The 113,251-nt window shown below is 61.7% G+C and carries 107 protein-coding genes and 1 other RNA gene; 48 read left to right on the forward strand and 60 right to left on the reverse strand.

Features of this window, described 5'->3' with window-relative positions:
* Positions 1–11: 11 nt before the first annotated feature.
* The 9 genes from OOT43_RS10395 to OOT43_RS10435 form a co-directional block, all read right to left on the reverse strand.
* Complete coding sequence (locus OOT43_RS10395; protein ID WP_266020510.1) at positions 12–692, reverse strand: DUF4410 domain-containing protein; 681 nt, start codon at positions 690–692, stop codon at positions 12–14.
* A 407-nt stretch (positions 693–1,099) separates the two neighbouring features.
* Entirely contained in the window at positions 1,100–1,465 is a 366-nt protein-coding gene (locus OOT43_RS10400; RefSeq protein WP_266020511.1) for a DUF3592 domain-containing protein, read from the reverse strand.
* Positions 1,466–1,576: 111 nt separating this feature from the next.
* Positions 1,577–2,230 (reverse strand): hypothetical protein, encoded by a 654-nt coding sequence (locus OOT43_RS10405; protein ID WP_266020512.1) that lies wholly within the window; start codon positions 2,228–2,230, stop codon positions 1,577–1,579.
* 171 nt (positions 2,231–2,401) lie between these two features.
* On the reverse strand, positions 2,402–2,836 hold the full coding sequence (locus OOT43_RS10410; RefSeq protein ID WP_266020513.1) for a DUF29 domain-containing protein: 435 nt from the start codon (positions 2,834–2,836) through the stop codon (positions 2,402–2,404).
* Between the two features lie 58 nt (positions 2,837–2,894).
* On the reverse strand, positions 2,895–4,292 hold the full coding sequence (gene pntB / locus OOT43_RS10415; RefSeq protein ID WP_266020514.1) for a Re/Si-specific NAD(P)(+) transhydrogenase subunit beta: 1,398 nt from the start codon (positions 4,290–4,292) through the stop codon (positions 2,895–2,897).
* Positions 4,293–4,310: 18 nt separating this feature from the next.
* Positions 4,311–5,849, reverse strand: coding sequence for a Re/Si-specific NAD(P)(+) transhydrogenase subunit alpha (locus tag OOT43_RS10420; protein ID WP_266020515.1), 1,539 nt, complete (start codon positions 5,847–5,849; stop codon positions 4,311–4,313).
* Between the two features lie 203 nt (positions 5,850–6,052).
* Complete coding sequence (gene ubiH / locus OOT43_RS10425; RefSeq protein WP_266020516.1) at positions 6,053–7,258, reverse strand: 2-octaprenyl-6-methoxyphenyl hydroxylase; 1,206 nt, start codon at positions 7,256–7,258, stop codon at positions 6,053–6,055.
* Entirely contained in the window at positions 7,255–8,562 is a 1,308-nt protein-coding gene (gene pepP / locus OOT43_RS10430; protein ID WP_449406839.1) for a Xaa-Pro aminopeptidase, read from the reverse strand. Before pepP ends, ubiH begins: the two co-directional genes overlap by 4 nt.
* 11 nt (positions 8,563–8,573) lie before the next feature.
* Positions 8,574–9,143: a UPF0149 family protein gene (locus OOT43_RS10435; protein WP_266020518.1), complete on the reverse strand. Its 570-nt coding sequence runs from the start codon at positions 9,141–9,143 to the stop codon at positions 8,574–8,576.
* A gap of 91 nt (positions 9,144–9,234) precedes the next feature.
* On the opposite strand from OOT43_RS10435, the gene OOT43_RS10440 reads away from it, so the two are divergent.
* From OOT43_RS10440 to OOT43_RS10455, 4 genes are all read left to right on the forward strand, one after another.
* Positions 9,235–9,528 (forward strand): cell division protein ZapA, encoded by a 294-nt coding sequence (locus tag OOT43_RS10440; protein ID WP_266020519.1) that lies wholly within the window; start codon positions 9,235–9,237, stop codon positions 9,526–9,528.
* Between the two features lie 73 nt (positions 9,529–9,601).
* Positions 9,602–9,785: non-coding RNA, 6S RNA (ssrS, locus tag OOT43_RS10445), on the forward strand.
* Positions 9,786–9,804: 19 nt separating this feature from the next.
* Complete coding sequence (locus OOT43_RS10450; protein ID WP_266020520.1) at positions 9,805–10,407, forward strand: 5-formyltetrahydrofolate cyclo-ligase; 603 nt, start codon at positions 9,805–9,807, stop codon at positions 10,405–10,407.
* A gap of 88 nt (positions 10,408–10,495) precedes the next feature.
* Entirely contained in the window at positions 10,496–11,146 is a 651-nt protein-coding gene (locus tag OOT43_RS10455; RefSeq protein WP_266020521.1) for a response regulator transcription factor, read from the forward strand.
* Between the two features lie 4 nt (positions 11,147–11,150).
* On the opposite strand, the gene OOT43_RS10460 is transcribed toward OOT43_RS10455, so the two are convergent.
* From OOT43_RS10460 to fae, 5 genes are all read right to left on the reverse strand, one after another.
* Positions 11,151–11,381 carry a DUF2934 domain-containing protein gene (locus OOT43_RS10460; protein ID WP_266020522.1) on the reverse strand — a complete coding sequence of 77 codons (231 nt, stop codon included), beginning with the start codon at positions 11,379–11,381 and terminating at the stop codon, positions 11,151–11,153.
* A gap of 55 nt (positions 11,382–11,436) precedes the next feature.
* A complete protein-coding gene (locus tag OOT43_RS10465; RefSeq protein ID WP_266020523.1) occupies positions 11,437–12,615 on the reverse strand; it encodes an NAD(P)/FAD-dependent oxidoreductase in 1,179 nt (392 codons plus the stop codon).
* Between the two features lie 28 nt (positions 12,616–12,643).
* On the reverse strand, positions 12,644–13,048 hold the full coding sequence (locus OOT43_RS10470) for a hypothetical protein (protein WP_266020524.1): 405 nt from the start codon (positions 13,046–13,048) through the stop codon (positions 12,644–12,646).
* A gap of 20 nt (positions 13,049–13,068) precedes the next feature.
* Positions 13,069–13,509 carry a hypothetical protein gene (locus tag OOT43_RS10475; RefSeq protein ID WP_266020525.1) on the reverse strand — a complete coding sequence of 147 codons (441 nt, stop codon included), beginning with the start codon at positions 13,507–13,509 and terminating at the stop codon, positions 13,069–13,071.
* Positions 13,510–13,840: 331 nt separating this feature from the next.
* Entirely contained in the window at positions 13,841–14,359 is a 519-nt protein-coding gene (fae, locus tag OOT43_RS10480) for a formaldehyde-activating enzyme (RefSeq protein WP_266020526.1), read from the reverse strand.
* A 344-nt stretch (positions 14,360–14,703) separates the two neighbouring features.
* On the opposite strand from fae, the gene OOT43_RS10485 reads away from it, so the two are divergent.
* Positions 14,704–15,036 carry an SMR family transporter gene (locus tag OOT43_RS10485; RefSeq protein WP_266020527.1) on the forward strand — a complete coding sequence of 111 codons (333 nt, stop codon included), beginning with the start codon at positions 14,704–14,706 and terminating at the stop codon, positions 15,034–15,036.
* A 49-nt stretch (positions 15,037–15,085) separates the two neighbouring features.
* Here OOT43_RS10485 and OOT43_RS10490 read toward each other — a convergent pair whose 3' ends face one another.
* The 5 genes from OOT43_RS10490 to coaBC all read right to left on the reverse strand — a co-directional run bounded on the left by OOT43_RS10490 (position 15,086) and on the right by coaBC (position 20,601).
* Positions 15,086–15,490, reverse strand: a complete 405-nt coding sequence (locus OOT43_RS10490; RefSeq protein WP_266020528.1) for an ankyrin repeat domain-containing protein — start codon at positions 15,488–15,490, stop codon at positions 15,086–15,088.
* A gap of 89 nt (positions 15,491–15,579) precedes the next feature.
* Positions 15,580–16,482 (reverse strand): acetylglutamate kinase, encoded by a 903-nt coding sequence (gene argB / locus OOT43_RS10495; RefSeq protein ID WP_266020529.1) that lies wholly within the window; start codon positions 16,480–16,482, stop codon positions 15,580–15,582.
* Between the two features lie 24 nt (positions 16,483–16,506).
* Complete coding sequence (locus OOT43_RS20460) at positions 16,507–18,948, reverse strand: phosphomannomutase/phosphoglucomutase (RefSeq protein ID WP_317133980.1); 2,442 nt, start codon at positions 18,946–18,948, stop codon at positions 16,507–16,509.
* Positions 18,949–18,950: 2 nt separating this feature from the next.
* Entirely contained in the window at positions 18,951–19,406 is a 456-nt protein-coding gene (gene dut / locus OOT43_RS10505; protein ID WP_266020530.1) for a dUTP diphosphatase, read from the reverse strand.
* Positions 19,378–20,601 carry a bifunctional phosphopantothenoylcysteine decarboxylase/phosphopantothenate--cysteine ligase CoaBC gene (gene coaBC, locus OOT43_RS10510; RefSeq protein WP_266020531.1) on the reverse strand — a complete coding sequence of 408 codons (1,224 nt, stop codon included), beginning with the start codon at positions 20,599–20,601 and terminating at the stop codon, positions 19,378–19,380. Before coaBC ends, dut begins: the two co-directional genes overlap by 29 nt.
* A 100-nt stretch (positions 20,602–20,701) precedes the next feature.
* Here coaBC and radC point away from each other — a divergent pair, with 100 nt between their 5' ends.
* Together radC and OOT43_RS10520 are read left to right on the forward strand one after the other, a co-directional pair.
* Entirely contained in the window at positions 20,702–21,376 is a 675-nt protein-coding gene (radC, locus tag OOT43_RS10515) for a RadC family protein (RefSeq protein ID WP_266020532.1), read from the forward strand.
* A 4-nt stretch (positions 21,377–21,380) separates the two neighbouring features.
* A complete protein-coding gene (locus tag OOT43_RS10520; protein WP_266020533.1) occupies positions 21,381–21,857 on the forward strand; it encodes a YchJ family protein in 477 nt (158 codons plus the stop codon).
* 34 nt (positions 21,858–21,891) lie between these two features.
* Here the strand turns inward: OOT43_RS10520 and OOT43_RS10525 are convergent, their stop codons facing one another.
* The 4 genes from OOT43_RS10525 to cmoB form a co-directional block, all read right to left on the reverse strand.
* Positions 21,892–23,109, reverse strand: coding sequence for a glutaredoxin family protein (locus tag OOT43_RS10525; protein ID WP_266020534.1), 1,218 nt, complete (start codon positions 23,107–23,109; stop codon positions 21,892–21,894).
* A 7-nt stretch (positions 23,110–23,116) separates the two neighbouring features.
* On the reverse strand, positions 23,117–24,115 hold the full coding sequence (locus tag OOT43_RS10530) for a zinc-dependent alcohol dehydrogenase family protein (protein WP_266020535.1): 999 nt from the start codon (positions 24,113–24,115) through the stop codon (positions 23,117–23,119).
* Complete coding sequence (locus OOT43_RS10535; protein ID WP_266020536.1) at positions 24,112–24,657, reverse strand: C40 family peptidase; 546 nt, start codon at positions 24,655–24,657, stop codon at positions 24,112–24,114. Before OOT43_RS10535 ends, OOT43_RS10530 begins: the two co-directional genes overlap by 4 nt.
* An 81-nt stretch (positions 24,658–24,738) precedes the next feature.
* Complete coding sequence (cmoB, locus tag OOT43_RS10540; protein ID WP_266020537.1) at positions 24,739–25,713, reverse strand: tRNA 5-methoxyuridine(34)/uridine 5-oxyacetic acid(34) synthase CmoB; 975 nt, start codon at positions 25,711–25,713, stop codon at positions 24,739–24,741.
* 95 nt (positions 25,714–25,808) lie between these two features.
* Here cmoB and hemF point away from each other — a divergent pair, with 95 nt between their 5' ends.
* Entirely contained in the window at positions 25,809–26,723 is a 915-nt protein-coding gene (hemF, locus tag OOT43_RS10545) for an oxygen-dependent coproporphyrinogen oxidase (protein ID WP_266020538.1), read from the forward strand.
* On the opposite strand, the gene OOT43_RS10550 is transcribed toward hemF, so the two are convergent.
* Positions 26,718–27,368, reverse strand: a complete 651-nt coding sequence (locus tag OOT43_RS10550; RefSeq protein ID WP_266020539.1) for an MlaC/ttg2D family ABC transporter substrate-binding protein — start codon at positions 27,366–27,368, stop codon at positions 26,718–26,720. The two genes, hemF and OOT43_RS10550, sit on opposite strands and share 6 nt — an antisense overlap.
* 114 nt (positions 27,369–27,482) lie before the next feature.
* Between OOT43_RS10550 and hemB the strand changes: the two genes are divergently transcribed.
* Complete coding sequence (gene hemB / locus OOT43_RS10555; protein ID WP_266024888.1) at positions 27,483–28,487, forward strand: porphobilinogen synthase; 1,005 nt, start codon at positions 27,483–27,485, stop codon at positions 28,485–28,487.
* The gene (aroE, locus tag OOT43_RS10560; RefSeq protein WP_266024889.1) at positions 28,484–29,323 is read left to right on the forward strand and encodes a shikimate dehydrogenase; all 840 of its coding nucleotides are present in this window, start codon (positions 28,484–28,486) and stop codon (positions 29,321–29,323) included. The genes hemB and aroE overlap by 4 nt, the downstream gene beginning before the upstream one ends.
* Positions 29,324–29,520: 197 nt before the next feature.
* Here the strand turns inward: aroE and OOT43_RS10565 are convergent, their stop codons facing one another.
* The 3 genes from OOT43_RS10565 to OOT43_RS10575 form a co-directional block, all read right to left on the reverse strand.
* On the reverse strand, positions 29,521–29,928 hold the full coding sequence (locus tag OOT43_RS10565; protein ID WP_266020540.1) for a type II toxin-antitoxin system VapC family toxin: 408 nt from the start codon (positions 29,926–29,928) through the stop codon (positions 29,521–29,523).
* Entirely contained in the window at positions 29,925–30,197 is a 273-nt protein-coding gene (locus tag OOT43_RS10570) for an antitoxin (RefSeq protein WP_266020541.1), read from the reverse strand. Before OOT43_RS10570 ends, OOT43_RS10565 begins: the two co-directional genes overlap by 4 nt.
* 148 nt (positions 30,198–30,345) lie before the next feature.
* On the reverse strand, positions 30,346–30,690 hold the full coding sequence (locus tag OOT43_RS10575; RefSeq protein WP_266020542.1) for a phenylpyruvate tautomerase MIF-related protein: 345 nt from the start codon (positions 30,688–30,690) through the stop codon (positions 30,346–30,348).
* 202 nt (positions 30,691–30,892) lie between these two features.
* Between OOT43_RS10575 and OOT43_RS10580 the strand changes: the two genes are divergently transcribed.
* Together OOT43_RS10580 and OOT43_RS10585 are read left to right on the forward strand one after the other, a co-directional pair.
* Positions 30,893–31,252 (forward strand): MbcA/ParS/Xre antitoxin family protein, encoded by a 360-nt coding sequence (locus OOT43_RS10580; RefSeq protein ID WP_266020543.1) that lies wholly within the window; start codon positions 30,893–30,895, stop codon positions 31,250–31,252.
* 65 nt (positions 31,253–31,317) lie between these two features.
* The gene (locus OOT43_RS10585) at positions 31,318–32,001 is read left to right on the forward strand and encodes an RES family NAD+ phosphorylase (RefSeq protein WP_266020544.1); all 684 of its coding nucleotides are present in this window, start codon (positions 31,318–31,320) and stop codon (positions 31,999–32,001) included.
* A 46-nt stretch (positions 32,002–32,047) separates the two neighbouring features.
* On the opposite strand, the gene OOT43_RS10590 is transcribed toward OOT43_RS10585, so the two are convergent.
* The 3 genes from OOT43_RS10590 to OOT43_RS10600 all read right to left on the reverse strand — a co-directional run bounded on the left by OOT43_RS10590 (position 32,048) and on the right by OOT43_RS10600 (position 34,644).
* The gene (locus OOT43_RS10590) at positions 32,048–32,587 is read right to left on the reverse strand and encodes an REP-associated tyrosine transposase (protein ID WP_266020545.1); all 540 of its coding nucleotides are present in this window, start codon (positions 32,585–32,587) and stop codon (positions 32,048–32,050) included.
* Between the two features lie 535 nt (positions 32,588–33,122).
* Positions 33,123–33,902: a hypothetical protein gene (locus OOT43_RS10595; protein ID WP_266020546.1), complete on the reverse strand. Its 780-nt coding sequence runs from the start codon at positions 33,900–33,902 to the stop codon at positions 33,123–33,125.
* A gap of 199 nt (positions 33,903–34,101) precedes the next feature.
* Positions 34,102–34,644: a gamma carbonic anhydrase family protein gene (locus OOT43_RS10600; protein ID WP_266024891.1), complete on the reverse strand. Its 543-nt coding sequence runs from the start codon at positions 34,642–34,644 to the stop codon at positions 34,102–34,104.
* 77 nt (positions 34,645–34,721) lie between these two features.
* Between OOT43_RS10600 and OOT43_RS10605 the strand changes: the two genes are divergently transcribed.
* Positions 34,722–35,294 carry a LemA family protein gene (locus OOT43_RS10605; RefSeq protein WP_266020547.1) on the forward strand — a complete coding sequence of 191 codons (573 nt, stop codon included), beginning with the start codon at positions 34,722–34,724 and terminating at the stop codon, positions 35,292–35,294.
* A complete protein-coding gene (locus OOT43_RS10610) occupies positions 35,294–36,220 on the forward strand; it encodes a GIDE domain-containing protein (protein WP_266020548.1) in 927 nt (308 codons plus the stop codon). Before OOT43_RS10605 ends, OOT43_RS10610 begins: the two co-directional genes overlap by 1 nt.
* Before the next feature lie 154 nt (positions 36,221–36,374).
* Here the strand turns inward: OOT43_RS10610 and OOT43_RS10615 are convergent, their stop codons facing one another.
* The 7 genes from OOT43_RS10615 to OOT43_RS10645 form a co-directional block, all read right to left on the reverse strand.
* Positions 36,375–36,692, reverse strand: a complete 318-nt coding sequence (locus tag OOT43_RS10615) for a phosphoribosyl-ATP diphosphatase (protein ID WP_266020549.1) — start codon at positions 36,690–36,692, stop codon at positions 36,375–36,377.
* Positions 36,693–36,695: 3 nt separating this feature from the next.
* Positions 36,696–37,082, reverse strand: coding sequence for a phosphoribosyl-AMP cyclohydrolase (gene hisI, locus OOT43_RS10620; protein ID WP_266020550.1), 387 nt, complete (start codon positions 37,080–37,082; stop codon positions 36,696–36,698).
* Positions 37,079–37,843, reverse strand: a complete 765-nt coding sequence (hisF, locus tag OOT43_RS10625; protein WP_266020551.1) for an imidazole glycerol phosphate synthase subunit HisF — start codon at positions 37,841–37,843, stop codon at positions 37,079–37,081. The genes hisI and hisF overlap by 4 nt, the downstream gene beginning before the upstream one ends.
* A gap of 1 nt (position 37,844) precedes the next feature.
* Positions 37,845–38,576 carry a 1-(5-phosphoribosyl)-5-[(5-phosphoribosylamino)methylideneamino]imidazole-4-carboxamide isomerase gene (hisA, locus tag OOT43_RS10630; RefSeq protein ID WP_266020552.1) on the reverse strand — a complete coding sequence of 244 codons (732 nt, stop codon included), beginning with the start codon at positions 38,574–38,576 and terminating at the stop codon, positions 37,845–37,847.
* 50 nt (positions 38,577–38,626) lie between these two features.
* Positions 38,627–39,268 carry an imidazole glycerol phosphate synthase subunit HisH gene (gene hisH, locus OOT43_RS10635; RefSeq protein ID WP_266020553.1) on the reverse strand — a complete coding sequence of 214 codons (642 nt, stop codon included), beginning with the start codon at positions 39,266–39,268 and terminating at the stop codon, positions 38,627–38,629.
* Positions 39,269–39,316: 48 nt separating this feature from the next.
* Positions 39,317–39,910 carry an imidazoleglycerol-phosphate dehydratase HisB gene (gene hisB, locus OOT43_RS10640; protein ID WP_266020554.1) on the reverse strand — a complete coding sequence of 198 codons (594 nt, stop codon included), beginning with the start codon at positions 39,908–39,910 and terminating at the stop codon, positions 39,317–39,319.
* 94 nt (positions 39,911–40,004) lie between these two features.
* Positions 40,005–41,672 (reverse strand): pyridoxal phosphate-dependent decarboxylase family protein, encoded by a 1,668-nt coding sequence (locus tag OOT43_RS10645; protein ID WP_266020556.1) that lies wholly within the window; start codon positions 41,670–41,672, stop codon positions 40,005–40,007.
* Between the two features lie 147 nt (positions 41,673–41,819).
* Between OOT43_RS10645 and OOT43_RS10650 the strand changes: the two genes are divergently transcribed.
* The 8 genes from OOT43_RS10650 (at position 41,820) to OOT43_RS10685 (ending at position 51,837) form a co-directional block, all read left to right on the forward strand.
* Positions 41,820–42,554: a class I SAM-dependent methyltransferase gene (locus OOT43_RS10650; protein ID WP_266020557.1), complete on the forward strand. Its 735-nt coding sequence runs from the start codon at positions 41,820–41,822 to the stop codon at positions 42,552–42,554.
* 120 nt (positions 42,555–42,674) lie between these two features.
* Positions 42,675–43,112 carry a VOC family protein gene (locus OOT43_RS10655; protein WP_266020558.1) on the forward strand — a complete coding sequence of 146 codons (438 nt, stop codon included), beginning with the start codon at positions 42,675–42,677 and terminating at the stop codon, positions 43,110–43,112.
* Positions 43,113–43,598: 486 nt separating this feature from the next.
* Positions 43,599–43,907, forward strand: a complete 309-nt coding sequence (locus OOT43_RS10660) for a hypothetical protein (protein WP_266020559.1) — start codon at positions 43,599–43,601, stop codon at positions 43,905–43,907.
* A 205-nt stretch (positions 43,908–44,112) separates the two neighbouring features.
* A complete protein-coding gene (locus OOT43_RS10665) occupies positions 44,113–44,577 on the forward strand; it encodes a MarR family winged helix-turn-helix transcriptional regulator (RefSeq protein WP_266020560.1) in 465 nt (154 codons plus the stop codon).
* Positions 44,578–44,642: 65 nt separating this feature from the next.
* Complete coding sequence (locus OOT43_RS10670; RefSeq protein WP_266020561.1) at positions 44,643–45,995, forward strand: SCP2 sterol-binding domain-containing protein; 1,353 nt, start codon at positions 44,643–44,645, stop codon at positions 45,993–45,995.
* A gap of 144 nt (positions 45,996–46,139) precedes the next feature.
* Positions 46,140–47,258, forward strand: coding sequence for an efflux RND transporter periplasmic adaptor subunit (locus OOT43_RS10675; RefSeq protein WP_266020562.1), 1,119 nt, complete (start codon positions 46,140–46,142; stop codon positions 47,256–47,258).
* Positions 47,255–50,317: an efflux RND transporter permease subunit gene (locus OOT43_RS10680; RefSeq protein ID WP_266020563.1), complete on the forward strand. Its 3,063-nt coding sequence runs from the start codon at positions 47,255–47,257 to the stop codon at positions 50,315–50,317. The genes OOT43_RS10675 and OOT43_RS10680 overlap by 4 nt, the downstream gene beginning before the upstream one ends.
* 68 nt (positions 50,318–50,385) lie before the next feature.
* The gene (locus OOT43_RS10685; protein WP_266020564.1) at positions 50,386–51,837 is read left to right on the forward strand and encodes an efflux transporter outer membrane subunit; all 1,452 of its coding nucleotides are present in this window, start codon (positions 50,386–50,388) and stop codon (positions 51,835–51,837) included.
* A gap of 58 nt (positions 51,838–51,895) precedes the next feature.
* Here the strand turns inward: OOT43_RS10685 and OOT43_RS10690 are convergent, their stop codons facing one another.
* The 8 genes from OOT43_RS10690 to rsxA are packed head-to-tail and all read right to left on the reverse strand — an operon-like array spanning position 51,896 to position 57,668.
* Positions 51,896–52,267: a hypothetical protein gene (locus OOT43_RS10690; RefSeq protein WP_266020565.1), complete on the reverse strand. Its 372-nt coding sequence runs from the start codon at positions 52,265–52,267 to the stop codon at positions 51,896–51,898.
* Positions 52,251–52,538: an RnfH family protein gene (locus OOT43_RS10695; protein WP_266020566.1), complete on the reverse strand. Its 288-nt coding sequence runs from the start codon at positions 52,536–52,538 to the stop codon at positions 52,251–52,253. Before OOT43_RS10695 ends, OOT43_RS10690 begins: the two co-directional genes overlap by 17 nt.
* Before the next feature lie 15 nt (positions 52,539–52,553).
* Positions 52,554–53,240 (reverse strand): electron transport complex subunit E, encoded by a 687-nt coding sequence (locus tag OOT43_RS10700; protein WP_266020567.1) that lies wholly within the window; start codon positions 53,238–53,240, stop codon positions 52,554–52,556.
* Positions 53,237–53,950 (reverse strand): electron transport complex subunit RsxG, encoded by a 714-nt coding sequence (gene rsxG, locus OOT43_RS10705; RefSeq protein ID WP_266020568.1) that lies wholly within the window; start codon positions 53,948–53,950, stop codon positions 53,237–53,239. Before rsxG ends, OOT43_RS10700 begins: the two co-directional genes overlap by 4 nt.
* Entirely contained in the window at positions 53,947–55,026 is a 1,080-nt protein-coding gene (locus tag OOT43_RS10710) for an RnfABCDGE type electron transport complex subunit D (protein ID WP_266020569.1), read from the reverse strand. The genes rsxG and OOT43_RS10710 overlap by 4 nt, the downstream gene beginning before the upstream one ends.
* Complete coding sequence (rsxC, locus tag OOT43_RS10715; RefSeq protein ID WP_266020570.1) at positions 55,023–56,513, reverse strand: electron transport complex subunit RsxC; 1,491 nt, start codon at positions 56,511–56,513, stop codon at positions 55,023–55,025. Before rsxC ends, OOT43_RS10710 begins: the two co-directional genes overlap by 4 nt.
* Positions 56,514–56,515: 2 nt before the next feature.
* A complete protein-coding gene (gene rsxB / locus OOT43_RS10720; RefSeq protein ID WP_266020571.1) occupies positions 56,516–57,064 on the reverse strand; it encodes an electron transport complex subunit RsxB in 549 nt (182 codons plus the stop codon).
* A 22-nt stretch (positions 57,065–57,086) separates the two neighbouring features.
* Positions 57,087–57,668, reverse strand: coding sequence for an electron transport complex subunit RsxA (gene rsxA, locus OOT43_RS10725; protein WP_266020572.1), 582 nt, complete (start codon positions 57,666–57,668; stop codon positions 57,087–57,089).
* 283 nt (positions 57,669–57,951) lie between these two features.
* Here rsxA and iscX point away from each other — a divergent pair, with 283 nt between their 5' ends.
* The 16 genes from iscX (at position 57,952) to OOT43_RS10805 (ending at position 72,632) form a co-directional block, all read left to right on the forward strand.
* Positions 57,952–58,146: a Fe-S cluster assembly protein IscX gene (gene iscX, locus OOT43_RS10730; RefSeq protein WP_266020573.1), complete on the forward strand. Its 195-nt coding sequence runs from the start codon at positions 57,952–57,954 to the stop codon at positions 58,144–58,146.
* A gap of 209 nt (positions 58,147–58,355) precedes the next feature.
* Positions 58,356–58,805: a BCAM0308 family protein gene (locus tag OOT43_RS10735; RefSeq protein WP_266020574.1), complete on the forward strand. Its 450-nt coding sequence runs from the start codon at positions 58,356–58,358 to the stop codon at positions 58,803–58,805.
* 318 nt (positions 58,806–59,123) lie between these two features.
* Positions 59,124–59,753, forward strand: a complete 630-nt coding sequence (locus OOT43_RS10740; protein ID WP_266020575.1) for a phosphoribosyltransferase — start codon at positions 59,124–59,126, stop codon at positions 59,751–59,753.
* 98 nt (positions 59,754–59,851) lie between these two features.
* Positions 59,852–60,418, forward strand: a complete 567-nt coding sequence (locus OOT43_RS10745) for an HPF/RaiA family ribosome-associated protein (RefSeq protein ID WP_266020576.1) — start codon at positions 59,852–59,854, stop codon at positions 60,416–60,418.
* A 49-nt stretch (positions 60,419–60,467) separates the two neighbouring features.
* Positions 60,468–60,689, forward strand: a complete 222-nt coding sequence (locus OOT43_RS10750; RefSeq protein WP_266020577.1) for a hypothetical protein — start codon at positions 60,468–60,470, stop codon at positions 60,687–60,689.
* A gap of 11 nt (positions 60,690–60,700) precedes the next feature.
* The gene (locus OOT43_RS10755; protein WP_266020578.1) at positions 60,701–61,615 is read left to right on the forward strand and encodes a hypothetical protein; all 915 of its coding nucleotides are present in this window, start codon (positions 60,701–60,703) and stop codon (positions 61,613–61,615) included.
* Positions 61,616–61,751: 136 nt separating this feature from the next.
* Positions 61,752–62,459: a response regulator gene (locus tag OOT43_RS10760; protein ID WP_266020579.1), complete on the forward strand. Its 708-nt coding sequence runs from the start codon at positions 61,752–61,754 to the stop codon at positions 62,457–62,459.
* A 1-nt stretch (position 62,460) separates the two neighbouring features.
* A complete protein-coding gene (locus OOT43_RS10765; RefSeq protein ID WP_266020580.1) occupies positions 62,461–65,292 on the forward strand; it encodes a hybrid sensor histidine kinase/response regulator in 2,832 nt (943 codons plus the stop codon).
* 238 nt (positions 65,293–65,530) lie between these two features.
* Complete coding sequence (locus OOT43_RS10770; RefSeq protein ID WP_266020581.1) at positions 65,531–66,406, forward strand: DUF3828 domain-containing protein; 876 nt, start codon at positions 65,531–65,533, stop codon at positions 66,404–66,406.
* Positions 66,403–67,137, forward strand: a complete 735-nt coding sequence (locus tag OOT43_RS10775) for a hypothetical protein (RefSeq protein ID WP_266020582.1) — start codon at positions 66,403–66,405, stop codon at positions 67,135–67,137. The genes OOT43_RS10770 and OOT43_RS10775 overlap by 4 nt, the downstream gene beginning before the upstream one ends.
* Before the next feature lie 106 nt (positions 67,138–67,243).
* Entirely contained in the window at positions 67,244–68,455 is a 1,212-nt protein-coding gene (locus OOT43_RS10780; protein WP_266020583.1) for a hypothetical protein, read from the forward strand.
* Between the two features lie 299 nt (positions 68,456–68,754).
* Positions 68,755–69,522, forward strand: coding sequence for a class I SAM-dependent methyltransferase (locus OOT43_RS10785; RefSeq protein WP_266020584.1), 768 nt, complete (start codon positions 68,755–68,757; stop codon positions 69,520–69,522).
* A 159-nt stretch (positions 69,523–69,681) separates the two neighbouring features.
* Positions 69,682–69,984 (forward strand): antibiotic biosynthesis monooxygenase family protein, encoded by a 303-nt coding sequence (locus OOT43_RS10790; protein WP_266020585.1) that lies wholly within the window; start codon positions 69,682–69,684, stop codon positions 69,982–69,984.
* Positions 69,985–69,992: 8 nt separating this feature from the next.
* Positions 69,993–70,130 carry a hypothetical protein gene (locus OOT43_RS10795; protein WP_266020586.1) on the forward strand — a complete coding sequence of 46 codons (138 nt, stop codon included), beginning with the start codon at positions 69,993–69,995 and terminating at the stop codon, positions 70,128–70,130.
* Positions 70,131–70,485: 355 nt separating this feature from the next.
* On the forward strand, positions 70,486–71,175 hold the full coding sequence (locus OOT43_RS10800; RefSeq protein ID WP_266020587.1) for a right-handed parallel beta-helix repeat-containing protein: 690 nt from the start codon (positions 70,486–70,488) through the stop codon (positions 71,173–71,175).
* A gap of 404 nt (positions 71,176–71,579) precedes the next feature.
* Complete coding sequence (locus OOT43_RS10805) at positions 71,580–72,632, forward strand: phage integrase N-terminal SAM-like domain-containing protein (protein ID WP_266020588.1); 1,053 nt, start codon at positions 71,580–71,582, stop codon at positions 72,630–72,632.
* Between the two features lie 16 nt (positions 72,633–72,648).
* Here the strand turns inward: OOT43_RS10805 and OOT43_RS10810 are convergent, their stop codons facing one another.
* The 4 genes from OOT43_RS10810 to OOT43_RS10825 form a co-directional block, all read right to left on the reverse strand.
* A complete protein-coding gene (locus OOT43_RS10810; RefSeq protein WP_266020589.1) occupies positions 72,649–73,353 on the reverse strand; it encodes an SAM-dependent methyltransferase in 705 nt (234 codons plus the stop codon).
* Between the two features lie 103 nt (positions 73,354–73,456).
* A complete protein-coding gene (locus OOT43_RS10815) occupies positions 73,457–74,506 on the reverse strand; it encodes an alpha/beta fold hydrolase (RefSeq protein ID WP_266020590.1) in 1,050 nt (349 codons plus the stop codon).
* Positions 74,457–75,332 carry a hypothetical protein gene (locus OOT43_RS10820; RefSeq protein ID WP_266020591.1) on the reverse strand — a complete coding sequence of 292 codons (876 nt, stop codon included), beginning with the start codon at positions 75,330–75,332 and terminating at the stop codon, positions 74,457–74,459. The genes OOT43_RS10815 and OOT43_RS10820 overlap by 50 nt, the downstream gene beginning before the upstream one ends.
* Before the next feature lie 290 nt (positions 75,333–75,622).
* Positions 75,623–76,609: an AraC family transcriptional regulator gene (locus tag OOT43_RS10825; protein ID WP_266020592.1), complete on the reverse strand. Its 987-nt coding sequence runs from the start codon at positions 76,607–76,609 to the stop codon at positions 75,623–75,625.
* 415 nt (positions 76,610–77,024) lie between these two features.
* On the opposite strand from OOT43_RS10825, the gene OOT43_RS10830 reads away from it, so the two are divergent.
* Together OOT43_RS10830 and OOT43_RS10835 are read left to right on the forward strand one after the other, a co-directional pair.
* Positions 77,025–77,756, forward strand: coding sequence for a DUF6748 domain-containing protein (locus tag OOT43_RS10830; RefSeq protein ID WP_266020593.1), 732 nt, complete (start codon positions 77,025–77,027; stop codon positions 77,754–77,756).
* Positions 77,757–78,632: 876 nt separating this feature from the next.
* Positions 78,633–79,865, forward strand: coding sequence for a hypothetical protein (locus OOT43_RS10835; protein WP_266020594.1), 1,233 nt, complete (start codon positions 78,633–78,635; stop codon positions 79,863–79,865).
* A gap of 351 nt (positions 79,866–80,216) precedes the next feature.
* Here the strand turns inward: OOT43_RS10835 and OOT43_RS10840 are convergent, their stop codons facing one another.
* The gene (locus OOT43_RS10840; RefSeq protein ID WP_266020595.1) at positions 80,217–81,236 is read right to left on the reverse strand and encodes an AraC family transcriptional regulator; all 1,020 of its coding nucleotides are present in this window, start codon (positions 81,234–81,236) and stop codon (positions 80,217–80,219) included.
* Positions 81,237–81,632: 396 nt separating this feature from the next.
* On the opposite strand from OOT43_RS10840, the gene OOT43_RS10845 reads away from it, so the two are divergent.
* The 7 genes from OOT43_RS10845 to OOT43_RS10875 all read left to right on the forward strand — a co-directional run bounded on the left by OOT43_RS10845 (position 81,633) and on the right by OOT43_RS10875 (position 97,554).
* A complete protein-coding gene (locus OOT43_RS10845; protein ID WP_266020596.1) occupies positions 81,633–82,262 on the forward strand; it encodes a DUF3455 domain-containing protein in 630 nt (209 codons plus the stop codon).
* 314 nt (positions 82,263–82,576) lie between these two features.
* Positions 82,577–83,089 (forward strand): hypothetical protein, encoded by a 513-nt coding sequence (locus tag OOT43_RS10850; RefSeq protein ID WP_266020597.1) that lies wholly within the window; start codon positions 82,577–82,579, stop codon positions 83,087–83,089.
* A 150-nt stretch (positions 83,090–83,239) separates the two neighbouring features.
* On the forward strand, positions 83,240–83,749 hold the full coding sequence (locus tag OOT43_RS10855; protein WP_266020598.1) for a hypothetical protein: 510 nt from the start codon (positions 83,240–83,242) through the stop codon (positions 83,747–83,749).
* 59 nt (positions 83,750–83,808) lie between these two features.
* Positions 83,809–84,549 carry a hypothetical protein gene (locus tag OOT43_RS10860; protein WP_266020599.1) on the forward strand — a complete coding sequence of 247 codons (741 nt, stop codon included), beginning with the start codon at positions 83,809–83,811 and terminating at the stop codon, positions 84,547–84,549.
* 285 nt (positions 84,550–84,834) lie between these two features.
* On the forward strand, positions 84,835–91,971 hold the full coding sequence (locus tag OOT43_RS10865) for a SpvB/TcaC N-terminal domain-containing protein (RefSeq protein WP_266020600.1): 7,137 nt from the start codon (positions 84,835–84,837) through the stop codon (positions 91,969–91,971).
* Between the two features lie 1,955 nt (positions 91,972–93,926).
* Entirely contained in the window at positions 93,927–97,073 is a 3,147-nt protein-coding gene (locus OOT43_RS20580; RefSeq protein ID WP_394358053.1) for a Tc toxin subunit A-related protein, read from the forward strand.
* 157 nt (positions 97,074–97,230) lie between these two features.
* Positions 97,231–97,554, forward strand: a complete 324-nt coding sequence (locus OOT43_RS10875) for an EthD family reductase (RefSeq protein WP_266020602.1) — start codon at positions 97,231–97,233, stop codon at positions 97,552–97,554.
* A 370-nt stretch (positions 97,555–97,924) separates the two neighbouring features.
* Here OOT43_RS10875 and OOT43_RS10880 read toward each other — a convergent pair whose 3' ends face one another.
* The 3 genes from OOT43_RS10880 to OOT43_RS10890 form a co-directional block, all read right to left on the reverse strand.
* Positions 97,925–98,560: a hypothetical protein gene (locus OOT43_RS10880; protein ID WP_266020603.1), complete on the reverse strand. Its 636-nt coding sequence runs from the start codon at positions 98,558–98,560 to the stop codon at positions 97,925–97,927.
* Between the two features lie 1,381 nt (positions 98,561–99,941).
* On the reverse strand, positions 99,942–100,583 hold the full coding sequence (locus OOT43_RS10885) for a hypothetical protein (RefSeq protein WP_266020604.1): 642 nt from the start codon (positions 100,581–100,583) through the stop codon (positions 99,942–99,944).
* A gap of 475 nt (positions 100,584–101,058) precedes the next feature.
* The gene (locus tag OOT43_RS10890) at positions 101,059–102,054 is read right to left on the reverse strand and encodes a helix-turn-helix transcriptional regulator (RefSeq protein WP_266020605.1); all 996 of its coding nucleotides are present in this window, start codon (positions 102,052–102,054) and stop codon (positions 101,059–101,061) included.
* 878 nt (positions 102,055–102,932) lie between these two features.
* On the opposite strand from OOT43_RS10890, the gene OOT43_RS10895 reads away from it, so the two are divergent.
* Positions 102,933–103,517 (forward strand): TetR/AcrR family transcriptional regulator, encoded by a 585-nt coding sequence (locus OOT43_RS10895; RefSeq protein ID WP_266020606.1) that lies wholly within the window; start codon positions 102,933–102,935, stop codon positions 103,515–103,517.
* A gap of 213 nt (positions 103,518–103,730) precedes the next feature.
* Here the strand turns inward: OOT43_RS10895 and OOT43_RS10900 are convergent, their stop codons facing one another.
* The 7 genes from OOT43_RS10900 to OOT43_RS10925 form a co-directional block, all read right to left on the reverse strand.
* Complete coding sequence (locus OOT43_RS10900; protein ID WP_266020607.1) at positions 103,731–104,702, reverse strand: AraC family transcriptional regulator; 972 nt, start codon at positions 104,700–104,702, stop codon at positions 103,731–103,733.
* Positions 104,703–104,861: 159 nt separating this feature from the next.
* Positions 104,862–105,875, reverse strand: coding sequence for a helix-turn-helix domain-containing protein (locus OOT43_RS10905; RefSeq protein WP_266020608.1), 1,014 nt, complete (start codon positions 105,873–105,875; stop codon positions 104,862–104,864).
* Between the two features lies 1 nt (position 105,876).
* Positions 105,877–106,845 (reverse strand): AraC family transcriptional regulator, encoded by a 969-nt coding sequence (locus OOT43_RS10910; RefSeq protein WP_266020609.1) that lies wholly within the window; start codon positions 106,843–106,845, stop codon positions 105,877–105,879.
* 1,132 nt (positions 106,846–107,977) lie between these two features.
* On the reverse strand, positions 107,978–108,217 hold the full coding sequence (locus tag OOT43_RS20585) for a transposase (protein WP_394358007.1): 240 nt from the start codon (positions 108,215–108,217) through the stop codon (positions 107,978–107,980).
* 138 nt (positions 108,218–108,355) lie between these two features.
* The gene (locus OOT43_RS10915) at positions 108,356–109,726 is read right to left on the reverse strand and encodes a hypothetical protein (protein WP_266020610.1); all 1,371 of its coding nucleotides are present in this window, start codon (positions 109,724–109,726) and stop codon (positions 108,356–108,358) included.
* 104 nt (positions 109,727–109,830) lie between these two features.
* Positions 109,831–111,429 (reverse strand): hypothetical protein, encoded by a 1,599-nt coding sequence (locus OOT43_RS10920; protein WP_266020611.1) that lies wholly within the window; start codon positions 111,427–111,429, stop codon positions 109,831–109,833.
* Between the two features lie 544 nt (positions 111,430–111,973).
* The gene (locus OOT43_RS10925) at positions 111,974–113,026 is read right to left on the reverse strand and encodes a helix-turn-helix domain-containing protein (protein ID WP_266020612.1); all 1,053 of its coding nucleotides are present in this window, start codon (positions 113,024–113,026) and stop codon (positions 111,974–111,976) included.
* Between the last annotated feature and the right edge of the window lie 225 nt (positions 113,027–113,251).

The following is a 113,251-nucleotide window of genomic DNA, read 5'->3' on the forward strand; positions in this document are numbered from 1 at the left end:
GCGAAGGACTTTTAGGGCGCGGCCCGGTTGGCCCGCGCCTCGTCTTCGAACTTCTGCCGGTATTTCAGGATTTCGTCGACGATCTGTTCCGCGGTCTTTTCGATGTCTTTGCCGGTCGCATTTTTCTCCATCACGAACTTGGCGGCGGCGACATAGGGGTTCATGGTCACGACCGCGCCCGGCATCTTGCTCGGGTCCTTCACCGTGCCGAACACGATGAAGGGCTGGTGCGGGTCCTTGCCGGCGAGATCGCTCACGCCGACCTGCACGTCCATGGAGGTCGCCCCGGCTCCGAAACCGATTACCGCGCGCTTGAGCCGGCTGCCTTCGTCGACCTCGGTGAACATGCCCTGCACCAGCCAGCCGTCGCGCGGCAAGGCTCCGGCCGTGGAGGCGATGCGCTGCGCCGGAACACCCTTGTCCGACAGGCTCTTCACCAGCGCGGCCGCCATGGCGTCGACGATTTCACGGGCCTTGTCGCCGGGACTCCCGGCGCCGAAGGGACTCCTCAAGCGCTGGCCGAGTCCGCCGAGCAGGCCCTGGCGCTGGGATTGAGATTGACCCGGCAGCAATCCCCTGACGCCGGGATCGCTCTGGATGTTTTCGGCATCCAGTGCGAAATCGGCGACATACACCGTCCTCGGCCCTTCGCCGGGCTTGACCGCGCCGAGTTGTTCGTTGCGGACCTCCACGCTGCCAAGGAGCTTGCGGGTACGATCCGCTCCGCAACCCCCGAGCGCTACACTTAAGCAAACCAGAAGTAAGAGTCTGTCTTGAAAAAGAAGATGGGGGATCGTAGGGCGGATAAGCGGCAGCGCATCCGCCAAATTCGGCTCCGCCGCTCTTCGAGTCAGCTTCGCTGCCCTTCGAGTCGGCGTTGCGGTGGATGCGCTACGCTTATCCACCCTACCTGAGCGGAGACTTTTCCTGATTTCAACTGATTGACTTCGCTTGAATAGACTTTTCAAGACAGGTTCCAAAAGGGAAATACGGCGCGCCATTTACTCTCCTTGAGATTTCATAAAGCTGAGGAATTCAGACGGTTTCCGGCCACCGCCAGATGACGGCGCCTACCGGACCCGATCCGTCTCACCCTCGGTCAGTCGCACTCCCATAGATCCAGCGCTACCCGGTCGTGCCGCTGCGGATCGTATTTGACCGGAACCGTGCGGCCCGGCTGGGCCAGGGGAACTTCCAGGTGGGAGATGAGGGCCTTGGTTTTCGCCTCGAACGGCGGACCCTGGTCCGGCTGCACTTCCAGCACGAATTCGGCCACGGGGTTCTGATTGATGGTGATGCCGGTATCCGCGAGGCCGACGATCCGGGCAGTTGCGGGCCTGCCGGTGCGCAGAATCTCGCAGGATTCGTTGCGTCCGCTGAACCGGTCGACGATCGTCGTGCAACCTGCAGCCGACGCGAACAGGGATAGCAGCAACCCTCGCCGAAGCAAGGCCGGTATTCTCATCGCGTTCGAACTTGTAGGAATCGGTAACGAGGTCGGGCCTGATCCGGATCAAAGAACCAATGGTGCGGACCAGGCCGGGGTATGCGGGAGGGTGCTTTCTCGACGGCCAGCCTATTGCGGGCTTTCTTCAAGGACATCGAGAACGAACCGCTCCAGAGCGATGGCGTTGGCGGAAGCCGTCGAATCCTGCGTGGCCGGCTCCGGTCCTTCCGCCTGCGTGGCCGCCAGCAGTAGCGGGGTTGCGACATAGGTACCGGAAGCCTTCAGATTCATGTTGATTCCCGAGAGAGAAATGATCAGGCCCAAATCATAGGCACCCTTGAGGTTGCCGTTATCCAGGACCTTGCCCGCAAATGAATTGCGGGTGATCGTCACGCTGCCGCCGCGCTGTTGGACTGCGGCGATCAGCTCCTGGAAATCGATGTCGACCTGGAACTTGGACGAGGTGAGCATCGACCAGACGCCGTGCAGATGAATGGGCTTGCCGCTGTCGAGTGGGTTGTTGATCGTCATCAGGAAGTTGTCCTGCCCATTGGCCGCCGGGGAAAATTGCATGGGCAAACCGAGCTTGAGCAAGGCGTTCAAAACGGCCACGTCCGGACTGGTAACCGAGGCCTTGGCGACATGGGGAGCGTTCAATTTGATGGCGGTAGGACCATGCGGCGTGTAGAGTCCGTGCGGCTCGGCTGCGCCGGCCGGCGGGGACATCGCCAATGAACCTGAAAGTGCAAGGAAAACGATGAGGGACGGGATTTTCTTGAACACGGCTGCGTCTCCTGTGCTGAGTCTCACGATTTCGGCACTCGTGCATCCCTTGGCCGGTGTTGACCTTTCGCGTGAGGCTGGAATTTTTTGTGTTGGTCGCCTCAAACGACTCGACTATAGGCCCGGACAGGGAAACTCGCAACACACCGTGACGCAACGGTCCTCAAACACTCAGTCGGGCAGATAATCCAGATCCAGCACCTCCACGAGATCGAAGGGCGGCTGCACCGGGAAGGCTTCCAGCGTCAGCCCTGTCTCCATCATGGCGCTGAAGCGGGCGTTGTCGTAGGTCTCGAGAAAACAGACGTGGAGGGCGGGCTTCAGGCTCGGGTTGGCGTCGATCAGCTTGGCGAGGCGCCTGCGCTGGTCGAGTATGGCCGACTCCCAGCGCTGCCCGTGAAACTCGGGCTGGTGGCCCCATTTCAGCAAATGCGTCAGCAACACCTCGAGGCGCCGGGTCAGTTGCAGCCGCGCGCTGCGGCCCATGGCCTCGATTTCCTCGCAGAGATGCTCGGTATCCAGTTCCGAGAAGCGGCCGGCCTTGAGCAGTTCGGACTGTTGCAGAGTCCAGCCGAAAAAATCGCGTTCGTAGAGACTGGCGTTCACATGATGACCCTCGTCGTCAGGAGCGCGGGACGGGAATTTCCGCCCCGCGGATTTCCGCTTACCCCCTCAGGTGCTGCAGGACTTCGTCCAGCATCTTCTTGGCATCGCCGAACAGCATCCGGTTGTTTTCCTTGTAGAACAGCGGATTGTCGACGCCGGCATAACCGGATGCCATGGAACGCTTCATGACGATGGACGTGCCCGCCTTCCAGACCTCCAGCACCGGCATGCCGGCGATGGGGCTGTTGGGGTCTTCCTGGGCGCCCGGATTGACAATGTCGTTGGCGCCGATGACCATCGCCACGTCGGTTTCCGGGAAGTCCTCGTTGATTTCGTCCATTTCCAGCACGATGTCATAAGGCACCCTGGCTTCGGCCAGCAGCACGTTCATGTGCCCCGGCATGCGGCCGGCTACCGGATGGATAGCGAAACGCACGTTGACGCCCTTGTCCCGCAGGTGCTTGGTGATTTCATACACCGTGTGCTGAGCCTGCGCCACCGCCATGCCGTAGCCCGGCACCAGGACCACATTGCGGGCGCTGCGCAGCAGCTCCGCGGTTTCCTCGGCGCCGATCGGCTGCACCTCGCCCTCCGGCTTTGCCCCAGTTGCTGCAGTCCCCCCCTCGGTGCCGAAACCGCCGGCAATCACCGCAAAAAAATGACGGTTCATGGCCCGGCACATGATGTAGGACAGGATTGCGCCGGAAGAGCCCACCAGCGCGCCGGTGACGATCAGGAGATCGTTCGACAGCATGAAGCCCGTGGCCGACGCCGCCCAACCCGAATAGCTGTTGAGCATGGACACGACCACAGGCATGTCGGCGCCACCGATCGCCATGACCATGTGGATGCCGAACAGCAGGGCTATGGCGGTCATGATGCCCAGCGGCACGATGCCGGCCGCGGTCGAATCGGCGTCGAGAAACTGCTTGCCGACCACGAGGACGGCGATCAATAGCCCCAGGTTGAGCCAGTGACGCCCCGGTATCAGCATCGGCTTGCCGCTGATCTTGCCTGACAGCTTGCCGAAGGCGATGACCGAACCCGAAAAGGTCACGGCGCCGATCAGTATCCCGACGTAGATTTCCGATTCGTGGATAGTCTTCTCGACGCCGGCGAAGTGTGCGCTCGGATCGAAGTAGTTGGCGAAACCGACCAGGGCCGCCGCAAGGCCGACCAGGCTGTGCATGAGCGCAACCAGTTCCGGCATCTCGGTCATCTTGACCTTGATCGCGGCATATACGCCGACACTGCCGCCGACCAGCATGGCGATCAGGATCGGCACGTAGCTGGTGACCTTGGGGCCCAGCAGCGTCGCCAGGATGGCGATGGCCATGCCTGCGATGCCGTAGAAATTCCCTCGCCTTGCCGTTTCCGGATGGCTCAGCCCGCCCAGGCTGAGGATGAACAGGATGGTCGCGCCGATGTACGCGACCGTAACCAAACCTTCAGACATGATCTTCTCCCGTCCTTGTTATCTTCTGAACATGCGCAGCATGCGCTGGGTCACCCAGAATCCACCCGCCATGTTGACCGCCGTCAGGGCGACCGCTAGCCCTGCCAGCGTCAGGATCAGCGTGCCGGGCGAGGAAATCTGGATCAGTGCGCCGATCGCGATGATGCTGGAGATGGCGTTGGTAACGCTCATCAAGGGTGTGTGCAGCGCGGGCGTCACGTTCCAGATCACCATATATCCGACGAAGCAGGCGAGCACGAACACGGTGAAATGTTCCATGAAGTCGGCCGGGGCATTGGCCCCGATCAAGTAGAAGATCAAGGCGCCGACACCGATGCCGAGGCCGGTTCGGACCCAGGCCGGCAGCAGCGGCTTCTTTTCGGTTACGACCGGCGGCGCGGCCGTGGCCATCTGCGGAGCCGCCGCGCTGATCTTGGGCGGCGGTGGCGGCCAGGTGATGGTGCCGTCCTTGATCACCGTGGCACCGCGGATCACTTCGTCGTCCATGTCCACCACGGCATTGCCATCCTTCTGCGGGCACAGCTCTTCGAGCAAACGCAGGAGGTTGGTGGCATAGAGCGTACTGGACTGCCGAGCCAGGCGGCTGGGCAGGTCGGTATAGCCGATGATGGTGACCTCGTGGCGCACCACGACCTCGCCGGGAACGGTCAGCTCGCAGTTGCCGCCCTGTTCGGCGGCCATGTCGACGATCACGCTGCCCGGCTTCATGGACTTGACCATGCCGACGGTGATCAGCTTGGGGGCAGGCTTGCCAGGAATCAGGGCAGTGGTGACGATGACGTCGACGTCCATGGCCTGACGGGCGATCATCTCGGCCTGGGCCTTCTGATAGCCCTCGCTCATGATCTTGGCATAGCCGCCGACGCCGGTCCCCTCCTCCTGGTATTCCACTTCGACGAACTCGGCGCCCATGGACTTGACCTGATCCTTCACTTCCGGCCGGGTGTCGTTGGCGCGGACGATGGCGCCCAACCCGCCGGCGGCGCCGATTGCGGCAAGACCCGCCACGCCGGCGCCGATGACGAAGACCTTAGCCGGCGGCACCTTGCCGGCCGCCGTCACCTGGCCGCAAAAAAAGCGGCCGAAATGATGGGCCGCTTCGATCACCGCACGGTAGCCGGCGATGTTCGCCATGGAGCTCAGGGCATCGAGTTTCTGCGCCCTGGAAATCCGCGGCACGCTGTCCATGGCCAGCACGGTTCCGCCGGTGGCGGCCAGTTGGTCCATGAGTTCGGCGTTCTGGGCCGGCCAGATGAAACTGACCAGACACCCGCCCTTCCGCATCAGTTCGACTTCGGCGGACGAAGGCGCGCGCACCTTGAGCACCATGTCGGAGTTCGCCCACAGCTCGACGGCGGTCGGTACGATCTCGATGCCCGCCTCGCGGAACACGTCGTCGGAAAAATTCGCATCGTCCCCGGCGCCGGTTTCGACGGCGACCTCGAATCCAAGCTTCTTGATCTTCTCGGCCACTTCCGGTGTGGTCGCTACCCGGCGCTCTCCGGGAAATATTTCCTTCGGTATTCCTATTCGCATGCAAGCCTCTCCTGATCCCTATTCTGGTTGGGAGACGGGCCTCGCACCGGCGCTCGATCGCTCGTTGGCAGACGAATCGCTTACTCGGAGGAAACAACCCATCTCGCAAGGTTGGATTGACAAAAGCAAACGGGCGCCGAGCGCCCGCATCTTTAATACCGGCAAAGCCAGGCCGGGTCAACCCTTTTTCCGACGAGGAGAGTTCAGGTGAATCGAGGCAGGCGTTCGGCCAGACCCATGGCGTGGCGGGCCAGCAGGTGTTTGGCCGGGGGCAGGCAATCGAGCGCGAACAATCCGATGCTGCGGACCAGCGCGAGAGGCAGAAAATCGTTGGAAAACAGCCGGATCAGGCTGTCGGTGAAGGCCACGGTGCTGCGGAGGTCGCGCTGGCGGGCCTCGGCGTAGCTGTGGAGGAACGCCGGATCGCCGATGTCCTCGCCGAACCCCTGTTTCACGATCAGGCGCTCCGCGAGTTGGGCCGCATCGCGCAGCCCCAGGTTGAAGCCCTGCCCCGCTACCGGATGAAGCTGGTGCATGGCGTTGCCGATCAGCACCACCCGGTCGTCGGCCATCCGGCCGGCACGGATCAGCTTGAGGGGAAAGGTCTGGCGCGGACCGACCGGACCCAGCGCCCCCAGCCAATAGCCGAAGGTCTCCTGAAAGCGGGCCAGGAATTCGGCTTCCGGCAAGGCACGCAACTCTTCGGCTTCGGACGGCGCCAGCGTCCACACCACCGAGCAGCGCCGCCGCCCGAGCGGCAGCACGGCCAGCGGCCCCGACGAGGTGAAGCGTTCGTAGGCGACGTTGCGGTGGTCGAGTTCGGTGGCTACCTCGAACACCAAGGCCGTCTGGCCGTATTCGCGGACGATCTGGGGAATTTCCAGCAGCCGGCGGACGGTGGACTCGCTGCCGTCGGCGCCGACGACGAGGCGGGCGGACAACATCAGGGTCTCCTCGCCGCGCTTGAGGCTGACGTGGACCGAATCCGGCCCGGCCCGCAACCCGATCAGGCGGGCGGGCTGGATCAGCTCGACCGTCCCGGCCTGCAGAGCGCCGGCCACCGCATCCTCGACATCGCGCGCGGTGACCACATACCCCAAGGCGGCGACGCCTTCGCGTTCGGCGCTGAGCCGGGCCTTGCCGAAATGGCCGCGGTCCGAGACGTGGATGTTGCGGATCGGCGTGGCTTTCGGCTCGACCGCGGCCCAAACGCCCAGAGTCTCGAGGATACGGGCGGTGCCCCGCGCCAGCGCCAGCGCGCGCGTGCCGGCGGGAGCCGCCTGGCGTTCGGATTCGGTGCTGCTCTCCACCACGGCCACCTTGAGCGGCGAACCGGCCAAGGCCAGCGCCAGGCTGCCGCCGGCCAGGCCGCCGCCGACGATGAGGACGTCGTAATCGAAAGTTTTCATGGCCGCATCAGCGCTTCGATCTCGGCGACCGTCTTGGGCACGCCGGAAGTGAGGATCTCGCAGCCGTCCGGGGTGACGAGGACGTCGTCCTCGATGCGGATGCCGATGCCCCGGAACCGCGGATCGACGTCCTCGCAGTCCGCCGGCAGGTAGAGCCCAGGCTCGACCGTGAGCACCATGCCGGGCTCAAGCTTGCGCCAGTCGCTGCCGGCCTTGTAGTCGCCCACGTCGTGGACGTCCAGACCTAACCAGTGCCCGGTCCGGTGCATGTAGAATTTCTTGTAGGCCTCGTCTTTGACGAGCTTGGCGGGCTTGCCCTCGAGCAGCCCCAGGGCGACCAGGCCTTTCGTCAGGACCCGGACCGCGGCGGCGTGCGGATCGTTCCAGCGCTTGCCCGGCCGGACCTCGCCGATCGCCGCCGTTTGCGCCTCCAGCACCAGTTCGTACAGGGCGCGCTGGGCTTCGCTGAAGCGGCCGTTGACCGGGAAAGTCCGGGTGATGTCGGCGGCGTAATGGTCGTGCTCGGCGCCGGCGTCGATCAGCAGCAGATCGCCGTCGTGCAGCACCGCGTCATTGGCAGTGTAGTGCAGGGTGCAGGCATTGTTGCCGCCGGCGACGATGCTGGGGTAGGCGGGCGAACGCATGCCGTGGCGGGTGAATTCATGCAGGATTTCCGCCTCGATCTGGTATTCGTACATGCCGGGACGGCAGATCCGCATGGCCCGCTTGTGCGCCTCGGCGGAAACGTCGGCGGCCCGCCGCATCAAGGCGATCTCGTGCTCCGATTTGAACAGCCGCAGTTCGTGCACGAGCTTGTCAAGCGAGACGAACTGTTCCGGCACACCGACCCCGCTGCGCGCCCGGCTGCGGATGTTGTTGATCGCCCGCATCACCTGGGCGTCGAATTCGGACTGATGCCCGATCGGGTAGTATACGGCTTCGTGGTTCTCCAAGAGGCCCGGCAACACCGCGTCGAGCTCGGCGATCGGATGGGCCTCATCCGCACCGAACACCTCGCGTGCGCCCTCGAGCCCGGCGCTGCGTCCCACCCAGACGGCCATCTTGGCGTCGAATTCGCGGCAGAACAGCACGAACTCGCCTTCTTTCCGGCCCGGAATGAACACCGCCAGCGACTCGGGCTCGGCGAAGCCGGTGAGATAGGCGAAGTCGCTGTCCTGGCGGTAGGGGAACTCCACGTCGCGGTTGCGCACCGCGGCGGGTGCGCCGGCAATGAGGGCGACGCTTCGTTTCTTCATGCGCTTGAGCAGACGGCGGCGGCGCTGCTGGAACTCGGACAGGGGCAACATCGGACGACTCAGTGGAGCTGGGGGGCGGCGTTCTGTTCGAACTCGCTGCGGACCAGGTGGACTCCGGCCCGCACGAATTCGGTGAGCTCGGCATAAGCCTCCTCGTCGGTTTCATCGGCATGCTCCGCGTCGAGGCGGGAAAGCTGGAGGATGTCGTCGAGCACCTCGGTACATTCGCCGGGCCAGTCGCTGCCGCCGAGCTTGTAGCCCAAACCATAGAGGAATCCCTGACACCATTCGCCCAGGGCTCGGGCGCGATCGGTCATAGGCTGGTCGTCGTCCGGCAGGCACAATTCGAAGCTGAAGTCGAAGGCATCCAGTTGCTCGCGCGTCCGGTTGCAGAGGGTTTCGCAGGACCCCCGCTCTTCCGGATCCAGCCCCGCCTTGTCTTCGCCGAACACGGCGCTCAGCCACTGCCCGCAATCGAGCCGCCCGTCGACGCACAAGAGGCCCGCCAGCGTGCCGTGGGCTTCGGCCGCGCTGGAAGGAACGTGGTGATTGAGGAATATCGCCTGGATGTCCTCGTAGGAGGGACTGTCGTGCATGGAGGTGACTTGTCGAACTTGCGGATATTTCATTATGCTACCACCCCTCGGGCCAAGGCCGGTACCCAAGCCACAGCCCTGCAGCCCCCCATGACCTCGTCCCGATCTCCAGGAAATACCCGCCATGAGCGAACATCGCCCCATCAAAGTGCATCTTCTTGGCAAAGAATATCCCATCGGCTGCGCCGAAGATGAACAGCACGACCTGCTGATCGCCGCCCGTTTCCTCGACGAGAGAATGCGCAAGATCCGCGAAACCGGCCGAGTAATCGGCACCGAGCGCATCGCGATCATGGCGGCCTTGAACATCGCCCACGAACTGGTCCAGGCCCAGCACGAAATCCGGCTGCTGAACCAGAGCCTCGCCAATCAGCATGCCATGAATTCACTCGGCTCCGGCAGCAGCTGGAGCGGCTGACGACCGGGAACGGGGTTTTCCCGGTGAGTCAAGTCTCTCACCTGTGTCATTTATCAGGTAAGATAACCGCCAGTATTCCCTGTAACGCTCGAAGCATGCTGGGTTACTCTTTGAGCCTAATCTAAAACCCCGGGACTTCCGGGTGTTCGATGTGCGCAAGTCCGCTCCGAGCGGAAAGCCTGATTCGGCATCCTCTGGTCCCACCTGAACCGTTTGGTTCAAGGGCGAAAGCATGCTACGGCGCAAACGGGGAATACTCTTTCCCACCCGGTTTCCATGATCACGCCCGCCGAGATCCGGACCCGGCTCCGCGAATGGCGACGCGCCCAAGCCCCTATCGACGTCCACCGGAACAGCCTGCGGATCGCCGGCCATTGCATCGGCTCAGGCTGGCTCGATGCCGATGCCCGGATAGCGGCGTACCTGCCCAATGACGGCGAGGTCGACACGGCGACACTGTTCGGATACCTCCGCGAACGCGGCCGTATCGCCTACATCCCCATGCTGCGGCAGCGCATGCTCTGGTTCGGACCGTATACCGGCCCCGCTGCATTGCATCCCAATCGCTACGGCATCCCGGAACCCGTTATCGACGACAGCACGATCGCCGATGCCAGGGAACTCGATCTCGTGTTCGTGCCCCTGGTGGCGTTCGATCCACGGGGCCACCGCCTCGGCATGGGCGGCGGCTACTACGACCGCACCTTTGCGTTCCGGCTCGATGAACCTGCGACCATGCGCCCCCGCCTGATCGGCCTCGCTTTTGAAGGCCAGAAGCTTGAGCGGCTGGATGCCCAGCCCTGGGACGTCCCGCTGGATGCCATAGTCACCGAGGCGGGCATCTACCGCTGCCCTGGCCGTCTGTCCGCTTCCCGCTGATCCGCGCTGGAAAATCGCCGGAAGGCGGAGTATTTTCCTCTTGCGGCAAATCGAACTATCGTTGCCAGCCGCTCACGGAGCCCTGTTTATGCCAACAAGCCTAAACGTCCGCAATAGCCCACCGCGAACCAGGACCGAACCCCTGGTCCATATCGTCGACGGCCAGCCGGCGGTGCGCGACGCGCTGAAAATTCTGGTCGAGTCCGAGGGCTTGCCGGCGCGCTGCTTCGCCACCGGGAAGGACTTTCTGAATTACTGCACCCCCGATACCCACGGCTGCATCTTGCTGGACCTGCGGCTCCCGGAAATCTCCGGCCTGGAACTGCAGAAAACATTGACAGACAAAGGTATACGGACACCGATCATTTTCATCAGCGGGAAAGGCGACGTACCGGCCCTGGCAGAGGCCTTCCGGAGCGGAGCCTTCGATTTCATCGAAAAGCCATTTGAAAATGCGGGTTTCATGAACCGGCTGCGGGAGGCCATTGCACTGGATCTGAGGACCTGCGAGCACCGGCGCCGGCAGACGGAAGCCGCAGCGCAGTATGCCGGCCTCAGCAAACGGGAAAGGCAGGTGCTGCATTGCACCGTCAAGGGCTATTCGTCCAAGGACACGGCGAAATCCCTCGGCATCAGCCATCGGACCGTCGAAATCTACCGCGCCAACGTGATGCGGAAAATGCACGCCGAAACTTTGGCGGAGCTGGTGCGGATAGCCCTCCTGCTCGAAACCGATTGAGGGCTCAATCGGGCGTCGGGATCGAAAGCCTCTCCTGCATTTCCAGCACTTCCTTCTCCGCCTCCAGCCAGTCTTCCAGCTCGCCGCCTCCTGCGAAACCACGCCTTTCGGCCCTCAAATACGCCGCTTCCGCGATCAGCGCGTGCAGGATGTCGGGATCGGGCGGCGGGAACACAATCTCCGCCTCCTCGTAGGAGACGGGTTTCATAGTTCGGGACAATACGGTTGCTGCCATGATGACTCACCTCTTCGTCAGGTCAGAAAACGTCCTCCTCCTCAGACCATCCTTGTCACAGCCTTCCGGCCAGATCTCCCGGCCCAAACGGCCCAGTCTCCTCGATCAGCGCGCGGGCGGCTTCCACCCGGTCCCAGACGTTCCACAGCAGTACGCCGCGCACGCGCCCCTGGGCCACATAGTAGACCACGCCCTTACGGCAAGGCTCGGACCAGTCCTCCACGGTCTCCAGCCGCGAATCCAGCTCCCCCACCGCTTCGTAACCCAGATCGAACAGATCGGAGTAGAAGTAGGGCAGGTGGCGGTACGGATTCGCTTCGCCGGCCATGTTGCGCCCGGCCAGCCGCCCCATGGTACGGGCGTTATCCTCATGCTCCACGTGCATCCGGCGGCCAAGCGCCGGGTTGTGAAAGGACGCGACATCACCGGCGGCGTACACGTCGGGATGCCCGGCCTGCAGAAACTCGTTGACGACAATGCCCCGGTCTACCGGCAACCCAGCCGCTTCGGCAAGCCGAGTCTCCGGCTCGATGCCGATGCCGGCGACGACGCCGTCCACCACGAGGGCTTCTTCACCGGTCTCGCCGAGCGCGAGGCGGATCTCATCGCCCTCCCGAACCAGGCCGGTGACTGTCCGGCCGTTCAGCAACTCGACGCCCTGGTCCCGGTAATACCGGTTGAGAAACCGGCATAGGTTGCCCGGAAACACCCGGCTGCCGATGCAGTCTTCCGGGAAGATCATTACTACCTCCTTGCCGATCGACGCCAGGGCCGCGGCGATCTCCGAACCGATGAAGCCGCCGCCGATGACGGCGAACTTCCGCCGCGTCTCGGTCAGCGTCCGCAGGCGGAGGTAGTCGTCGACGCTGCGGAAATACAGGATGTCGTCGCCGCCGAACGGAAAACGGCGCGGCCGGCCGCCCGTGGCAAGAAGCAGCTTATCGAATCCGTAGAGCGCACCTTGGTCGTCGGCGACGGACTTTCCCGCCAGGTCGAGATGGGTCGCTGTCCGTCCCAGGAATGCGCTGATCCCGCGTGCTTCGGTGCCGTACCATATCTGGTCGAAGGACTTGCCCAACCAGAGCCCCTTGGACAGCAGCGGCCGCTTATACGGAAGATGCGGTTCCGCGCCGATGAGGCCGATGGAGCCCTGCGGATCGAGCTCGCGTATGCCCTGGATCGCCGCATCCGCCGTCATGCCGCCGCCAACGACCAGATATTTGTAGCTTTGCATGATCACTCTCCGCAACTGAAAAAACTCATCAGAGCCAAGGTGCAAAAAGTCCGTCCCGGCTGTCCGGCGAGGCCGGTGCGCGAAACCTCAGGATCATGGCGCCATGGCGGGCGCTGTCGATACGGAGGCCCGCATGGATGCCTTGTCCCGCCTCCAGTAGACCGATTGCGGCCACCGCCGCGATCGATTGGGTGATCTGCAGCGCTCCTTCCCCCAGCGAGACCAGGACGCTGCCGTCCTTCGGCTCGAAATACAGGCCCCGGAATCGCACGTCGCGCACGACGCAACGCTCCTCCGCGGCATCGGCCACGCCGTGTTCCGCCGCCAGCGGTTTGTCCCGGATGCTGGTCGTTACCAGCCATCCCCGGTGCTGGCGGCTGAACTCCTCGCAGAACCCCACCCAATCGGTGGAAGCGACAGGCTCGGCGCTCATTTCATCGGCAGCCAGGGGCGCTAATTCGCGCAGCGGACCTTCAGTGCGCTGACCTGATCGTGGAGACCGTATTCACCGAGGTGATGCACCTTGTGCCCGGCCGTAAATGTCGCAACCTGGCTGCGGTAATTCTCGTCCTTGTTGCCCCAGCTCCGGATTTCCTGCTCGTGATAGACCGGGCCGGACGGTAGAGCGAAGTTTTCGTTCCCATAGACGCTCACCTCCGCGCCGGGCCCGACTTCCAAGCTTTCGATCGCATCGTTCCAGTCGGCGCCCTCGACATTCTTCAGGCTCGCCAACTCGGTCGGACCGAATACCCTGATCTTGGTACCCGCAAAGTCCGGACCGTTGTAAATATCCACCCAGCAACTGTCGGACCGCGGGGCGGCCGACGCCGCGGAACCGCTCACCACCCACACGAGCACTGCCAGCCAGACATGAATGGCCGATGTCATTTTCATATGTCCTCCCTGCCGCCGGAAACCCGGCCGGCCGTGTCAGGGGAATGCCGGAATCGTCGGGTCGGTGCCCTCGAATTCGGCTTCCGGATGATGTTTCTGGACCCGATGACGTATTTCTTCCGCGCGCCCGCACGGCCCGTCCACCGTCGGCAAGAGATCGCGTTTTTCGCCTCCCTGACCATTCTCGAGCCGGGCCCCCCGCCCAACCCTATCATGCCGGCCCGCACCGCCCCGTCGCCGAGCACCATGCCAATCGGTGGCGCGACCTCCGCCTGGGTGCCGGTGACGCCTCCTATGGCCAGCCTTCGCTCCATCGCGGTTCCCCGGCCCCTCAGTCATGGGCAGCGAGAGGATGGTGAACGACGCCCTCCTGCGCGATGACTTCCGCGATATCGGGCTTGCCCTCCACCGCACGTGAAATCGCCAGTTTGGTCGCCTGGTAGTTCCAGTCCTGGATTTTGGCGTTGTCCTCGGCGTCCCAATGGATGAACACGCCGACGCAAATGAACACATGCTCAGCCTCTGACCGCGGGATGACGCCTTCCTTGACCGAATCCACCACCGCCTTGGCCACGCCGCGTTCCGCCGGCCCGAACATCTGGGTCGCCTGCTTTTCGTTCTTGATCTCGACCTTGTTGAACATCACCGTGGCGGGTTTCGCCATCAGATTGGGCGCAACCAGAGCCAGCAAGGCGTTGTCGCCGCGCTTCTGATTGGTGAGGGTCGTGCAGAACGCCACTTCGGCGGCGCTCCCGCGGGGCCCCATGATGAGATCGATATGCGCCAGTTCGTTGCCTTCGCCGACCAGCGCCTCGCCCACCAGCACCCGATCGATCTTCAAACCGTTCATCTCGGTTTCTCCTAATGTATCTGTCGGGGGAGACGGACCACCGGTCCGACGAACTGTGGGATCACCCACCCGTCCGCCTAAGTCTTCTAATCCCGGCACCCTCTCGGCGCCAATACGAACCGCTACCTAAGTAAATCTACGTAGGCCGTGGCGCACTGAATGAAGAAAGTACCGTCCCGGCAATCCCGGCACGGCGAGTGTGCGGCTGGTAGAGCCGCCGGCCAGACCGCAGGGCTTGGCGGCGGGGAGTGAAAACCATAGCCGGCGAAATGCCGGGATCCGCAGACCGGCTCCGGCGGGAGCGGGTATCATTGCTGCCTTTTCCATCCGCCCTGGGGGCAGCTATGCCATGGATCTATCTGATGATCGCGATAATCGGCGAGGTCATCGGCACCTCGGCGCTGAAGTCCGCGGAAGGCTTCACCCGACTCTGGCCCTCGGCGACCGTTATTGTGGGGTATGCGGTCGCCTTCTATTTCCTCTCGCTCACCGTCGACAAGATTCCGGTGGGCATCTCCTACGCGATCTGGTCGGCACTAGGCATCGTGCTGGTCTCGCTCATCGCCTGGATTCTCCATGGCCAGGCGCTGGATCGCCCCGCCATCGCCGGCATGGGACTCATCATCGCCGGCGTGCTGGTCTGCACGCTATGGTCGAAGTCGGCCACCCACGGATGATCGGCGGCGAGCGGTGCGCCGAAACCGAAGGCGCATTCGCGGACGAGGGTCATTCCTTGGCGCCGGCGTCGCTCAGGAGCTTTGCGATCTCGGTGTGGCCCCGCGTGCGTGCGAACTGCAAGGCGTTGGATGTCGGCTTGGCGCCTCTTGCAAGCAACAGCTTGACCATTTCGAGCTGTCCCCGGCCCGCCGCCAGACCGATCGCCGCACCGCCTCCGGCGTTCACATCCATGCCCGCGTCAAGGAAGAGCTCGACGGCCGTCTTGTCGCCGGCGCCGGCGGATTTGGCGAACTGCTGTTCGGAATACTCCACGCCCATCTGATGCAGCGCCGTCCTTGCCTGGGCTGGGTCGGCAGCTGCAAAGGATGTTGGAACGTGAGACACCGCCAGTGCCCCGGCGAACAGCATGAGGCCGAGAGAGGATTTGTCGTGGCGCGAACGGCCGATTGTCATGAGACGACTCCTTAAGTCAAAGGTCACATAAAACGCCCGGCGCGATCCCGCCGGAACTCCTTCTGCACGGACGAAAGTCGTCCGGATGCTCAGCGCCGCAGCAGCAGGGTGCCGATGCCCTGGTCGGTGAACAGCTCCAGCAGCACGGCGTGGTCGACGCGGCCGTCGATGATGTGGGCACTGTTGACGCCGCCGCGCAGCGCATCCATCGCGCAGCGGACCTTGGGGATCATGCCGCCGCTGATGGTGCCGTCCCCGATGAGGGCATCGACCTCCTTGAGCGACAAGCCGGTGAGAAGCGCACCGTCCTGGCCCAGGATACCCTGGGTGTTGGTCAGGAGGATCAGCTTCTCGGCCTTGAGCACTTCTGCCATCTTGCCGGCGACCAGATCGGCGTTGATGTTGTAGGAGCAGCCGTCCTCGCCAACGCCGATCGGGGCGATCACCGGGATGAAGTCGCTGTTGACCAGCATGTCCACCACCGCCGGATCGATGCTGGCGACTTCGCCGACATGGCCGAGGTCGATGAGTTCCGGCGCATCGGACTGCGGCTGGGACATGCGGATCTTGCGCGCCCGGATCAGATCGCCATCCTTCCCGCTCAAGCCCACCGCGGCACCGCCCTGGCGGTTGATGAGGTTGACGATCTCCTTGTTGACCAGGCCGCCCAGCACCATCTCCACCACGTCCATGGTTTCGGCGTCGGTGACCCGCATGCCCTGCACGAATTCGCTGGTTTTCCCCAGACGCTGCAGCAGATTGCCGATCTGCGGCCCGCCGCCGTGCACCACCACCGGGTTGATGCCGACCAGCTTCAGCAGCACGATGTCGCGGGCGAAGCTGTTCTTCAGGCGCTCGTCGATCATGGCGTTGCCGCCGTATTTGACGACGATGGTCTTGCCCTTGAAGCGCCGGATATACGGCAAGGCCTCGGTCAGGACGTGGGCGATCTGATTGGCGAAGGAGATTTCCAGGGGTTCCTGTTGTTTCATGGGCAAACCAAGGCGTCAGTGTTTCTAGAAAGGCAGGTCGAGACCGGGCCGCACCTTCAGCAGCAACACCCGGAAGCGCTGCTGGATGCGGGCCAATCCTTCGGCGGTGTCGGCTTCGAAGCGGATCACCAGGGAAGGCGTGGTATTGGAGGCGCGCACCAACCCCCAGCCGTCGGCGAAATCGACCCGCAGGCCGTCGATGTCGGTCGTGCGGCCGTCGTCGAAGTCGGCCAGGGCGCGCATTTTTTCCACGAAGGCGAGGTTCTCGCCCTCTTGCAGCCGCACGCCGAGTTCGGGCGTGTTGACGCTGTCCGGCAGTTCAGCGAACACGTCGGCAGTGGAGCGGGAATCGGCGGACAGGATTTCCACCATCCGGGCGCAGGCGTAGATGCCGTCGTCGAAGCCGTACCAGCGCTCCTTGAAGAAGAAGTGGCCGCTCATCTCGCCCGCCAGCAGGGCGCCGGTTTCCTTCATCTTGGCCTTGATCAGGGAATGGCCGGTCTTCCACATCAGCGGACGTCCGCCGTGGCGCAGGATGTATCCGGCCAGATGGCGAGTGCATTTGACGTCGTAGATGATGTCGGCGCCGGGTTCGCGGGACAGCACGTCGGCGGCGAACAGCATCATCTGCCGGTCCGGCCAGATGATGTTGCCGGCCGAGTCGACCACGCCGAGCCGGTCGCCGTCGCCGTCGAAGGCCACGCCGAGGTCCGCGCCTTCCCGCTTCACCGTTTCGATCAGCACCGCCAGGTTTTCCGGCTTGCTCGGATCGGGGTGATGGTTGGGGAAGTTGCCGTCGACCGCGCAGAACAATTCGACCACTTCACAATCCAGGGCCCGGAGGATCTGCGGCGCCACCACGGCGGCCACGCCGTTGCCGCAATCGACCACGACCTTGAATTGCCGGCCTATCTGCACATCCTCCACGATGCGCCTGCAGTAATCGGGCAGCAGATCGCGACGCTCGACCCGCCCTTCTCCGCTATGAAAATTCCCTGATTCGATGCGGCGCCGGAGCGCCTGAATGTCCTCACCGGCCAGGGTCTGCCCCCCCAGCACGATCTTGAAGCCGTTGTAATTGGCGGGATTGTGGCTGCCAGTCACCATGACGCCGGAACGGCCCGCCAGTACCTGGGTGCCGAAATACAGGACGGGCGTCGGCGCCAGCCCCAGATCGGTGACCTCGCAGCCGGCCGTCCGCAATCCTTCCGCCAAGGCGGCGCAGAGCGCGGGACTGCTCAGCCGCCCGTCGCGTGCGACGACGACCCGCCGCTCCCCTCGATCCAGCGCTTCGCTGCCGATGGCTCGGCCTATCGGCCGGGCCGCCTCCTCAGTCAAGGTATCACCGACGATACCGCGAATGTCGTAAGCCCGGAACAGGGTGGGGGCAATGTCCGGAACTGGTCGCATATCCATGGGAATCTTCTCCTCGTTCTGATCATCGGTGAGCACTGGCCGGGGCAAAGGGGCTTCTTCCGGCGGAAGGGACTGTACTTCCGTTTCCTCAGGCAAGGCCCGGACGGGAGCTTCCTCCGGCGGCGCCGCGTGAAGCGCCTTGAGGCCTTCGAGCAAGTCCTGCACCTCCCTGAGCCGCGCGCGGCCGGCAACGCCGGGGATCCCCGACCGCACCGCGGGGATCAGCGCCAACACCAGCGCCGTATCGTGCTTCATCGCCTGCGCCAGCACAAAGCCCGCCCCGAGCATCACCACCAGGATCAGCAGCAGCGCCAGCCCACCGGCCGCAAAAGCCCACCACAGCGGGGACTGGTCCTGGACCGGGCGCCAATAGACGATCCGCCAGCCGCGACTGCCCAGCACAGACGCATCCCCGTCCGGCGGCTCGGCCCGGCGGGCACGGTCGCCGGTGAAAACCAGGGGAAGTTCGCCCTGCCGGAGTTCCAGCGCGGCGCCGAATGGCATCGGAACCGAGCGCATGGCTTCGAGCAGGATATCGGGGGAGAGGCTGGCCAGCAGCACGCCCCGCCCTTCGGCAAGCGGAACGGCAAGCGCGATATGGACATTCGGGCTGTTAGCGGCATGCATGGCGGGCGACGACTGGCCGTGCCGGGCATCGCGGATCGCCTCGAGGTCGGCGTATCCCATCGCCGGTGCACGGACGGTATCCAGCAGGTCGCTTTGATTCGGTATCAGGCGCACGAGGAGCGATCCCGGCAGGGAGCCGGTGAGCCTCCCCTCCTCCGCCGCGATCCCCGCCGGATCGCCGGCCGCCAGCGCCTCGGCCAGCCGCGCATCGCCCGCCATGCCGCTCAGGGCGCGGAAGGACCAGCCGAGACGGTCGCGCACATTGAATGCCGCAGCATCCGCCGCCGCCGACATTGCCTGCCGGCCGGAAACTTCGGCGCGGTGCCGCTCGACCCCCACGAGACCGGCTGCGGTCGCGGCGACCGCCAGCATCGACACCAGACCGACCGACCAAAGGAGCCGGCGGAGACTCAGCGAGGGCACGGCTAATGCCGGCCGGTATGGCCGAACCCGCCCTCGGCCCGCCGGCTTTCGGCGAACGCTTCGACCTGCTCGAAGGCAACCTGGGCCACCGGCACGAACACCATCTGGGCGATGCGCTCGCCGACGGCGATTTCGAAGGCTTCCGCACCCCGGTTCCAGCAGGACACAAGCACCTGGCCCTGGTAATCGGAATCGATCAGACCCACCAGATTGCCCAGCACGATCCCATGCTTGTGGCCGAGCCCGGAGCGCGGCAACAGCACCGCCGCCAGTGCCGGGTCGCCGATGTGGATCGCGAAGCCGGTCGGGATCAGTTGGGTCTCGCCCGGCCGCAGCACCAGGGGTGCGTCGAGACAGGCCCGGAGGTCGAGCCCGGCGGCGCCCGGCGTGGCGTAGTGCGGCAATGGGATTTCGTTGCCGAGGCGGGGATCAAGGATCCTGATCTGTATTTTCGGCATAGTAGCGTTCGGCTATCAATCGAATCAGTCGGCGGGCGATCTCGGTCTTGCCGGCCAGCGGCAAATGGCACTCGCCGCCGCGCCAGCACACGAACAGGGCATTTTCATCCCGCTCGAAACCGCCCGGCGCCCCGCTGCCAACCTCGTTGGCGGCCACCAGATCGGCACCCTTGGCTTCCAGCTTGGCACGGGCGTAAGCTTCGACCTCGCCGGTCTCGGCGGCGAACCCCACGACGAAGGGCTTGTCCGGCAAGGCCGCGACGCAGCGGAGGATGTCCGGGGTCCGGTTCAGGGTCAGCTCCAGATGCTCGCCGTGTTTCTTGATCTTGGCATCCGCCACCCGAGCCGGCGTGTAATCCGCCACGGCAGCGGTGCCGATGTAGATGTCCGCCCCGCCGATCCGGGCCATGACCGCCGCATGCATCTCGGCGGCGGTTTCCACTCTCACGGTTTCCACGCCGGCGGGCGCATCGAGCGCCACCGGTCCGCTGACCAGGATAACGTCCGCGCCGGCGCTCCGCGCCGCGGCGGCCAGGGCGTAGCCCATTTTTCCGGAACTGCGGTTGCCGATGAAACGGACGGGGTCGATGGGCTCGCGGGTAGGGCCCGCGCTGATCAACACCCTGAGGCCCGAAAGCAGGCCGCCCGCCGCCAGCGCATCGGCAAGATCGAGGACGAGCCGTGCGGGCTCCCGCATCCGGCCCGGCCCCGTCTCGCCGCACGCCTGATCGCCTTCGTCCGGCCCCAACAGGACAGCTCCCCTCCCAGCCAAGGCGGCGGCGTGGGAGCGGGTCGCCGGATGCAGCCACATCGCGCGGTTCATCGCCGGCGCCAGAAACAGCGGCACTTCCGCTGCCAGGCACAGGGTGGCCAGCAGGTCGTCGGCCAGCCCCAGGCTGATCCGGGCCATGAAATCCGCCGAAGCCGGCGCGACCAGGATGGCGTCCGCCCAGCGGGACAATTGGATGTGCCCCATCGCCGACTCGGCACCGGGCACGAACATGTCGTGGGCGACCGGATGTCCGGAAAGGGCTTCGAAGGTCAAAGGCTGGACGAACCGGCAGGCCGCCGGCGTCATCGCCACGCGCACCTCGGCACCGGCCTGGCGCAGGCGACGGGTGATCTCTGCGGCCTTATAGGCCGCAATGCCGCCGGTCACGCCGAGAAGAATGCGCTTGTGGTGGAGGTCAGCCAAGGATGGAGTCTAGGGAAGGGTCACACGGGGCGACATTATGGCAAGTTTAGTCCAGCCCTTCTATGCTTGAAACAACTGGACACGGAACGAGGCTAAGATCATGCCCATCACCGACTGGCCCGCCGATGAGCGCCCGCGCGAACGGCTGCTGAAGCTCGGCCCCGCCGCCCTGTCCGACGCCGAATTGCTGGCCATTTTTCTGCGCACCGGCATCGCCGGCAAGAGCGCGGTCGACCTCGCGCGCGACCTGCTCCTGGAGTTCGGCTCGCTGTCCGCCCTGCTCAAGGCGGACCACCAGCGTTTCGTGAAATCGGCCGGGCTGGGCACGGCCAAGTACACGCAGATTCAGGCCGTGCTCGAACTCGCGCGGCGCCATTTCGAAGAATGCCTGAAGCGCGAGGATGCGCTCACCAGCCCCGAGCTGACGCGGCAATATCTCTCGAACTGGCTGAAAGGCAAACCTTACGAGGTGTTCGTCGGGCTGTTCCTGGACAACCAGCACCGGGTGATCCGCGCAGAGGAACTGTTCCGCGGCACCATCGACGGGGCCTCGGTCTACCCTCGGGAAGTGGTCAAGCAGGCGCTGTCCGAGAACGCGGCGGCCATGATCTTCGCCCACAACCACCCCTCCGGCATCTGCGAACCCAGCGACGCCGACCGCATGCTCACGCAAAGGCTGAAACAGGCGCTGGGGCTGGTCGACATCCGCGTGCTCGACCATTTCATCATCGGCGACGGCATGCCTTATTCCTTTGCCGAGCGGGGGTTGCTCTGAGCCCATGACCGGCACGAAATCGAGCTGCCCCTGCGGCAGCGGCCTGAAATATTCGGATTGCTGCGGCGTCTTCCACACCGGCCTCACCGCCGCCCCCACCGCCGAAGCGCTGATGCGTTCGCGCTACAGCGCCTACGCATCGAAAAACGAAGCCTACCTGCTGCGGACCTGGGATGCCCGAACGCGACCGGCGGCGTTGAACCTCGCCGCCGATACCACACGCTGGCTGAAGCTGGACATCCTGCACAGCCGCCTCGGCGGCCCGCCGGACACCGAGGGCGAAGTCGAATTCCGGGCGCATTACCTCGCCGGCTCACGCCGCGGGAGCCTCCATGAAACCAGCCGGTTCGTCCGGCAGCAAAGCGCCTGGGTCTATCTCGACGGCGAGATCCATCCCGACGGCGGCGAAACCGCCGTCGGCCGTAACGACCCCTGCCCCTGCGGCAGCGGGAGGACATTCAAGCATTGCTGCATCTCTTGAATGGCGGCTTCCACCCTCGTGTCGACGCTGGGTTTCAGTTTGACGCAGCGATCAGGTATATCCCCAACCCCATCATCACCAAGCCGCTGAGCAGCTTGAGCCAGCGGCCCTCGCTCTCCTGGAGCCGGCGCTGGCTCAGGGTGACGATGCCAATGCCGAGCACGATGACGTCGTCCAGCATGTAGGCGAGGTTGTACAGCAGGAGATACGCGTAATACTCGGCGCCGCCCAACTGCCGCAGGGTCAGAATCCGGGTGTACAGGGCCGGGAACCCCGAGGTGCAAAGGAGTTCGACGAACTGCACCAGGACGGCGAGCACGACGGCACCGACCATGGCACCCCAGAGGTTTTCCGCCTGCAGGATGCGCCGCATGCGGGCGTAGATGCCCGGCTTTGCGCTCGCCGGTATGGACAGCGAACCGCCACGGCCGTAGGCCCAGAAGTCCTTGAGGTGGATCGATCCGGCCAGAAGGGCGATCGCGGCAATGACGAGTTCCGATACCCGCGAAACGCCGATCCACATGAACAGATTGAGCCAGGCGGCCATAAACGCGAAATAGGCAACTCCTTCCACCGCCACGAAGGCGCCTGCGATCGCCAGCATGCGCAGCCGGTCCTTCATCGGCGCCAGCAGCGAGATCATGAGGATCAGCACCCACAGCGAACACGGATTGAAGCCGTCAAGGAGTCCCAGGGCGACGGTGAAGGCGGGCAATCCGGCCTGTTCGAGGGTGATCCGTTGCCCGAACAGTTCGACCGCGAAGGTTTCGGGCGTTGCGCGAGCTGCGGTTTCCGGGCCGCAGGCCGGGGCCGCTTCGGCTTCGCAGCTCTCCGCCCCGGCCGGTCCGGCCAATCCGGCGTCGCCCAGCGCAGCGACGATCCGCTGCCCGTCACCTGGTTCATCCGAATAGCCGACGATCCATTGCCCGCGCACCAGGAACGAAGGGACCCTAGCGGATTGGTGCCGCTCGGCGGCGATCGCATGCAACCGGGCCAGGGCGGTTGGGTCCTTCGCGACGTCCCGCACCAGGACGCGCAGTCCGGGACGCTCGCGGCCAAGCGTGGCGAGAAAAATTTTGGCTTGCTCGCAATGCGGACAGCCTTCGCGGACGAAGGCTTCGACGTCCGCCGGGGCCGACTGAACCGCGGCACTGCCTGGGGAAGCTTTCGCTACTATAGCGCCCGGCAGCGCCATGCAGACGGCCAGCGCTAACAGCAAAGGCCAGCGCTTCCAGCCGTGCCGAAACCGCATGCGCCGCTCAGTCGACGCGCAGAACCAGCTTGCCAGTGGCGTGGCCGGCTTCGATGGCCTCGTGCACCCCGGCGGCCTGTTCCAGCGGATAGACGCCACCGACATGCAGCTCGAGCTTGCCGGCATCGATCCATTCGCCGCAGGCGCGGAGGATTTCCACGTGATGGTCCCGCGCGGCGTCCAGCTTGCGCAGCATCGGCACCAGCATCAGTTCGAAGCCTATCCTGAGGTTGCGCATCCTCGCCTCGGCCAAGGACGTATCGCCGGTATCGAGCAGGGTCACCAGGTCGCCGAAGTGGGCGGTGCACTCGATGCTGCGGCGGAACACCTCCGGACCGACAGTATCCAGCACCAGATCGGCGCCCCGACCGCCGGTCAGGGCGTTGACCTCGGCGACGAAATCCTGAGTCCGGTAATCGATGGTTGCATCGGCGCCCCAGCCCCTGGCCAGCACGGCCTTTTCTTCGGAACCCACGGTGGCGATCACCCGCGCAGCGCGCAGTTTGGCCAATTGTACGGCGACATGGCCGACGCCGCCGGCGGCGGCATGCACTAGGGCGGTCTGGCCCGCCTGCAGGCGTCCGCGGTCGTATAAAGCACCCCAGGCGGTGATGAGCACCAGGGGACCGGCCGCGGCACTGATGAAATCGAGCGACTGCGGCATGGGCGCCGCCCAGCGCTGGTCCAGCACGGTGTATTCGGCGTAGTTGCCCTGTTCGGCGCCGAGGCCGCCGTTGCAGAACCAGACCCGGTCGCCGATCCGGAAGCGGTCGACCTCCGCCCCGGCTTCGACCACCTCGCCGGCGCCGTCGCAGCCGAGCACTGCCGGCAGGGCATCGTCGTAGAACAAGCCGCGGCGGCGGACCTTGGTATCAATGGGATTGAGCCCGGCCCCCCTGAGCCGGACCTTGATCTGAGTCGGCGCCGCCAGCGCCGGCTCGGGCAGTTCGCGCAGCTCCAGCACCTCGGCGGCCTCGCCGGGCCGGGTCATGACGATCGCTTTCATGGATGTCCTCTCCGTTGGGTTCGATTGCGATGAGTGGTAGCGGCCACGGTGTTGTCAGACGGCCGGTGCCTGGCATGTGGCCGCCGCACGCCCAGGAAGCGGTTCAGCCAATACGGCTTGTTCAGGCTGGAAATCTTGACGCCGGAATGGCTGCTGGAGGCATGGACGAAAGACTCGTTGCCGATGTAGATGCCGACGTGGGAATACGAACGCCCATCGGTCCGGAAAAACAGGAGGTCGCCGGGCAGGCGGCAATGTTTGGGGACCTCCGGCAGCTTGCTCGCCATCTCGCGGGCGGTGCGCGGCAGGTCCACGCCGTGCCGCTGGTAGACGTGCTGTACGAAGCCGCTACAGTCGAATCCATGCGCCGGCGAGGCTCCGCCCCACACATAGGGCACCCCTTGCAGACTCAGCGCGTAGGGGACGACGCGGCCATTGGCGGAAGCCGGCACGCTCTGCTGCACCTCAGGCGTGCTCGCGCAGCCGGATAGCAGCGCGGGAAGCAGCAGCAAGACGAAACGCGTTAGCGGAGCCACGGCCATTGGCAGTTGAAGCGTCTTATGTCACGGGCCGCCATTATCCGGAGATTCCACAGTGGGAGAAAGTGCGAGGACTGACTCGACTCAGAGAGCCTCGGCCAGGAAGATCGCCCGCCGCGGCGCGGGATGGCCTTCGACCGTGCGGGACGGATCGTCCGGATCGAGGAAGTCCGCCAGCGACTGGAACCGCATCCAGCCGGTCGAGCGCTGCTCCTGGATCGTGGTCGGGGACACGTCGATCAGCCGGGCTTGGCGGAAGCCTGCGCGCGCCAGCCAGGACAACAGCGTCGGCGGCGACGGAACGAACCAGACGTTGCGCATCTGGGCATAGCGCCCCTCGGGCACCAGCACTTGACCCGCCTCGCCTTCGACGACCAGGGTTTCCAGCACCAGTTCGCCGCCCGGCCGCAGACAGCCTTTCAATTCCGCCAGATGGTCGAACGGCGAGCGGCGGTGATACAGCACGCCCATCGAGAACACCGTGTCGAAAGCCCGGGTCTCGGCCGGAAAGTCCTCGATGCCCAAAGGCAGCACGGCGACCGGCCAGTCTCCCGCGAAATGGCGCACGGCCAGGAACTGCGCCACGCTGAGCAGGGTGGGATCGATACCGATCACTGACTTCGCACCGGCCCCCAGCATGCGCCAGGCGTGATAGCCGTTGCCGCAGCCGACATCGAGCACCCGCCGCCCCGCGAGCGGCGCGATGGCTCCCTCCAGCCGCCGCCACTTCAGGTCGGAGCGCCATTCGGTGTCGATGAAGATACCGTGAATGTCGTACGGCCCCTTGCGCCAGGGGTGGAGCCGGCGCAGAGCGGCTTCGATGGCCTGCCGGGCAATCCTGTCGCAATCGCCGTCCCGGCCCAACGATACCGTATCCGCCGCAAAATCCACCGCCGAAGGCGCAACGTCGGGCAGATTCTGCACTAGCGCGCGCCACCTCGGCCAATCGCCATGGCTCCCATCCTGAAGTCGGGCCTCTATCCTGGGCAGAAGAAGCTCGGCCCAGCCCGGAAAAAACCGGGGCGCCAGCAGCTCGGCAAACGGCTCACGATCGCTCATGCACGGCCCGCCCGGGCCGCCGGGCCGGCCGTGCTAGAATCCGCCGAAGGCTCGGCACGGTGCCGAGCCGCACCACGACACGGAGGAATCAAGGCATGAGCCGGCCCGACATCGAAGCCGTCAAATCCTATCTGCTGGATCTTCAGGAGAGCATCTGCAGTACGCTGGAAACGGAAGAACCGCGCGCCCGTTTCATCGAGGACCGCTGGGAGCACGCCGCCGGCGGCGGGGGCAGGACCCGTGTCCTGAGCGGCGGGAAGACCTTCGAGCAGGGCGGCGTCAATTTCTCCCATGTCCGCGGCGCCAGCCTGCCGGCCTCGGCCACCGCGCATCGTCCGGAACTGGCCGGCCGCAGTTTCCAGGCGACCGGCGTGTCGCTGGTCATCCATCCGCTGAATCCCTATGTCCCCACCTCGCATGCCAATGTGCGGTTCTTCCTTGCCGAGAAGGAAGGCGAGACACCGATCTGGTGGTTCGGCGGCGGCTTCGACCTGACGCCTTACTACCCGTTCGAAGACGACGTGATCCACTGGCACAGAACGAGCCGGGACGCCTGCCTGCCGTTCGGGGAAGATGTCTATCCCCGGTTCAAGCGCTGGTGTGACGAGTATTTTTTCCTGAAACATCGCAACGAGACCCGAGGCGTGGGCGGCCTGTTCTTCGACGACCTGAACGAGTGGGGATTCGAACGCTGCTTCGCGTTCCTGCGCAGCGTAGGCGACCATTACCTGAAGGCTTACCTGCCGATCGTCCAGCGGCGGAAGGCGACGCCCTACGGCGAACGGGAGCGGGAATTCCAGCTTTACCGGCGCGGGCGCTACGTCGAATTCAACTTGGTTTACGATCGCGGAACCCTGTTCGGGCTCCAGTCGGGAGGGAGAACGGAGTCCATCCTCATGTCACTGCCCCCCGTCGCCCACTGGCGCTACAACTGGCGACCGGAACAAGGCAGTGCCGAGGAAAACCTCTATCTCAACTATCTGAAGCCGCGGGAATGGCTGGAATCATGATTCCTTGTGGGCCAACGGCTCCTTGAACGCATTGGCGTTGCGCTGCACCAGATCCTTGATCAGCGGCTCGAGGCCCGTCTGCGCCACTTGGTTGGTGAAGCTGGTGCGATAGTTCTGCAGCAGGCTGATGCCTTCGATCAGGATGTCGTAGACCTTCCACTCGCTGCCGGTCTGCGCCATGCGATAGTTCACCGCAATCGGCTGCGCACCTTCCTGCAGGACTTCGGTCCGGACCATGGTCTTGCCCGCCGACGCATCCTGTGAGGGAAGATAGCGGATATCCCAGTTGGAATACTCGGTAAACGCCGTGGTATAGGTTCTGACCAGGAGCGTTTTGAACTCCTTCTTGAACCGGTCTCTCTGATCCGGCGTGGCGGTCTTCCAGTATTTGCCGAGGACCAGAATGGAAACCCGCTCGAAATCCACATGCGGATCGATGATGCGCTCGACCAGTTCGGTCGCCTTGCGGAAGTCCTCCTTGTACTCGGGCTTCTGCAACGAACTCTGGAGTTGGTTCGACGTCTGCTGGATCACTTGCTGCGGAGGCGAGAGTTGCTCGGCATAGGCCGATGCCGCAGACGCCCCGCATAGCAGTAGCACGAATTGCAAGCAACTCGCGTAACGCAATACGGCCTTGGCATTCATGAAAGACTCCTGAGGGAATTAGGGAAAAACGGGGGCAAAAAGCACGCGGTATCATAGCGTGCGGGCCTTCAGTACACTATACCATTCGATTCGGAAACCACCCAGTTCATGGACATGCTCGACACCCGCCCCGGACTATTCCCGTCCGTCCGCCCACGCCGCATGCGCAAGGATGATTTCAGCCGCCGCCTGATGCGGGAAAACCGGCTGACGGTGGACGACCTGATTTATCCCCTGTTCGTCACCGAAGGCACCAAGGCCCGTGAGCCGGTCGCCTCCATGCCTGGCGTCGAGCGCCTCAGCGTCGATCTGCTGCTGGAGGAAGCCGCCGCGGCGCTCGAGCTCGGCATTCCGGCAGTCGCTCTGTTCCCGGTGATCGCCCCCGAAAAAAAGGACCAGGAAGCCAGCGAAGCCTGGAACCCGGAAGGCTTGGCCCAGCGCGCCGTCAGGGTCCTGAAGGCCCGGCTGCCCGAACTCGGCGTCATCACCGACGTCGCCCTGGACCCCTTCACCTCGCACGGCCAGGACGGGCTGATCGACGACACCGGCTACGTGGTCAACGACAAAACCGTGGACGCCCTGGTGAAACAGGCCCTGTCCCACGCCGCCGCCGGTGCCGACGTCGTCGCCCCGTCCGACATGATGGACGGGCGCATCGGCGCCATCCGGCAGGCGCTCGAGGCCGAGGGCTACGTCAACACCCGCATCCTCGCCTACTCGGCGAAATATGCCTCCAGCTTCTACGGGCCGTTCCGAGACGCGGTGGGCTCGGCCGCGAACCTCGGCGGCGGCAACAAGTATGCCTACCAGATGGACCCCGCCAACGGCGACGAAGCCCTGCGGGAAGTCGAACTGGACTTGCAGGAAGGTGCGGACATGGTCATGGTCAAGCCCGGCATGCCCTACCTGGACATCGTGCGGCGGGTGAAGGAGCGCTTCGGCGTGCCCACCTATGCCTACCAGGTCAGCGGCGAGTACGCCATGCTGAAGGCCGCGGCGCAGAACGGCTGGCTGGACGAGCGCGCGGTCGTCCTGGAATCGCTGCTGGCCTTCAAGCGAGCCGGCGCCGACGGCATCCTCACCTATTTCGCCAAGGACGTGGCGACTTGGCTGAAATGACCCAGCCCGACCGATACGCGGTGTTCGGGCACCCGATCAAGCACAGTCAGTCGCCCCGCATCCACAGCCTGTTCGCCGCCCAGACCGGCCAGGACCTGGTCTATACCGCCGAGGACGTACCGCCCGAACGGTTCGAATCCCAAGTCCGCGAGTTCTTCGGCAGCGGCGGCCGCGGCCTCAACTGCACCGTGCCGCTCAAGGAACTCGCCTGGCGGCTCGCGGACAGCCGGAGCGACCGGGCGGAGCGGGCACGCGCCGTCAATACGCTGGCATTGCGGGATGACGGCTCGGTCTTCGGCGACAACACCGACGGCGTTGGCCTGCTCCGCGACCTGCGGGACAACCTCGGGCTGAACCTTGCGGGCGCAAAAATCCTCGTGCTCGGCGCCGGCGGGGCGACGCGGGGAATCCTGGCGCCCCTACTGGCCGAGCGGCCGGCCCGACTGGTCATCGCCAACCGCACCGTCGCCACCGCAGAAACCCTGGCTGCGGAGTTCGGCGATCTGGGCCCCGTCGAAGGCTGCGGCTTCGCCGATCTGGCCGGGCACCGCTTCGACCTGATCCTCAACGCCACCGCCGCCAGCCTGAGCGGCGAACTCCCGCCGCTCCCCGCCGATGCGCTCGCCCCCGGCGGCAGTTGCTACGACCTGGCCTATGCCGCCGAACCCACGCCCTTCGTACGATGGGGCCGGGAAAAGCAGGCCACCGTCAGCGCCGACGGCATCGGCATGCTGGTGGAACAGGCCGCCGAAGCCTTCCTGCTCTGGCGCGGCGTGCGCCCGCAAACGCGGCCGGTGATCGAGACGCTCGAAGCCGAGCGGCGAACCGCGAAGTGATCAGACGGTGAGTAGGCCGATGCGCTCGGTTTGGAACCCGCGGGAAGCGGAGAGTTGGGGCGGCCGTTCGGCGGCGGTTTGATCTGGACTTGGAAGATTACCCAAGCACCGTTCTTGGCGAAAAACCTTGGCCAAGGCATCCAGCTTCGCCTTGACTCGATGCTCCAGAACACACCGCCGGTCTTTGTCTTCCGTCGTCAAGCCCAGTTTACTAACAATAAAGGCGCCTCGATCCGGCTGTAATGGCGGACATTGTTGGTCACCAGCATAGCGCCGGCGGAAAGTGAATGGGCAGCGATCATCATGTCCATCTCACCAATGGGCTGGCCGGTGGAAACCAGTTGGTGGCGGATGTCCGCGTAATAATCTGCAGCCTCGGCGTCCCAGGACAGAACCCGCACGATCTTGAGAAACCGGCGCACCGCAAGGTGGAGGCGGTGCCCCGCAAGTAAACGTTTCAGCCCATACATGAGTTCAGCGCGGGTCACTGCGGAAATGCAAACCATGGACGGCACGATCGCCATCAGTTTCGCTTCCACGGCGGGAGAGCGGCCTTTGATCACATAGCTCGCAATGTCCGTATCCAGCATGTGCAGCACACTCATGGCTCTTCGCCCCCGAATACGTCGCGCTCGGCGGGTACCACGTTCATGGGACGTTCAGCCATGAAATCCTCGGGGACTTCGATGGAATGCAGCAGCTCGAAAAAGTCGCCCCAAGTCTTCGCACCGGGGCGGGAAGACAAGACCACGTCGCCGGTCGCCTCATCCCGCGTCGCGTAAACCTCATCCCCCTCGAAGCGGAATTCGGCGGGCAGCCGAACCGCCTGGCTGGCGCCGTTCTTGAACAGCTTGGCGATGCGCGTTTCGGGCATGGCTCGTCTCTCTCCTCACAAATATAGACAGCAGTATATACGTCCGATCGTCATTTCGGTCATCCTTAGCAAGGGGTCATCAAGCCGTGCCAGCCAACCGCGACATTCGAAGCAAAGAACCCGGCCGGAAACGGCCAACGCCCCCCGGTCAAAAGGTGGAGCTATTCCATCCCCAGAAACCCCCGGCGGCATCGGTGAACTCGATATAGACACGCGCCGGCGCTATCCCAGCGGAATCCTGCAGCAGCGAACACAAGGCCTGGGACAGGGCCTTGGTCTTGCCGGCGGGGAGGCCGATGCTCTTCAGTTCCACGAAAGCCGCCGGCTCGTCCGTGCCGGCAAAAAGCATGGCCGGATTCGAGGTGAGTTCCACCATCACATAACGCTCCGGCTTGCCCAGTTCGCTGGCAATTCTTTGGGAAGCCGCAGCCAGCAGCGCTTTCGACTTTTCGGGCTCGAGCCCCCGGCTCATCTGGATTTTCAGGTATGGCATGGTGTTCTCCTGGTAGTTGCCTTCCGCCTCGGGCGTCGGACATGAACGGCCGCGTCACATCCGAAAGCCGGGCGCGCCCTCATTTTGCGTGCTGATCCGCTGGCAAAGCCAGGGGCTTACCTCGATGATCCACTCCGATCGCTGCATACGCAAATCATATGATATATTCGTTGCATACGCACGATAACGTGTAGGAAAGAGCATGAATACCGTAGCCAAGGCCAAGCCGGAGCCCTCGTCCGTTTTGGGACGCGCCTTTCTGGAGGCGGGCAGGAAACTTGGACTGAGCCAGTCGGTACTGGAGGTCACGATCGCTCGCAACCGGAGCTCGATCAGCCGCAATGGCATCGACCCGGCCAGCAAGTCCGGGGAATTGGCGCTGCTGCTGATCCGGATTTACCGGTCCCTGTTTGCGCTGATGGGGGGCGATGAAGCGCAGATGGCGCACTGGATGAAGACCCGCAATCGGCACACCGGCGGTATTCCGGCGGAACAGATCCGCAGCGTTCAAGGCCTGGTGGGCGTTGTGGAATACCTCGATGCCATGCGAGGGAAAATTTGAGCGCGATATGGGCCGCATGCCGCGACCAAGCACCCTTTGGCCCGCTCCACGGTTGTCTCTACCGGATGGTCGAAAGCCAGGAACAGGTGGCGACCTATCGGATCGTGTCTTCCCTGGAAGAACAGGCCCTACTGGAAGAACTTCTGGAAACGTCCAAACCCTCGCCGCCGGAAACCGCCGGGGATTTCCATTACCTGCTCACAACCCCTTTCCGCTACCCGCCCCTGCGCCATGGCTCTCGCTTTGGCCGGCGGCACGAACCCAGCCTGTTCTATGGTTCGGCCACTGTCGACACGATGCTGGCCGAAGTTGCCTACTACCGCTTCGTGTTCTGGCAAGGCATGGAAACGCCGCCTCAAGCACCCATCGTCACCCAGCACACCGTGTTCAGCGCACGCTATGCCTGCGACAGGAGTTTGAAACTGCAAGATCCGCCCTTCGACGCTTGGCGTGCGGCGCTGACCGACCCCGGGCACTATGCGGCCACCCAGGACCTGGGAAGCGCGATGAGAGAAGCCGGTGTTCAAGCGTTCGAGTACGTGTCGGCACGGGATCCGGCAGGGGGAATCAACGTCGCCTTGTTCGAGCCCGCTGCGCTGGCCGACAAACGGCCGGTCGAATGCCAGAACTGGCTCGCGGAAACCTCGGGAGAACGCGTGGCGTTCTTGGGCGAGGCGAGGCAGATTCGAGGTTTCGAGCTTGAAACCCTCCTGGTCGAGGGTATGTTGCCTGCGCCAGCCGTTTGCTGAGCACCAGAGTTCAAGGGTTATAGGATGCGCTGAGGCACGAAGCGCATCATTCGAGACATGCTGCCGGTGGAATGCCGAAATCCCCCGAATGTCCCCAGCCCATGGGGTAAACGCCCAACGCCACGAATCGATGGAAACTCGAATAGGGCCAATCGGCCACCCGCCGCACGCGCCCATGCTTTACGGGGTTCCAATGGATATAGTCGAAATGGGCGTTGAAATCTTCTTGCCCAGTCAATAAGTGCGCCCAGAATCGCCGTTGCCATAGCCCGCGTTCTCTACGCTTCGAACGGCTTTGCGAAATTCGCTCGCCTGCGGGTATGGCGCGGGAAAAGCGGCTTTTGAGCAAACTCCAGCGTGTCGAAAAGTCCGCATCCTCGGGGGGCAGCGTCCAGATGCAATGCAGATGGTCGGGCAGGATAACGACCGCGTCGATACGGAAAGGCTTACGGTGCTTGGCATAACGAAAAGCCACCCGTAGCTCGTCAATCCTTTCGACCAACAGACGATTATCTCGCCGCTCCGCCAGATTGACCGTAAAGAACCAGGTCGATCCCGGAATATAAAAGCGGCGATAGTCCGTCATTCGCTGGCCGGTATTGTTGCTCGAATGATGCGCTTCGTGCCTCAGCGCATCCTATGGACTTTTTATGGCCGGTCCCCTGGAGCGCCTTGTCAGGCAGCCGCATTTCCTCAGCCTCCAACCGGGCGAATCACCCTTGCCGGATCTCCCCCGACGAGCGTATTTGGAGGGACGTCAAGAGGCGCGACCAAGCGCAGCAGCCACAGGGAAAACCGATGCCCCACGCGCACTTGAATAGCCAGTTAAGCTGGGGCGGTGGGGATACCCGCGACGTTCGGCCTTCACTCCTCCGATTACGCTGCGCTAATCGGAGCTACGCGGGCTTTGCAATGTCCAAACCGATCGTCGTAGCATTCATCTCGGATTCCTCCTCTTCATCCAGTGGTTGGCTTCACCTCCACCTTGGCACATCCCGATGCCGTTACAGAGGGGAGGAGTCCATCCCATTATCCTATTGGGCCTCTTGCGCATATAATTCGCGCAGCGAATGCGCAAGAGGCGTGAAGAGTTTGACGTCCTTGTGTATGGCATTGTTATCTCAATATTGCGAAGTGACAATTGTTCTGTATACGGGCATCCAATCACCCGGAACTCCAATCGTTAACATTCCGAACCCTCTTGCTTGCCACGCATCTAACGGCCATGGGTATCGCGAACGATAGAACTCGACATACGCCAAGTACTTTTGCCGGACATTTGGATTCGCGTGGCATCTGGCGCTCTTGGTCATCTTTTTAAACAAGTACATTTCTTGGGCTATTGAATTTACGGCACATTCTTGATCAATAACCCCCAGGGTCAAGTTCGGCCAACCCGTATAATTTTCTGAAAATTGATAATACCTTTGCTGAAAAAACACGAACAATAGTTCATCCGAATAGCGCGCCATCGGAAATATGTGTTGATACTTGGCGGCACTATCTGTTATGAAAGTTCCGATGCAAAGGATTTTCTTTTCCAGTTCGTAACAACGTATCAGAGATTGCCCGTAAAACTTTTCACAGTTCGTCAATCGTGAGTGTTCGAATTCGCCATAATCAATTACCGCCCTAAAGAACAAACCTCGCCTGGATATCCTGTAGAATAAATCTTGCGTAAATTCGACTGCAAACATTGACAAATATTCGTGACACCTTTCGTCAACGCAGGACTTCTCCGAATAGATTAAGACGGTATCAGAAAAGACAATGGTCTTGAACTCGTGGTGCCGATGCGCATTTAGCTCATCAATTACAGTATATAGCCATTCAACCGTTACCGTATCACTCTTAACTAACTCGGAGAATCCGAGGATATCAATGTAAACAAGGTAACGCATCGAATATTCCTCGCGGCTCGATAGCAGCCTTTAAGAGATAACATGTTACGAGACAGGATCCATGTTCGACATGCTATACAGAATCTGCCTAGCACGTCCGCCAACGGCTTCTTTATATAGATCACACCACTACAATCACAGAAGCCGATTCTCTGCCCTTTGCACGAAGTCGATCCAAGTCCCCAGAAAGGCGTCGAAATTACCCGATACCTTTATCCCGCAAATACTGATTCTTCAATTTCACATACCCATCGCGGGAATGGACGAGGAATTCGAGTTCGGAGTCCTTGAGGGGCCGGGCCTGTTTGGCGGGCGATCCGACGTAGAGGTAGCCGCTTTCCAGGCGCTTGCCCGGCGGTACCAAGGTGCCGGCGCCGACCATGACGTGGTCTTCGATGACGGCGCCGTCCATGACGATGGCGCCGATGCCGATCAGGCACAGGTCGCCGATGGTGCAGCCGTGCAGCACGGCGCGATGGCCGACGGTGACGCCGGCGCCGACGATCAAGGGGAATCCGGCTTCGTTGAAGGTGCTGGGCTGGGTGACGTGCAGCACGCTGCCGTCCTGGATATTGGTGGCGGGGCCGATTTCGATTCGATGGACGTCGCCGCGGGCAACCACGCAGGGCCAGATTGAAACGTCGTCTCCCAGGCTCACGTCGCCCGCGACGAAGGCGCTTTCCGCGACGAATACGTTCTGGCCCAGCGTGGGGTGGATACCATTGTAGGTCTGGATCGCCATCTTTCCTCTCTGCCGGTCGGCGTTCTGGCGATGGCCGCCGGCCGCTATACTAGGCCCCACGCAGGAGGAGAGTCGCCATGCCCATCGCCGGTTTCATACTTTTCGGGGTGCTGATCCTGATCGCCCTGTACGTGATCCTGATCTATAACCGTCTCGTGCAACTCAAGCATGATACCGTAAAAGCCTGGGCCAACATCGACGTGCTCCTGGCCCAGCGGCACGACGAACTGCCCAAGCTGGTGGAAACCTGCAAGCAGTACATGAAGCACGAGAAGGAGACCCTGGAACGGGTGATCCAGGCCCGCAGCGGCGTTTCCGCGGCGCGCGAACATCACGACGTCCGCGCCCTGGGCTCCGCCGAAGGCGAGCTGCGGCAGGGGCTCATGAGCCTGTTCGCCGTGGCGGAGAACTACCCGGAGCTCAAGGCGGACCAGTCGTTCCGGGCGCTGGAGCGGCGCATCACCGAACTGGAAAGCTCGATCGCCGACCGCCGCGAGTTCTATAACGACCACGTCAACGCCAACAACGTACGGCTCGACCAGTTCCCCGACCTCATCATCGCCCGCCTGTTCGGCTTCAAGCCGTTCGATCTGCTGGAATTCTCGGATACCGACATCAGCAACCCCGATCTGCGCGCTCTGTTCGGCTGATGGGGGTGTCCGACTGGCTCGCCGCGGCCGGGGAGCGCGAAATCTGGCTGCTGGCGTGGCTGAGCGCCGCCGCAGCGGCCTTGTGCCTGTGGCGGGGTTTCGGCCATCTGAGCCATGGCCGGGCGATCACCGACCGTCCGACTTCGCGCATACGTTCGGCAGCCCAGGGCTACGTCGAACTGGAAGGGCGCGCCCGAATGATGCCGGGTGAACCCATCGTCGCGCCCCTGAGCGGAAAGCGCTGCGTCTGGTACCGGTACACGCTGGAACGCAAAGACCGGGAAAGCGGTGACTCGGACTGGCAAACCCTCGACGAGGGTACCAGCACCGCCATCTTCGAAATCGAGGACGAAACCGGCCGCTGCGTCGTCGATCCCGAGGACGCCGAGGTGCTGCCGCCGATCCGCCTGAGCTGGCGCGGCCTCTACCCGCGGCCCGGCGGCCTGCCGCGCGGGCGCCGAAGTGTCTGGGACTTCCTGCTTCCGGCCGGCCCCTACCGCTATACCGAGTCCCGCATTCCCGAAGGCGAATGGCTTTTCGTTTCCGGCCAGTTTGCCGGCATCGGCGGGGGCGACAGCTCGCCGGATGAGGAAACCCGCGATCTGCTGGCTGCCTGGAAGCAGGACAAAGCCGCCTTGCTGCAGCGCTTCGACGCGAACCAGGACGGCGAAATTGACCTGGAGGAATGGGAGACGGCGCGGGGAGCGGCCCGCAACGAGGTCTTGCAGCGGCGCGGCACGGCGGTCCACTCGATCGAGCTCAATGTGCTGCGTAAGCCGCGCGATGGATCGAGGTTCCTGATCTCGGCGCTGCCCCAGGATCACCTGGCCCGGCGCCATTTGTGGCAGGGGCTGGCCTGGCTGGCGGGTTTCCTGGTCGCCGCGGGCGTGGGCGGCGCGGTGTCGGCCAAGCTGTGGAATGGTTGAGTGACAAGAAGCGCCTCGCCCTCATCCGGCCCTACGGGCCACCTTCTGTTTTCGGGCAATCCAGCCCGAAACCCTTCGGGCGAGCTTCGCTCGACCAAAATCGCTCCCGGCGTTTTTGTCCCAGTGGGAAAAGGGAAAAAGCCGCTGCGCCCCCTCAACCGGGTTTGCGTGAAGCCTTCTCTTCCAGGCCCGACATGCCGAAGCGCCGGGCCAGTTCCCGCAGCACATCGTCCGGACCGAGTCCCTGCTGGGCGAGCAGCACGCAGCAGTGGAACCAAAGGTCGGCCATTTCGTAGACGATCTTGTCGCGCTCTCCGTCCTTGGCGGCAATCACGGTTTCGGTGGCTTCTTCGCCGATCTTCTTGAGAATGGTGTCGAGCCCCTTGGCATACAGGCTCGCGACATAGCTCTTGTCGGGCGCTTCCGACTTACGCTGCTCGAGGATTTCCGCCAACTGGTTCAGGACATCCATCGCTCAGGCTCCGTAGATCGAATCGGGCGACTTCAGCACCGGCTCGACCGTCTCCCAGCGGCCGTCGTTCAGCACGCGGTAGAAGCAATGGTGGCGACCGGTATGGCAGGCGATGCCGCCGGCCTGCTCGACCTTGAGCAGCACCACGTCCTCGTCGCAGTCCAGACGAATTTCCAGCACCGTCTGGCGGTGGCCGGACTCCTCGCCCTTGCGCCACAGCCGGCCGCGCGAGCGCGACCAGTACACCGCATAGCCTTCCTCGGCGGTCAAGGCCAAGGCCTCGCGGTTCATCCAGGCCACCATCAGCACCTGGCCGGTCCCGGCTTCCTGCGCCACCACCGGCACCAGGCCATCGGCGGTCCAGCGTATCTCGTCCAGCCAGGCGCTCACCGGCGCACCTCGATGCCCTGGGCGGCCAGGAAATCCTTGGCTTGGCCGACGCTGTACTCGGCGAAATGGAAAATGCTGGCGGCCAGCACGGCATCGGCCCGGCCCTGCAGGATGCCGTCGGCGAGATGCTGGAGGTTGCCCACGCCGCCGGAGGCGATAACCGGCACGCTGACCGCGTCGCTGATCGCCCGGGTCAGCCCCAAATCGAATCCAGCCTTGGTACCGTCGCGGTCCATGCTGGTGAGCAGGATTTCGCCGGCACCCAGCTCGACCATGCGCCGCGCCCATTGCACGGCGTCCAGCCCGGTCGGTTTGCGCCCGCCGTGGGTGAAGATTTCCCAACGCGGCGGGTTCTCGCTCACCTGCTTGGCGTCGATGGCCACCACGATGCACTGCGACCCGAAACGCTCGGCGGCCTCGCGCACGAACTCGGGATTGAACACCGCGGCGGTATTGATGCTGACCTTGTCGGCTCCGGCGTTGAGCATGCGGCGGATGTCGTCCAGGGTACGGATGCCGCCGCCCACCGTCAGCGGGATGAATACCTCGCCGGCCACCTGCTCGACCACGTGCACCATGGTTTCGCGGTCGTCTGAACTGGCGGTGATGTCGAGAAAGGTGAGTTCGTCCGCGCCCTCCCGGTCGTAGCGGCGGGCGATCTCGACCGGATCGCCGGCGTCGCGGATGTCGACGAAGCGGACGCCTTTGACGACGCGGCCGTTGTCGACGTCGAGGCAGGGAATGATGCGCTTGGCCAGCATTCTAGAAGGTTTCCGCCAGCTTGAGGCCTTCTGCGAAATCCAGGGTGCCTTCGTAGATCGCCCGGCCGGTGATGGCGCCGATCACGCCGTCGCCGACGATCTCGCCCAACGCCCTGATGTCGTCGACCGTCGTGATGCCGCCGGAGGCGATCACGGGGATGTGGATCGCGCGCGCCAGCCGGGAGGTGGCCTCGATGTTCACGCCGCCCATCATGCCGTCGCGGCTGATGTCGGTGTAGATGATCGCCTCAACCCCATCTTCCTCGAACTTCTGCGCCAGGTCGATCACGTCGTGGTGCGAGAGTTTGGACCAGCCGTCGATGGCGACTTTGCCGTCGCGGGCGTCCAGCCCGATGATGATATGGTTGGGGAATTCGGCGGTGACGTCGCTCACGAAATGCGGTGCGCTGACGGCCTTGGTGCCGATGATGACGAAATCGACCCCGGCGTTCAGGTAGCCCTGGATGGTCTCCTCGTCGCGGATGCCGCCGCCGACCTGGATTTCGATGTCGGGGTAGGTCTCCCGGATGGCATGGATGGTCTCGGCATTGCGCGGCTTGCCGGCGAAGGCGCCGTCCAGGTCCACCAGATGGAGGCGCCTGGCGCCGGCGGCAACCCACCGGCCCGCCACCGCCACCGGATCGTCGGAAAACACCGTGTCGTCTTCCATGCGGCCCTGCCGCAGCCGGACGCATTTGCCGTCTTTCAAGTCGATAGCCGGTATCAGCAACATAAACGTAAGGCCCTCAACGCCCTTAAGTAACGGGTTTTCAACGGGATGTCCTAAGGTTCCCACCGGAGAAAATTTGCCAGCAGGCGCAAGCCGGCGGCCTGGCTTTTTTCGGGGTGGAACTGCACCGCGAAAACATTGCTCCGCGCCACGGCGGCCGCGAACGGGCCGGGATAGTCGCTGGTCGCGGCGACATCGGCCGGATCGGCGGGCGCCGCGTAATAGCTGTGCACGAAATAGAACCAGCTCTCCGCCGGGATGCCGGCCCAGAGCGGATGGGACAGGTCGCTGAATTGCACCCGGTTCCAGCCCATGTGCGGAATCTTGAGCGGCTCGCCGCGGGCATCGGTGAGCCCTTCCGGGAACCGCAGCACCCGGCCGGGAATGAGGCCGAGGCTGCGGGTGCCGCCGTTCTCCTCGCTCTCTTCAAGCAGCGCCTGCATGCCCAGACAAATGCCGAGGAACGGCTTCTCGGCGGCGGCGAGGCGGATCACCGGCTCCAGCCCCCGTTCAGCGACGTGGGCCATGCAGTCGCGCATGGCCCCCACGCCGGGGAACACCACGCGATCGCTCGCGAGTATCGCAGCCGGGTCGGAGGTGACCGCAACAACGGCGTTTGCGTCCGCATGCTGGAGCGCTTTGGCGATGGAGTGGAGATTCCCCATGCCGTAATCGATGACCGCCACCGAAGACATAAGCTCAGGTTCTGTCAAAAGTAAGGAAGGATAGATCAGGGATCGGGCTTAGAGCAGGCCTTTGGTCGAGGGGAGGACCCCGGCGGCCCTCGCATCGCGTTCGACGGCCGCGCGCACCGCGCGCCCGAACGCCTTGAAGATCGTCTCGGCGACGTGATGGGCGTTCTGCCCCTTGAGGTTGTCGATGTGCAGCGTCGCCTGGGCATGGTTCACGAATCCGCGGAAAAACTCGACGAAGAGGTCCACCTCGAAATCGCCGATGCGGTCTCGGGGAAAATCGACTTCGTAGAACAGGCCGGGACGCCCGGAAAAATCGATCACCACGCGGGACAGTGCCTCATCCAGGGGGACGTAGGCATGGCCGTAGCGGTGGATGCCTCGCTTGTCGCCCAGCGCCTTGCCGAGGGCTTGGCCGAGCGTGATTCCGACGTCTTCCACTGTATGGTGGGCGTCGATGTGCAGATCGCCCTTCGCTTCGACTTCCAGGTCCATGCAGCCGTGCCGCGCCACCTGGTCGAGCATGTGGTCGAGAAAAGGCACACCGCTCCGGAGTTTGCCCTTGCCGGTACCATCCAGGTCGATCTGGACCCGTATCTGCGTTTCCAGGGTATAGCGCTCGACCTCAGCGGTTCGCCTGTTCATGGGGGAGGGGGAATGAATCGTGTCTTGGCGGTTGAAGCGCCTATGATATACCGCGGGCGGAACGAGCATAAGCCCCTAGGCCCTGTCCGGCCATTCAGGCCGAAAAACCCGGCCCACAGGCCTCCCACGCCCGCCATACCTGGTCCACCACCCGGTCGATCGCCCGTCGGTCGGTCCAGGGGCTCATGATGAAGGATTTGATGGCGGCAATACGACCGTAGCCGCGCCCAGCGTCGCGATAGGCGTCGGTCCAGGACAGCAGCACACCCTCGCCCTTCACCGCCTTGGCATGCATCCGGTCGAAGATTTCGCGGTTGAAACGGTTGTGGCGCTCCAGCACGTCGGCGAATCCCGGATCGGTCAGCTCGCGATGGTAGGCCGCCGCCGCGTCGGTCCCTGGCGGGTAGAGCCGGAACAGCGTGACCGGGCCGAAATTGCAGCCGTTCAGGATATGGACGAAATCCAGCTCCTCCAGCAGCTCGCGCAGGCGTTCCGACATTTCCACGCTGTGGCCGAGGATGACCCGGTAGCCCTCCTTGCCGAGCAGCCGGAGATTGGCGAGGGCGGCGAGCGCACCGGCCCCGGAGCGCGAGCATTCCAGCGTGAACAGCCCCGGATGGTAATGGCCGAACTGGTAGAGATAAGGCATCTGCGCCGGATCGCGGCTCAGCAGCGCGAGGTCCTCGCGGTTCTTCACCAGCACGGCGCTGGACACGTAGGGCGCATAGCCGGTCTTATGGAAGTCCAGCCCGATGCTGTCGGCGCGGTGCAGGAAGCCGATGCGCTCCACCGAATCCTGCAGCGAGCGCAGGGTACGGGCATGGAATCCCAAGGGATTCAGCTCGAAGTCGTAGTCCTTGAACACCGACCACGGCCAGCCGATCACCGCGTCCGCATGGAGGTGTGGCCGATACGGCAGGCGGTATTCCTCCGCCAGCACATCCCGCAGATCGGCGATCGCGGCGAGGTCGTCGATGCCGAACGCGTCGGTGGTGCCGAGGGTGGCGATGATCGCCGCCACTTCCTCGCCGGCGTCGAACCGCCGCCGCAACTCGCTTTCCAGATGCGTCAGCGACATCTCGTTCTGCAGCGTAGTGGGCACGGTGACCAGATTCTCGCTGCCGAGCCCCAGCCAGCCGGCGACGTTCACCCGGGAATAGTGCGACACCCCCGAAGCCAGTACCTTGTACGGCTTGCGGACGCCTTCCCGCATCGCACGACCGCCCGAAATTTTCTCCAGGGCCAGCTTCAGGCCGTAGAGTATCGTGCCGGTGCCGCCGAAGGTGAACACCCCGCCGGCATGCTCCCGCTCGTAGCCCACCAGATCCGCCAGCATGGCCACCGCCTCGATTTCGGCTTCGGCGAAGCGTGCCGAATATTCGTCCCAGATGATGTTCGGATTGTAGATGGCACTGGCGATGAAGGCGGTGATGCTGGCGATGGTGGGAGGCGGAATCACGTTGGCCTGGGCGTTGGGATGAGCCCATACCACCATGCCACGGCAATAGTCCGCCAACATCGCGGTAATCTGCTCGATCGAACTCATCCGCTCCGGCATCGGCAAGGCGCGCTGGGCGGAATAATCGCCGTCCAGCGTCGAGCCCAGGATGGGCGAGGCCGACTTGAGATCGTCCACCCGGTCCAGGAAACAGGACAGCGTGTGCACGAAGTAGCCGTCCATGACCGGATTGGACACCGGCGCAGGGAAGCAGGCCTTGAGGGTTTCGAGAATCTCGCTGTAATGACGATGATAGGTATTCACGTTCATCCGTCCCTTTTGCCCTGCTCCCGTTCGGGAGCGTTCGATCTTAGCAAACTAAACCACGCGCCCTCCGAGGTCCAGCTTCGAACACGGGCGATATAATCGCCGCAGCCAACACCCCGCCGAGGAGCACGAATGGATTTCCGAATGAACTCCCCCACCGGCAAGGCCATCCTGGCGCGCGCCAGGGGCGCGGACTACGCCCACCCCGGCGAAGAGGACGCCATTCTCGCCGCGGTCGAAGGACTGCCGCGCGATGGGATCCACCGCCTCCTGGATGTCGGCTGCGGGCGCGGCGGTACCGCCGATTGGTTTCAGCGCCACGGCTGGGGCGAGGTGACCGGAGTGGACATCGACGCCGCGTCGATCGATTACGCCAGGGAGCGTTATCCCGAAGTCCGGTTTATGCAGCAGGACGCCTGCCGCATGGAGCCTGCACAGTTCGACGGATTCGATCTGATCTACCTGTTCACGGCCCTGTACGCCTTCCCCGACCAGGCGGAGGCACTGCGCCGAATGAAGGCGGCCGCACGTCCGGGGGGCATCCTGCTCCTCGTCGACTATACCCGGCCCGCGGGCCAGCCCCCGCCACCCGAACTCGGTTCCGAGATCGGTCATCCGATCGAATTCGAAACGGTGGCCGATACCCTGGCCGCGGCCGGCTGGAAGCTGCAGACCCGGGAGGACTGGAGCCTGCGGTTTGCAGGCTGGTACGAGGACCTCCTTAGCCGATTCGCACGCGAGCGCGACTGGATCGTGGATACGTACGGTCCGGATTGGTGCGGCTACGTGATCGGCTGGTATGGAGCGCTTGCGAAGGCGCTCGCCGAGGGAAGGCTGGGCGGCACACTCGTGCGGGCGAAGGCGCTGGACTGGGCCTGACCGTGACCGGGATGTTGGCCTATCTGCAAAACTGCGATTACGCTTAGAATTCGGTATGCCTGTCCGTCAGGCAGCGTCCGGCTGAAATCCGCCCTAGGTCGCGAGCACAGGAGGCAAGACATGGCTAAAGCAATCCCCGACGGTTATCACACCGTCATCCCTTATCTGGTGGTTCGGGGCGCCGCCGAATTGATCGAGTTCATGAAAACCGCCTTCGACGCGAAGGAATGGGAACGGATCATGCGGCCGGACGGCACCGTCGGCCATGCCGAAATGCGGGTCGGCGACTCCGTGATCATGCTGAGCGAAGCGAGAGGCGAGTGGCAGCCCATGCCCGGCGCGATCTATCTCTATGTCCCCGACTCCGACGCCGCCTACCAGCGCGCGCTCGACGCGGGGGCGGCCTCGATCTCGCCGCCCGCCAACCAGTTCTACGGGGACCGCCACGGCGGCGTACGCGACGCATCGGGCAACATCTGGTGGATCGCCACCCACATCGAGGACGTGCCGGCCGAGGAACTCAAGCAGCGCGCCGAAGTCTTCTTCTCCAAGCACTGAAGGTTCGCATAAACGCCGACCGCCGCGTCACGCTGCTCCATGCGCCCGACGGCCGCTCCACCGGCACGCTCAGGCTGCTGAAAGAACTCGGCGCCGGCCGCGAACGGCGCATTACGGTCAAATTCGGCCCGGTGCCGGCACTGGACGCGGAACTCGCCGCGGCCCAAGGCTGACACTTTCAATCGCTCCCGCCCAGCACCAGCCGCCCGGGCGGGCGCGCCCAAAACTGAGGCGACGCCCCATTATTGAGCGCCTACCACCCAAACGCCCGTCTAATCAGACCCGTACGGCCATCCAGGAACGGAAGGCTTTCCACGCCTAAAGTATAAAGACATCCGCGACGAATTGAAAAAAGAATAAGCCAGAGGTTTCGTTTTGAGACGATACGTAATATGATCTTGCGCACATCATTGGTGCATATAGATTTTATGCACCTATTTGATGCAACCTACAGTGAGCCAAGATCCCGTCCAAGAGGAACGCTCCATGCTTACCAAAACCATGACGACAACTACCTTGGGCATCGCGCTGACCATGGGCCTCCTGGCCGGGCAGGCCCATGCCAAACCCGATATCGTCACCGAAAACGACGTCAAGAGCTGCCGGTTCTTGAAAAACGTCACGGGTTCTTCGGGATACGGCAAGAACTTCGGGAGCTGGCAGCCCCAGGCCAAGGCATCCGCCGAAAGGGAGGCCGCCCAGATCGGCGCGAGCCACATCGTCTGGGGCGACCTCAGGTCGTCCGGAGTATTCAACGGTATCGCGACAGCCAAGGCTTACGACTGCGGCAGGTAGTACCCCCCCCCAAAGCCGGGGGACACCGCGTCCCCCGGCCAATAAACGGACTTCCTCAATCCCCATCGTCTTGGGCAGGACGGCTCATCCGTCCTGTATTTTTTGCGGCGGCCTGCGCCCTGCCACCATCCTCGTCCCGCATCGGCATTGACAGAAGACAATAGGTGCATATACTCCTTCCTATCAGTGATAGAACGGTGCGACCTTGCTTCCCTCCGAGCCCCCTGCCGAGTACGAACCGGACTACCAGATGTGCGCGGACTGCACGGGATTCAACCTGCGCAAGGCCATGCGCGCGGTCGGCCAGCACTATGACGACGCCTTGCGTCCCGCCGGTATTCGGGGCACGCAGTTTTCCCTCCTGGTTGCGGCGAAGATGGCGGGGCCGGTGACGGTGACCCGGCTGGCCGAAATGGCTGTGATGGATCGGACGACACTGACCCGCAACCTGAACGTGCTGGAAAAGCAAGGACTCGTCGCCGTGGCTCCGGGCGCGGACCGCCGGACCAGACGGGTCGCAATCACGGACCAAGGCCTCGCCGTCCTTCGGCAAGCCTACCCGCTTTGGCAGCATGCCCAGGCCCGGCTGATGGCGAAACTCGGGCCCGACCGGTTGCAATCCCTGAGGGATAACATGGCGACGCTGGTCGACGCCGCCTTAGCGCGGTGAAATTTTTTTCGCCATTTATGTGTATCTACACTTTTATACCGACTCAACGGCGGAGGTCGACTCCCATGAACCACACCCCTGCGAAAGCCCTGCGAAACCATCCCACGGTAAGACGCCTGCTGGACAAGCCTCCGGCACAGGCGAAGGACACACCGGCGCTCGAGGCCGCCTGGCTCGGCAAGATTGCCCTGGAGGCGGGCGCCGAGGATGTCGGCTTCGTCGGCATGGAGCGGGCCGAACTAGCGCCGCAGCGAGAGGACATCCTGCGGGCCTTTCCCTTTGCGAAAACCTTGCTGAGTTTCGTCTGCCGCATGAACCGCGAAAATATCCGGGCGCCGAGCCGTTCCGTCGCCAATCTCGAATTCCACCAGTCGGCGGATGCGGTCAACGAGACTGGCAGGCGGATCGTCCGGACATTGGAGCGGCATGGCGTCCGCGCCGCCAACACCGCCGTCGGATTCCCCATGGAAGCGGACCGGTGGCCGGCCAAGATGTGGGTGATCTCCCACAAGCCAGTGGCCGAAGCCGCTGGGCTGGGCCGGATGGGCTTGCACCGGAACGTCATTCATCCCGTTTTCGGCAGCTTCATCCTGCTCGGCACGGTGGTCCTGGATGCCACGGTCGACCATGAATCCCGCCCCATCGACTACAATCCCTGTCTGGAGTGCAAACTTTGCGTCGGCGCCTGCCCGACGGGAGCAATCGGGGCGGACGGCCATTTCGATTTTTCCGCCTGTTACACCCACAACTACCGGGAATTCATGGGAGGCTTCGCCGACTGGGCCGAAACGGTCGCCGCCAGCACAAGCGCATCGGGTTACCGGAAGAAGGTCGCCGATGCCGAATCGGTATCGCTGTGGCAGAGCCTCTCGTTCGGGGCGAACTACAAGGCTGCCTATTGCCTGTCGGTGTGCCCGGCGGGGGAAGACGTGATCCGGCCGTTTCTGGAGGATCGGAAACGCTTCATCGCCGACGTGATGCGCCCGCTGCAGGACAAATCCGAAACGGTGTACGTGATCGCCGGCTCCGACGCGGAGGATCACGTCCGCCGCCGGTTTCCGCATAAATCCGCCAGACGGGTGCGAAACACGCTCCGGCCCACGTCGATACGGACCTTCCTGAGCGGACTGCCGCTGGTGTTTCAGCCGGGCCGGGCCAAGGGCCTCCGCGCGACCTACCATTTCAGGTTCACCGGGGAGGAAACCCTCAACGCCACCGTCGTGATCCACGACAGGACCCTCGAGGTCCGGGAGGGCCTCCATGGCCAGCCCGATTTCCGGCTCACGGCCGACGGCAAGACCTGGCTCGGCTTCCTGGCGGGAGAAATCAACCTGGTCGGGGCACTGCTGCGCCGCAAAATACGGTTCAGGGGCGCTCCGAAGCTGCTTCAGGCGTTCGGTCGGTGTTTTCCCACTTGATTTTCCCCTTGCCAGGAACAGGGAAAAAGCGTTATGAAATGCATCGCCTGCCTTGCGGATGACGCCGCCGCCCAATCTTCAGGACTTTACGCCCGCGGAAGCCCCTACCTCCTCGCCTCGGCCGCCCAGGCCAGGGAATCCTCCATGACATACGACGCAAATCCGCGAAAACCGGCGGCTTTCGCCCTTATCGCTCTCCTCGCGATTCTGTCGACACTCGCGGCCTGCTCGGACAGCCGCGGAGGACCGGACCAGGCCCGGCCGGTCCTTACCTTTCGGGTCGCCGCAGATACCGGTTCCGCCGGCATGAGCTTCGCCGGCGAAATCAAGGCCCGCCACGAGACTGCCTTATCCTTCCGGGTCGCAGGAAAGCTGGCTTCCCGCCCGGTCGAACTGGGGGACAGGGTCCGGAAAGGCCAGTTGCTGGCTAGTCTCGACGCCGCCGACTACAAGTTGGCCGTGCAAACCGCCAAGGCCCAGTTGACCTCCTCCCGGGCGGAGCTGGAATTCGCCCGTGAAGACCTTCAGCGATACCGCGAACTCCTGGACCAGCGCGTCGTCAGCCCCCCCGAATTCGATCGCCGCCGCACGGCTTTCACGGCCGCGAAGGAGCGCGTAGCTGCGCTCGAAGCGCAGTTCGGCCAGGCAGTCAACCAGGCGGACTACACCGAGCTGCGCTCCGACCGGGACGGGGTGGTGACGGCAGTCGGGGCGGAAGCCGGCCAGGTAGTCGCCCCCGGCCAGCCGGTGCTCACCCTGGCCCGGCTCGACGAACAGGAGGTCAGCGTCGACATTCCCGAGCATCGCGTCGGCCGGGTCCATCCGGGCCAGGAGGCGGCGGTGACGCTTTGGGCCGACGGGCGGACGCTCAGGGCGCGCATTCGCGAGGTCGCCGCGGCGGCCGACCCCGCCAGCCGGACCTACCGGGTCCGGGCGACCCTGCTCGAAGGCCGGGACACCGCCCGCCTCGGCATGACAGCGACCCTCTGGATGGACGCAGCCGGGCCGGAGGGAGCGGCGATCCCGCTCTCGGCCGTGTTCAGCTCCCAGCAGCAGCCCGATCCCCCGCGGGTGTGGCTGGTGGACGAGGCGCAGCTCACGGTCAGATCGGTGCCCGTCCGGCTGAGTGGAGTTTTGAGCGCGGAACGCATCGCCGTCGAAGGACTGGTGCCCGGTCAGCTCGTGGTGAGTGCCGGCGTGCAGCGCCTCGCCGAAGGCCAGAAAGTGCGCATCCTTCCCGATCCGGCCGGCCGCCGGCTATGAAAGGATTCAACCTGAGCCAATGGGCGCTGGAACACCGCGCCTTTACCGGCTTCCTCATGGCTCTCATCCTGCTGGGCGGACTTTTCGCCTACTTCCGTCTGGAACAGCGGGAAGATCCGGAATTCACCTTCCGCCTGATGGTGGTGAAGACGCTGTATCCGGGCGCGACGGCGCGCGAGGTGGAGCAGCAGCTCACCGACCGCCTGGAAAAAAAGCTTCAGGAACTCCCGGACCTCGACCACCTGCGCAGCTATTCCAAGCCGGGAGAATCGCTGATTTTCGTGGTGCCCCGCGAGGAGACCTCGCCGGAAGAGGTCGCCGACATCTGGTACCAAGTCCGCAAGAAGATCGGCGACATCCGGATGACGCTGCCGCAGGGCGTCATCGGCCCCTTCTTCAACGACGAATTCGGCGATACCTACAGCCTCGTGTACGCCTTCTCCGGCGAAGGCTTCGATTACGCCCGGCTCAAAGATCAGGTCGACGCCGCCCGCCAGCAGCTACTGCGGGTCAAGGACGTGGAAAAGGCCGATCTCATCGGTGCCCAGGACGAAAAGATCTACATCGAATTTTCCGACAAGAAGATGGCCCGGCTGGGACTGGACGCCACGGAGGTCGCCGCCAACCTGCAGGCCCAGAACGCCATGACGCCCGCCGGAACGGTGTACACCCCCGCGGGCGATTGGCCGATCCGGCTCACCGGGGCCTTCGACTCGGCGGAACACGTGGCGAATCTGGCGGTGCGCGTCGGCGGCCGGACCTTCCGGGTCGGCGACTTCGCCGAAGTCCGGCGTGGCTACGTCGACCCGCCGGAATTCCGGATGCGTTTCAAGGGCAAGGACGCGATCGGACTGGGCATCGCCATGAACAGGAAGGGCGACGTGCTGGCGCTGGGGAAGGCTCTGGACGCCACGCTGAAGCGCATCGAAAGCGAGCTGCCGGTCGGCATCGAGGTGGAAAAGGTAGCCGACCAGGCACAGGTCGTCCGGCGCTCCATCGGCGAATTCAAGCGCACCTTCTTCGAAGCCCTGGCGGCGGTGCTCCTGGTCAGCTTCCTGAGCCTGGGGCTGCGGGCGGGCGCGGTCGTCGCGCTCACGGTGCCCCTGGTGCTGGCCGCCACCCTCCTCGGGATGCTGCTGACCGGCATCGCCCTGCACCGCATCTCGCTGGGCGCGCTGATCTTGGCACTCGGCCTGCTGGTGGACGATGCCATGATAGCCATCGAGATGATGGCCCGGAAGCTCGAGGAAGGCTGGGACCGGATGCGGGCCGCGACCTTCGCCTACAGCGCTACCGCCTTTCCGATGCTCACCGGGACCCTGATCACCATCGCCGGCTTCCTGCCGGTGGGCCTAGCCCGGTCACAGGCCGGCGAATACACGCAAGCGATCTTCCAGGTGGTGGGGCTCTCGCTGCTGCTATCCTGGTTCGGCGCGGTGATCTTCACGCCTTACCTGGGATTCATGGCGCTCGATCCGAAAGGCGCCGGCACCGCCCACGAACTCTACGACACGCCTTTCTACAGCCGCCTGCGGGGATGGGTATCGGCCTGCGTCGAGCACCGCGGCAAGGTCATCCTGGCGACGGCCGCCCTGTTCGCCGTCGGCATCGCGGCCTTGAGTCGGGTGCCGGAACAGTTTTTCCCGCTATCGAACCGGCCGGAGGTCATGATCGACCTGTGGCTGCCCGAAGGAAGCAGTTTCGCCCAGACCGAAGCCGCGGCCAAGCGCATGGAGGCGGTTCTGGCCAATGACCCGGATGTGCTGAATTACGCCGCCTATATCGGCGGCGGCAGCCCGCGCTTTTTCCTGCTCGTCGTGCAGCAACTCGCCAATGCCAATCTGGCCGAATTCGTGGTGATGACGGGCGACAACGGCGCCCGCGAGCGGGTGATGCGGCGAGTCCGCAAGGCACTGGCCGCGGATTTTCCGGAAGTACGCGGGCGTGCCATGCGCCTGAACGTCGGCCCGCCGATGGACTATCCCGTGGTGTTCAGGGTGTTCGGCGAAGACCAGGCCGTCGTCCGCGGCATCGCCGACCGGGTGGCGGCGGTCATGCGCGCCAATCCCCATACCGTGGACGTGAACGACGACTGGCACGAGCGCATCCCCTCGCTGCGGCTGGTGCTGGACCAGGACAAGGCAAGGACGCTGGGCGTCAGCACCGCATCTCTCGCACGGGCCCTGCAGGCTTACTACAGCGGCGTGACGGTGGGACAGTTCCGAGAAGACGACAAGCTCATCGATATCGTCTGGCGCGCCCAGACCCGTTTGCGGACTGACGCCAGCGGCCTGCCTGACCTCGCCGTGCCTGCCGGCAGCGGCAACCCGGTGCCGCTGTCCCAACTGGTGCGGTTCGAAACCGTATTCGAGGACGGCGTGCGCTGGCGCCGCAACCGCTTCCCGGCAATCTCGGTGCGCGCCGACGTGGCCGACGGCATGCTGGCACCCGACGTGGCGGCGGAGATCGAGCCGGCCCTCAAACCCATCCTCGACGAACTGCCGCCCGGCTATTTCGTCGAAACCGGCGCCGCCAGGGAGGACGCCTGGATCGCCCAGAAGTCGATCCTGATCTGGATTCCGCTGGTGCTCGTCGTCACCCTGCTGCTGCTGATGCTGCAATTGCAGAACCTGTCCCGCACCTTCTTGGTGTTCGTCACTGCACCCCTGGGCGTGATCGGAGCCGCCTTCGCCCTGCTGCTGTTCCGGGCGCCGTTCGGTTTCGTGGCGCTGCTCGGCATCATCGCCCTGGCCGGCATGATCATGCGCAACTCGGTGATCCTGGTGGACCAGATCGAGCAGGACGAAAAGGCCGGCCTCGACACCCGCCGCGCCATCGTCGAGTCCACGGTCCGCCGCTTCCGGCCGATCATGCTCACGGCGGCGGCCGCGATCCTCGCCATGATCCCGCTGTCCACCAACGACTTCTTCGCCCCGCAGGCGATCGCCATCATGGGCGGACTCACCGTGGCTACCCTGCTCACGGTGTTCTTCCTGCCGGCGCTTTATGCCGCCTGGTTCAGGGTCGGCCGCCGACCCCGGCGCGAGGGGGCCGGATGACAAATTCTTCGGGAGCGAATTTGGACAGCCGGAGGCTGCCAGAAGGGGGCGCGCCAAGGCGGGCGCGCATGAAACCGCTCCAGACGGCGCTGGCCGGCGCGCTGGCCGCAAGCCTCCTGTCCGCCTGCACGCCGACGCGGATCGATCCCCCGGCGCCACTGGCTTCTCCCGCGGACTGGAACCATGCCCCTGCGGCACAGCCGGCATCCGATCCGGCGGCGCTGAAACGCTGGTGGAAAGGTTTCAACGACCCGACGCTGAACGCCCTGATCAAGCACGCGCTCGCCGCCAACCAGGACCTCCGGATCGCCCAGGCGCGGGTGCGGGAGGCCGCGGCCATGGTGGTCGTCGCCGAATCCGCGCTGTATCCCAGCGTCGACTTCTTCACTTCCGGCGGACGCGAAAAGAGGATCGACCGTATCATCGCCGTCCCCGGCTCCCAGGGATATCAGCTGATCACCCCCACGGCCGACATGGTCACCGGCGGCCTCGCCGCACGCTGGGAGCTGGACCTGTTCGGCCAGCGCCACCTGGAAGCCGAGGCAGCGGCAGCGCAGGCGCTTAGCGCGCAGGAAGCCCTGCATGCCGCCCAGGTCGGGCTGCTGGCCCAGGTGGCGACGAACTACCTGGAACTGCGCGGAGTGCAGCGGCAGACGGCGGTATTCGAGGACAATCTCGCAGTGCAGCACGACCGGCTTAAGGCTTTGAAGGCGTTCTACCGCGCCGGCCTCGCGAACGAAACCGCCGTCGCCGGCCAGGAAGCGCTAGTGCAAAGCGCGGAGGCGGCACTGCCGGCGCTGAAGGAAACCTCTGTCCGTTTGATTCACCGTCTGGGGGTCCTGACCGGCCAGCCGCCGCAAGCACTGCAAGCCAGGTTGACCGAAACCCGCCCGCTACCGGACTCGGCGCCCGCCATTCCCAAACTGCTGCCGTCGAGTCTGCTCGCGCAGCGGCCCGACCTCCGCCAGACGCAGGCCGAAGTCCTCGCCGCGGCGGCCGGCCTGGGCGCGGCCCGCGCCGACCTGCTGCCGAAACTCGTGCTGTCGGCCAGCGGAGGCTTCGGCGCGCTGGCAGTCGGCGGCTTTCCCAGCCTGGCCGAAAGCGTCTATGCCTTAGGGTCCGGACTCACCGCACCGGTGTTCAATGCCGGGCGCATCCGCTCGCAGATCGCCGCCGCCGATGCCAGGCTCGACCAGGTCGCCGCGAATTACGAAAAGACCTTCCTGCTCGCACTGGAGGACGTGGAAAACGCCTTCGTCGCGCACCGCACGGCGAACCAGCGCTACAACAGGCTGGCGGAAGCGGAAGCGGCGGCGGAACATGCCCGGCATTCGACCGAAGCGCTGTATCAACGGGGAGCGGCAGATTACATTTCAGTGCTGGACGCGAAAGCTTCGAAGCTATCGGTCCTGGATGAAAACATCAAGGCTCGGACCTCCGCGCTGGTTGCGCTGGTGTCCTTATACCGGGCGTTCGGCGGGGGATGGCTGGAGGAACCGGCTGCCGCCAAAACGGACTGACGGGAGCCCAAAGATCTACTTCTCGGGGACTCTCCCCTTCGGCAACGGCGCGAAAATTTCATTCCCCCAGAGCCTCCAGCAATTTCGCTTCGCTCTTGATCGCATCGCCCCGTCCCCAGGCCGTCACGCCTTCCACGAACCAGCGCGGGTCGCCGGGATGCGGCAGGACCACGTCGAACTCCGCATAAAACGAGCCGTCGCCGTGGAATTTCATTTGTCCGATACTGTGGCCGCGGGCGTCGCGCCAATGGCCGCAAAGGGTTTCCTCGCCGCTGTAAGGGTCCTTGCTGGTCTCAAACTCGGCCTGATCGTAGACCGGGAGCCGCGAAAGCCCCTCGGGCGCGATCCCCAACTTCTCGATTTCGCCCCTCAGCCTGGCGCACACCGCTTCCCCCCGGCGCCTCGACTCGTCATCAATCGTCGTCATCATCGTCGTCGGATGCAATTTTGCGGCGCCGCACCGTCTTGGGATCGGCGGTGATCGCCCGGTAAATCTCGATGCGGTCGCCTTCCTTCACCGGCGCATCCAGCTTGACCAGCTTGCCGAAGATGCCGACCTTCTGGACGCCCAGGTCGATTTCCGGAAACCGCTTCAGGATGCCCGAATGGCCGATCGCCTGCTCAACCGTGCTGTCATCGGGCACTTCCATGCGCAGCCAGAGCTGGCGATCGGAGTCCGCATAACATACGCCTACGTTCATAACTCAGCCGCCCCTTCAAGTCTCAGCCAGAGTCTCGCCGATCGGGACCGGGCGGCTCCGGCGTTCCGCCAGCTTGCGGTCGATCATTTTCTTGCCCGCCAGGATGAAACCCAGCATCAGGAATCCGCCCGGCGGCAGGGCCATCAGCAGGAAGCCGCGGTAATCGTGTATCAGCACCGTTTCCAGCCAGGCGAAGGAGTCGCCCATCAGCAGGCGGGCGCTGGCGAACAAGGTGCCGGCGCCCAGCATTTCGCGGGTCGCGCCCAGCACTACCAGGGCCAGGGTGAAACCCAGCCCCATCATCAGTCCGTCCATCGCGGCATGGGCCACCGGGTTGCGGGAAGCATAAGCCTCCGCCCGGCCGAGAATGGCGCAATTGGTCACGATCAGCGGAATGAACAGCCCCAGCACCTTGTGCATCTCGTGCAGCCAGGCGTTCATCAACATGTCCACCAGGGTCACCACCATGGCAATCAGCACCACGAAGATGGGAATGCGGATTTCCGGCGGGATCAGCGCCCGCACCCAGGAAACCAGCACATTGCAGACCACCATCACCGCAACCGTCGCCAAGCCCATCCCTAAGCCGTTGGTCGCCGTGCCGGTGACGGCCAGCAAGGGGCACAGGCCGATGCTCTGGCTGAAGACGATGTTGTTGTCCCACAAGCCGTCGCGGGTGATCTTGCGGAATTCCGGATTCATTTTTGCCCTCCTATGACGGGAGAAACCAGTTCGTCCCGATGCCGCTGGAAGAATTGCAGGCCTTTCTGCACGCCCCGGACGACGGCCCGAGGGGTGATGGTGGCACCGGCGAATTGGTCGAAGTCGCCGCCGTCCTTTTTCACCTTCCAACGCTCGGGCGCGGTGTTGTCCAGCGAACGGCCGGTGAAAGCCAGAATCCAGTCCGATTTGGCGGTTTCGATCTTGTCGCCCAAGCCCGGCGTCTCGGCATGCGCCACGACCCGAACGCCGAGCACGGTACCGTCGGCCCGCAGCCCCATCACCAGGGCGATCGGCCCGGAATAGCCTCCGGTGGCGGACAGCTTGAACGCCACCGCGGTGACCTCGCCGCCTTTACGCGCCAAATAGACCGGTACCTCCCCCAAGCCGGATTCGCCGGTATCGGACACGCCGCGCACATCCTGCAGCAGATCGTTGTCGTGCAGTTCGGGCGGCAGCACTTGCTCCAACGTCGCCAGCATGTCTTCGGCCTGACGGCTTTCGATGGGCCCCGAAGTAACCAGATCGCCGAAACCGAGCAGCACGCTGGCGACCAGACCGGCGGCTGCCAGCAGATAGGTCTGGTAATCCAGGCGCTGGCGCAGGCTGTCCAGGTCGTCGAACTGGCGCCGGACCCACCGCCAGCGGGCGATGGCATAGGCGCGGAACTGCTCCGCCGTGATGCTGCTCATCGCCGCCCTCCTGGCAGGTCCAGCGGTCGGCCCTTGAGGTCGCGCCCGTAGATGCGCGGCCGCACGTAATGGTCGATGACCGGCGTCAGCGAATTCATCAACAGCACCGAGAAGCCGGCGCCCTCGGGGTAAGCGCCCCAGGTACGGATGACGAAGATGAACAAGCCGCAGCCGGCGCCGAATATCAGTTGCCCGGCGGGGCTGCTGGGCGAGGTGACGTAGTCGGTGGCGATGAAGAACGCCGCCAGCATCACCGCACCGGAAGTCAGATGGAACAGCGGTCCGGCATAGCGTTCGCCGTCGATCAGAGCGAAGACGCCGGCCAGCAGCGCCACCGTCGCCAGCAGCGAGGCCGGAATGTGCCAGGTGATGATCTTTTTCTTCAGCAGCCAGAGCCCCCCCAAGGCCACCAGCAGCGAGGAAGTCTCGCCCAGGCTGCCGGCCTGCCAACCGAAGAAGGAGGACAAGGCGCCGTAATGGCCGGAGACCAGGGATTCGCTCAGGCCCCTGCCCTGCGACAGCTCGGTTTTCCAATGCCCGATGATCGTCGGGCCGGTCATGCCGTCGGGCGGAACCGCACCGCCGAAAGTGATCGACAAACTCTCGAACAGTCCCGGCGCGGATGAGGAAAACGGCAGCGAGGGCAGCGCCCAGGTCGTCATTTCCAGCGGAAACGCCACCAGCAAGGTCACCCGCGCCAGCATGGCGGGATTGAAAAGATTCTGGCCGAGCCCGCCGAACACCTGCTTGCCGACCACGATGGCCATGGCTGCGCCGACCACGCCGATCCACCACGGCGCCCAGGGCGGCAGTGTCATCGCCACCAGCCAGCCGCTCAGCGCGGCGGAACCGTCCAGCACAGCCGCCCGCACCGGCTTGCCGGCCATGGACAGGCACAGGGCTTCGAACCCCAGGGCCGACAACAAAGTCACCGACCACAGGAAAAACGCCGGCCAGCCGAAGATCAAGATGCCGAAGACCGTGGCCGGCACCATGGCCAGCATCACCGCCAGCATGATGCCCTGGACCTGACTGTCGGTGCGGGTAAACGGCCCGCTCGATAGGGATAGGCTCATGCCGCCTCCTCGGCCTTGCGCTGCTGCGCCTGGGCCTTGCGCTGGGCCGCCAGCGCGGCCTGCTCCTGCTTGTGGCGCTCGAACCGCGCCTGCCGCTCCTCGGCCAAGCGTTTCGTCTGCTCGGTCCGGTGCTTGTTCTGCTCGCGCGCCACCAACTCGCCGCTGGCGTATTTGAAATAGTGCACCAATGGAATTTCCGAAGGGCAGACGTAGGAGCAGGAGCCGCAGCTGATGCAGTCCTTCAAGCCATAACCCAGCGCGGATTCCAACTGGCCGGCGCGGATTCGGGACATCATTTCCAGCGGCAGCAGTCCGGCGGGGCAGGCGCTGACGCAGCGCGAGCAGCGGATGCAGGCCTTGGCATCGGAAGCGGCGACTTCCTGGGCCGACAGCGCCAGGATGCCGCAAGTGCCCTTCACCAGCGGCACCTTGGGATGCGGCAGCGAATCGCCCATCATCGGCCCGCCCATGACGTAACGCGAAGTGTGTTCCGGGCGATGCCCGCAATAGGCCAGGAGGTCCTCCAGCAGGGTGCCGATGGGCGCCTCGATATTGCGCGGCGCCGCCACCGCCGACCCGCTCACCGTCACCACCCGGCTGATCAGCGGCCGGCCGTAGCGCACCGCCTGCTGCACGGCATAGGCGGTGCCGACGTTGTGCATCAGCACGCCGATGTCGGCGGAACGGCCGCCGGCCGGCACCTCCTTGCCGGTGAAATAGCCGATGAGCTGCTTGTCCCAACCCATGGGATACAGCGAAGGCACCTTCCGCACGTCGATCTTGCCGCCGTGCGGCGCCGCGGCGGCCTTCATCGCGGCATAGGCCTCCGGCTTGTTGTCCTCGATGCCGACGATGGCCTGGCTGCACTCCAAACCGTGCAGCATGATGAGGATGCCGTCGACGACGTCGGCGGAGCGTTCGCGCATCAGCCGGTCGTCGCAAGTCAGGTAGGGCTCGCACTCGCCGCCGTTGATGAGCAGGGTCTGTATCTTGGTCTTGCGCCCCAGGTTCAGCTTGACCGCCGACGGGAACGCCGCCCCGCCCATGCCCACCACGCCGGCCGCGCCGACGCGGGCGCTGATTTCCTCGGGCGCCAGAGCGAACGGGTCGTCCACCGCCTCGGTTTCGATCCAGCGGTCTTCGCCGTCCGGCTCCAGCAGCAGAGTCTGGGTCGGAAGAGCCGAAGGATGTGGCGCGGGATAATCCAGGATATCCGTCACGAGACCCGACGTCGGCGCATGCACCGGGGCGGAAATGGTCCCCTGCCCTTTCGCCAGCAACTGGCCCTTCAGCACCTTATCGCCCACCCGCACCACCGGCTCGGCGGGCTGTCCGGCGTGCTGCTGCAGGCACAGATAGAGCAGCTTGGGCAACGGAAAACCGGTTTCGATGGCGCGCTCGGACGTCGATTCCTTGTGCGGCTCGGGATGGACGCCGCCGCGGATCTTGCCGGGCGACCCGAAGGAAAGAAAACCGAAGGCCGCCATGGTCAAGCCGCCTTGGCCGTAACCGTTTCCGGACTGGGCCAGCGCCAATTACGCAAAGTGGTCTTGATCGGATGCAGCCGCAGGCATTCGGTGGGGCAGACGTCCACGCACTTGCCGCAGGCGGTGCAGGCGTCGGCGATGACGGCGTGGATCTGCTTGGGCGCACCGACCAGGGCATCGGTCGGGCAGACCTTGTAGCAGCGGGCACAGCCGATGCAGGTCGATTCGTCCACCCGCGCCACCATCGGCACCTGGTCTTCCACGTCGGACAGGTCCAGGTCGATCGACAGCTTATTGGCAAGTTGCTCGGCCAGGGCCCGCCCGCCCGGCGGGCACAGGGTCGCTGGCGCCTCGCCCGCTACCAGAGCCTCGGCGGCCGGGCGGCAGCCCGGATAACCGCACTGGCCGCATTGCGAACCCGGCATCATGGCCTCGATCTCGTCGATCAGCGGATTCTCTTCGACTTTCAGGTAGCGCGCCGCCAAGCCGAGCAGAAACCCCAGCCCCAGGCCCATGGCGGTCAAACTGATGATGGCAAACAGTATGTACATATGCTTCCCTCAAATGTCCGGTTCAATGCGAGTTCAAGCCCGCGAAACCCATGAAAGCCAGGGATAGAATGCCTGCCGCGATGAATGCGATCGGCGGACCGTTGAAAGCCTCCGGCACGCTCATCAAGGCCATCCGCTCCCGCATGCCTGCGAATATCACCATGACTAGCGTGAATCCCAGCGCCGAGCCGAAGCCGAACAGCGCGCTGTGAAGAAAATCGTATTCCTGCTGGATGTTCAGCAAAGCCACGCCCAACACAGCGCAGTTGGTGGTGATCAGCGGTAGGAAGATGCCCAGCACCTGGTACAGTACCGGGCTGGTCTTCTTCACCACCATCTCGGTGAACTGCACCACGGCCGCGATCACCAGGATGAACGAAAGAATCCGCAGGAAGCCGATGCCCAACGGCATCAGAATGAAATGCTCGATGAACCAGCTCGCCACCGCGGTCAGGGTCAGCACGAAGGTCGTCGCAAAGCCCATGCCGATGGCCGAATCGAGCTTCTTGGACACGCCCATGAAGGGACACAGTCCCAGGAACTTGACCAGCACCACGTTGTTGACCAGGGCCGTGCCGAGCAACAGCATCAGGTAGTCGTTCACTCTTAAGGCTTCCTCGGGGTTTTAGTCTGGCTGAGGCATAACGCATGCCAATGCCGGGCTGCACGTCCTACCCCACTAACCGTGTGTAATTGCGACGCCGGGTGCGCCGGGTACCCGGTTCGGGCTTGTCGGAAATTGCACATGCCCCTCCGTTTCGTGGGGCTTTGTCATCTTTACTACAAAGGGCGCGCGCCGCCAGCCGGCATTTCCGTGCGACGAAGGGGCTTGGCCGCGAATTTGCTCGATCCAGGGCATCGGCCTCTTCAAGACTTCTGGAACACCCATGAAATGGAACGACACCTACGACATCGCCGCCGCCCTCGCCGACCAGCACTCGGACGTCGACCCGCGATACGTCCGCTTCACCGATCTGCTGGCCTGGGTCGCAGCGCTCGAAGGCTTCGCCGACAGCGCCGACAAATGCAATGAAAAGATCCTGGAGGCGATCCAGATGGCATGGATCGATGAGGTGAGTTAGAAAGCACGAACTGAGGACCGGTCCGCCCCTGCATCCAAGGTAAGAGCCCCGGATTTGTGGCAGGGCACCTCCGGAACACCGCACCTTGACTGAAGAGCACGGCGGGCAGATGATGAGACCCGGACCGATGCCCATTGAGCCATGCGAGGTGACCCATGACCGGACCCGGCAAACGACTCGACCCCGCCCATCAGCCGCGCAGAGACAGCATGTTCGAAGAGCATGTGCACGATCCCTACCGCGCCCGAGGCAAGTGGCCGGAACCAACGACGTGTCCCGAATGCGGCGCGATCTTTCGTCACGGACGCTGGCAGTGGGGAGAGGCCGAGCAAGGCGCCGAGCATCATCTCTGTCCAGCGTGCCAGAGGATGCGCGATCAGGTACCGGCAGGTGAGCTGACGCTGAGCGGGTCTTTTTTCGGCGCTCACCGTCCGGAAATTCTGAACCTCGTCCGGAACACGGAAGCCGCCGCTCGAGCGGAGCATCCTCTCGAACGGATCATGGCTATCACGGAAGGGGAGGATCGCACCGTCATCACGCTCACAGACACGCATCTTGCCCACGGAATCGGAGAAGCGCTGCGCCATGCCTACCAGGGTGAGTTGGATTCGCGCTACACCGACGAGGAGGCTCTGCTGCGGGTCTCCTGGAACCGCTAGGGGTACCAGAGCAGCGGCCGTGAATCGCATGGCCGCATACCGTCTAGCCTCCCCCCTCTTGACCCCGCCGGGCGCTTTTCCTAATTAGGACAAGCGCCGATAAGGAGGGCCGACGAAACAACCTCGATCGGGCTTCCGCCGGGCCGGCCAGGATCATACGGGACGTTCACCTGCTTTTCCCCGAGCCTGCAATACCGCGCCCTTGAGACCCGCACGTCACCAGGCGTGGTTCGAAATCGGTTCGCACGGTCCTTGCCCGCCCGATTACCCTGAATGGACCTTCTGGCGACCGGAACCGGCAAGCGAGGCTGAACGGCGATGGCAGATCCCTTAGATCCCTTCATGCATTGCGAGCTGGTCACCTGGAGCCAGGTGTGCCGCCTTTCCTTACGCGTGGCCGGAAGTATCCGGGAGTCCGGGTTCCGGCCGGACGTCGTCGTGGCCATCGCCAGAGGCGGCTACGTGCCGGCGCGGCTCCTGTGCGATGCGCTCGGTCTGTATGATCTGCACAGCATCCGCATCGCACACTATGAGGCGGGCGCCCAAAAAATTTCGCAGGCGCGTTGTTATTCGCCGCCTCCCGCGAACGTCCGCGGCCTCAGGGTGCTGCTGGTCGATGATTGCAGCGACACCGGCGACACCCTCCAACTGGCCCTGGAGCAGCTTCGATGCTGTCAGCCCCAGGATGTCAAGGTCGCGGTGCTTCATCACAAGAAGGTCTCCCCCGTCCTGCCCGATTACTACGGCCGACAAATCGTCGCCTGGCGCTGGCTGATTTATCCCTGGGCCGTCGTCGAGGACCTGAGCGGGTTCATCGCCGTCATGAAGCCCTGTCCCGACACGCCGGAAGAGGCGGTCCATCAACTGCATCTGCGGCATGGAATCAAGGCGCCATTGAAAACGGTGGAGAACGTCCTGGCCTTGATGAGGCAACGGCAGGCCCCTTGAGCCAGGCACGGCCGCAAGCTTGAAAACAAGGTACTATCGACTCGGGCGGAAAAGGTCTATATGTTGGAAATCGAGCCCGAAGGATCGAGGGGAAAAATATGAAACTTGCTCCGCAAATCACGTTTCGAAACCTGTCGCCCTCCGAGGCGATGGAGCTGAACATCCGCGAACGGGCGGAAAAACTGGATTTGTTCTACGACGGGATCATGAGCTGCCGGGTGATGGTCGAGGCGTCCCACAGGCATCACCATCAAGGAAATGTCTACCACGTGCGCATCGATCTCACGGTACCCGGCCATGAACTGGCCGTCAGCCGGGACCCCGGCCTGGATCATGCCCACGAAGACGCCTATGTTGCGATCCGCGATGCCTTTGATGCGGCGCGCAGGCAGCTGGAAGATCTGGGACGGCGCCAGCGATCCCAGGTCAAGGCGCATGAGGCGCAGGCGCACGGCCAGATTTCCCAACTAAATCCAGCGGAGGGCTACGGCATCATCGAGACACCGGATGGCCGGGAAATCTATTTTCATCGGCACAGCGTAGTGAATTCGGACTTCGACGGGCTGGCCGTCGGCGAACCGGTGCGCTTCGCGGAAGAAATGGGCGATGAAGGACCGCAAGCCAGTTCGGTGTTGGTCGAAGGAAAGCACCACGTGATCGGATGAACGCCGGTTTGCGAATCCAAATGACGCTTCGTTTTGAGGGGTAACCGCCATGAGCAACCAGCTATTGCGAGACATCGAAACCGTAGCCCCGGAAAATCTGGACGATCTGTTCCTGGTCATGGCCAGGAATGTGGAAGAAAGCCTGAAGAAGGCAGGCGCGCGGCCCGGAATCGACTATTCCATCCTGGATCTCTACGAACTCGCTCAGCCCTTCGCCCTCGAGATTTTCAAGAAAAACATCGAGATCATGAACTACGCGGTCCGCTGGTGACCCGCCACGCCATGCAGCAGACGATACGGGTAGCCGTCGTTGGGTTCGGCCGGCTGGGGCGGGCCTGCGCCGAGGTCCTGACGCTGGACGATCATTTCGTGCCGGCCGGTTTCGTCCGGCGTCAGCAGACGGTGGCGGTTCCGCGGCCTCCGCGTTTCTCGGCCTGGCCGGCGGTGACCCACGTCAGCGAACTCGGAACAGTCGACGCCGCTCTGGTCTGTGTGCCGATCGCCCAGGTGCGGGAGGTGTCACGCGAACTGCTGCAGCAAGGCATCCCGGTGGTGGAATGCGCGCGCTTCGAGGGCAGGGACCTCGCGGAACACAAGGAAGAGATGGGACGCATGGCCGCCCTATACGAAACCCCGGCCATCGTCGGCGCCGGCTGGGAACCCGGCGCGCTGTCGCTGTTCCGCGGCCTCTTCGCCCTGCTCACCCCGAAAGGGGACACCGAGACGACCCACCGGCCGGCCGGAACCAGCCTCCACCATTCCACGGTGGCCCGGGCCGTGCCGGGCGTGAAGGATGCCCTGTGCACCGAGCTGCACGTTCCCGGTGGCAAGCAGCAGCGCTATCTGTACGTGGAGTTGGACGAGGGCGCCGAGTTCGCCCGGGTTGAATCGGCGCTCCGCAGCGATCCGCTGTTCCTGGGGGAGGAAACGCTGGTATTCCAGGTGGACGACGTTTCCGCCCTGGAGGACGAGGGACAGGGCGTCCTCCTCAAGCGTTACGGCACAGCGGCGCGGACGGCCCACCAGCTGCTGCTGTTCGAGGCCCGCGTTTCGGAACTGGCGCTCAGCGCGCAGTGCATGGCGGCCGCCGCCCGCGCCCTCCCGGGGCTCAAGGCCCGCGCCTACTCTCTGTTCGACCTGCCGCCGGGCGCGTTGTGGGGCCAGCTGCGCGCCGAAGCCGAGCGGCAATGGCTCTGACCGCCGGACCGGACGATCTCCGGCGCCCGCCACGTTGAGAGCCCGGCCGCAAGTTGGTTTCAATTGTTTCAACCCGCTTTTTTCGCACCGCCGTTCCCGGCATACTCCGCCCGCTACAGCGAATCGAGGCACGCGCATGGCGGAAAATGGAAGCTTGTTGGTGGTCGATGACGAGCCGGAACTCACCGAAATCCTCTCCGAATATTTCGCCGGCCAGAATTATGCCGTGTGCGCCGCCGGCGATGCCGCGGAGGCACGCAAGGTTTTCGCCGAATGCGCCCCGGACCTCGCCATCCTCGACATCCACATGCCGGGCGAGGACGGCCTTTCCCTCGCCCGCTGGATTCGCGAACACCACAGCGGCGTCGGCATCATCATGCTGACCACCGCCGCCGAAGTGGTGGACCGGGTGGTCGGGCTGGAAATGGGCGCGGATGACTACATCCCCAAGCCCTTCGAGCTGCGCGAGCTGCTGGCCCGTGTGAGAAGCGTGCTGCGCCGGCGCCTGGAAGGGCGTACGCCCGACCGGAGCAAACCCGGGCGGATGAAATTCGGCCGGTGCGAACTCGACCTGGCGCAGCACAAGCTGTTCGACGCCGACGGCGAGGGACTGCCGCTGACCGCGATGGAATACGACCTGCTCAAGGTGTTCTCCGACAACCCCAACCGCGTGCTCAACCGCGACCAGCTCATGGAGCTGGCTCACCACCGCGGCTGGGACGTGTTCGACCGCTCCATCGACCTGCGCATCATGCGGCTGCGCCGCAAGATCGAACCCGATCCGGAAAAGCCCGAAGTCATCAAGACCATACGCGGCAAGGGTTACCTATACGTCAGCCCGTGACATGAAGCCGCATCGTCCGGCCGGCGAGGCCGCTGCCTCGGACACGCGCCTGGCCCGGCGCTACCGCTCCCTGCTGCTGGCCATCGCCCTGCCGCTGTTCGCGCTGATCGCCATCCTGGCGCTGATGCAGTATCGCCAGCAGCGCGAAGCCCATCTGCGCGTCCTCGCGGAAACCACCGCCAGCGGAACCGTCGCGCTGGAAAATCTCGCCAAGGCCACTGCGGATTATGTCGCCGACCTGCGCAGCTACATGGAAACCGAGCTGGGACGCCCGAACCCGGGCACGGCGGGGCGCCTGCAGGCCTACTACGGGCCCCGCACGACGCGGCACGGCGTCGACGGCTACAACCTGGACGGCTTGCCCTCCGAGCTGCGGGACCGGACCGGGCAGATCTGGGGAGACGCGGCGGGCCACGATTCCGGTGCCGTTCGCGATCTGCTCCGGATCGGCGAAGACTTCTTCAGCCGCGCCAACACGGTCCACCGGCTCGAACCTTTCCTCAGGTGGTCCTACTTCATGTCGGCCGGGCGGGAAATCGTGTACACCTTCCCCTGGCTGCCCAGCCGGGAGGTCCTCGACGGGACCGGCTTCCCCGGCCAGCGCGCGATGATGCAGGCCTGGTACGAAAACACCATCTACCGGCTGGCGCTGCCCGCCGGGAACCCCGAAAACCGGCCCTACTGGTCGCCCGCCTACCTGGGCGAAGGGGAAAGCGGAGCATTGATTTCCTATGCCGCGCCGCTGACCGTGTACGGCGAGTTGCGCGGCATCGTGGGAACCGCGCTCAACCTCCCGACACTGACCGACGTCCTGCGCCAACCGGCCGGGAGCAAGGCGCGGATGTGGCTGATCGACCGGAACGGCGTGCTGCTGGCCGATACTTCGGGTATGCCGGAAAAGGTCCTGATGACGCTCCGGATGCGGCTGCCCGCCGGCGTCACCGCCGAAGACGTGGAGCGCGCGCTCGAGAGCGGAGGCTCGCCTACCGAGGCGGACGGGCACCAGCTCATCGCCCGCCCCGTCGGCCATACGCCCTGGACGCTGGTCACCCTGGCGAGCGAGGCCGAGATCCGGGCGTTGCTGCTGCCGCGCTTCCTGCCCTACCTGATCATCTCGGCGGCGCTTGCCGGCGCTTTCCTGACCGCACTGCTTGCGCTGCGGCGAGAGTTCATCCAGCCGGCCCTGGCCCTGGTGCAGTACATCCAGCGCATTTCGCGCTCCGAGACAGAAGCCGAACCGGCGGTGCCGCGTCTCTGGCAGCCCTGGGTGGAGCTGGTCACCCGGACTTTCTCCGGCCACCGCGAAGCCGCCCGCCGCCAGCGGGAAAGCGAAACGCTCAAGGCCGCCGTGGTCGACCACGCGCTGGCCGCCATCATCACCACCGACGGCGACGGCGTGATCATCGAGTACAACCCCGCGGCCGAAACCATCTTCGGCGTCGATCGCGAAAACGCGCTCGGGCGCCCGGTCTCCGACATCATCATTCCCGAACGCAACCGCGAAGCCCATCGGCAAGGCATGGCAAGACTGCGGGCGGGCGGCGCGCCGCGCATCATCGGGCACCGCATGGAACTGCGCGCCCTGCGCGGCGACGGCAGCGAATTCCCGGTGGAAATGGTGCTGTCGCGTTCGGACGTCGGCGGCAAGGTGTTCTACACCGCCTTCCTGATGGACATATCCGACAAGGCGGCGAGGGAAGAAGAGCTCGCCCGCCAGCGCGAGCGGCTGCGGCAGGGCGAAAAGCTTTCGGCCATGGGCATGCTGCTGGCCGGCGTCGCCCACGAACTCAACAACCCCCTGGCGATCCTCATAGGCCGCGCCGGCCTGTTGGAAAGCAAATGCCATGACGACTCGCTGCGCGGCGACGTCGAGAAGATCCAGACCGCCGCCAAGCGCTGCGGCAACATCGTGCGGACCTTCCTCGGCATGGCGCGCCAGCGTCCCATGGAAAAGCGCCCCGTGCAGATCAACGACCTGGTCAGCGGGGCGCTGGACATGCTCGGCTACAGCCTGCGCAACCACGGCATCAAGACCGTCACAGCGTTGGACCCGCAATTGCCCGAAATACTCGCCGACGGCGACCAGATCGGCCAAATCGTGCTCAACCTGCTGGTCAACGCCCAGCAGGCCCTGGCCGGCTGCGGCGACAACCGCCAGATACGGGTCGGCAGCGGACGCGACGAAGAGGCGGGTCTGCTCTGGCTGCGCATCGTCGACACCGGACCCGGCGTGCCGCCGGACGCAGCCCCGCGCGTCTTCGACCCGTTCTTCACGACCAAGCCCGAAGGCGCCGGCACTGGGATGGGCCTGTCCTTCTCCCGTTCGGTGGCGCGGGAGCATGGCGGCGACCTGGTCCTGGAAGCCGGCGGCGCAGGCGCCAGCTTCCTGCTGACCCTGCCCCTCCAGACCCGCGGCGATGCGGACACAGCCGCGGAGCCCGAAACGCCCCCCTCCCAACAGGGACATGACGCCAGGATACTGGTGGTCGACGACGAGAAGGAAATTCTCGATCTCGTGCGGGAAATCCTGGGCAGCGCCGGCTATCCGATCGCGGCGGCGGAATCCGGCGCCGAAGCACTGGCGCTGCTCGCGGGTGAACGCTTCGATGCGGTCATCTCGGATCTGCGCATGCCCGGCCTGGACGGCCCCGCGCTGCGGCGCGAAGTCGCCTTGCACCATCCGGAACTGGAGCAGCGATTCATCTTTCTGACCGGCGACACCCTGTCCAGCAACGCCGCCCACTATCTCGCGGAAACCGGCTGTCCCTACCTGGAAAAACCGTTCGCCCCCGCCGAACTGCTGGGACAATTGAAGCAAGTGCTGGACCGCTGACCGGCTATCGGCGCAGCGTCCACACGTCCGGCTTGAAATCATTGAAACAAAATCGGCCGTTGGGGAAATCGGTTTGAAACCCGAGCCTGCCAGAGTATGGGCTCATCATTCGTGAGCAGAGGAAGCTCGGGGGAACTGAAGACGCCGCTCAGGGCGCCCGGAACCTCTCCTCACGAAACCGATCGACTATGAACGCCCCGCGACCTGCCGTCGGGGCGATGCGGAGGCTACTGGAACGATGAATCCAACCGATTCGGCAACGTCGGCCCGGCGATGGTCCGCCGTGCTCCTGGCGGCCACCTGGGTATTCGCCGCCCAGGCCCGGTCCGAGACGCCGGCGACCGCCGGAATAACCGGGACCTGGCGCTTCACTCATGCCTTGCCGGCGCCTTGGGGAAAAGCCCTTGCCGGCTCGCCCGATCTGGCCGGCAAGACCCTGACCGTGACGGCCAAAAGCATCGACGGCCCCCGACCTTTCGCCTGCAAAGGCGTCCATGCCGACACGGTCGAATATCCGGCCCCCGCGCTGTTTCAGGGCGTCTTGCCGGAACCCGCCGAACGTGCCGCCCAGACGCTGGGCCTGAACCGCTTTCCGGTACCCAGCACGTCCTTGCGCTGCAGCACCGGCATCTTCGAATTTCACCGTGCCGACCGCGATACGCTGCTGGTCGGCCTGGACAACCGGGTATGGACGCTGTCGCGCGCACCGGGCGCAACAGCCCCGGACACTGCGCCGGAGAGCGTGGTCGAGCGCCTGCTGGAAGCGCATTTCGGCGGCGACATGGGTTTCTCGCCGCAGAGCGCCGAACGCAAGAAGCCGTATCTGTCCGCGGGCTTGCGGAAGGCCGTCGCCGATTATTTCGGCCATCCGGAAAAGCCGGGCGAAGTGCCTGCCATCGACGGCGATCCCTTCACCGACAGCCAGGAATATCCCACCCGCTTCGCGGTCGGCCGTGCGGACGTCGAGGGAAATTACGCCCAAGTCGAAGTGACATTCGCCGACGCCCGGCGCAGCGGCACGCTGCGCTACCGGCTGAACCGCGAGGCCAGGGGCTGGCGACTCGACGACGTCGTCTATCCCGACGGCCGCACCCTGAGAGGTCTGCTGCGATGACGCGCGACGGCGAACCGGGGGCGCAGGATCTGCCGCAGACCGGCGACTATCCGGTGATGCGCTACGACGACAAAGGCCAATTCATTGGCGACCCCGAGCAGGCGGCGACAGGGGAGCCTCCGCCGGCGGAGTCCGAAGCGATGCGGCGCTTCCGCGCCAGCATGGTGATGGACTATGAAAAATGGCACGACGGCATCGGCTACGACCTCGCGACGCTGGCGGAAATGAGTGCCGGTGAGCGGCATGAGGTGGAAGTCCTGATCTTGAGCGGCGGCATAGCCGACTGGCGCGACGTCGAAGCGCTGGCGGCGCTGGATAGCGAAACGGCGCGCACCGCGCTCCACCGGGCCGGGCAATCCGGACCGCTGACGGTTCGCTTGGCAGTGGCGCATCGAGTGCCGGAACTGCTGGACGACGCGGAGAAGACGGCCTGTATCGTCGAAGCCTTGCGGACCGCGACCTGGTTCGACGGATTGCGCAAGGCCATTGATCGGGCCGAGGTTTTTCATCCTCCCGAGGTCATCGCCGCCTTGTGGGAAGGCCTGGAGCGACGCAGCGGGGACGCGGCCGTGCATTTCGCGGCGCTGCTGTGCCACCTGCACGGCTTGGCCTCGTCGCCTTTCGACAGGGCGCTGCGGCCGTTGTTTCTGAGCTTCAACACCGTGGATGCCGGTGCGCGGCGGGCGGCCATCGCGGAATTGCGGCGGCGCATCCAGGAGGCGCAGCGATGAACACGGCTCGGTCGGCCCGGTGGGCGGCTTTGGGTTCGGCATCGGCCGGCAGTGCCGTGGCGGCCAGGGCCGCCGGATTCGACGCCGAAAGTTCGGGAAACTCACCGTGAAGCGCCTCGTATTTTCCATCGGCCGCGGATTGGCCTGTGTTTTAGGCGCGCTGCTGGCCGGCTGCGGCTCGAAAAACGCCCTCGAGGCGCAGCCCGTGCTCAAACGCGTCGACCGGTACGGCGAGATCGAGGTCGCGATTCACACACGGCAGGCGCGCAGCGCGAACTACGACACCGCCGTCGACGACGAATCCTGGTCGCTGCGCTGGCGCGGCGAGCCGCTGCTCATCGACAGCTTCGGCGGCATGTGGCTGGACCAGCCGATCCGGACCGGCGCCATCAACACCGTCTTCGTGATCGGCGCGGGCGCTTCTCCGGATCTCGTCGTCAACGTCGGAGACCCGAACAACGCCAGCGTATTTCACCTGCTGCACCAGGCGGAAGGCCGGCTGTCGGCGCCACTGCTGTGCAGGAGCCTGGGGGCCGACAACGCGGTCCGCGTACTGGACGGCAAGGAGGCGGGACGCAGGTTCGAAGGGCCGAACTATGCATCGCTGCCGGACGCCGGCCATATCCTGCTCGGCAACGCCTGCGTCTACGAAACGGCGACACGGCGGGCCCTGGAAATCCCCCGCACGCCCGACGACGTTTATTTTCCCTACGGTTCCAGCAGCATGGTCCTTTCCCCCGACGGACGTTCGATGGCGCGGATCGGCGTCCTGTCCGAGTCGAACACCCCGGTCATGCTGATCGCCGACCTCGGCGGGGCGGGCTGGACCCGTCTGCCGGTCGATCCCGCGCGCATGCGTTACACCGATTTTCATGCCATCGACGCGGCCTGGATCGCCCACCATTTCGAGTGGCGGCGCGGCGCCGACGGCCGCGACCATCTGATCGAGCGTGCCGGCTTCGAGCCGCTGCCCCCGCGCGGGCGCTTTCTCGAAAATGCGGCCCAGTACGACGTTCCCCAGGCGGTAACGCCTCAACACGAAGACCTGGGTGAATTTCTGGCCCGGCGTTTCCGCGGCCGGCGGCTGCCGCCCGAGGCGAACACGGGGGACGGTGTATTGCGCTATGAGGTCGAACAGGAAGTCGTGTTCGTGACCGGCGCCGGCTTTTTCATTGCGATGACAGCCCAAACTTATTGGCCGGGCCAGCCGGGCGATCCGCAACGGCAAAAGGCCCTGATCCGCCGCATCGGCGAAGCGTTCGACGCAGAGCTCGCGCAAGGCCGCCACGCGGCGCTGTTCGTCCCCGCTATCGACTGACGGCGATCGCCTTTCCGGAGGGCCGTGGATTGTACCGGCAACGCAATTCGCTGACGGGTGGCCGACGAGGAGCAGAAGAGGCTGCCTTCAGACATCCCTTTCGGGTTTGCCCCTGCCGTCGGCTAGTGGTTATATTCGCCCATGAAATGGGCATTACGGATACTTTCTCAGGGGACTTTCACCCCATCAATTCGTGGCCACGTCGGGCGTAAACACGCCGCTCCATTTGACGCTCGTTCCGCTGTGCTTCATTCATGCGAATGCGCTTGCCCGTTGAGCACCCTAGTCGAACAAAACCTATGCAATACAGTTACCGAGACGACTTGGCCTATATTCACAATGCTGGCTTCGGCCATCTGGCGACGAGCGCTGCTCTCATGCTTATCGAGGAATTGCGGCGTGCCGGAATTCGGGGCGGAATCGTGGTCGACCTGGGGTGTGGCAGTGGAATCCTGGCGCGCTTGCTTCATGACGCCGGCTATGAAGTTGTCGGAATCGACCTGTCCCAGTCACTCGTCGAGATGGCGCGCAGCCGAGTTCCCGAAGCGGTATTCCGCGTCGGTTCCTTTGCGACAGAAGACATCCCGCCCTGCGTTGCCGTGACGGCTATCGGCGAGGTTCTAAATTACGCTTTCGATGCGGCCAATTGCACTGCCGTTCGAGCCGGGGTATTTGGCCGGATTTACGCCGCGCTTGCTCCAGGCGGACTGCTGGCCTTCGATATGGCCGGGCCTGCTCGCGCTTCTTCTGACAGCCCACAGCGGACATTTACCGAGGGCTCCGATTGGGCCGTGCTTATGGAAGCAGAAATCGATCGCACCCACAGTTTACTTACGCGGCGCATAACGACCTTTCGGAAACTCGGGGAGCTTTATCGCCGTGATTTCGAGACGCATCTGCTCCAGTTGGTCGACCCGGTAGATGTCGTGGCGCCGTTGCAGCGGATCGGCTTTTGCGTTCAGACGTTGGCTTGCTACGGCTCGCTAGCCTTACCACAGGGCCTCGTCGGATTTCTGGCAAGAAAGCCTCGCGACCTCGACGCCCAATCGGGTAACCGGGGTGTTTAGCCCCTGGCTTCCCAGCCGGTCGGCGGCAGGAGGGGCGGGGTGGCATCTGACAGCCGGTGCCGGCCCGGTGCGGCTCTACCGTACGATGTCGGCTCCAGCCGTCCTTCCATTCATCATCGGCCTCATCGCAGCATTCCTCCTGCCGTAAGCAGCAAAGACATGATTCTTGAAATCGCCGATCTTCAAGTCCGCTCAGGCCAAACGACTGAGTTTGAAACCGCATTTAGCGAAGCGCAACGCATCATCTCCTCCATGCCTGGCTACCTGGGCCATGAGCTCCAGCGCTGCATTGAGCAATCCAATCGCTACGTGCTCCTTGTTCGCTGGCAAACCGTCGAGCATCACGAGATAGGCTTTCGCAAATCGCAGCAGTATCAAGAATGGCGCAGATTGCTCCACCACTTCTACGATCCATTCCCAACGGTGTTGCACTATGAGCAGATCGCTGGCTCCGGGCCTTGAGGGATAGCATGCCTGAGTCCCGCCGGGTCGCGCGGCAGATGATCCCAACCACGATCATGGCGGCCCCCGATGAACTGCAGGAGCCCTTGCGTGCCAAGGCCCGCATGCAGTTCCTCCGGACCTTGCCGGGAAGGCGGCCGACCTGACCGACTACCGCCAAGTCGCTTCAGCTTATCGCATCGCCCTCAGACCCCTTTCCCGGCGCCATCTGGAAGCGCACGACGAGACCGGCGCCCCGGATGCCATGAAGGACTACCGGCGACCGCTGGAACGCCACGGCAGATGAAGCCGAGCCCTTGCGCAAGCCGGCCTGAAACGATTGAAACCAAATTCCGCCGCCCCTGAAGCACGACTGATACAGCCGGTCGTCAAACTACTTCACAGCAAAACGGAGAATCCTTCCCGGCACGGGATTCCCGCCGCGAGACGCCGCAGATCCAACCGGGAAGGCCGGTCCGGCGACCGAAGCCTCCCGATTCACAATGTCAGAGGAGCCAAGCCATGATCGCTCGAATACCCTGCCGCATCGCGACCGGCGCCAAACGTCTGCTGAAATGCTCGGGAGGGCTGGCCGCCGTCCTGCTGGCCGTCTCCGGCGCCGCGCTGAGTGGCGAGCCGGGCCTCGACCAGACCCGCGCCATGGCGGGATGGATCACGCCGGGCGATGCACCGGGCTTTCCGGTCACGATCACCGCGCCGGGACGTTACAGGTTGACCTCGGACTTGGTCGTCCCAGCCGGCACCAATGGCATCGTCATACGCGCAGACAATGTCGTCATCGACCTCAACGGCTTCGCCATCCGCGGACCGGCGCGATGCACCGAAGGCAAGGGCTGCGCCGATTTCACCGCAGGCATCTCGCAGCCTGAAGAACATTTTGGCGCGCGGGTCGCCAACGGTACCGTCGAAGGCTTTCGCACCGGCGTCGAGCTCAAGAGCGAGGATAACCGGGTCGAAAACCTGGCAGCCGTCGACACCCAGTTCGGATTCGTTCTCGAAGAGGAAGTGACCGTAGATGCCGACCCGCCCGTGGACGAAACCGCCGAATTCCCATGGAGCAAGCCGGCGCCCCTGGCCGGCAATCCGGGCATCGACGCGACCGATCCGGAGATCCTGCCGGAAACCGGCGGCCCGGAGGTCCGAGCCGTCTTCAGAGTGCCAGCGAGCGCGGTCGGCGCGATCTCGTTGTAACGCTCGACTCGCAAAGCACGGAAGGAGCCCCACATGAGAAAGTCCTGCGCTCTCGCCGCCTCGATCGCCCAGGCCTGGGATACCGTCCAGGCCGCGGCCGGACGCTGACGCGCTAGGCCAAGGCCTGCGCCAAGCAGCAGGCCGATGCCGCCGCGGCACTGCCTGTCAGGTCGTCCGGGCCGCCCTGCCCTCTGCCGGCGGCCGCGGGGGAACCCTCTGAAACAGACGAAACAAAAAAGCTCACGTCCCGAAACCGGATTGATACCGGACGAAGCGAAACTGTAACCGGTGACAACGGAGGCGAGCGCAAAGCTTGCCCGGCCCGCAAGACAAGACGAAAGCATCGACGAAACCCCGAGCACCCTAACCCCTGGCCGTAACCGCGCGACAAGGAAACGAGAAAAATGAGAATCGACCCGCAGCATCGCCCTCTCCATTCCCCTTCGCACCGGCCCATCGCCAGCATTGCCAGCCAACGCAAATCCATGACCGCCAGCCCGCCGCTCTCCTCCGTGGTCAAAGACTACATCCGCGCCCGGCACGGCAAAGTGCGGTTCGAACGGCTCCGGCAGGCCGAACATCATCTGCTGAGCTTTATCCAAACGGCAGGGGACAAACCGGTCTCGGAATACCGCAGAAAGGAAGTCGAGCACTTCGTGGCGGAACTGGTCCAAGCGCAGGGCTTGTCCGCGTCGACTGTCAATGGTTACCTCGCCTCGCTTTCCGCCCTGTTCAACTGGGTCACCGCCCACAGCAGCCGCTATGGCCTGCATGCCAACCCCTGCAAAGGCTGCAGGCTCCCGCCGGATACCGTTGCGGCGGAACAGCGGCAGCAGTCCGGCGACAAACCCTTCAGCCGGGAACAGCTACGGACCTTCTTCGAATCGGAAGAATCGCTGGCCGGTATCGATACGCCTTACAAATACTGGATTCCATTGATCCAGCTCTTTACCGGCGCCCGGATCGGCGAAATCTGCCAGCTCAAGCCCGGCGACTTCGTATTGCTGCGAGGCCGCATTCCCGCACTGCAGTTCTTGGTTTCCAACTCCCGGCGCCATGCCGCGCGAGCCGTACCGCTCCATCCGAAACTGATCGAGCTCGGCTTCATCGCCTATGCCGAAAACCTGGAAGGCCATGACACGCTATGGCCCGGATTGAAAATCCCCTACGCCGGCAGCAAGGGGCAAAACCTGGGCATGTGGCTGGACCGCCACCTGAAAAAGCTCGGCTTGAAATGCACCGGGCGCAGAACCGACGTGTTCCGCTCGACCTTCGTGGACCGCCTGAAACGGCAAGGCGTCGGGAGCGCACATAGCCAGGCCCTACTGGGCCAAGCGGACGCAAATGGCGCCAGTGCGCCCCAAACACCCATGTGGATGTCCCATCCCAATCTACTCCTGAACGCCATTGCAAAACTCGACTACGGCGTCGAATTCGAGAATTACCGAATGCGGTGAAACGTCCTCATGAATACTATGCTCTACCGCCATTCAACGGGCGCGCTGATCTTCGGATGCGTAGCATCTCGTCGCCACCTTTTTGCAATTCGTAGTTCACCATTTCCACGTTCGCGAGAAACCCCATTGCCGTGACCGCTTTCATCACTGGCTGCACATAGGGCGATCTTTCCAGCATAAGCGTGAGCAGCGGAAATATCCGAACCTCTGCAGCCACTCGCAACATTTCGAGAATGGACGCCAGATGAAATTCATATGACAAATGTCCGGAGTACAGAAACAATAAATGGGAACAAAGCGCCAGCTCGAACCTGCCGTCTTCAAAGTCCAGCCCGGGCAACTCGCCCACGAGATAACGACCATCGGCTTTTCCTCCGTCGTAATCTGCAATGAAACGGCGCAACACTCGTCTCCGGTTTTGCTTCAAATAATCCGGCGAACCATGATAAGACCAAACCCAATCAGCCGGGGTCGACTTGACTTGCTCAATGATGTCATCCACCACTGCATCAAATTGCCTTTCGATCTCTTCCGCTTGAAATACGTACAAGGGGTCGATCGAAACGACTGATTTGCCCAGCCCCCACATCTCCGCATTAAAGCTCGCGGGACCATCGCCCACACCGACAATAGCTTTTTCCAAATCTCCTTCGGATAGAGCGAACATGTTTTTGTATTCGTCCAGCGAACGCCCGAACGGAACGACCTTTTCAAGCTTCATTACCATATCATCTGCCCAATTGGCGAACGTACCTAATTATCGCGCGCGCACCTCGCGCCACAACGCCGCGTCAGCGGTCCAAGGTGAAACGCCTTGCCCGCCTTTACTTCGACTCGAGTACTCTCCCCAAGAAACCCCGAATGTACTCCGCAATTTCCACGGGCTTTTCCTCGACCGCGAAATGACCCGCATCCAGCATATGCAACTCGGCATCCGGAAGGTCTTGAAGGTACGCATAGGCTCCCGCGGCGATAAATGCCGGATCGTTCCTTCCCCAGAGAATAAGCGTAGGGGGCCGCCTTTTGCGCAGGAACGCCTGCCATTTGGGATAGGCGAGGATGTTGTTGTAGTAGTCCTGAAACAGCTGAACCTGGATCTTTCTGTCCTTATCGCTCTGCAAGAACGTCAAATCATGGGTCCAGCTATCCGGACTCATCGTGTCTTCCCTACCTTTGACATCCCTCAGGTATTGCTTCGCGACGATCGCTTCCCGGCTGACGAACGCAAAGAGCGAATCGACTTTTTTTGGCGAACGATCGCGATTTGCCGTTCTAAAGAATTCCTGTCGAGCATCCGTCAAACCGGCCAGATAAGCATTTGCGTTCTGCGCGATCAGCGCCTGCACCGACTCCGGTGACTTTAGCATCACCCGGTACCCCACAGGCGCGCCGAAATCCTGCATATACAGGACAAACTTTCCGATCTTCAGCTCCGCCAGCAGGCCGGATATATGCTCTGCCAGCAGATCGAATGTGTACGGCGCCTTGTCGGGGTCCGGGTGGTCGCTGTATCCAGACCCGAGGTAGTCCGGAGCAATGACGTGGAACCGGCCGGAAAGCAGTGGGATCAACTCCCGGTAGGTATGCGAAGACGAGGGAAAACCGTGAAGCAATACAATGGTAGGCTTGGATGCGTCTCCTGCCTCCCGAAAAAATATTCTCCGCCCATCGACTTTCTGATACCGGTAATGCGTCTTTTTAGGCCATTCCAGATCTCGTTCAGCGGAAATTGAAGCCGCACTGAATAACATAAGCACAGAAAGTATTATCGTCATCCTATGATGAGCTCCAGCCATGGGCATCAACTCAGTTTGTTCGCGGATGTCAGATCGACATGCCGCCTCCAGCGCGTCCAAATACTCGGTGAGTCTCATTATCTATCTTGACGCCTTGGTGCGGAGCGGAGGCGCACCTGCCGAGATGCCATTGTTCCGGCAAATTCGATTCCTCTGCCCCGGCCTTGAAATTTCGGAAAAGCCTGCAAGGTGGAGGTGACTTGGCCTCAGCCATCGGGGATTGCTCTTCAAGCTCCAGTGTGGCGGGCACCCAATAGTATGGGCGGCACGAATCGGATTTAGTCCCAATAACCCATAGTCCCCTCGAACATTGGCATGTTATTCGGAATTCCCGCCTCGAAGACATTAATCGTACATCATCCGCCATGTTGACCTTGGTAAGCAGCTTGCCATTATCATTAAATGTCCGAGACTCGTTAATGATATTACACCTCCAGATCTTTGGCGTCGGACTCACCTCCAGCGATCCACAATTGAAAGTCACCGGAAAACTGACCAACTTACCTCCATATAGGTTCGCCCAATGGGCGACCAGACCCATGTGAGCGCCTGTTTCACTTGGACGAACGGCATTGGTCGCGGGCGGCGAAAGCAAATTGGGCGCGCTGACATCCACCGTTCCGGTCGCTGCTGCGATGGCCACAAAGTCATAACCAATCGGCGCAAACACATGTTTTCCATGCGCGCTGTAAGCCGTCTGCTTTCCGCCGAATACCGACGCGACCAAGTCAACCCATGGATTGACGAGTCCTCCCTGCTTCTCTACATCAATTACGATCCGCTCAGTACTGGCACCTTGAATCGTATAACAGACAGAGGCGGCATCGGCTGTCTCGAGCGGAGCTCCGACTCCAAACGCCACGACCAAACTAGAGATACTCAAGGGGACAATGAGATTTTTCACGACGTTATTCCTTCGCAATTTACGAATAATATTAATACAATCAAATATATAAGAATATTTGAATGCTTTATTGCGGCTCGCAAACATTAAGCACAGTTAAGCCATGACTCGCATGAATGACAAGCTGCTTTGCGCCAGGAGCCACGAATTTGACTATTTTATTGCCCTATTCAGAGAAACAAGGCGTTCGACAAAGATGGTGGCATGGAGCGCCCTCCGAGTCTTGGACCGTAGCGCGCCCCTTGCTTGGACAATGGTGCAGTCTGTTCGATGGGAATGCGCGTTATACTTTAAATACTCAACAAGGACTTTTGCGCCCGAAAGGCACCGGGAGCCTCGCCGAAACGACGACGGAACTGCCGGTAAAAATAGGAAATGTCGCTGAACCCTGAATCAAAAGCGATATCCGCGATGCCGAGGTGCAGATATTTCGGATCTTCCAGCAGCCGCCTCGCCCGCTCCAGCCGAAGACGGTTCAGCAGATGAGTGAAACTCTCGCCGGTTTCATCCATCAGGTCGAAGAAATATCTTCTTGAAATGTTCAATGCGCCGGCAACCTCATCGACCGACAGGCTCTGACGCCTGTAGTTCTTTTCAAGATAATGGCCCAATGCGGCCTGACGCGCTGCACGCACCCCGCCGGCCCGCCCTTCCCGCTCCATATCTCGACACTGGCCAAACATATATATTAGGATGTCCAGGACATGCTCGCCTACGAGGCGGCTCAGATCAGGATCGTCGCGGATATTGTCGCACTCGATGGAACTGAGATAGGTATTTAGCAGCCTCAGGCTTGCCGAGTCGCCAATGGGAGTCATCAGCAAACGATCGGCCCGCGGCAACCTTTTCAGCAGCACCAGCCGGGGAATGCTCAAGCAGACATACTCGGCATATTCTCGCAGCGACGATGAGGCGACCAGCCCATCGAACACGGTCCCTGCGTTGACCAATGTGACGCCGGGCCCGTCCAAAACGACCCTCCTCTGGGACTGAACGTGTTCCCAGCGGCCGGCAACGTTGATATTGAATGCGAAATCGTCACGCCCATCCGCAGCAATCAGTTTAGGCGTCCTACGATAGGTTCCCGTCGTCTCTATACTCCGAACAAAACTCACACTCCCAAACTTGGTGAACTTCGCCTTGTTAAAAAAAGGGCGTGGGTCAATGGAGCATAAATCCATGCCCGCTATTCTTAAAGAAATCATTTCACGCCACATTTGGAAGCGATCCTTTTCAGGCAAATCACTGCTAGAAAATACCGTACCGTTGCCGAACATCGCGCTCCCCCTTTACCGCTAGTCTCTTCAGATTCTGTGCAAAGCCGCCGCTCATGGTTCCCACCTACAGTCCAGGTGAACCGACGGAAATCTCCAGCCTAAACCAGTCCCCCAAGTTAGTGTCGCGACACAGTTGATGTCGCGCCAGGCCGCGGCATTACAGGGCCGAGTGCAAAGGTGATGCTATCACCGCAAGCTCCAGTTCTTATGCACTCCAGGCCAACCGCTCTACGTATTGCCGTCCAAGACTTGGAGGTTGCTCTGATGCTCTCATTAGAAAGCCGATGGCGCCGCTTATTGCGGATTAACCCATATATTTCTTGATGAGGACCCAGAAATGAAAACAATCTCGCTTGTCACCGCGCAAACACCACTCGGCTCATCCTCACGTCAATTTTCCAGGGCCACCACTGCAATGGCGGTAGTCGCCACGCTCTGGTTGGCCTTTGCCGGCGATTTTGCTCATGCGGGGCAGACGATCGGCGGTCCGAGCGATCCTGCTCCACCGCTACCGCCTCCGATCGCCGGCGACAATTTCGGTTACTTCAGCGTCCGCCCCGATCTGCGCAAGTGTGCTTCGCCCGCGTGCGGCGGCGTCTTTGTGCAGCGCGTCAATCACCTTACCACCCGATGTGCCGACGGGAAGCTACGCCCGGAATGTTACGTTGCCGGCGTTTCCCTGCAGGCCCTCAACCTACCCGCCGATCAAGAAGACTCAGTACAGGTTCGCGTCAAGAACGGCACGGTACTGCTGAAAGGCCAGTTGATCGTCAAGCCGTTCTCACCGTTGAACACGCCCGGCCTGTTCGATGCGACGGAAGTCTGGCTGGCCGCGACCGACGTACGTCCTACCGGTACCTTCTTCCGGGCGGTGGATACCGGGATCGTATGCGCCGCCGCGCCTTGCCTGTCTTTCCAGGAGTTCAAACTCAACGCCTATGGGCAAACCGAGATCGCGGGCGTCGATTTGAGCCTGGTAGGCGCCAACGACGAGCTACTGGGCTTGGCTCACGAGGCCTTGCGGACGGAGGAAGGCATCCTGGTCGCCGGCAAGCACAAGGTCGTGAGCGGTCCCGCGGGCGAAGCGTCGGCCCTCGTCGCCAGCCAGTTCTATCTCCCCGTGGATAGCGGAAAGCCCGAAAAGTAAATCTGCCCTACTTGTACGGCGGAGCGATCCCTCGTTCGCCCCGCTGCCGGGTCAACAGCCCTTATGTCGAACGAATTCGTAATCCAGTGGAGGAATCAAATCATGAACCTTTTCTTTAAAACCCTGACCGGCACTTTCGCGGTCCTGCTCTTTCAGGCTACTCCCTTGCCTGCGGCCGAGACCGGACCGCTCCATCTCGCTATGACAAACCAAGGTTGCCGCCCCGGCACCAGCCCAGTCCAGTTGGACGACGGTAGCTCAGTATGCGCCGAGGTGATTGAAGTTTCGGCCGGGAGCGGTGGTGGGGGAAATCCTGCCCTCAATCTCCCCGACCGTCGTGGTGGCGGTAGTTCGGACTGGGCCGAGCCTGAACCGTACGACGACGGACGGGGTGGCGGTGATTGGAGCGAAGAGACCAAGGCTAGGACCCGCGTAGAGAAACAGCTAAAAGCCGAGAAAAAGAATTGCCTCGACCAGCTTCATGGTGATTGGAAAAGGTACAAATTCAGCACGAATGTTTATCGGGCGCGGTGTCAATGGCCAAGTCCGATACGATCTGACGAATTCATCTCTAGGCTCTATGACGGCTCAACAGGCTCATCTTTCAGGCAGTGCTATTACAAGGCCAACGTGACGGGCGCACAAGATGCAGTCCGTTGCGAATACCCAGACCACAGTCCATGTGCTGTCCCCCCCAGCAAGCAACCCCCGATGTGCACAGAAGATGAGCCATCCAATTATTGACCCATCCTTGAACAGAGCGTTGCGCTGAGGCCGCGGCCTACAAGCCATCCATCCGAACTCCGAGGCGACCAGATGACAAACGTCCGTCGATCTCGGAATTAACCCGAACCTATGAATTAAGAGGATCGAGACATGAACGCCAACCAATTCGACATTCCTTCAAATTTACCGCGGCCATCCCTGAGTCCATTGCGCAGAGCGCCCATTTTCACGGCATTGTCCGCCGCACTCTTCCTATCGGTAGGCGGCCATTCCGCCCCGGCGAATGCCGTGACCTATACCGTGACGGACCTCGGCGTCGTTAACGGCGGGATCTTGAGCTCCGGTTGGGGCATCAATGCCGGCGGACAAGTCACCGGAACTTTCTACACCGCCGGCGGGGCCTTCGGCCCGGAGGCGCATGCCTTTGTCACCCAGAACGGGGCGATGATCGATCTCGGCACCCTGGGCGGGCACGAAAGCCATGGCTCGGGCATTAACGACGCCGGAGTAGTCGCCGGAGATGCCGACACCGGCGAAGGGTATCCGCACGCTGTCGTCATCGAGGGAGGGACGATGTACGATCTCGGCACCCTCGGCGGGGTCTTCAGCCGCGCCTATGGCATCAACGCCTACGGCCAAGTCACCGGGGACGCCGGCGCCGCCGACGGACACGCCCACGCCTTCGTCGCCCAGTACGGGGCGATGTTCGACCTCGGCACCCTCGGCGGAACCTCCAGCCACGGCTACGGCATCAACGCCAGCGGACAAATCACCGGGGAATCCGACACCGCCGGCGGGGACTCGCATGCCTTTGTCTTCCAGAACGGGGCGATGATCGATCTCGGCAGTCTAGGCGGGCGCTACAGCGCGGGTTATGCCATCAACGCCGGTGGGCAGGTCGTCGGCTATTCCGAGACCGCCACTGGGACGAGACATGCCTTCGCCATTTGGGGCGGGGCCATGACCGATCTGGGCACCCTCGGCGGGAACTGGAGCGAAGCTTGGGGCATCAACACCCAGGGACAAGTCGTCGGATTTTCGTACACTGCGAACGGCGTCAAGCACGCGTTTTTAGCCCAAGGCAGCGGTATGACCGATCTCAATAGCCTGATCGCCAACAACCCCGGGTGGACGCTGGAAAGTGCCAATGCCATCAACGACAGCGGCCAAATTACCGGCACAGGCACCAATCCCACGGGGCAAAGGCATGCCTTCCTGTTGACCCCTGTACCTCCCCCGGTTGATCCCTGTCCCGCCTTGTTGTTCGAAATCGAGGAATTGGAGAACGACCTGCAGAACGAGACGAATGTCAACGAGCGAAAAAGAATCCTCCGTCGATTGGGCCCGTTGAGGACAAGGGCGCGCCAACTCGGGTGCCGTTAAACACAAACCGGGAACAGCACCGGAGGGACAAGGCTGACGACCGGTTTTCTCCATAGAGTCCACCCCGGTTTGTTCAAAACCTTGAAAGGCTGGCAAGCAGCGCCGAAATACCGAGGTCCTGATTGCCAGCCCATTCTCTCCCCGCGCAGTCCGATAAATCCTGGTAATGCATCGGAGCGAGGAGAGGTGAATCGCCCCGATGAATCCTGCCGTTTCGGGGTTTATGAAAACTCCATCTTGGGCAGTGATTCCGACCGTCTTTTTAACAAAGGCGATGGGTCATCGGAATCATGAGTTAGTCCATGGATTGGATGATCGTGCAGTTCGGTCGACGGGAATGCGCGTTATACTTCAAGCGCTCAACAAGGATTTTTTCGCCCGAAAGGCACCGGGAGCCTCGCCGAAGCGGCGACGGAATTGCCGGTAAAAATAGGAAATGTCGCTGAACCCTGAATCAAAGGCGATGTCGGCTATGCCGAGGTTCAGATATTTCGGATCTTCCAGCAGCCGCCTCGCCCGTTCCAGCCGAAGACGGTTCAGCATTTCAGTGAAACTCTCGCCGGTTTCATCCATCAGGTCGAAGAAATATCTTCTTGAAATATTCAACGCCCTGGCAACCTCGTCGACCGACAGGCTCTGACACCTGTAGTTCTTTTCAAGATAATGGCCCAATGCGGCCAGCCGCGCTGCACGCACTCCGCCGGCCAGCCCTTCCCCGTCGACGTCTCGGCACCGGCCCAGCATATATATCAGGATGTCCAGGACATGCTCGCCTACGAGGCGGCTCAGATCGGGATCATCGCTGATGTTGTCGCGCTCGATGGAGCGGAGATAGGTATTCAGCAGCCTCAGGCTTGCCGGGTCGCCGATGGGAGTCATCAGCAAACGGTCGGCCCGCGGAAACCTTTTCAGCAGCACCTGCCGAGGGATGCTCAAACTGACATACTCGGCATATTCTCCCAGCACCGATGAGGCGACCACCCCTTCCGACGCGGTGCCTATATTGACCAATGTGACGCCGGGCCCGTCCAGAACGACCCGCCTCTGGGACTGGGCGTGTTCCCAGCGGCCGGCAACGTTGATATTGAATGCGAAATCGTCACGCCCATCCGCAGCAATCAATTTGGAGGTCCTATGATATTTTCCTGTCGTCATCATACCCCGAGCCAATTTCCCGCACCCCAAGCTGAAGAACTTCGCACGGTAAAAGAACGGTCGCGGATCTGCGTGGGAGCAATCCAGGCCCATCATTTTTAATGAAATCATCTCGCGCCACATTGGGTAGCGATCCTTTTCAGGCAATTCGTCGCTGGAAATAACCAAGCCCGTCCCATTCATCTCATTAACCTTCTTACCGCTGACCTCTTCCAATCCTCTGCAGAGCTACCCGCCGCAGCCGCAGATGCAATTCGGGTGAACTGTCGAAAATTCCAACCCAACACCCTCCCCGGCGATTTACAGGCGTGACAGACCCGATATCGCGCCAGGACACAATCGTGCGGCGCCGACCACGGTTCCACGGGCGATGCTATCACTGCAAGCTCCAGTTCTTATGCACTCCTGGCCAACCGCCTACGTATTGCTGTCCAAGACTTGGCGGCTGATCCGATGCTCTCATTAGCAGGCCGGCGGCTCCGTTCTGAAACGTTTCCCCGGTTCCGGTTTGCTGTTTCGCTTCCCTAGCGGGAACGGCAAATCGGCTGCGATGGCTCCATCGCAAATACCAAGAACTCGACAAAGCACACTCCCAACCCAAAGGACAACATCATGAAATACGGTAACCCCACGCAAACCAGGCGTCGCATCCGATCCATCGCCTGCGTCGCCGCCCTCGCCGGCTCGGCTCCGCTGGCCGCTTTCGCCGATTTCGTCAGACCGCCAGCCGTACCTCCGGGAATCGTGGTGTCGGCGGACCACAAGGCGTTCCTGAAAGCTCACGCACTGGGCACCCAGAACTACATTTGCCTCCCATCGGAATCCGGTTTCGCCTGGACCTTCTTCGGGCCTCAGGCCACCTTGTTCAGCCGCAATGACCAGCAGGTCGCCACCCATTTTCTGAGCCCCAATCCGGAGGAGGACGGCGAGCCTCGCGCTACCTGGCAGCATTCGCGGGATTCGAGCACCGTCTGGGCCAAGATTCTCAGACCTTCTGACGACCCCGCCTTCGTTGCACCGGGCGCGATTCCCTGGCTCCTGCTCAAGCGGATGGGATCCCAGGACGGCCCAACCGGCGGCAACAAGCTGACGCCGACTACCTACATCCAGCGGATCAACACCTCGGGAGGCGTGGAGCCAGCGACCGGCTGCAGCGAGTCGTCCGACGTCGGCAAGAAAGCGCTGGTGCCTTACGAGGCCGACTACGTCTTCTATTACAAGCCCGCCGAAATCAGGTACTAAGGATAGGACCGAAAATAACTTCCCTGAATGACCGAACGATATTTTCGTTCAAAGCTCCGTCATGCCGGCAAGGATCGCCGGCATCCAGGCTACATGGATGTTTCCAGGCCTTTCTATCCCTGGAACCTGGGTTCCGGCACAAATCCGCCGGGAGCGGATTTGCATTTACCCGAAGGGCGGCAGGCAGGATGGCCTGCCGTGAATCCATGCCGGACCGACGGAGAGGCTTATTGATAAGCGCACAGGGTTCTCCACTGAAGCCCGAGCAGCGCTGCGACTAATTGTTTGTCCCTTACGATACAGGAGAAATACTCATGAATACAAAAGCGAAGCACGTTGTGACTACTACGTTCGGCAGTCTGATTGCGATAGCACTGTTGGTACCGCAAACCGCAGTCGCCGAAGATGCAAAAATATATCATGGAGCCATGTGTCAGGCGGGTGCCGGCGATGCCATTCAATTTTTTGTTAATGGATCTTTGAACATCGATCCCAACAGCGGACATTCTGTTACTTGCCCGGTCGTTCGTGACAGCGTAAACAAAGGCATCAATTCCGCGTCCATTACCGCAGTAGATAACTCGCCAGTCGAGGACGTTGAGTGCGTCCTTTCTTCCGCTAGAGCCGATGGCAATGCTGTCTCATCCTCAAGACGTACGACCTCCGGCATAAACACAGCTCCCCAGACCTTGCAGTTCGGCACCCTATCCGCGGTCAGTGGCGGTTTCTATTTGATCACTTGCAGGATCCCAAAGGCGCAGCCAGCAGGCGCCGGCGGTTTCAATTACAGCCGCATTCTTTCGTATCGGGTCAACGAGAATGATTGAGGACACCGCGCTGAACGCCGCTCCCCAATGGCAACCCATCGCACCACCCGATAATGGATGTCTAAACCTAACACCATCTTCCACGGCGCTATCGGCTGAAGCCAAAAAAACCCACGCGACAAACTTTTTACCAAGATGGGAGAAATACTCATGAATACAAACGTGAAGCACATTGTGACTAGAACGTTAGGCAGTCTGGTTGCGATGGCGCTGTTGGAGCCGCAACCCGCGGCCGCCGAAGATGCTAAAACATATCCAGGGACAATGTGTCGACCATACATCGGAAAAGCTGCCAAATTTTTTGTTGGCAGTTCGAATACCGATCCCAACAGTGGATATTTTATCACTTGCCCAGTCGTTCGGGACAGTGTGAACACGGGCATCAATTCCGCGTCTATTACCGTAGTAGATAACTCACCAGTTGAAAACGTTGAGTGCGAACTTTTTTCCGCTAGACCCGATACCATTACTGTCGCATCCTCAAGACGTACAAGCTCCGGCACAAACTCAGCCCCCCAGACCCTGCAGTTCGGCAGCCTATCCGCGGTCAGCGGTGGCTTCTATTACATCACCTGCTGGATCCCCAAAGCACAACCAGCGGGCTCCGGCGGCTTCAATTACAGCCGCATTGTGTCGTACCGAGTCAACGAGAAAGACTAGGACTCTGTGCCAAGCGCCACTCTTTGAGAGCGGCGCTCTTTTGATAAAAGGAACAGACTATGAGTCGTGCCATTCCCTATACCTGTGGCGCCATCGCTCTGGCCGGTATCATTTCCTGGTCAGAGATGGAACTGGCGTCCCAGGGTTTTCGTGCAGGTTCGGTATCAGAGACTGGCTCGCAGGTGAGCACGGATAAGACCGTGGCGCCCCCCTGGGGTAACACCCATTTAGAACAGTCCGACGACAATCAGCCTTGGCCACGCCTGGAAAAACAACTACGGCAATTGCAGCAACAGATTCAGATCCAGCAGCAGACGCTACAGAAACAACAGAATGAGATCGCGCGCCTTACCCACGCCCTGGCGACGGCCGCGCCATCCGGCACCACGGATCAAGAAATCAGCAATGCGCCGGCACAATCCGATGAAGAGCGGGAGCAAGCTCGATTAGAGCGATTGGATGGGGAGTTCGCCCAACAGAAAGACGATCCCGAGTGGAGCATGGAGGCGGCAAGTCAGATCGTATACACGGTGGAGAAGGTGCTTGACGATCGCGAAGGGGGCACCACGAAAGGTACGTCCCTGGTAGATGCAAGCTGTCACGCCACGTTATGCCGGATAGAACTCGCCGTGGAAGACATGTCGGCGCTCAGCAGCTTTGCTCAAGAATTTCCCATACAGCTTGGCTGGCAAGCAAGCATCAACCAAACGGTTACCCATAATCCGGATGGCAGCGTCGGAAGCATCATTTATGTTTCGAGAGATGGACATGATCTTCCGGCAGAAGAAGGCAGTTATTAATGATAACGAAAGTAATGGCATATACATCCATCTCCCTCTGGGAGATGGCCCAATTCCGTTAAGTTAAGCCGTCATACCGGCAGGGATTGCCGGTATCCAGGCCACATGGACGTGAAGGGCTTTCGCCATCCATGGCTTCTGGGTTCCGGCATTCCCTGCCGGAACGACGAGTTTTTTCTTAACTTAACGGTATTGGGAGAGGGCCGGGGTGAGGAAGGCCGGTATATGGCATTACTTTTTTAATTCTTAGTAGCAAGGTAAGGGCAACACGGAGTTTGAGTTTGCATGAGCAACAAGTCAGGCACATCCAGCCAGATCATCGGTCTGCCGCAGGGCGGGGGGGCTTTACACGGCATCGGCGAGAAATTCGCTCCCGACCTGCACACCGGCACCGGCAACTTCAGCGTGCCGATCGCCCTGCCGTCCGGGCGCAATGGCTTTCAGCCCCAGCTCAGCTTGGTCTACAGCACCGGCAACGGTAACGGAGCGTTCGGCCTGGGTTGGAGCTTGAGCCTCCCCGGCGTGATGCGGAAGACCTCCAACGGCCTGCCGCGTTACGACGACCGCAAGGACACTTTTGTGCTGTCCGGCGCAGAGGACCTGGTGCCGGTGGATATTCAGCCCGGCCTGACCCGTTACCGCCCGCGCACCGAGGGCCTGTTCGCTCGCATCGCCCATCGCCGCGACGCGGCGCAGGACTACTGGCAGGTCGACAGCAAGGACGGCCTCACCAGTTTCTACGGCTCCCCGGCCAAGGCCGGGCGCGATCCGGCGGCGATTACCGCCCCCGACCACGACGGCCGGGTTTTCGCCTGGAAACTCAGCCGCACCGTCGATCCCTTCGGCAACCGCATCGACTATCTGTACGAGCGCGATGCCGAGCAATCCGACGGCCCGCATCGATGGGATCAGGTGTATTTGTCCGAAATCCGCTACGCGGACTACGGGGACCCGGCCAATCCGCAGTTCCTGGTCCGGGTGAAATTCCTTTACGAACAGCGCCCGGACCCGTTTTCCGAATACCGCGCCGGCTTCGAGATCCGCACCGTGCGCCGCTGCACTCGCATCGAGGTGTACACCCAGGCAGACAAGGAGCGGCTGACGCGCACCTATCATCTGGACTATGCGGACCGACAGCCGGCGATCGCCTTGCCGCTGAACAAGGCCTCGCTGCTGCACCAGGTCCGAGTGGAAGGGCACGACGGCGAGCAGTCGGAATTCCTGCCGCCGCTGGAGTTCGGCTACAGCCCGTTTACCCCCGACGCGCAAAAGTTCATCGCCGTCACCGGCCCCGACCTGCCGCGGGGCTCGCTGGCGCGGCCGGAATACGAGCTGGCGGATCTGTTCGGCAACGGCCTGCCGGACATCCTGGAAATGAACGGCACGGTGCGCTATTGGCGCAACCTGGGCGAAGGCCGCTTCGACCGCCCGCGGGAGATGGCCGAGGCGCCGGGGGGCCTGCGGCTCGCCGATCCGGGTGTGCAGATGATCGACGCCGACGGCGATGGCCGCATCGATCTGATGGTCAGCCGCCCCGGCCTCTCGGGCTATTTCCCGCTGCGCTTCAACGGCCTGTGGGACCGCAAGTCCTTTCAGCCTTACCAGGCCGCGCCGAGCTTCGCCCTGGAAGACCCGGAAGTCAGACTGCTCGACCTGACCGGCGACGGCGTCACCGACGCGATCCGCTCCGGCAGCCGGCTCGAATGCTTCTTCAACGACGCCCAACAGGGTTGGAATGAAAGCCGCAGCGTGGAACGCCAAGCACTGGCGGTTTTCCCCAACGTCAACTTCTCCGATCCTCGCGTGAAACTGGGCGACCTCAGCGGCGACGGGCTGCAGGACATCGCGCTGGTGCATGACGGGCATGTCGACTACTGGCCCAGCCTGGGCTACGGCAACTGGGGAAAACGGATTTCGATGCGCAACGCCCCACGGTTTCCCTACGGCTACGACCCAAGACGCATCCTGATCGACGACGTCGACGGCGACGGGCTGGCCGACCTCGTCTACGTGGACGACCGCAAGGTACTGCTGTGGATCAACCAGGGCGGCAACGGCTGGAGCGATCCCGTCGAGATCACCGGCACCCCGCCGGTCTCCGACATGGATGCGGTGCGCCTGGTCGACCTGCTGGGCACCGGCAACCGCGGCCTGCTGTGGAGCGCCGACGCCGACGGGTCGAACCGGCCGCACCTGTTCTTTCTGGATTTCTGCGGCGGCGTCAAACCTTATTTGCTGACCCGTACGGACAACCACCTGGGCAGCTTGACCCGGGTCGGGTACACCTCTTCCGTCCATTTTTACCTACGCGACCAGCAGCGCCCGGCCAGCCGCTGGCAGACCCCGCTGCCGTTTCCGGTGCAGGTGGTGGCCAAGGTCGAGGTCGTCGATCAAATCTCGCAAGGCAAGCTGACCACCGAGTACGCCTACCATCACGGCTATTGGGACGGGGCCGAGCGCGAATTCCGCGGTTTCGGCCGAGTCGACCGGCGCGACAGCGAGGTCTTCGCCGACTTCCACGGCAGCGGCCTGCACGGCGGGCAAGCCTTCGAGACGGTGGCTGCAAGCCGCTTCTCGCCGCCTTTGGAAACCCGCACCTGGTTCCATCAGGGGCCGGTCGGCGACGAGTTCGGCGACTGGACGGAACTGGATTTCAGTGCCGAATACTGGCCCGAAGACCCGCCGGCGCTGGGCCGTCCGCAGGCGATGACCGAGGCGCTCAATACCCTGCCCCGCCGCCGCAAGCGCGACGCCTTGCGGGCCCTGCGCGGCAGCGTGCTGCGCACCGAACTGTACGCGCTGGACGGCACGGACCTGCAACACCGTCCCTACACCGTCACCGAAGCGCTGCACGGGGTGCGCGAAGAAGTGCCGCCGGCCGACGGCGAGCGGCAGCCGATCTTTTTCAGCTTCGCCCTGGCGCAACGGACCACGCAATGGGAGCGCGGCCAGGAGCCTATGACTCAGCTCAGCCTGATGGGCGATTACGACCAATACGGCCGTTTGCAGTCGCAGTTCAGCGTGGCGGTCCCGCGCGGCCGGGATTACCGGGTCGCCGCCCAAACGGCGCAGCCGTATCTCGCCACCTACGGCGAAACCGGTTACCTGCAACGCGACGACGCGCAGCGCTATCTGATCGACCGGGTCGCCAAAACCAGCAGCTATGAAATCCTCAACGACGGCAAGCTCCCGGTATTGGCCTTGTGGGATACGGTCAGGAAAGGCAACGCGGCACGCCAATTGATCGGCCAGACCCTGAATTTTTACGACGGCGCGGCCTTTCAGGGCCTGCCGCTCGGCCAGTTGGGCGCATACGGTGCCGTGGTGCGCACGGAAAACCTGGTGTTACCCGAGGCGCTGCTCAGGGAACTGTATCGCAGCGGCGAGACGGTGCTCGATCCGCCGGAGCTTCCGCCGTATCTGAAACCCGGTGCGCCGGCCTGGACCGGCGAATATCCAGCCGAGTTCCGCAAACTGGCAGCGCAAGCGGGTTACGTCTATCGTAAGGGCGGCGCCAATGCCGTCTCGGCGCAGGGCTTTTTCGCCATCACCGCGAGCCACCTTTACGATTTTCAGCTCGGTACCGCCAACGGCAAAGGCCGCGGCCTGGTCTTGCAACAGCACGATCCGCTGGGGCGGCGCTCGGTCATCGCCTACGACCGTTACGAACTGCTGCCGGAGCGGGTCATCGATCCGCTCGGCCTGAAAACGGAAGCCAAATACGATTATCGGGTATTGCAGCCGGAAGTCGTCACCGATGCCAATCTCAACAGCCGCCATTTCCGCTACACGCCGCTCGGCCTGCTGCGCGCGGTCCGGGTGCAGGGCAAAGCCAATGTCGTCGAGGGCGACCGCCAACGGCCCGGCGTGGAGCTGAGCTACGACCTGCTGGCCTTCAGCGAACGCAGGCAGCCGGTGTCGGTACGCACCAGGCAATACCAGCATCACGACAGCGATACCGACGTGCCGCTGCCGCAGCGGGACGAGACCATCGAAACCGTCGAATATTCCGACGGCTTCGGCCGGCTGCTGCAGACCCGCGTGCAGTCGGAGGACATCCGCTTCGGCGATCCCGTATTCGGCGGCGGCATCCTCCCCGCCGATCAGGCCGACGACCGGACCACCCGCGAAGCATTTTCCGGCGTGCGCAACACCGACGCCGCCCGCCCCAACGTGCGGGTCAGCGGCTGGCAGATCTACGACAACAAGGGCCGGGTGGTCGAAAAGTACGAGCCGTTCTACGGCCGGGGCTGGGATTACGCCGCGCCGGGCGAGGCGGAGTTCGGCCAGAAGGCCGTGATGACTTACGACCCGCGCGGCCAGGTAGTCCGCACTCTGAATCCGGACGGCTCGGAGCAGCGGGTGATCTATGGCGTTCCCGCCGATCTGGCCAAACCCGAGGATTTCGAACCGACACCGTGGGAGGCCTATACCTACGACGCCAACGACAACGCCGGCCGCACCCACGCCGAGGCCGCGCAAGGCTATGAATCGCACTGGAACACCCCGGCCAGCATCGCCATCGACGCGCTGGGGCGTACGGTCGAAGCCACTGTCCGCAACGGCGCCGATCCCAAGGATTGGTATGTCACCCGCTCCGCCTACGACATCCGCGGCAACCTCCTCAGCATCACCGACGCGCTCGGGCGGGTGGCGTTCCGCTACGGCTACGACCTGGCCAACAGGCCCTGGCGCACCGACAGCATCGACGCGGGTTTGCGCCGCGCGGTGCTGGATGCCATCGGCAATCCGATCGAAAACCGCGACAGCAAGGGCGCACTGATCCTGCACGCCTACGACGACGGCAACCGCCCCAACCGGCGGTGGGCTCGGGACGGCCTGAACCAGCCGCTGACGCTGCGCGAGGTCCTGATCTACGGCGACCGGCCGGAATCCGGACTGACGGTGGAGGCCGCGCGGAAACTGAACCTGCTCGGAAAGCCGTACAAGCATTACGACGAGGCCGGACGGATCACCGTGCCGGCCTATGACTTCAAGGGCAATCCGCTCAGCCAGACGCGCCAGGTCATCGGCGACACGGCATTGCTGACGGCCTATCGAGACGCCGCCGAACGCCGGTGGGACATCGCGGCGTTCCGGGTCGACTGGCAAGCGCCGGCGGGTATCACGCTAGAAGCCCACGCCGAGACCCTGCTTGACGGAACGGCCTACGAAACCCGTACCCGATACGATGCGCTGAACCGCGTCAAGAGTCTGCGCTATCCGCAGGATGTGACGGGCCAGCGGCAGGAACTGCAACCGGTGTACAACCGGGCTGGCAGCCTGGCCCAGGTGAAGCTGAACGGGGAAACCTATGTGCGGGAGATCGCCTACAGCGCCAAAGGCCAGCGAGTACTGATCGCCTACGGCAACGGCGTCATGACCCGCTACGGCTACGACGACCGCAGCTTCCGCCTGCTGCGGCTGCGTTCGGAACGCTACGGCCAGTCCGAGGCCGGAGGCTACCAGCCGGTCGGCGAGGCGCTGCAGGACTTCGCCTATCGCTACGACCTGGTGGGCAACATCCTTGAAATCCAGGACCGCACCCCGGCCAGCGGCATTCGCAACAATCCCGCCGCCGCCCTGGCCAGCGGCCCGATCGCGCAATGGCTCGGCTCGGGCGACGCCCTGATCCGCCAGTTCGAATACGACCCGATCTACCGGCTGTTGTCCGCCACCGGCCGCGAATGCGACCAGCCGCCGGAATCGCCGCCCTGGCTGGACCTGCCGCGCTGCACCGACCCGACCCGCACCCGCGCCTATACCCAGCGCTACCGCTACGACCCGCTGGGAAACCTGCAGCAGTTGCAGCATCAACTGGCCGGCGGAGCAGTGAACCGGGATTTCGCGACCGTCGCCGGCAACAATCGCCTGGACAGCGTTTCCATCGGCCAAAACGTCTATCGCTACGCCTACGACGCCAACGGCAATATGATCCGGGAAACGCTCTCCCGGCAGTACGACTGGGATCACAGCGACCGGCTGAAGGCTTTCCGCACCCAGACCGAAGCCACGGAGCCTTCGGTGCATGCGCAATACCTCTACGACGCCACCGGCATGCGGGTGAAGAAACTGGTACGCAAGCAAGGCGGCCAATACACCGTCTCGGTCTACGTCGGCGGAATCTTCGAATACCACCGCTCGGCACAGGGAGCCACCGTGCAGGAAAACAACACCCTGCACGTGATGGACGACAAGTCGCGCATCGCAACGGTCCTAGTCGGCCCCCCTTTCCCCGACGATACCACCCCGCCGGTCAAATACCACCTCGGCGACCACCTCGGCAGCAGCCACGTGGTCATAGCTGGCGACGGAACCTGGCTGAACCGCGAGGAATACACCGCTTACGGCGAAACCAGTTTCGGCAGTTTTTCCAGGAAGCGTTACCGGTTCACCGGCAAGGAAAGGGATGAAGAAAGCGGATTGAATTACCACGCCGCCAGATATTATGCGCCTTGGCTTGCAAAATGGATCAGCGCCGATCCGATTGGGTGGAAAGGCGGGGTAAATCTATTCGCTTACTGCAGCGGCAATCCAACCAGGCTGATAGACCCGAGTGGCCATTGTGGCGATGACTGGGAGTTCTGCAATCCTTTTGACGACGATTGTGGACTCGATACCATCGTTGAAGTTCATGACGAAGTTTTCAAGACCGATGACGCCATTGCCGGATTTGGCGATACAGCATCGTTTGGATTGACAAAAAAAATCAGAAGCGCCGCCGGCAGAGACAGCACCATCGATTATGACAGCCTTCAATATAAGGGCGGGCAAGTAGCCGGCTACGCACATGGAGTGGCCATGGGAGGGCTTGGACTGGCCAAATCGGTAGGAGCGATGGGCGTTGCAAAGACCGCCCAAGCTGCGTTTGTTATGCACGTGGCTACAAAAGGTGTGGGGCATGCAGCGGACTTCGTAGACTCCTCGGGATGGACCAAATCCATTGCCCAAAACCTCATCAACTACCTCCCCCTGGCATTTGGAATGCTAACGAGAGGCGGCAGACCACCAAGCTCTCCTTTTAGTTTCGCGACTAACGAAGCATGGATCTACAAGGGGAGAGTCATTCGTATTCTAAATACCCCCCGGGGTCCTCAGGCTTATTATCGAAGAACAGGCGGAGGCTCGCAAAGCCCTGACGGGGCCCAAGAAGGTGACTGGGTTCCATTCGAAGGCATCAATCCGTGGCAGATATGTAAACCCCGCCACGTCACGAATCCTGACCCATCCATGCCGCGACAGCTACGGGGATGGGGAAGCGAGCAAGCGAAGGCGGCTGGCGACTGGGCGAAACAACAGTATGAAACAAATCCTCCGGCGATGCATGACGTTGGGGACGACTGGGGTTTGATACAGCAAAGAATCGAACAAATTGGCGTTCCAGTCCAATTTCCAATGTATGGCGGCACGAGAGCTCAATAGGACTTGAGTGAGAAAATGTCAATTATCTCGGCATCACGAGAAATGTGGACAACCAATACAAACAGCTTTCACAAATCACACCGGAGAACCCAATGCCAACTGTAGTGTTACGCATATTATCCCCGACAGCCGGGGCCGAGGTGGATGAGCAAAACCTCTTCGTAAGCGGCGATTTCGTCTTCTCCCAAGACGATACCGACAGCGGTATTTACGATCCGAGACTCGAGTGGGCCTGGGTTACCTTCGGCGTGGGAGGGCCACGGGTTCAAGCGAGAATAACCAGTTCGTACACCTGGGAATGCGTCGGGTCGGTTGGCGCCGGCCTGGCAAGCGGACAGCCTTTCACCCTCACCGTCGACGCCATGCTGAGCGTTCACGAACAACGGGGCGGTGGCCAGAACGAACCCCCGGATCATTACGACTATGAGTGGGAGGCTCAAGGCTCGGTCAACGTGTCCGCCAAGCAGAAACCTCCCAGATTGTCCGTTGCGTTTGCATCGCCCGTCGTGACCGCGACCCTGCCCTATCCCTTCAAGTTTTCCGGCACGGCGAGCAACGACTATTCGGGTATGACGGCGGTGCGCTTCCGCATCGACAACGGGCCTTTTTCAGACGTGGACAATCCAAACGGCGACTGGAGCGTCTGGAGCAAGACTGTCGAGTTGGAGGCCGGTTCATTTCAGCTGACGGTCGAAGCCACCGGCGGGGGGCCTCATCAGCTCAAGACCACGTCCGTTAATACCATTGATATCAGAACGCCGTTCGAGCCCACCGATGTCGACCAGGTGTTCGCCAACACGACCTATCTGCGCGAGCTCATCGACTTCGCCGCTCGCCAGATCAGGATCGGCACCGGCCGTGGACCCAGCGCGCAGGTACTGGCGAGTCGGTTTTTTCAGCCTTACGACAAACTCACGCTCCCCCCGGCCTTCGAGCAGGCTAAACAGCCGATCCGGCAAGCCAGGATCGCGATCGAAGTCTTACGTCGAATGCTGAATCCACCGCCCCCGGTGGAAATCGAAGAGCGCTTTCGCTTCAGCGCGTATCAAGCGCTCTTGCGCGAACTCGGCACTTCGTATGACGAACTGCGGCTGGCCCGGCTGGCGAACCAGCCAGACCGTCAGGCGCTGGCGGCAAGGCTCGGGTTTTCACTGGAAGCGAGCCGCCCGGACCGGCTGGACCGCATTACCCTGACACCGGAGACGGTCAATGACGCCCTGTTGGAGGAACTGTTCGGATTCTTGCCGACCCGGCCGGACGACGCCCTTGAGCCCCCGACCGTCGAGCCGCAGTTGCCTCTCTGGAGAGCGAGCACGCTGAAAGAACGATGGCTCGCCGACGATGCCCGCAGTCGCGATGGGGCCGACGGCTATGCACCGATCATCGATCCGGACCTCATCGACCAGGCTCAAATAAGACGGCACACCGCGAGCAATCCGGCCTATTCGTTGTGGACTGACCGCCAAGCCTGGATCGCCGCTACGCGAACGGCTATCGCCCGGGAAGGCGCCGAGCAAACCGAACCGCTGATGAGGTTCGATCAAGTGGTCGGACAATTCATCGGGACTATCGACTTGCAGGCCCTCGGCGGCCGAGATGCCCAAGGGGAGGATCTCTCCGCCGAGTTGCGGCAATACGCTTTGGATTCGGCGGCATTCCGCTTTCTGGTACGCAGCCGGGCTTTGCTGGCCACCGGCACGTTGCTGGAGTCCGAATGGCAAGACTTGTTTGATATCGCGCTGCAAGCTCAGAAGCGTCGGCGCTTCCAGCAGTGGCGCACCGAGGAACACCAGTCCAGCTTGATACTCGAACCCGGCATCTTTGCAGCCGGCGACAGCGAACCGGCAACGCCAATTCCCGATTGGCGCGGTTCCAGACTCGCTTTGTCGCAATGGCGCCACACCCTGCTGGCCAGAGCGAGGCAATGGGACTCCTTGGAAACCGGTTACCGGGCCGTGCTGGCGGGGGTCGAGGCTCAAACCTTGCCGGAATTGCGCGACGCCTTGCTCGATGTGATCGGCCAACGGCAAACCCCGCCCGAAGCGGCGGACGCGACCGCCGAACGGCTGAGCCGGGAGTTGTCGATCGACTTCCGGGCTCATTCAAACACCCAGACGACTCGCGTGGATCAGGCCATCGAAACCCTGCAGGGTGCCTTGTTTGGGGTGCGTACCGGTCGCTTGGCAGCGGCGGGCGACGGAGTCTGGAGCCTGAACGAAGCCAGTTTCGATGCGGAATGGCCGTGGATGGGCAGCTACCGGACCTGGCTGGCGGCAATCCAGGTATTCGCCTATCCGGAAAACCAGTTGTTTCCCAATCTCTATGTCCACGACGGACATTTCTTGAAACCTACCGCGGCCTTCATGGGCGCCGAAGGCCTGATCGCGAAACTGCGCAAAGCGGCGAAACTCACACCGGAATTGGCGAGAACCTTCGCCGCGGACTACATGGCCAGTCTGCGGACCGAAGTTGCCGAAGCGCGCGCCAAGCTGCCTGCGGACTTTGTCCTCACCGATAAACAAATGTCGGAGGAGGAATCGGAACAGCGCAGGGCATTGATCGCCAGCTTGTTCAAGGACTATTCCAATCCCCCTACGGCGACTACCGACCCCGCCGCGATTCCGCAGTACCTGCACGAGATCTTCTGGCTGGTACCGATGGCACTGGCGATGAGACTGCAGGATGAGCGCGAATATCTCGTGGCATTGGATTGGTATCAAACCGTTTATGCCTTCGATTCGCCGATCGCCAAACGCAAGCGCTACCCCGGCCTGACGATGGAAGCCGGGATTCCGACGTCCTACAGCCGGACTCCGGTATGGCTGACCGAGGAACTCAATCCGCACATCGTCGCCCTTACTTCGCTGGAGGGCCAGTTGCTGGTCGGCCGCAAGCATGTGTATACGCGGTTTACGGTGATGTCCATCGTGCGCTGCTTTCTCGCCTACGCGGATATGGAGTTTTCCAGAAACTTCGCCGAGTCGGTGACCAAGGCGCGCGCACTCTACGAGACGGCCATCGACTTGCTCGGCATCCCCGAACTGGAGCCGGAGACCGGGGACGAAATTCCGTTTCCGGCCAACCCGGTTTGGACGTCTTTACTCCTGCATGCGCGAGCGAATCTGGCGAAGATCCAGCACGGTCTGAACATTGCCGGCATGCGCGCCACGCTGCCATCGTCCGATCAAACGGCCACATTCCTTCCCAGCCAGTACCGCTACGCCTTCTTGCTCGAGCGCGCCAAGAATCTGGTGGGCGTTGCGCAACAGGTGGAAGCGACATTTCTGGCGGTGCTGGAGAAGCGCGATTCCGAAAACTACACACTGAATGAAGCCAGGCACGGCGTTCAGGTCGCCGGGACTTCCATCAATCTTGCCGATCTGAAAGTAGCCGACGCAGGTATCCTCGAGCGCGAAGCCGAATTACAGAAGGAGAAGGCGGAGGCACAATTCTCCAATTACTCTGAACTCATCAACGATGGCTTGAACAAATGGGAAACGGCGACGCTCGCCGCGATGAGGGCCGCGGTAGCCGGCAGACTTGCGAGCCTGTTATTCAGCTATACCCCGACCAATCTGATTGAATTCGGAAACACGGCCGGCAAAGCGGCCGATCTGGCCTCGGCTACCGCCCAACTCACGCAATTGCAGGCCAGCTTCGAGCGCCGTAAGGAAGAATGGCGACTGCAGCAGAATCTCGCCGGCAAAGATATGCAGATCAGCCGGCAACAGATCCTGCATGCCCGTAATCAACAACAAGTCGCAAACGAGGAACGCCAGCTCGCCGGCCTGCAACAGCGCCATGCGGAAGCGGTGCTGGACTTCCTGTCCAATAAGTTCACCAGCGCCGAGTTGTTCGATTGGATGAGTGGAGTGCTGGGCGGCGTGTACGCCTACTTCCTGCAACAAGCCACGGCCCTGGCGCAATTGGCCGAGGCACAACTGGCGTTCGAACGCCAGGAACCGGCGCCCGGTATTGTGCGCGCCGATTACTGGACTGACAGGGTGGACATCAACACCACCGCCCAACCCGACCGCCGGGGGTTGACCGGATCGGCCCAGCTGATGGCCGACGTTTTCCGGCTGGATCAGTACGCCTTCGACACCGACAGACGCAAGCTGCACCTGACCCAAACCCTTTCCCTGGCCCAGATCGGCGCCCAGGAATTGCACCGGTTCCGCGAAACCGGGCTATTGACCTTTGCGACGCCGGAAACGCTGTTCGACCGCGAATTTCCCGGTCACTACCTGCGCCTCCTCAAACGGGTCAAGGTGTCGCTGATCGCCCTGGTGCCGCCGACGCGCGGCGTGCGGGCCAGCCTGTCCGCCTCCGGGCTGTCCCGTACCGTGGTGGCCGGCGACGATTTCAAGACGGTCACTTTAAGCCACCCGCCGGAAACCATCGCTTTTACCTCGCCGCTCAACGCCACCGGCCTGTTCGAGCTCGAGCAGGAAAACGGCATGCTGCTGCCATTCGAAGGCATGGGCCTGGATACGGTCTGGCGCCTGGAGCTGCCCAAACCGGCAAATCCGTTCGACTACCGTACGATCGCCGACGTTTTGCTCACCCTGGAGTACACGGCACTGCACAGTTACGATTATCGGCAAAAAGTGGTCCGGGAGCTGGATAGATCTGCATCGGTGGATTGTACCTTCAGCCTGCGCGACCAGTTCCCCGATGCCTGGTACGATCTCAACAACCCCGATCAGGTCGACGCCGAGCGGCGCATGCGCGTCGAAATGACCGTCCGGCGAGAGCGGTTTCCCGTCCATCTCGACAATCTGAGTACCGCGGAAATAAGCCTGTTCTGCGTCCGCGACGACAGTTATTTGCAGGAGTTGCATATCGTCTCCCTGGAACACGCGATCGCGGGAGCCGATACCGTCACCGGCGGCGAGGTCGTCACCCGCGGCGGCATCGTCGGCACCCGCCGCCCCGGCGGCGCGCCCTGGCAAGCCCTAATCGGCCGCCATCCCGCCGGGGAATGGAGACTGCAACTGGAAGACACGGAACCGCTGCGCAAGGCTTTGAGAGAGGGATTGATTCAGGATTTGGTTCTGGTGCTGACGATCGATGGAGTCACCCCGGCGTGGCCCGCGTAGCCTCGTACGAATGATAAAGAAATTAATGTCAGGTACCCCCTCTCCCTCTGGGAGAGGGGCGGTGTGAGGGGGCTCGTATATGGCATTACTTTCTTAACTCTAAGTAACTATCCAAGCTGCCGACATCCCGGCATCAATCCCACCCCATGAGACACTAATGATAAAATTCAGCGTTCTCTACCCGAATAGCAAAGATTCTCGCTTCGACGTCTCGTACTACACGGAAGTCCACATGCCCATGTCCATCAGACTCCTGAGCGCCCATCCTGGCTTCATAGGGGTATCGGTCGAACGTGGCCTTGGCGGCTTATTTCCCGGAGCTGAGCCGGCTTATATCGCCATGTGCCATTTCCTCTTTAATTCAGCGGAAGACTTCATGGCTGCATTCATGCCAAATGCCGCTCAGCTCCGAGGCGATATGCAGAATTACACGGACATCGACCCCGTCGTACAATTCAGCGAAGTGCTCATTTCTCGATAGCACCGTATTGAGCGCATACCGGTCCAACCCATCGCTCCGGGAGCGCCGCTCTCCGGCTAAACGCCATCGAACTTCGATTAACGATAACGGTTATGGGAACAACCAAGCCGAGCGGCACATTCAACCACACAATAATTGACAAACCGATGTGCAACTCAAGGATCCTTGTGGATTTCCAACGGAAATCCACAAGGGTAAGGCGAAATGGCTCGGGCCATCTGCTATTGCTGTTCAAGCAACAAGGTGTCGTTACTTGAAAGAACGGAACTGGGATGTTCAGCTACGGATTACAACATGCTTGATTTTATAGTAATAAATCCCTTTAAACGCACTGCCGGCTCGCGTGCCTCTTCACTTCACACGCGTTCCTTTACGGGAGCCCTCTCATGCTACCCCTGGTACGATCGAACCTGATATTGTCCTGGTTCATTGGCTGAAACATATTACATTTCACGTCATCCGCGATATTGACTTTATAATAGTACACGTCTTTCCAGGAGAATCCGGCCTCGTTGGATACATTACACCTCCAAGTATTCGGTGTCGGATTCACCTCCACCGATCCGCAATTCAAATTCACCGGATAGCTGGTCTCCTGGTTGTCGAACATATTCACCCAAAGAGCTTTCAAGCCCATATGGGCACCGGAGTCGGTGGGACGCATGCCCCTGGCGGGCGGCGCCAAGAGGCTAGGCGCACTGACATCAACCGTACCGGTTGCCGCCGCAGTAGCCACGGTCCAGTTATCGGCAGCAGCTGCCGCAGCCTCGGTCTGTTCAGCTGCCGACAGCGCAAACACATGTTTTCCATGTGCACTGTATGCTGTCTGCTTACCGCCAAACGCCAGCGCGATCAGGTCGAACCAGGGGTTGACAAGCCCTCCCTGCCTCTCGACATCGATCACGATCCGTTCCTGCGGAAACATTTCCGACGCATAACAGACCGCGGTTGCATTGGCCGTCCCAAGGGGTGCCGCGAATCCCGCCATAACGGTCAAGCCGGCCATACCTAAAGTGCCTATAGATCTTTTCATAGCATTACCCTCTCCTACTAACAGCATGTCTATTAATGAATAATGTTGGATCACGAACACCAGACACCAAACCAAAAACCTGAGGCGCAGCAGACACTATCGACGGAAAAGACGAGGAGCTACACGCCCCTCGCACCCACCATCAGTCTATCTGGCTTATCTCTTATGGAAACACTGGATGTTCGGCAGAAATATTGCCAGGGAACCCTTATAAAGTCTTGGACGAGAGCGCGTTCATCCAGTGGATTCTAGTGCAGTCGTCGAGAAGAGCCTGTAACCCTGTTCTAAAGGATGACCAAGACGGATATCTCGAAAAGAACGCCCTTAGGCAGATGACATATTATCGACGCCGTTGCGAGCAACGTGGCAGGAGAGTGGAGGCGACAATCCTGCAGGTCATACCATCTACAGGAACAAAATCATTCGATCTACACGGAAGCCCCGCATTACTCAAAGTCAAGAAATTAATGCCATCTATGCGCGGGCGGCCTGTTCTGCTCTTACCTTGTCGACCAAACGATCACGGCGGGCATTTACCCCACTAGTCCGTTCAACATCTGCGCGTCGTTACGATGTGCCAAGATACCCCGAGGGAGGAACAATGTGTTCCGGGATTCTGGCGTTGTAGCTTACACGTCGAAGTGTCCCCTACGATGGCCGCATGTCTTTGCGTTCTTGGCGTATGAAATACATGTGTGTAAAGGTATCCAGAAGAGCGTGCCCATCGAAGTGCAGTCCTGATGAGAACTCGCGTATTTGAGCGCAGGCGGAAAACTGCGAACAACCATCGAGAAATGGTTTCCCGCTGCGGAGGCCGACGCAAAGCGGCACGACTCTACGATTTGTTCGGGGGTGGATATCTCTGCCAATTTCACCGCGCCGGCTACCCCAGTCGATGCGTCCACTCGACGCTTGGACGGGAACCGGGCGGACGTCCAGCCTTTGTCGCGAAAGCGCCTGCGTAGAACGCTGCGACTCACCCGCCCAAATCAAACGGTTTCCACGAACGCCGGAGGGCCATTCAGGCGAAACTTCGGAAATCTATATCGATTTCGCCTTGCGGATTTCTATCCAAAACCCGCAAGGCGAACATGGGAGAGCCTCAGCCGTCAACGACGACTAATCGAGCACCTATGACCTCATGAGGCAGAAGTCTCGAGGTCTGCGGCAAATCAGCCACCAGATATGGCGGCAAATTTAGTTTCCCGACTGCACTCTTGATTGAAATAGTCGTTCATCCCCATTCTCTTTTTTGGGATCACCGCCATCTTTGCCGGTATTTCCGCGGATTGTAAGCCCAGACTTCCAGATGATTGAACGGTTACTCATTGAGGCATCAACCAATCGGACATTTCTATTTCCCTATATTAGTCATGCTTCCTATTAACGACAGATCAGAAGGGGTGGTGGCCTGGAACATATTGCACCGCACGTCATCCGCCATATTGACCTTGGCATATACCACATTCATGAAGCTGTATCCCAATTCATTAGCGACGCCGCAGACCCATTTGTCCGGCGTAGGACTCATCTCCTTGGATCCGCAATCCAGCGATACCGGCCAAGAGTTGCGCTTCTTTTCGTTGTAAAAGGTGACCCACTCGGCAGATAGGCCCATATGGGCGCCGGTTGCTGTCGGCTGCATCGCATTGACGTTGGGCTGCGTAAACAGATAAGGCGCACTGACGTCCACGGTACCAGTGATCGCCGCGGTGGCCACGGCCCAACCGCCGCCCTGTTCTACTTGTTGGGCGGCCCAGACATGTTTGCCATGCGCGCTGTAAGCCGTCTGTTTACCGCCGAATATAAGGGCGATAGCATCGAGCCAGGGGTTCACGAGGGCTCCCTGTTTCTCGACATCGATTACGATCCGTTCATTGGGAAACGTATTCGACGCATAACAAACGGCGGCCGCGTTAGCGGCGCCAACAGGCACCGCAACTCCGGCCACAGAGGTCAAGCCGGCCATGCTCAAGCTGATTATCGCTTTTTTCACTGTGCTTCTCCTTCCTGCCAGGCAGGGATTCTTGTCAATCTATGTTCAGGGATGAAGAACATCAGATATCGGCTGCCCGTTAAGATTTGTCAAATACCGTCATCCTGGTATTGGACGACGGCCCTGTACGACCAGTACTAAAGGATTTTATAGGTCCAGTCCTTCACGGGAACACCGGATGTTCGGACATGGATAGTGCCATTGGGTGTACTCTTGTTCTTGGACAAACGTGCACAGGAAGATTGGGCTATAGTGCAGCACAGTTGATAGAAATGCGTGTTAGGATTTCGCCAAACATCTGCCAAATCTATTGCGTGCCACAGATGTCTGAACTCTGACAACTTTTAGCACAACGGATTACTTATTTATGGACAACTATCGCAACAGGCCTATTGCAGGATAGACCGCAGCGCCAAATAGTAGGGGTTAGAGCAGGACTGATGTCTGAGGAGGCTATTCCGGGAACTGCCGATTGTTATTTCCCGGAATCGACCAAAGAGGTGCCGAGCGTGCGGAAAGCCCCAGGTGTCTCGCCGAAGCGGCGACGGAATTGGCGGTAAAAATAGGAAATATCGCCAAATCCTGAATCGAGAGCTATGTCCGCTATGCCCAGGTGCTGATAATTAGGATCGGCCAACAATTGCCGAGCCCGATCCAACCGTAGGCGGTTGAGTATCTCCGTGAAACTTTCGCCAGTTTCATCCATCAGATCGAAAAAATATCTTCTTGATATTTTGAGTGTATTTGCAACATCATCGACCGACAGACTCTGACACCTGTAATTTTTTTCAATATAATGGGTCAATGCAGCCCGGCGTGCTGCGCGCACCCCTCCCGCTGCCCCTTCCCTTTCGGCATCTTGGACCTGACCCAACATGAAGATCACGAGATCCAAGATATGCTCGCCGACAAGGCGCCTCAGATCTGGAGTATCACTAAAGTCCCGAATTTCAATGGATTTGAGAAGAGCTTCCAGTAAACTCAGGGCTTTCCGATCACCTACCGGAGCCATCAGCAAACGGTCGGCGCGGGGCAGCCGTTTCAGCAGTACCGACCTGGGAATGCACACACTCGCAAACTCAGCATACTCTCCAAGCGACGCAGAGGAGACAGCTCCTTCCGCTACCACGCCCGTATAGAGCAAAGTGGCCCCAGGACGGTCCAAAACCACTCTCCGCCGGGATTCCGCGTGCTCCCACCGGCCGGCTATATTTATATTGAATGTGAAGTCATCACGCCCATCCTCAGCGACAAGCTTAAGCGTCCTATGATACTTTGCCGACGTCCCTGTACTTCGGACCAATTTTATATCCCCGAGGTCGAGAAGCTGCATCCTGGCAAAAAAGGGGCGCGGATCTGTACGGGATGCGTCCAAGCCAACCATTTTTAATAGAAACGTTTCGCGCCAGACATGGAAGCGATCCTTTTCGGGTAAATCGGCACTGGAGAACACCACACCTTTTCCTGTCATCGTACACCCCGTTTTGCGAATAACCTCTTCAGATTCCGAACAAAATATCCGCTCACAACAACTCCGTGTGCCATTCAGGTAAGCAGATCGAAATCTGTAGCCCGGAGACATCATGCCCAATTGCTGGCGTGATGCGCCCAAGATGGTTTAAGGAAGCGGAATGGCAGCACCCAGCGTAAGACACAGGGCGCCGTCGGCAGCGTTCGCATGTCCGCCGACATTTCCGCGGACGCTCAGTCCCGGTCGGAGAATCAGGCTGCTTGTGATGGACTGCCCTGTTTTCACGGGCCTTATCGGGATCCTCGATCAGGATCTGGCCCGGCGCGTCCGCCCCTTCGACTTCGCTCAGGGCAAGTCGTCCTGTGGCGAAGGCGCTGAGCACCTGGGGGGCGCTGCGGGCCTCCAAACGGTCCAGACTGCCGCGTAAGGTCTTGCCGTCGAGCGCGATCACGTCCGCACCGTCGTCCAAGCGCGTAGCATGGGCGCGAAAATGCGGTGCCTTGGCATTGCAGATCGAACTGTAAGCCGGTGTGCGGCGCCGCCGGCAACCGAAGGCCGCGCGTTCAATGCCGCCTGATGGGTGCGCACGAACTGGTTACTGCACCGGCAGGAGGTCGCGCCGTTCATGATGTCCAACATGCTGAACAGCAGCCTATGCGGCAGGTCGGACAACCGTCCCCGGACACGGCGATGATCCGGGCTCGCCAGCGGCCGTTGTTTGAGGGCAGACGAGGGGAACCTCTTTGAAAATCTGCACTTCTACAGTAATCTCTTTCCATGGAACAACCCTGCGAACTATACTGACCGGTAAATACAGTCGCCACTATACAGACTGTTCTGTATAGCTGCAAGCGGGCACTGTCTTCCTGCATTGAGTCATGACCCGCAACCTGAAAGAACAAATTCTCAAAACAGCTTCTGAGCTGTTCTATAGCCAGGGCATCAAGGCCACGGGGGTAGACGCCATCGTCAAGGCGGCGGGAACGACAAAAATGACCCTCTACAAATACTATCCGTCAAAGGAAGATTTGGTGATTGCGTACCTGCGTAGGCGCGATGTGGACTTCACCCAGTGGTTCGTTGCTCAAATTGATGACAGGGCTGCGCATCCTAGAGACAAGTTGGTGGCGATCTTTGATGTCATTGGGGAATGGATGCAAAAACCGGAATTCAGGGGCTGCGCATTCATTAATGCTTCGGCGGAATTTCCGCTCGAAGACAATCCGGTCCATCGGGTTTCCGCCGAGTTCTACGATAAGTTCAGGGGATACATTGCGGAACTTGCGCGCTCCGCCGATGCGGCACACCCTGACGCTTTAGCGCAACAATTGGCGCTGCTCTTCGCAGGTGCGATCGTATCGGAGCAAATGAAGCAGAACTCGGACGCCATCGTGACGGCTCGTGCCGCAGCAGAAATATTGATCGACTTGGCGCTTCGAGGTCACCCGGAACTATCAAGGTAACACCGGTATTCGCTCAGCAATTGCGATTGATCTCGTGCTGAGTCGGATGATTTTAGTCCTGCGGTGAGTACGCAGCGAACCTACTTCATTCGCTGACGAACCGGATCACTTGAATGCCGGACGAGAAGCCGGGCGCCCAAACATGAGAAGGGCGGGGTTTGGCCGCCCGAAAATATGCGGGCTGAGGGAAAACCGATCGTGGATTCTGATCGATTAAGGAGAAATTTGCGCACGGAGCGCGCCTGGAGTCTCGCCGAAGCGGCGACGGAATTGGCGGTAAAAATAGGAAATATCGCCAAATCCTGAATCAAGAGCAATGTCCGCTATGCCCAGGTGCCGATAATTAGGATCGGCCAACGATTGCCGAGCCCGATCCAGCCGCAAGCGGTTGAGCACCTCCGTGAAACTTTCACCGGTTTCATCCATCAGCTCAAAAAAATATCTTCTTGAGATATTAAGAGCGGTTGCGACGTCATCGACCGACAAGCTCTGACGCCTATAATGCCTTTCCAGATAATGGGTCAATGCGGCTAAGCGTGCTGCACGCACCCCTCCCGTCCGCCCTTCGACGCACTTCTCCTTTCCCAGCATAAATATAACCAGATCCAATATCTGTTCGGTGACAAGGTGTCTCAGGTCGGCGTCATCGCCAAGACTCAGGCTCTCGATCGATTTGAGATAGGCTTCCAGCAAGCTCAGCGTCTTCCGATCAGCTATCGGACTCATCAGCAAACGGTCCGCACGGGGTAGCCGTTTCAGCAGTACCTGTCTGGGAATGCACAAACTCGCTAAATCAACATACTCTCCGAGTGATGCAGAGGAGGTGACTCCTTCCGCCGCCACGCCCGTGTTGAGCAAAGTTGCCCCCCGACCATCCAACACGACTCTCTGCCGGGACGTCGCGTGCTCCCATCGGCCGGATATATTTAGATTGAGTGTGAAGTCATCACGCCCATCCTTGGCGGCGAGCTTGGGCGTCCGATGATACTTGCCGGAAGTTCCTGTAGTCCTGGCTAATTTTAAGTTCCCCATATCGAGAAACTGCACCCTAGCAAAAAAAGGGCGCGGATCTATGGACGATACGTCCAAGCCGACTACTTCCAAAGAATACGTTTCGCGCCAGACATGGCAACGATCCTCTTCCGGCAAGTCGGCACTCGAGAAAATCCCCCATTCACCAACCATCTGCCCCCCTTTTTACTGAGAAACCCCTGCACAAATCCTGCTGCTCAACTAGCCGCGACTGAGCAAAGGAAAGCTGTGACCGCATGAAACGGACCCTTTGATCTGTCACTAAGAGATTTGCCGCGATCTGGTCATGATGGCTAAAGCAGCCCCAAATGTTTACTGTCCTGGACCAGGGATTCCCCTATGATCACACGGTAAGATTTTTGCCCCCCTCCGGAAGGCCCCAGGTGTCTCGCCGAAGCGGCTACGGAATTGCCGGTAAAAATAGGAGAGATCACTGAAGCCCGAGTCGAAAGCGATGTCCGCGATACCGAGGTGCCCGTGCCTCGGATCGGCGAGCAGTTGCCGGGCGCGCTCCAACCGCAATCGGTTGAGCATCTGAGTCACGCCCTCTCCCGTCTCGTCCAGGAGGTAATACAGATACCGCCTGGATATCTTCATGGACGCTGCAATCGCGTCAACCGATAGATTTGGCTCCCTGAAGTTCTCCTCCAGATAGCGCACCAACGCCACCCGCCGAGCGGCGTGCATACCGCCTGCATTCGGCTCCGCCTTGTTTTGAGAGCCGAGCAGGAAGCCAACGATATCCAGAATATGCTCGCCGATGAGCTGGTTCAGATTCGGATCTTGCCCAAGATTTTTTTCTTCTATCATCTTGAGGTAATCCAGTAGCAGCCGGAGCGCCTCCTGGCCGACCAATGGCCTCAGCAGAAACCTCTCGGCTCGAGGTACCCTTCTCAGCAATTTCTCTCTCGGAAGACACACGCTCAACAACTGTTGATGTTCCTGCGAAGAATCAGATGCCAAGCCGCCCTCGGCAGCGGCGCCAAGATTGAACAGCGTTGCGTTTCCCCGATTCAGAATCTGGCGCCCCCTGCTTTGCACGACTTCCCAGGATCCTGCAAAGCAAATGGGCAATCCGATATCGTCGTTTCCATCCGCGGCAACGAGTTTGGAGGTCCGACGGTAGCGAGCACCGGTACTGGTGCTCCAGGCCAGTTTCACGGATCCGAGAAAGCGGAAACTGGCCTGGACGAAGAAGGGTCGCGGATCGGCGTGGAAAATTTCTGCACCAACCATCTTTACCGAAAACGACTCCCGCCATATATCCAAGCGCTCCTTTTCAGGCAAATCGGCGCTTGATATCACCAATTTCCCTTTCTCGTTCATATCACCGCCTGGCCACCAGCAAGTTCTTCTCATTCTGTATGGAGGGCATTTCTCCGAAACCACTCGAGGAACTACCCCGAACCCGGAAAGCCCCCGGCGTTTCGCCGAAGCGGCGACGGAATTGCCGGTAAAAATAGGAAAGGTCACTGAATCCCGAATCAAGAGCGATGTCAGCGATGCCGAGGTGCCCGTAATTCGGATCCGTCAATAGTTGCCGAGCCCGTTCCAGCCGAAAGCGGTTGAGCATCTGGGTGAAACTCTCGTCCGTTTCATCCATCAGGTCGAATAAATATCTTCTCGAAATATTCAGCGCGCTCGCCACATCATCGACCGACAGGCCGGGACACCTGTAATTTTTCTCAAGAAAACTGGTTAATTCAGCCAAGCGCGCAGCGCGCAGCCCTCCTTTCCGCGTCTCACCCTGTGCATCCTGGCCTTGGCCGAGCAGGCAGGTCACAAGATCCAGAATGTGCTCGCCGACAAGAACGCCCAGAGCAGGATCGTCGCCGATGCCCTGGCTCTCTATCAAATTGAGATAAGCCTCCAGGGATCTCAAGGTCTCCTGATGGCCGATCGGCGTCAACACCAAACGGTCGACCTGCGGTAGCCTTTTCAGCAAAACCTGTCGAGGAATGCATAAACTCACGAACTCGACGTGTTCCCGCAACGAGGAAGATACGAGTGCGCCTTCGGCCACGGCCCCGGTATTGACCAATGTGGCGCCGGGACCGTCCATGACGACTCTGCGTCGGGATTGGGTAAGCTCCCAGCGACCCGCCACGTTGATATTGAATGCAAAGTCATCATACCCATCGGCGGCAACGAGCTTGGGCGTCCGGAAATATTTTCCCGATGTCCCAGTACTTCTAGCCACCTTCACGCAACCCAAGTCGAGGAATTTCGCCTTGACAAAAAACGGGCGCGGATCCGTATGGGACGCATCCAGGCCGACCATTTTCAATGAAAACATTTCCCGCCAAATGTGGAATCTGTCTTTTTCTGGCAGATCGGAGCTGGAAAATATCACCCCTCTCCCAGCCATCATGCAACCCCTTTCACTTTCGGATTTTTCATAGTTTATACCCCCCCTTTACCGCCGCGATACGCCCTCTACTGGTCAACGACCCCCTATCGCAAAAATCAGCGCGGATTCAGATAGTAATTAGTCATCCTTGGCCTCGAGCCGGCGCCCTCCATCGCCGTCCCCACATAGTCGACGCAGTAACCTCTGTTGCCCTCGACTCCCCCCTGAATCCATACGGCGCTACCCTTCGACTTAACGTGCGATGTTAGCACGGCATGCCATAAAACCTACGCACTCCTGACCAATCGACGGTTGCACGATCGTCCAAGACCGGGCGGCAAGTCCAATGCTGTCATTGTCACTCCAGAGATCCGGCGGCGCATCCCGCTGAGCGCCACTTCGAACAATAAATCTTCTGCATTATCAATATCTGAAAAGAGAAACCCACCATGTTAGTGAGACTGGCAGCTATATTTGGATTCATGCCGATCGTTTGTACGGGCGCTGGAGAGGCGCGAGCGGCTCTCGACTTCGTCACCGAGAGTGAAATCAGGAATTGCCGATTCCTGAAATCGATCACGGTGTCGTCCCGTTACGGCAAGAACCTTGGGAGCTGGCTGCTTCAGGCAAGAGCCTCCGCATCGAGAGAGGCATCTGCATTGGGCGTAAGCCACATTGTCCTGGGCGATTATAAATCGTCCGGAGAATTCAGCGGAATCATGACCGCCAGTGCGTACGACTGCGGCAGCCGCGCTGAATTACCGGGCCCGGGCAAATAAAATGACCCCGGCAAAGCCGGGGGAGACTTATTGGGTTAGCACCCCAAAGACGCCTTAAAATAGGGAGCCGCTCAAGGCGGCTCCTACAGACTCGCCTTCATCCATTCGTACCGCTCGCGGCGTTGATGCATAGATGGACCAAAGGCAACGTTTCCCTTACCCTCCGCTTTCCTCAGGACGGAACGGCCCCTACCCGAACCGAAATCGGCACGCCGAGGTAGTTCCTGACATTCATCGCGGCGATACGCACATGAACTTCGGTCACTTGGGTTTCGAACAGGGGAGAGGCCAGGCTGCCATCAAATAGTTGCTTGACGCGGTACCTGGCATTTTCCGAGCGCTGTATCCGCATATTTCAACGGCGTCCCCCGGTTGCCGGTAGCTTTCCCCTGCCAGTGATGACGCAAGAAGTCTTCCTCCAACCAAACCGTAACATCGCCGCGCCGAAATAGTGGCCGGTCGTAGTCCGGGCAGTTCGTCACCCGATATTTATCTTTGGGTTTAGCCGTTTGGCTCTCCGGTAACTCCCGCCTCGACACACTCTGAGCTCACTTCAGGTTCGTTGGGCCGCATAGAATGGCGCGCCCCCCGAATTATGCACCAACGCTACGATCCAATCTGAACCCAAGGTCCAAATGGACTAATCATGCGCGTGTTCTAGAAACGTCCCTAATTATTTATAAGGGGACCTTCCCCTTGGGCAGCTTGGCGATGAAAGTGATGGAGGCTGAAGCCTGACTGGTACGGCCACGGGCGTCGGTGACGACGGCCGTTACCGTTCCTCTCGCCGACTCACCTGCAAGGACGCTCGCCGATATCCTAGGACAGTTGTCGGCGGGGTCGGACACGGACAAGGCGCCCAAACCCACGGCTGTCCACTTAACGCGTAAAGGGGCTTGTCCGCCCGTCATGTTCGCGCAGACCGTAGCGCTGATCACCGCTGTGCCAGTAACCGTCTTGGAAACCTGCGACGGTTGGATAGTTACCGAAGGCGGCGCGGTGTTCACGGGTTTCAATAGCACAGAACCGAAGCCGCTCGGTCCTGCGCCAATGGCGAGGATTTCTCCGTTGTCGTTGATGGCAAGTGCTTCTTCCAATGTCCAACCCGAGGCCGGATCGATCAGGCCGTTCAAGTCGACCAAGGCACCGTGCTGGCTCGCGAAGGCATGCCACTTACGATCGGCGACCAACCCCTCGCCTACCACCTGCCCATAATTATTGATCCCACGCGCCCTGGCGTAATTCAACCCGCCTAGATTGCCGTAATCGCTCTTCGCCCCATATTGGTATACAAACACATGGACTTGATTCTGCGCCTGATTGAAAGAGGTATCCGAGGTGCCCGCGATCTGGCCGTTGGCATTCACTGCGACGGCTTCGCTATTCGGCCCTCCCAGTGTTCCGAGGTCGACCATCCCCCCATATTGTTTAGAAAAGGCATGCCAGAACGTGCGCAACTGTCCCGTTTCATCAGTCCAGCTACCTGAGCTGGTACCAACCGCCAGCCCATAATCGTTAATGCCAAAAGCCTCACTGTTGTTTCCACCCAGGGTGCCCATATCCGACATGACGCCATTGGCATCCACCATAAACGCATGATAACTCCCTGGACTCGCCAGATCCGAACGGCCTACCACTTGCCCCGACGCATTGATACTGTAGGCAAAACTGTTCTGTCCGCCGAGTGTCCCCAGGTCCACTGCTTGCCCGGCCCGGCTGACAAAAGCGTGGTAGGTTTGGTTATCCGCAAGGGCGGATTCTCCGGCGATCGTGCCGCTGTTGTTGACCGCCCTGGGGGTGGCGAAATTGCCGCCCAGCGTAGCCGGTTCGGAAAATATGCCATTTTGACTGGCAAATGCGTGCTGGAGTCCGTCGACCGAATAATAACCCACTATCAAGCCGTTGTTATTCAGAACTCTCGCCGTCGTAAGGCTGCTATCCGGCACTTTAATTTCGGTAATAGTGTAGGCAATATCAGCGTGTACCGCCGACGTCAAACCCGTCAGTCCGAAAAGCACTGCAATATGTATCGAAGATTTTCTAAACATGTATTAACCTCATGAAGTTCGACTGTCTGATTTCCTATTTTCCCTTCGCCGTACCCCGCCTATAGAAATAACACTCTCCCGCAGGCGGATCGAAAGGCACGGTGTCACGGAACGCACTGGGTGCCGGTCAGATTCGTGGGATTGCGGCCGGGAACGGGCGGAAACACGTAGATGCCGTGCTCGTTGGTGGCGTAAACATGACCGCCCGGTCCGATGATGGTGGAATGCTGTCCACCGTCAGTCCAAGGCATACGGTTGATCCATTTCATGGTGGTCAAGTCGACGGTGACCAATTCCTTTTCCACCGCAACGTACAAATGTGTGCAGGAAGATGCTGCTGACGCGAAGGAGTACCCATCGAACTGGTCCCGTCTCTCAACGCCGGTGTTATGCACCAAACCCAGATTGCCTTTCCACGAGATCGCCGCAATGCGACCGTTAGGCGTTAGCGTCGGAGTAGCGTAAATTGAGGTATCCCACCAGTGATAGGTTCCTGCCGGTTCGAAACTCAACCTGCCTGAGTCCCTTTCGGCTCGGGAACGCAAACCTACCACGGCATCGCCTGACGCCAGTGCCGTCGGCGAGGCAGTGATCCCCATATCGTCATAATAATGACTATCGGCGAGATGGAAACCGCTCGCGGGATCGAAGGTATAAACGCTCAGCGCGGAATATTTCGGACCCCATTCGTCACTCCAGCCATTAACGGCGAAAATACGCGGAGATTCTCCCTGCGCATGTTGACGGATAGCCATGTCCGGACTCTCACCATATACACCCAGACCACTGGCCAGCAGACGGTATATCGAATTGACGTCCTCCCTCTGCTCCGGGATCGCCACAAATCCGCCGTAAACAAATGGAGAACAGGTCGCGTTTTGGAAAATATCAATAATGACTTCTAAAGGATTAAGCACGCACGCGACCACTTTTTCCCACATAGGCGCATCGGCAAGCCCACCACCGATCAAATCGCCGTACGCCGGAATTTTCTCGTCGTCGAGCAGAGTGAGCGTTGTGGAAAACGCGACCAAATGCACTTCGCCCATAACGCCGAAATGCACCGGCAGCATAATGACTTCGGTGCCGTTATAGTCCCACAGATTAGGCGCCCCCGAAGCTCCAGTGGCTAGGTTATGCTCCGGAAGCGACACGGTCGCTATCTTCTCGCCGCTCGGCGAGAATTTGTGCAAAAACGAATTGGCGCTATGTATAGAATCGCCCAGACGGTGATCCCTGTAACCGTAACCGGAAACGACAAATATCGAACCGTCTTTGCTTACCAGCGGAGATACCAGGGCATTTCCATATAAGGGCAAACAAAATCGATCGCTGCATGACGGGTCGAGGAGCTTTCGCCATCGCACGGAACCATTCGGGTCGAGCGCGACCAGCTCGCCTTTCAGATTTCCGATGTAGACCCTACCGTCCTTGCCAGCGACGGGATTGACGCCGGCGGCAAGAGGCCCGACGTCGACAACGGCGCTGGGAGTCACCGCAGGCGCAGTTACGACCGGGACGAAGCCGCTGTTATCCGGGTTGCCATGGGCCGTAGGCCAGCCGGACCAGCCCGACGACGGCAGCAGGTCGGATGCCGTTTGTCCCGTGCCTGCCGCAACCGTCTTCGGACTGACGGCACCGCCTGTATTTTCTGCCCCAACCCATTGGCAGGTAAATATCAAACAGAGGGCGGAAACGCTCATGGAAGTAAAGTGACCACCTTGTGACTTACACCGCAAGACCCCATTAAAATCAAACGCACCCATGTTTTTCACCATTTTAATTTTGCCCGAATTAAATCTCTTTGCTCAAAAATAACCATATCTTTCCGCGACTAGAGATAATACAAAAGCGTTCAAAAACCTATTAAAGACCGCGTATCGTGGAAATCAAATAGACTTGGCACCAAACACGAATAGTGACTTCCTGCGGAGGCTCCGTCTTGGAACATAGTGCATCCCCGAATTGGACAAGCGTGCATCCGCATTGCCCTGGAAGAAAGTAAGTAACAAGGCAACACGGATGCCGAACGCCGAAGACAATGACTGTCTAGCGCACGCCGCGAGATTTTTGTCATCGCACCTGCTTTCATTCAAAATGGCAGAGGATAAAACTCAAGCTCGGCAGGTAGGTGCCGAAAGCGCCAGGAAGACTTGATAGCCGCACAGAAAGAACGCTGAAAATGGTGCGGTTTTTGAAATTTCGGGGTACTGGATATATTCCAGAAAATTCGATCGCCGAACGAAACTAAAAAAAGGAGATGTCCTTCCTTTCCGAATCGGATAGTTGGTTTTCCGTATCGCCTTGGGACACGCATCGAACGCGAAAAGCTCCCGGCGTTTCCTGGAATCGCTGGCGGAACTGGCGATAGAAGTATGAAAGATCGCTAAATCCAGATTGGTACGCGATAGTCGCAATGTCGAAATGACGATATCTCGGGTCAGCTAACAGCCGGCCTGCCCTAGCAAGCCGTAAACGGTTTAGTATCTGAGTAACACTTTCTCCTTCTGTATCCAGCAGATCATACAAATATCTCCGCGAGATTTTCAGTTCGGCCGCTATCTGTGTTGCTGTAAGGCCGGGCTCCGTGAAGTGGTTCTCCAGATAGCGGATGACAGCCGCCCTCCGGGCAGCCCGAACACCTCCAGCACTGGGCTCCCTGGCCTCTCTGTCATTACAAAGCAAAGCCACGATGTCGAGAATTTGGTCGCCAACCAGCTCCCCCAGATTTGGATACTGATTTATGAATTCCCGCTCCAGCATGCCGAGATAATCCCGTAACAGGTTGAGCCCTTCTTGACTGCGAAAAGGAGACATCACCAGGCGTTCGACTTTCGGCACGCGCTTGGCCAATTCCTCTCTAGGGACACGCAAGCTCAATAAACTCTGATGACCCTCGGCCGTATCTGGTCCTAGCCCTCCTTCCAGAACCTTTCTCGAATCAATGAGCCCCGCCGTGCGGCCTTCCAGTATCATTCGGCGCTGTCCTTGCATCACCTCCCAGGTTCCGGCTACGCATATCGCCACGCCGAAGAAGTCTTGATCTTCGCCGGCAATGATTTCTCGAGTTCGGCGAAAACGTATTGCGGTAGTGGCATGACGAGACATGCCTACAACCCCGAAGGAGAAAAACCGTGTTTGATTGAAAAAAGGGCGCGAATCGGAGTGCTCCATATCGAATCCGCCAATTTTTCTACCAAACATCTCACGCCATATATCGAACCGTTCTTTTTCAGGATAATCTATACTGGAATAGGAGGGGGTTTCTGAACCCATAGCTTCACTTTCTATTTCGCTCATTGGAACCATGTTGTTTGTTATCCGCCTCCAACACAGCGGAATCAATACTGAACATCACAAGCATCTTCAGCTCTCGAACAAACAAAGGATAAAGTTAGGGTACGCCAAAGAAAACATAAAAACCAAGTGGACTCAGAGATTTTCAAACGGAAGACACGATTTAAATGCAACCTTCAATTAGTAATTACATTAAAAAATTAAATCACTGAAGACAAATACATTAAC

Origin of the sequence: Methylococcus mesophilus, from assembly GCF_026247885.1 — a bacterium.
Taxonomy (GTDB): domain Bacteria; phylum Pseudomonadota; class Gammaproteobacteria; order Methylococcales; family Methylococcaceae; genus Methylococcus; species Methylococcus mesophilus.

What these genes read in the sequence shown, in the direction of transcription:
- OOT43_RS10680 (WP_266020563.1), top strand. Translation starts at nt 47,255, where the DNA reads ATGAAAGGATTCAACCTGAGCCAATGGGCGCTGGAACACCGCGCCTTT.
- OOT43_RS10660 (WP_266020559.1), top strand. Translation starts at nt 43,599, where the DNA reads ATGCTTACCAAAACCATGACGACAACTACCTTGGGCATCGCGCTGACC.
- OOT43_RS10795 (WP_266020586.1), top strand. Translation starts at nt 69,993, where the DNA reads ATGCCTGAGTCCCGCCGGGTCGCGCGGCAGATGATCCCAACCACGATC.
- OOT43_RS10760 (WP_266020579.1), top strand. Translation starts at nt 61,752, where the DNA reads ATGGCGGAAAATGGAAGCTTGTTGGTGGTCGATGACGAGCCGGAACTC.
- OOT43_RS10595 (WP_266020546.1), bottom strand. Translation starts at nt 33,902, where the DNA reads ATGCGTTACCTTGTTTACATTGATATCCTCGGATTCTCCGAGTTAGTT.
- OOT43_RS10890 (WP_266020605.1), bottom strand. Translation starts at nt 102,054, where the DNA reads ATGACAGGAAAAGGTGTGGTGTTCTCCAGTGCCGATTTACCCGAAAAG.
- OOT43_RS10915 (WP_266020610.1), bottom strand. Translation starts at nt 109,726, where the DNA reads ATGTTTAGAAAATCTTCGATACATATTGCAGTGCTTTTCGGACTGACG.
- OOT43_RS10805 (WP_266020588.1), top strand. Translation starts at nt 71,580, where the DNA reads ATGAGAATCGACCCGCAGCATCGCCCTCTCCATTCCCCTTCGCACCGG.
- OOT43_RS10865 (WP_266020600.1), top strand. Translation starts at nt 84,835, where the DNA reads ATGAGCAACAAGTCAGGCACATCCAGCCAGATCATCGGTCTGCCGCAG.
- OOT43_RS10900 (WP_266020607.1), bottom strand. Translation starts at nt 104,702, where the DNA reads ATGGTTGGTGAATGGGGGATTTTCTCGAGTGCCGACTTGCCGGAAGAG.
- OOT43_RS10745 (WP_266020576.1), top strand. Translation starts at nt 59,852, where the DNA reads ATGAAACTTGCTCCGCAAATCACGTTTCGAAACCTGTCGCCCTCCGAG.
- OOT43_RS10650 (WP_266020557.1), top strand. Translation starts at nt 41,820, where the DNA reads ATGAACTCCCCCACCGGCAAGGCCATCCTGGCGCGCGCCAGGGGCGCG.
- OOT43_RS10440 (WP_266020519.1), top strand. Translation starts at nt 9,235, where the DNA reads ATGAGCGAACATCGCCCCATCAAAGTGCATCTTCTTGGCAAAGAATAT.
- hemF (WP_266020538.1), top strand. Translation starts at nt 25,809, where the DNA reads ATGAGCCGGCCCGACATCGAAGCCGTCAAATCCTATCTGCTGGATCTT.
- OOT43_RS10905 (WP_266020608.1), bottom strand. Translation starts at nt 105,875, where the DNA reads ATGAACGAGAAAGGGAAATTGGTGATATCAAGCGCCGATTTGCCTGAA.
- OOT43_RS10675 (WP_266020562.1), top strand. Translation starts at nt 46,140, where the DNA reads ATGACATACGACGCAAATCCGCGAAAACCGGCGGCTTTCGCCCTTATC.
- OOT43_RS10785 (WP_266020584.1), top strand. Translation starts at nt 68,755, where the DNA reads ATGCAATACAGTTACCGAGACGACTTGGCCTATATTCACAATGCTGGC.
- OOT43_RS10525 (WP_266020534.1), bottom strand. Translation starts at nt 23,109, where the DNA reads ATGCGGTTTCGGCACGGCTGGAAGCGCTGGCCTTTGCTGTTAGCGCTG.
- cmoB (WP_266020537.1), bottom strand. Translation starts at nt 25,713, where the DNA reads ATGAGCGATCGTGAGCCGTTTGCCGAGCTGCTGGCGCCCCGGTTTTTT.
- OOT43_RS10860 (WP_266020599.1), top strand. Translation starts at nt 83,809, where the DNA reads ATGAGTCGTGCCATTCCCTATACCTGTGGCGCCATCGCTCTGGCCGGT.
- OOT43_RS10550 (WP_266020539.1), bottom strand. Translation starts at nt 27,368, where the DNA reads ATGAATGCCAAGGCCGTATTGCGTTACGCGAGTTGCTTGCAATTCGTG.
- OOT43_RS10490 (WP_266020528.1), bottom strand. Translation starts at nt 15,490, where the DNA reads ATGACAATCGGCCGTTCGCGCCACGACAAATCCTCTCTCGGCCTCATG.
- OOT43_RS10920 (WP_266020611.1), bottom strand. Translation starts at nt 111,429, where the DNA reads ATGAGCGTTTCCGCCCTCTGTTTGATATTTACCTGCCAATGGGTTGGG.
- OOT43_RS10450 (WP_266020520.1), top strand. Translation starts at nt 9,805, where the DNA reads ATGATCACGCCCGCCGAGATCCGGACCCGGCTCCGCGAATGGCGACGC.
- OOT43_RS10610 (WP_266020548.1), top strand. Translation starts at nt 35,294, where the DNA reads ATGGGGGTGTCCGACTGGCTCGCCGCGGCCGGGGAGCGCGAAATCTGG.
- OOT43_RS10910 (WP_266020609.1), bottom strand. Translation starts at nt 106,845, where the DNA reads ATGTTTTCATTGAAAATGGTCGGCCTGGATGCGTCCCATACGGATCCG.
- hemB (WP_266024888.1), top strand. Translation starts at nt 27,483, where the DNA reads ATGCTCGACACCCGCCCCGGACTATTCCCGTCCGTCCGCCCACGCCGC.
- OOT43_RS10845 (WP_266020596.1), top strand. Translation starts at nt 81,633, where the DNA reads ATGAAATACGGTAACCCCACGCAAACCAGGCGTCGCATCCGATCCATC.
- aroE (WP_266024889.1), top strand. Translation starts at nt 28,484, where the DNA reads ATGACCCAGCCCGACCGATACGCGGTGTTCGGGCACCCGATCAAGCAC.
- OOT43_RS10830 (WP_266020593.1), top strand. Translation starts at nt 77,025, where the DNA reads ATGGCGGTAGTCGCCACGCTCTGGTTGGCCTTTGCCGGCGATTTTGCT.
- OOT43_RS10470 (WP_266020524.1), bottom strand. Translation starts at nt 13,048, where the DNA reads ATGAGCGCCGAGCCTGTCGCTTCCACCGATTGGGTGGGGTTCTGCGAG.
- OOT43_RS10710 (WP_266020569.1), bottom strand. Translation starts at nt 55,026, where the DNA reads ATGAGCCTATCCCTATCGAGCGGGCCGTTTACCCGCACCGACAGTCAG.
- OOT43_RS10455 (WP_266020521.1), top strand. Translation starts at nt 10,496, where the DNA reads ATGCCAACAAGCCTAAACGTCCGCAATAGCCCACCGCGAACCAGGACC.
- OOT43_RS10535 (WP_266020536.1), bottom strand. Translation starts at nt 24,657, where the DNA reads ATGGCCGTGGCTCCGCTAACGCGTTTCGTCTTGCTGCTGCTTCCCGCG.
- OOT43_RS10485 (WP_266020527.1), top strand. Translation starts at nt 14,704, where the DNA reads ATGCCATGGATCTATCTGATGATCGCGATAATCGGCGAGGTCATCGGC.
- OOT43_RS10925 (WP_266020612.1), bottom strand. Translation starts at nt 113,026, where the DNA reads ATGAGCGAAATAGAAAGTGAAGCTATGGGTTCAGAAACCCCCTCCTAT.
- OOT43_RS10790 (WP_266020585.1), top strand. Translation starts at nt 69,682, where the DNA reads ATGATTCTTGAAATCGCCGATCTTCAAGTCCGCTCAGGCCAAACGACT.
- OOT43_RS10850 (WP_266020597.1), top strand. Translation starts at nt 82,577, where the DNA reads ATGAATACAAAAGCGAAGCACGTTGTGACTACTACGTTCGGCAGTCTG.
- OOT43_RS10475 (WP_266020525.1), bottom strand. Translation starts at nt 13,509, where the DNA reads ATGAAAATGACATCGGCCATTCATGTCTGGCTGGCAGTGCTCGTGTGG.
- OOT43_RS10570 (WP_266020541.1), bottom strand. Translation starts at nt 30,197, where the DNA reads ATGCCCGAAACGCGCATCGCCAAGCTGTTCAAGAACGGCGCCAGCCAG.
- OOT43_RS10810 (WP_266020589.1), bottom strand. Translation starts at nt 73,353, where the DNA reads ATGAAGCTTGAAAAGGTCGTTCCGTTCGGGCGTTCGCTGGACGAATAC.
- OOT43_RS10435 (WP_266020518.1), bottom strand. Translation starts at nt 9,143, where the DNA reads ATGAAATATCCGCAAGTTCGACAAGTCACCTCCATGCACGACAGTCCC.
- rsxC (WP_266020570.1), bottom strand. Translation starts at nt 56,513, where the DNA reads ATGGCGGCCTTCGGTTTTCTTTCCTTCGGGTCGCCCGGCAAGATCCGC.
- OOT43_RS10880 (WP_266020603.1), bottom strand. Translation starts at nt 98,560, where the DNA reads ATGGCCGGCTTGACCGTTATGGCGGGATTCGCGGCACCCCTTGGGACG.
- OOT43_RS10685 (WP_266020564.1), top strand. Translation starts at nt 50,386, where the DNA reads ATGAAACCGCTCCAGACGGCGCTGGCCGGCGCGCTGGCCGCAAGCCTC.
- OOT43_RS10755 (WP_266020578.1), top strand. Translation starts at nt 60,701, where the DNA reads ATGCAGCAGACGATACGGGTAGCCGTCGTTGGGTTCGGCCGGCTGGGG.
- ubiH (WP_266020516.1), bottom strand. Translation starts at nt 7,258, where the DNA reads ATGAAAACTTTCGATTACGACGTCCTCATCGTCGGCGGCGGCCTGGCC.
- rsxB (WP_266020571.1), bottom strand. Translation starts at nt 57,064, where the DNA reads ATGTACATACTGTTTGCCATCATCAGTTTGACCGCCATGGGCCTGGGG.
- iscX (WP_266020573.1), top strand. Translation starts at nt 57,952, where the DNA reads ATGAAATGGAACGACACCTACGACATCGCCGCCGCCCTCGCCGACCAG.
- OOT43_RS10655 (WP_266020558.1), top strand. Translation starts at nt 42,675, where the DNA reads ATGGCTAAAGCAATCCCCGACGGTTATCACACCGTCATCCCTTATCTG.
- OOT43_RS10585 (WP_266020544.1), top strand. Translation starts at nt 31,318, where the DNA reads ATGGTCGAAAGCCAGGAACAGGTGGCGACCTATCGGATCGTGTCTTCC.
- OOT43_RS10800 (WP_266020587.1), top strand. Translation starts at nt 70,486, where the DNA reads ATGATCGCTCGAATACCCTGCCGCATCGCGACCGGCGCCAAACGTCTG.
- hisH (WP_266020553.1), bottom strand. Translation starts at nt 39,268, where the DNA reads ATGTCTTCGGTGGCGGTCATCGATTACGGCATGGGGAATCTCCACTCC.
- hisF (WP_266020551.1), bottom strand. Translation starts at nt 37,843, where the DNA reads ATGCTGGCCAAGCGCATCATTCCCTGCCTCGACGTCGACAACGGCCGC.
- OOT43_RS10575 (WP_266020542.1), bottom strand. Translation starts at nt 30,690, where the DNA reads ATGCCATACCTGAAAATCCAGATGAGCCGGGGGCTCGAGCCCGAAAAG.
- OOT43_RS10750 (WP_266020577.1), top strand. Translation starts at nt 60,468, where the DNA reads ATGAGCAACCAGCTATTGCGAGACATCGAAACCGTAGCCCCGGAAAAT.
- OOT43_RS10735 (WP_266020574.1), top strand. Translation starts at nt 58,356, where the DNA reads ATGTTCGAAGAGCATGTGCACGATCCCTACCGCGCCCGAGGCAAGTGG.
- OOT43_RS10700 (WP_266020567.1), bottom strand. Translation starts at nt 53,240, where the DNA reads ATGAATCCGGAATTCCGCAAGATCACCCGCGACGGCTTGTGGGACAAC.
- OOT43_RS10400 (WP_266020511.1), bottom strand. Translation starts at nt 1,465, where the DNA reads ATGAGAATACCGGCCTTGCTTCGGCGAGGGTTGCTGCTATCCCTGTTC.
- OOT43_RS10460 (WP_266020522.1), bottom strand. Translation starts at nt 11,381, where the DNA reads ATGGCAGCAACCGTATTGTCCCGAACTATGAAACCCGTCTCCTACGAG.
- OOT43_RS10775 (WP_266020582.1), top strand. Translation starts at nt 66,403, where the DNA reads ATGACGCGCGACGGCGAACCGGGGGCGCAGGATCTGCCGCAGACCGGC.
- OOT43_RS10615 (WP_266020549.1), bottom strand. Translation starts at nt 36,692, where the DNA reads ATGGATGTCCTGAACCAGTTGGCGGAAATCCTCGAGCAGCGTAAGTCG.
- fae (WP_266020526.1), bottom strand. Translation starts at nt 14,359, where the DNA reads ATGAACGGTTTGAAGATCGATCGGGTGCTGGTGGGCGAGGCGCTGGTC.
- OOT43_RS10670 (WP_266020561.1), top strand. Translation starts at nt 44,643, where the DNA reads ATGAACCACACCCCTGCGAAAGCCCTGCGAAACCATCCCACGGTAAGA.
- dut (WP_266020530.1), bottom strand. Translation starts at nt 19,406, where the DNA reads ATGCCGAAAATACAGATCAGGATCCTTGATCCCCGCCTCGGCAACGAA.
- OOT43_RS10600 (WP_266024891.1), bottom strand. Translation starts at nt 34,644, where the DNA reads ATGGCGATCCAGACCTACAATGGTATCCACCCCACGCTGGGCCAGAAC.
- OOT43_RS10695 (WP_266020566.1), bottom strand. Translation starts at nt 52,538, where the DNA reads ATGAACGTAGGCGTATGTTATGCGGACTCCGATCGCCAGCTCTGGCTG.
- OOT43_RS10605 (WP_266020547.1), top strand. Translation starts at nt 34,722, where the DNA reads ATGCCCATCGCCGGTTTCATACTTTTCGGGGTGCTGATCCTGATCGCC.
- OOT43_RS10855 (WP_266020598.1), top strand. Translation starts at nt 83,240, where the DNA reads ATGAATACAAACGTGAAGCACATTGTGACTAGAACGTTAGGCAGTCTG.
- OOT43_RS10565 (WP_266020540.1), bottom strand. Translation starts at nt 29,928, where the DNA reads ATGAGTGTGCTGCACATGCTGGATACGGACATTGCGAGCTATGTGATC.
- radC (WP_266020532.1), top strand. Translation starts at nt 20,702, where the DNA reads ATGCCCATCACCGACTGGCCCGCCGATGAGCGCCCGCGCGAACGGCTG.
- hisA (WP_266020552.1), bottom strand. Translation starts at nt 38,576, where the DNA reads ATGTTGCTGATACCGGCTATCGACTTGAAAGACGGCAAATGCGTCCGG.
- pntB (WP_266020514.1), bottom strand. Translation starts at nt 4,292, where the DNA reads ATGTCTGAAGGTTTGGTTACGGTCGCGTACATCGGCGCGACCATCCTG.
- OOT43_RS10520 (WP_266020533.1), top strand. Translation starts at nt 21,381, where the DNA reads ATGACCGGCACGAAATCGAGCTGCCCCTGCGGCAGCGGCCTGAAATAT.
- OOT43_RS10835 (WP_266020594.1), top strand. Translation starts at nt 78,633, where the DNA reads ATGAACGCCAACCAATTCGACATTCCTTCAAATTTACCGCGGCCATCC.
- OOT43_RS10815 (WP_266020590.1), bottom strand. Translation starts at nt 74,506, where the DNA reads ATGAGACTCACCGAGTATTTGGACGCGCTGGAGGCGGCATGTCGATCT.
- OOT43_RS10580 (WP_266020543.1), top strand. Translation starts at nt 30,893, where the DNA reads ATGAATACCGTAGCCAAGGCCAAGCCGGAGCCCTCGTCCGTTTTGGGA.
- hisB (WP_266020554.1), bottom strand. Translation starts at nt 39,910, where the DNA reads ATGAACAGGCGAACCGCTGAGGTCGAGCGCTATACCCTGGAAACGCAG.
- OOT43_RS10530 (WP_266020535.1), bottom strand. Translation starts at nt 24,115, where the DNA reads ATGAAAGCGATCGTCATGACCCGGCCCGGCGAGGCCGCCGAGGTGCTG.
- rsxG (WP_266020568.1), bottom strand. Translation starts at nt 53,950, where the DNA reads ATGAGCAGCATCACGGCGGAGCAGTTCCGCGCCTATGCCATCGCCCGC.
- OOT43_RS10895 (WP_266020606.1), top strand. Translation starts at nt 102,933, where the DNA reads ATGACCCGCAACCTGAAAGAACAAATTCTCAAAACAGCTTCTGAGCTG.
- argB (WP_266020529.1), bottom strand. Translation starts at nt 16,482, where the DNA reads ATGAAACAACAGGAACCCCTGGAAATCTCCTTCGCCAATCAGATCGCC.
- OOT43_RS10770 (WP_266020581.1), top strand. Translation starts at nt 65,531, where the DNA reads ATGAATCCAACCGATTCGGCAACGTCGGCCCGGCGATGGTCCGCCGTG.
- OOT43_RS10825 (WP_266020592.1), bottom strand. Translation starts at nt 76,609, where the DNA reads ATGTTCGGCAACGGTACGGTATTTTCTAGCAGTGATTTGCCTGAAAAG.
- OOT43_RS10590 (WP_266020545.1), bottom strand. Translation starts at nt 32,587, where the DNA reads ATGACGGACTATCGCCGCTTTTATATTCCGGGATCGACCTGGTTCTTT.
- OOT43_RS10690 (WP_266020565.1), bottom strand. Translation starts at nt 52,267, where the DNA reads ATGATGACGACGATTGATGACGAGTCGAGGCGCCGGGGGGAAGCGGTG.
- OOT43_RS10765 (WP_266020580.1), top strand. Translation starts at nt 62,461, where the DNA reads ATGAAGCCGCATCGTCCGGCCGGCGAGGCCGCTGCCTCGGACACGCGC.
- OOT43_RS10465 (WP_266020523.1), bottom strand. Translation starts at nt 12,615, where the DNA reads ATGCAAAGCTACAAATATCTGGTCGTTGGCGGCGGCATGACGGCGGAT.
- OOT43_RS10875 (WP_266020602.1), top strand. Translation starts at nt 97,231, where the DNA reads ATGATAAAATTCAGCGTTCTCTACCCGAATAGCAAAGATTCTCGCTTC.
- OOT43_RS10420 (WP_266020515.1), bottom strand. Translation starts at nt 5,849, where the DNA reads ATGCGAATAGGAATACCGAAGGAAATATTTCCCGGAGAGCGCCGGGTA.
- OOT43_RS10740 (WP_266020575.1), top strand. Translation starts at nt 59,124, where the DNA reads ATGGCAGATCCCTTAGATCCCTTCATGCATTGCGAGCTGGTCACCTGG.